The organism is Curtobacterium sp. ME-Dv--P-122a (assembly GCF_030209645.1).
Taxonomy (GTDB): domain Bacteria; phylum Actinomycetota; class Actinomycetes; order Actinomycetales; family Microbacteriaceae; genus Curtobacterium; species Curtobacterium flaccumfaciens.
Map to the genome: position 1 here is coordinate 1 of NZ_JARVRO010000003.1, position 115343 is coordinate 115343.

Consider the following 115343-nt stretch of genomic DNA (forward strand, 5'->3'; position numbering starts at 1 on the left):
CCTGGCGTGCGCGATGCCTGGTGCTTTCGGGCGTACCGCCACAGAACTTCCGACCAGGTGCGCCCGGTTCCGCCAGGTGCGCTCGTCCGGAACAGGTACGCCCGGTTCTTCCCCTGGCGCCCGCGATGCCTGGTCCTTTCGGGCGTACCGCCACAGAACTTCCGACCAGGTACGCCCTGTTCCGCCAGGTACGCCCGAAAGCGCCAGCCGCGCCGCGCACGCGACGCGACCAACGGACGGACGGGAGGCCCGGTGCCAGCTGGCACCGGGCCTCCCGCCCGTGGTGGGGTCGCGTCAGCCCTTGAGGCCCGAGCCGGTGACGCCCTCCACGATCTGCCGCTGGAAGATCAGGTAGAGGATGATCAGCGGCAGCGCCGCGAGGATCGCACCGGCCTGGATGTCGGCGTAGCGCTGCCCGAAGCTGCCCTGGACCGTGGCGAGCCCGACCGGGATCGTCATGAGGTCCGGGTTGGACAGCACGAACAGCGGCAGCAGCAGGTTGTTCCACACCCCGACGAAGGTCAGGATCGTCACGGCCGCGATCACGGGACGCGACAGCGGCAGGATGACCGACCAGTAGACCTTCCAGATGCCGGCGCCGTCGATGCGCGCCGCCTCTTCGAGCTCCTTCGGGATGCCGTCGAAGAACTGCTTGAAGATGAACACCGCGATCACGGCGGGCACCTGCGGGAAGATCACCGACCAGTAGGTGTTGAGCAGGCCGACCGCGTTGAGCTCCTGGAAGATCGGGATGATCAGCACCTGGGTCGGGATCATGATCCCGAGGATGATGAGCAGGAACGCGATGTTGCGGCCCCGGAACACCAGCCGCGACAGCGCGAACGCCGCCATCGACGCGAACAGCACGGTGAGTGCCGCCGTGACGACGCTCGTGATGGCGCTGGCGAGGTACCAGTTCCAGATGTCGCCGGCCTGGAACAGCGACGAGTACGAGTGCAGCGTCGGGTTCCAGTTCGACAGGATCGCGTTCGCGCCGAGTGCGGCGACGCCGTTGTCGGACAGCGACGTCTTCAGCGCGAACACGCTCGGGATGAGCCAGATGATCGCGAAGATCGTCAGGACGATCCCCGACGCGATCGTGAAGCCACGACCGCTGACGCCGATCTTCGCGGCGCTCGTGGGAGCGGCGGACGAGACGCCGGTGCGGAGCTTGCGGCCGGTGGTGATGCTCTCGGTGGCGGTCATGTCAGGCCCCGATCTCTCGCTTGGCGGCAGCGCGCTCGACGAGCTGCCGGATGACCGCGATCGCCACGATCACGATGAACAGGAGGACCGACGCGGCCGATGCGGCACCGAGCCGGTTGTCGGTGAAGCCGACGCCGGTGATGAGCTGCAGCGAGACCTGGGTCGAGATGCCCGGCCCGCCGTTCGTCATCAGGTAGACCTGGTCGAAGATCTTCAGGCTCGCGATGATCTGCAGCAGGACGACCAGCGTCGTCGTGCGGCCGAGCAGGGGGAGCGTGATCGACTTGATCTGCTGCCAGTTCGACGCACCGTCGACGGCGGCTGCTTCGTACAGTTCGCGCGGGATCTCCTGCAGGCCGGCCAGGTAGAGCACGAAGTTGAAGCCGAGGGTCCACCACACGGTGGCGATCGCGACACCGATCATGGCCGTGTTCGGGCTCGACAGCATGCCGGAGCCGGGCGTCATGCCGATCGCCGACTGCAGGCTCGCCCACAGACCGGTGCTCGGCGTGAAGATGAACACCCAGATCAGCGAGATCGTCGCCGACGGCAGGATGAACGGCAGGAAGAACGCCAGACGGAAGAACCACTGCCCGCGGTTCATCCGGTTCGTCAGCACGGCGAACACGAACGCCAGGATGACGAGCGGCGGGGTCGTGTACAGCGTGAACTGCAGCGTGTGCCAGAGCGACGACCAGAAGTCGCTGCGCCCGAGCATCTCGGCGTAGTTCGCGAACCCGGCGAAGCTGCCGAGTCCGGTGCGGACGGTCGAGGTGTTGAAGAAGCTCGTGACGATCATCCAGACCGTCGGGCCGAGCAGGAAGGCCACGTAGAACAGGCCGAACGGGGCGAGGAACAGCCAGCCGCTGCGGCCCTGGCCGCGGTTCACGCTGGAGCCGTAGGTGCGGTTCCGGCGGAGACGCGGCGCGGTGGCCGCGTCGGTCGGCCGGTCGAGGACAGGTGCTGTGGTCACGTCATCGTGCCTTTCGCGCGGTGTTCACGGCGATCGCGGGGGTCGTCTGCCCGGCGTGGTCCGGCCGGGCTGTTGCGTACCGGGTCACAGGGGGCTCGGGGTGTTGAGGTACGTCGCGAGCTGCGACTTGATGGCGCTGAGGGCTTGCGCGGGAGACGAGCTGCCCTGCTGGACGAGGGCGAGCTGGGCGCCCACCGTGCCCTCGAACGTCGAACCCGAACCGCCGTACCAGGCGGCGTCGTCGAACACGGCGGTCTCGGCTGCGGCCGCGTAGTTCGACTGCGGCGTGAGCTTCTTGTACGCGGTGCTGTCGAACGTCGGGATGTAGGCCGGCACGTGCCCGCCCTCGGCCCACGTCAGGCTCTGCTCGAGCATCTGCTTGATGAAGAGCATGTGCTGCTTGCGCTGCTCCGGCGTGCGGTCCTTCTTCGGCAGGACGAACGTGTGCGAGTCCGCCTGGGTCGCCGGCTTGTCGTAGAGCTGGGGGATCGGCGCCATGCCGAAGTTCAGGCCCTTGATGGACTGCGCGGTGCTGATCTCCCACTCGCCCTGCATGAAGAAGCCGGCCTTGCCGTCGAACATGAGCGACTGCGCGGTGGCGTAGTCGAGGGCCTTGTTCAGCCAGCCCTCCTTCACCCACTTCTGGGTGCGGCTCGTGACCTCGTTGTAGGCGTCCTCGTTGACGGTGAGCTTCGACCCGCCGTCGCTGATGAACGGGGTGGCGTCCTTCAGCTGGTTGTACATCGTCCAGAAGAAGCGCCACGGGGTGGCCGTCTCCGGCACCACGTTCGCGACGTTGAGCGCCGTGCCGCCGGTGACCTTGGCGACCGCGGCGAGGGCCTTCTCGAAGTTGTCCATGCCGTTGAGGTCGACGAGGTTGCCGTCGCCGTCGATCAGGCCGGCCTTCTTGCAGACGTCGACGTTGTAGAAGAGGACGAAGGGGTGTGTGTCGAGCGGGACCGCGATGTTGTTGCCGTCGGTCTTCTGCGCCGCCCAGGCCTTCTGGTTGAAGTCGGCGGCGCTCAGGCCGACGCTCGCCAGGTCGTCCGACGTGATCGGGTCGAGCAGGTCACCGTCCCAGAGCGGCTTCGCGCGGGTCAGGTGCGCGACCGCGACGTCCGGCGGCTTGTTCCCGACGGTCGCCAGTGTCAGCTTCGAGTAGTACGGGTTGCCCCACGCGAACGTGGTGCCCTGCAGCGCGCTCGAGCCGCCGTGCTGCTTCGCGTAGCCGTCCTCCATGGCCTGCATGCGGACGCCGTCGCCGCCGCCGAACAGGTTCCAGAAGACGAGGGTCTCGGGGTTGAGTGCGCTGCCGGCGAGGCCGGCGGCGAGGGGGCTCGAGCAGGCGGCGAGCGGCAGGACCGTCGCGGCCGCTGCACCGGCGGCGAGGAAGCCCCGGCGCGAGAGGCGCGACGCGGGTGTTGCGGGTGGGATCGGCATAGCATCACTCCATCGGGATGGGCCGGGCTCGGGAACAGGGTCGGTGCTCCCGCCGGAGCATCGCTGCTCCGGACCCGGAGCACTGCTGCTCCGGACACGGAACGACCTTCCGGTGCTCCGTGAGCGCTCACATTAGCGCTCGCTCCCGGCATCCGCCACCCCTTTCGCGACGGCGTGGAACCCGGTAGCGTTTCTGTCAGGTGAGCGCTCACTTTCGTGACGGCCCGCTTCGGTTCCCGTCCGTGGCCCCACCCGCTCCCCGCACGAACCGCACTGCCACGATCGAAGGAGATCCATGCCCCGCACACACCTCGTCCTCGACGCCGCGTTCACCGTGGGGCCGGTGCGACGTCGCCTGTTCGGCGGGTTCGTCGAGCACCTCGGCCGCCACGTCTACGACGGCATCCACGAGCCCACCCACGAGAGCGCCGACGAGCACGGCTTCCGCAAGGACGTCGTCGAACTCGTCAAGGAACTCGGCGTCTCCGCCATCCGCTACCCCGGTGGCAACTTCGTCTCCGGGTACAAGTGGGAGGACGGCGTCGGCCCCGTCGAGCAGCGCCCCCGCCGCCTCGACCTGGCCTGGCACTCGACCGAGACCAACGAGGTCGGCCTGCACGAGTTCCAGCACTGGCTCGACCAGGTCGGCTCGGAGCTCATGCTCGCCGTGAACCTCGGCACCCGCGGCACGCAGGAGGCGATCGAGCTCCTCGAGTACGCGAACATCGACGCCGGCACCGCACTGTCCGAATACCGTCGTTCGAACGGTCGCCAGGAACCCTTCGCCATCAAGATGTGGTGCCTCGGCAACGAGATGGACGGCCCGTGGCAGCTCGGCCACAAGAACGCCGACGACTACGGCAAGCTCGCCGCCATGACCGCCAAGGCCATGCGGCAGATCCAGCCCGACCTCGAGCTCGTCGCCTGCGGTTCCTCCGGGGCGTCGATGCCGACGTTCGGCGAGTGGGAGCGCACCGTCCTCGAGCACACCTACGACGACGTCGACTACATCTCCGCGCACGCCTACTACGAGGAGGACGACGACCTGCCGTCGTTCCTCGCCTCGGGCGCCAACATGGACCACTTCATCAAGACGGTCACCACGGCCGCCGACCACGTCCAGGCGCAGAAGAAGTCCGACAAGCGCATCGACATCTCGTTCGACGAGTGGAACGTCTGGTCGATCAAGAAGTGGGAAGCGAAGGCCAAGACCTTCACGCTCGACGAGTGGCCCGTCGCCCCGCGTCTGCTCGAGGACGTCTACACCGTCGCCGATGCCGTCGTCGTGGGTGGCCTGCTCATCTCGCTGCTCCGCCACGCCGACCGCGTCGCCTCGGCCTCGCTCGCCCAGCTCGTCAACGTGATCGGCCCGATCATGACCGAGCCCGGCGGCCCGGCCTGGCGCCAGACGACGTTCTTCCCGTTCTCGGTCACCTCGCGCCTGGCGCAGGGCACCTCGCTGCAGGTCAAGGCCTCTGGTGACACGGTCGACGGCGGCAAGCACGGCGAGGTCCCGGTCGTGGACTCCGCCGCCACCATGTCCGAGGACGGCAAGGCAGCGGTCTTCCTGATCAACCGCCACCCGTCCGAGCCGACCACGGTGACGATCGACCTGGCCGGCATCGGTGCGACGGGTGACGTCCACGCCGAGGGTGTCTGGGACGACGACCTGCACGCCGTGAACGACCTGGAGAACACCTCCCGCGTGGGGCTCCGCACGAACGAGTCGGTCCGCCGCGAGGGCGACACCGTCACGATCGAGCTCCCGCCGGTCTCCTGGACCGCCGTCTCGATCGGCTGACTAGGCGCCTCGGCGCACGCCACGGCGGGCGTCGAGTGAGCACAGAGGACGTCGGGCGCTCGCGCCCGACGTCCTCTGCTCGTTGCGGGGGCGCGGCGGCCGGGCGAGTCCACGGGCTGGGCGACAGTTCACGGGGTGACGGGCGCGTGGACTGTCGCTGGGCCCGTGACGCGGCCGGCGCGGCGGCCGGGAGGCGCGTGGCGGCCTGGCTCCGGGCCTCCCGTCCGGCGCGTGGTTGCCAAAGCGACAGGTGGTCGGCACTTAGCCGGGTCAGGTCCGCGAAACCGACAGTTCTCCACGGATGTTCGGCGCGGCTCTGTCGCTTTCGCGGAAGGGGCGCGGCGTCGCGGCCGGCGCGGCGGCCGGGAGGCGCGTGGCGGCCTGGCACCGGGCCTCCCGTCCGGCCCGGGCGCGAGTTCACGGGCTGGACGACAGTTCACGGGGCCGTGCGAGCGTGAGGTGTCGGTGAGCGCGAAACGCGCGCCGCGTCAGCGCGCCGGCGGCGCCGCCGTGCTCGCCCGCTCGACGAGCCGCACCGGCACGAGGTCGGCCGCGACGCTGACCCGCTCGCCGTCGATCTGGGCGAGCAGGTTCGCGACCGCTCGGCGGCCGACCTCGTCGAAGGACTGGTGCACGGTGGTCAGCGGCGGCCAGAACGAGTCGGACTCGGGGGAGTCGTCGAACCCCACCACGCTGAGCGACGACGGCACCGGGCGTCCGGACTCGTGTGCGGCGCGCAGGACACCGAGGGCGGTCTGGTCGTTCGCGGCGAACACCGCGGTGATCTCCGGGCGTGCAGCGATCTCGAGCCCGGCCTCGTAGCCGTGCTCGGTCGTCCAGCCGCCGCGGAACACCGGGGGGACCGGTCGACCGGCGCGCGTCAGGGTGTCCTGCCACGCGGCGAGGCGACGGGCTGCCGAGTACGAGGACTCCGGACCGGCGACGTGCCAGACGGTCTCGTGCCCCAGGTCGAGCAGGTGCTGCGTGGCCTGCCGGGCGCCGTCGGCCTGGTCGGTGTCGATCGCGGGGCGGTCGGTGCTGCCCGTGGAGTCGACGATGACCATCGGCACGCCGTCGGGCAGCACGACCTCGGCGGTGTCGATGATGTGCGACTCGATGATGATCACGACGCCGTCGACGGCCTGTTCGTGCAGGCGCGAGAACGCGGAGCGGACGCCTGCTTCGGTGCGCGATGCCATCGGCAGCAGGGTGATCGTGAAGTCGGCGACCCCGGCTGCGTCGGCGATCGCCTCGAGCGTGCGCATGTTGCCGAAGGACGCGAGCGTGAACATGATCACGCCGATGGTGCGGAAGCGGCCCGAGCGCAGGGCACGGGCGGCACGGTTGGGTCGGTAGCCCAGGGACTCCATCGCGCGCTGGACGCGGTCGCGGGTCTCCGGGCTGACGTTGTCGAAGCCCCGGGCGACGCGCGAGACCGTCTGCATCGACACCCCGGCGGCGTCGGCCACTGCGGCCATCGAGGGGGCGCGGCGGGTGCCGGCGGGGGACTCCATCGTCACGCTGGCGCTCCTTCCGGATCGAGGGGCCGAGCGGTCGGCCTCCCCGGACGCTAGCGCATGTTGACGTTGCCATGCTATCGTCGCGTCGTTCGATGTTGACGTCAACATCGGTGACCGCCCGGACACCCTGATCCGGCCCGGGCCGAGCCGCCGACATCGACCACCCGAACGCAGCAGACGAAGGAGTCACATGAGCACGCTCGCAGCGCGCCCCGGTGAGGCAGCACCGCGCCCCACCGCCGAGCGCCCGGCCGGTCGCCGCCCCAAGCCGCGGGGACGGTTCACCGGATGGCTGTTCGTCGGCCCGTTCGTCGTCGTCCTGGTCCTGATGCTCATCGTGCCGATCGGCTACGCGCTCTGGCTCAGCCTGTTCCGCGACCAGCTCATCGGCGGCAACCAGTTCGTCTGGTTCGCCAACTACGTGCAGCTCTTCCAGGACGCCAAGTTCTGGTCCGGGTTCGGTCGGGTCGCGATCTTCCTGGTCGTCCAGGTGCCGATCATGCTCGGCCTCGCGCTCGTCGCCGCCCTCGCCCTGGACAGCGCCCGACTGTGGGGGACGAGCTTCTTCCGCATCGCGGTGTTCCTGCCCTACGCCGTCCCCGGTGTCGTCGCAGCCCTGATCTGGGGCTTCATCTACGGCAACCAGTTCGGTCTCACGGGCGCCGCGAACGACGCGCTCGGCATCGACCTGCTGCAGCCGTTCAGCCCGAGCTGGGTCCTGACGTCGATCGGCAACGTGGTCACGTGGGAGTTCCTCGGCTACAACATGCTGATCTTCTACGCCGCACTCCGCACCGTCCCCGGTGAGCTGTACGAGGCGGCCGAGCTCGACGGTGCCGGCCCGATGCGCACGGTCTTCTCGATCAAGCTCCCGGCGCTCCGTGGCCCGATGGTCATCGCCACGATCTTCTCGATCATCGGCAGCTTCCAGCTCTTCAACGAGCCGAACCTGCTCAAGACGCTCGCCCCGAACGTCATCGGCAGCGCCTTCACCCCGAACATGTACGCCTACTCGCTGTCCTTCAGCGGTCAGCAGTTCAACTACTCCGCCACGGTCGCGATCGTGATGGGCGTGATCACTGCGGTGATCGCCTACGTCGTCCAGGTCCGCGGCACCCGCGAGGAGAACCGATGAGCACCATCCAGCACCCCGCCGGGCCCGCAGCGGCCACGGTGACCGAGGCGACCACGACGCAACGTGCGCCGCGCACCCGCTCGATTCGCGCCTCCAGGCAGCTCCGCACCACGGAAGGCGGACGCAAGCCGAAGCGTTCCGGCCTGCTGACCGCGGTCATGGTCGTCTTCGTCGTGTACTCGTTCGCGCCGCTGTTCTACCTGCTCGTGAACAGCACGAAGACGCAGGCGTCGCTGCTCTCCACGTTCGGTCTGTGGTTCGGCGGGGACTTCAACCTCTGGCAGAACATCGTCGACACGCTGACGTACAACGACGGCATCTTCCTGCAGTGGTTCGGCAACACGCTCCTCTACGTCGTCGTCGGTGCCGGCGGGGCCACCCTGCTCGCCACCGTCGCGGGCTACGGCATGGCGAAGTTCCAGTTCCCGGGTCGCCGCGCGGTCTTCGCCGTCGTCCTCGGGGCCATCGCGGTCCCCGGCACGGCCCTGGCGGTTCCGACCTTCCTGCTGTTCTCGCAGGTCGGCCTGACCAACACCCCGTGGGCGATCATCCTCCCCTCGCTGATCAGCCCGTTCGGCATGTACCTGATCTGGACCTACGCGGTCGACGCGATCCCGGCCGAACTGCTCGAGGCCGCCCGCATGGACGGCGCCGGCGAGTTCCGGATCTTCTTCACCATCGCGCTCCGCCTGCTCGCGCCCGGTGTCGTCACCGTCCTGCTGTTCGCGGTCGTCGCCACCTGGAACAACTACTTCCTGCCGCTCATCATGCTGAGCGACCCGAAGTGGTACCCGCTGACGGTCGGCCTGAACCAGTGGAACGCGCAGGCCACCGGGTCCGGCGCGCAGCCGATCTACAACCTCGTCGTCACGGGATCGCTCCTCACGATCATCCCGATCGTGGTCGCGTTCCTCTTCCTCCAGCGCTTCTGGCAGTCCGGCCTCGCGGCCGGGTCGGTCAAGGCCTGACCCCCTCGGACACCAGGCGCACGGCGACCCCGCCACGCGCCGCCCGGTCCGGCACACAGCAGCACCACCCCCTCCACGAAGAAGTGAAAGGCACTCCCATGAACAAGCGTCTCCGGCGCGGGCTCAGCGCCCTCGCCATCGGCGTCACCGCCGCGATCGCCCTCGCCGCGTGCGCCTCCGGTGGCTCCGGCTCCGGCGGATCGGCCGACGACATCGACAAGGCCCTGCAGGACGGTGGCACCCTGACCTACTGGTCGTGGACCCCGTCGGCGAAGGCCCAGGTCGCCGCGTTCGAGAAGCAGTACCCCAAGGTGAAGGTCAAGCTCGTCAACGCCGGCACCGGTGCCGACCAGTACACGAAGCTGCAGAACACGATCAAGGCCGGCTCGGGCGCCCCCGACGTCGCCCAGGTGGAGTACTACGCCCTGCCGCAGTTCGCGCTGTCCGAGTCGCTGCTCGACCTGTCGAGCTACGGCTTCGACTCGCTCGAGAAGGACTTCGCGAAGAGCACCTGGAGCTCGGTGTCCATCGACGGCAAGGTCTACGGCCTGCCGCAGGACTCCGGCCCCATGGCGCTGTTCTACAACAAGAAGGTCTTCGACAAGCACGACATCGCCGTGCCGAAGACGTGGGACGAGTACGTCACGGCGGCCAAGAAGCTGCACGAGGCGGACCCGAAGGCCTACATCGCGGCGGACTCCGGCGACGCCGGCTTCACCACGAGCATGATCGCCCAGGCCGGTGGCACCCCCTTCACCACCGACGGTGACAAGGTGACCATCAACCTGCAGGACGAGGGCACCAAGAAGTGGACGAGCACCTGGAACGAGCTCGTCGAGCAGGGCCTGCTGTCGAAGACGGTCGGCTGGACCGACGACTGGTACAAGCAGCTCGGCAACGGTGAGATCGCCACGATGATCACCGGCGCCTGGATGCCCGGCAACCTGGAGTCCGGCGTCGCCCAGGCCTCGGGCGACTGGCGCGTCGCCCCGATGCCGACCTACGACGGTGGCACCGCCCAGACCGCGAACAACGGCGGCAGCGCCCAGGTCGTCATGAAGCAGTCGAAGAACCCGGCCCTCGCCGCGGGCTTCCTCAAGTGGCTGAACTCCTCGAAGGAGTCCACGAAGGTCTTCATGGAGTCCGGCGGCTTCCCGTCGACCACCGCTGACCTCGACTCGTCGGCGTTCCTCGACGAGAAGCCGGAGTACTTCGGCGGCCAGCAGATCAACAAGGTGCTCGTCGACGCGTCGAAGTCCTCGGACAACGACTTCACCTACCTGCCGTACCAGGTGTACGCGAACAGCGTCTACGCCGACACCGTCGGTCAGGCGTACGAGAACGGCACCTCGCTCGACGCCGGCCTCGAGGCATGGCAGAAGGCCCTCGCCAAGTACGGCAAGGACCAGGGCTTCACGGTCTCGTCGAAGTAGTTCGACAGCATCCCCGCGGGGCCGTGCGGACACGTCCGCACGGCCCCGCTCCACGCCCGGCCCGGCTCCACGCCCGGCCCGGCCGGCAACGAGAGAATGACACCATGCGCTTCGCCATCGGCGACACCGACTTCCTGCTCGACGGCGAGCCGCACCGGGTCCTGTCCGGCGCGATCCACTACTTCCGCGTGCACCCCGACCTGTGGGCCGACCGGATCCGCAAGGCGAAGCTGATGGGCCTCAACACCATCGAGACCTACGTCGCCTGGAACGCGCACGCGCCGTCGCCCGGGGTGTTCGACCTGTCGGGTGGCCTGGACCTCGGCCGCTTCCTCGACCTCGTCGCCGCCGAGGGCATGCACGCCATCGTCCGCCCCGGCCCCTACATCTGTGCCGAGTGGACGAACGGCGGCCTGCCGTACTGGTTGTTCGCGGACGGCTCCGTGGGCGTCCGGCGCAACGAGCCCGGCTTCCTCGCGGCGGTCGAGACGTACCTGCAGCAGCTGGCCCCCGTGCTGGTCCCGCGGCAGATCGACCAGGGCGGGCCCATCGTCCTGGTGCAGGTCGAGAACGAGTACGGCGCCTACGGCTCCGACCCCGAGTACCTGCGCGCACTCGAGCAGATGCACCGCGACATCGGGCTGACCGTCCCCTTCACGAGCGTCGACCAGCCGATGGGCACGATGCTCGAGGACGGCTCCCTGCCCTCGCTGCACAAGACCGGTTCGTTCGGCTCACGGTCCGCCGCCCGCCTCGAGCGCCTGCGGCAGGCGCAGCCCACCGGGCCCCTGATGTGCTCGGAGTTCTGGGACGGCTGGTTCGACAGCTGGGGCGAGCACCACCACACCACGCCGGCGTCCGCCAGCGCCGAGGACCTGGACGTCCTGCTCGCCGCCGGCGGCTCGGTGAACATCTACATGTTCCACGGCGGCACGAACTTCGGCTTCACGAACGGCGCGAACGACAAGGGCGTCTACCGCCCGATCGCGACGTCGTACGACTACGACGCCCCGCTCGACGAGGCCGGTCGGCCGACGGAGAAGTTCCACGCCTTCCGCGCGGTGATCGCGCGCTACGCACCCGTCCCGCCGCTGCCCGCGACGATGGAGCCGGGTGGGTCGGGTCGCCTCGGTCCCGTGGTCGCGTCCGGCGACGGCCTGGAGGCCCGGATCACCCCCGCCACGGACCTCGCCGTCCGCCTGGACCGCGTCGCGTCGCTCCGTTCCCTGCTGCCCACGCTCACGACGTGGTCCGCGCACGACGAGCCGCCGACCTTCGACGCCCTCGGAGCCGCGAGCGGCTTCGTCGCCTACCGCGCCGAGGTCGACCTGCCCACCGGAGGGGTGCTGACCGTCGGCACCGAGGTGCGCGACCGTGCGATCGTGTCGGCCGACGGTGTCGTCGTCGGGGTCCTGGAGCGCGAGCACCACGACCGCGCCATCACCCTGCCGCCGGTGACCGGCACGCTCGAGCTCCTCGTCGAGGACCAGGGCCGCGTCGACTACGGCGTCCGCATCGGTGAGCCGAAGGGCCTGATCGGGGGTGTCTCGATCGACGGCGTCCCGGTGGCCCGGTGGACGGCGTCGCCGCTCGCCCTCGACCCCATCGCACCGGCCGCCGTGACCGCGCTGTCCGAGATCGCTCCCACCGGCGGCGAGGTGCTCGCCGGGCCGACGTTCGCAGCCGGCTCGTTCGACCTCGACACCGTGGACGACCGGTACCTGTCGCTCGACGGGTTCCGGAAGGGTGTCGCCTGGGTCAACGGGTTCTGCCTCGGTCGGTACTGGTCGCGAGGCCCGCAGCGGACCCTGGCGATCCCCGGCCCGGTCCTGCGCCAGGGTCGCAACGAGCTCGTCGTGCTCGAGCTGCACGCCGCCGCGTCCCGCACCGCTTGCCTGCTCGTCGAGCCCGACCTGGGGCACACCGAGGCCTAGTCGCGCGGCCTGGTCGAACCGGGCGTACCTGGTCGAATCGGGCGTACCTGTTCGGACGTTTCGACCAGGTACGCCCGATTCCGCTTTCCATCGCGGGCGTTGTGGGAAGGGTCAGTCGCGGTCGAGAGCGTCCAGGTCGGCGAGGGCGCGCTCGGCATCGGCGATCCGGTCGGCCTCGGGGCGCGTCCACCACTCGGGGCCGCGTTCGCCCAGGCCGCGCTTGGCCAGGCCGTTCCGGTGCCGGGCCGCCGTCAGGGCCTCGTCGTCGCCCGCGCGCTTCGCGGTCTTCACGGCGTTGCGCCCGCGTCCCAGGTGGGAGCGGAGCGCGGCGGCGAGTTCCTCGGGCAGGGCGGGGTCGGTGCGGCGCCAGCGTCGGCCGTCCACGACGAAGAAGTGGTCGTCGGGTTCGGCGGTCATGGTCCGAGTCTGCACCGTCGGTGGTGCCGGGTAGACAGGAGCCGATGAGCCACGAACGCGTCCGCCCGATGCTCGACGTCCGACGCATCTACGCCGAGCCGGCCGCCCTCGAACTCCAGCGCGGGCAGGAGATCGTCGGGCGCTGGCCGGACGCCGAGATCGTCCCGGTCGAGTCGCACTGGAACATCCCCGAGGTGCACGGCGACGAACGGAACGTCCAGCGCTGGGTGCGGATCAAGACCGAGGCGCTCGTGCTCGGCGTGAAGAAGTCGCTGGTGACCCGGCCGAACGGTCGCTCCGCCGACTTCATCGCACCGTCCACCGCGAACGGCTGCGCGATGGCGTGCGCCTACTGCTACGTGCCGCGGCGCAAGGGCTACAGCAACCCCGTGACGGTGTTCGCGAACATCGATCAGATCACCAAGCACGTGGCTCGGAACATCGCCAAGCAGGGGCCGAAGACCGAACCGAACCAGTGCGACCCGGAGTCCTGGGTCTACGACATCGGCGAGAACAGTGACTGCTCGGTCGACGCGATGATCAGCGACAACGTCCGCGACCTCTGCGACCTGTTCCGGATGACCCCGACGGCCAAGGCCTCGTTCGCCACGAAGTACGTCAACCGCGACCTGCTCGACTGGGACCCGATGGGCCGGACCCGGATCCGTTTCTCGCTGATGCCGCACGAGACCGCGAAGATCACCGACATCCGTACGAGCCCGATCGCCGAGCGGATCGCCGCGGTGAACGACTTCGTCGACGCCGGCTACGAGGTCCACCTGAACTTCTCGCCGGTCATCCTCACGCCGACGTGGGAGTCGGACTGGGCCGAGCTGCTCCGGCAGGTCGACGACGTGCTGTCCCCGGCCGCCAAGGCGCAGCTCGCGGCCGAGGTGATCTTCCTGACGCACAACCAGCCCCTGCACGAGGTCAACCTCGGGTGGCACCCCAAGGCCGAAGACCTGCTGTGGCGTCCGGACCTGCAGGAGCAGAAGGTGTCCCAGAACGGTGCCGTGAACGTGCGCTACCGGTCCGGCATGAAGGGGCAGCTCGTCGAGCGCTTCCGCGAACTCGTGGCCGAGCACCTGCCGTCCTGCCGGATCCGGTACGCCTTCTGACCGGCCCCGGACCGATCAGGGAATGAGCCGGTCGGCCCGGTACCGGGCGAACAGGTCCGCGAAGGCCTGCTCGGTCCGGCGGAACGCCGTGAACCCGGCGTCGCGGCTCTTCCCCATGTCGGTGACGACCTCCATCGCACGACCGAGGTCGGCGTCGGTGTGCCACCACGAGGCGAGCCGGGTGATGTCGGCCTCGGCGAGACCGTGGCGCTCGGCGATGCCGGCCCACTCGGACTCGTACGGCGCCATCTGCTCCTCGAGCGGTCGCGGAGCGTCCTCGTAGCCCACGACGAGCGTGGGGTCGACACCGAGGTGCGCGGCCAGGCGCGGCCACATCCAGCGCCACCGGAAGACGTCACCGTTGACGATGTTGAACGGCTCGTCCGCACCCTCGGGTGTCGTCGAGGCCCACACCATGTGCTCGGCGAGGATGCCGGCGTCGGTCATGTCGGTCAGGCCGTTCCACTGCGCCTCGCTGCCCGGGAACACGAAGTCCAGGTCGAGTTCCTTCGCCAGCGTGGCCTGCACGGCGAGTGTGAGGCCCATGTTCATGGCGTTGCCGACCGCGTGCCCGATCACGGTGTGCGAGCGGTGCACGGACCACGTGAACCCCTGGCGTTCGGCGGCTGCGAAGAGCTCGTCCTCCTGCGCGTAGTAGAAGTTCGGGGTGTCGAGGCGCGGTTCCTCCTCATGGAAGGGGGTGTCGGGCATCTCGCCGGCGGCGTACGCCTCGAACGGGCCGAGGTAGTGCTTCAGGCCGGTGACCAGGGCGACGTGCTCGAGCGGAGCGTGCGACAGTGCCGCGAGCAGGTCGCGGACCATGCCGCCGTTCACGCGGATGTTCTCCGCCTCGGTGTCCTGCCGCTGCCAGGCGGTGAAGAAGACGTGGGTCGGGTGCTCGTCGGCGAGTGCGGCCGCCAGGCTCTCGGGGTCGCGCAGGTCGGCCGCGACGGTCCGGACGCCCTGTTCGGCGAGCGGTCGGCGGGAGAGCGCCGTCACGTCCCAGCCCAGGTCGAGCAGGTGGCGCACCAGGGCGGAACCGGTGATGCCACTGGCTCCGACGACCAGGGCTTCGAGGCGGGCAGAGGTCTGTTCGGTCGATCCGGTTGCAGTCATCCTTCGATGCAACCGACGTTGGACGACACGTGTTCCCTCACCGCGGACGGCGGATGCGGATCGGGCCCTTGGCGGTCGACGGGTCGACGACGGACCCGCCCTGGGTGATCTCGACCTCGCCGCGCGCGACCATGCGGCGGGCGGCTCGACGTGCGGGCTCCATCAGGGGTCGCCAGTCGTCCGGGTCGAGTGAGCGTGCGACCTCGGACGGGCAGATGCTCGAGGTCCGCGCCCGTGCCGCGAGCAGTTCGTCGATGCGCTGCTCGAGGGCCCGGTCGGTGTCGTCCAGCCCGTGTCGGCGGCAGGCTGCGGAACACCACTTCGCCTCCGGCGCCGCCGAGGACGGCATCCGTCGCCCGCACGAGGCGCAGGTCCGTTCGGCGTGTGCCGACTCCGATGCCGACGCATCGGCTTCCGTCCTGATCGCCCGTCCCATGGCCCCATCCTCGTCCTGACAGGCAGGGCGGTACACAGCGACCACGCACATGGTCCAGGTGCGCCTGGCAGCATCGGAGCGGTGAACCCCGACACCGGCCCCGCCCGTCCGTCCGAGCCTGCCTGGGTCCAGCACGTGATGTGGTGGCACGTCTACCCGCTCGGCTTCGTCGGCGCCGAGGTCCGCCCCGCGTCACCGGTGGGGGAGCGTCCGCTCGAACACCGCCTCGACCGCCTGATCGGCTGGCTCGACCACGTCGTCGACCTCGGTCTGAACGGCCTGTTGCTCGGCCCGGTGTTCGCGAGCTCGACCCACGGGTACGACACGGTCGACCACTTCCGCATCGACCCGCGCCTGGGCGACGATGCCGACTTCGACGCCCTGGTCGCCGCGGCGCACGAGCGGGGCGTGCGGGTGCTGCTGGACGGGGTGTTCAACCACGTCGGCCGTGAGCACCCGGCGTTCCGTGCGTTGTCGGACCAGGGCCCGGAGGCGCCCACCGCCGACCTGTTCGCCATCGACTGGTCCGGGTGGCAGCCGGGGCAGTCCGTGCCCGTCGGACTGTTCGAGGGCCACGACATCCTCGTCGCGCTCGACCACGACAGCCGTGCCACCGAGGACCTCGTGGTGGAGGTGATGACGCACTGGCTGGCCCGCGGCGTCGACGGTTGGCGGCTCGACGCGGCGTACGCGGTGCCGCCGGCGTTCTGGGCGCGGGTGCTGCCGCGGGTGCGGGAGCGGTTCCCGGACGCCTGGTTCAGCGGCGAGGTGATCCACGGCGACGCGGCGGCGATCGCACGCGACTCGACGATGGACTCGCTGACCCAGTACGAGCTGTGGCAGGGGATCTGGCACGGCATCGCGGACCGCAACGGCCACGAGCTCGCACACGCGATCGAGCGGCACGACGCGCTGCTGGCGACCTTCGCCCCGACCACGTTCGTCGGCAACCACGACGTCACCCGGATCGCGAGCGCGGTGGGGGAGCGGTTCGCCGGGCACGCCGCCGCGGTGCTGTTCACGGTGGCGGGGACCCCGGTGGTCTACGCCGGTGACGAGTACGGCTGGGCCGGGGTGAAGGAGGAACGCGAGGGCGGCGACGACGCGGTCCGCCCGGAGTTCCCAGCCGAGGTGCCGGCGCCGACGGACCTGACCCACGCGTACGAGGCGCTCATCGCCCTGCGCCGTCGGAACCCGTGGCTGCACCGCGCGCACACCGACGTCGTGCACCTGACCAACACCGCCGTGGTGCTGCGGACCGCGACGGCGGATGCCGCCGTGGTGACCGCCCTGAACCTGTCGGACGACCCCGTCGAGGTGCCCGTGGCCGACGCGACGCAGGTCGAGGCGGGCGGGGCCGATCTCGGGGACGGGACCCTGCGCCTCCCGGCCGGGGGTTGGGCCGTCCTGTCGCGTTCGTGAGCAGAAACGGTCGGGTCCCCATCGAGGACCCGACCGTTTCTGCTCACCAAGCGAACACGCGAACACGCGAACGCGCGAACGCTACTTGCGCGCGGATGCCGCCCGGCGCTTGTTGAACACGTCGAACGCGACGGCGGCGAGCAGCACCAGGCCCTTGATCAGGGACTGGAACTCGGTGCCGACACCGAGGATCGACATGCCGTTGTTCAGCAGACCGATGATCAGGCCACCGACGATGGCGCCCGGCACGGTGCCGATGCCACCGGTGACGGCAGCGCCACCGATGAACACGGCGGCGATGGCGTCGAGCTCGAAGCCGTTGCCCGCGCCCGGTGCCGCCAGGTTGAGCTGGCCGGTGAAGACCACGCCCGCCAGGGCCGAGATGACACCCATGTTGACGAAGAGCAGGAACGTGACGCGCTTCGTCTTCACACCCGACAGCTGCGCGGCGAGGGCGTTGCCACCGATCGCGTAGATGTGGCGGCCGAACACCGCGCTCCGCATGACGACCGAGTAGATCACCACGAGGGCGCCGAGCACGACGAGCACGATCGGGGTGCCGTTGTAGCTGGCGAGCAGCAGCGCCACGTAGATCACGAGCACGGCGCCGAAGGCCGTCTTCACGATGAACCAGGCGAACGGCTCGCTCTCGAGCTGGTACTTGCGACGCGTGATGCGACCGCGGAACGCGGCGATCACCATGACGGCCGCGGCGGCGAAGCCGAGGATCATCGTGAGCGGCTCGTACCCGGTGGTGCCGAAGGACGGCAGGAAGCCGGAGCCGAGCGAGCGGAAGCCGGCGGGGAACGGCGAGATCTGCTGGTTCTGCAGGACGATCTGGGCCGCGCCGCGGAACGCGAGCATGCCCGCCAGCGTCACGATGAACGCCGGGATCCCGAAGTAGGCGATCCAGAAGCCCTGCCAGGCGCCGACGAGTGCACCGACCACCAGGCAGAGTACGACCGCGATCGGCCACGGGATGTTCCACTGCGTGATCATCACGCCGGCCATGGCACCGGTGAAGGCGACCACCGACCCGACCGACAGGTCGATGTGTCCGGCGATGATGACCATGACCATGCCGATGGCCAGGATGAGGATGTAGCTGTTCTGGACGATCAGGTTCGAGACGTTGATCGGGGCCAGCGTGATGCCGTTCGTGGTCACCTGGAAGAAGATGACGATGACGATCAGCGCGATGAACAGGCCGATCTGTCGGAGCTGCCCGGTGAGGTAGCCGACGGCGGACTTAAGCGCGTTCATTGACAGGGGTCTCCCGTTCCTGGGTCATGTACTGCATGAGGACCTCGGGCGTCGCCTCGGCGCGCGGGACGTCGGCCGTGATGGTGCCCTCGGAGAGGGTGTAGATGCGGTCGCAGATGCCGAGCAGTTCGGGGAGCTCGGAGGAGATCACGATGACCGCCTTCCCCTGGTCGGCGAGCTGGTTGATGATCGTGTAGATCTCGTACTTCGCGCCGACGTCGATGCCACGGGTCGGCTCGTCGAGGATGAGCACGTCGGGGTCGGCGTACATCCACTTCGACAGGACGACCTTCTGCTGGTTCCCGCCGGAGAGCTTCCCCGTCACGACGTCGACGTTCGGCGCTTTGATGTTGAGGCTCTTGAGGAACTGGGTCGCGACGGTGGTCTCCTCCGAGGAGTTCACGAACCCCCAGTTGGCGAGCTTGCCGAGGGCCGACCCGGAGATGTTCCGCTTGATGTCGTCGATCAGGTTCAGGCCGTACCGCTTGCGGTCCTCGGTGACGTAGGCGATGCCGTTGTCGATGGCCTGCGAGACGGTGTGCGTCTTGATCGGGGTGCCGCGCTTGTAGACGGTGCCGCTGATGCCGGTGCCGTAGGACTGGCCGAAGACGCTCATCGCGAGCTCCGTGCGGCCGGCGCCCATGAGCCCGGCGATGCCGACGACCTCGCCGGCACGGACGTTGAGGTTGGCCTGGTGGATGATCTCGCGCGACGAGTCGAGCTGGTGGTGGACGGTCCAGTCCTCGATCCGCAGCAGTTCCTCACCGATGACGGGGTTCTCGCGCTCGGGGTACCGGTTCGACAGGTCACGGCCGACCATCCCGCGGATGATCCGGTCCTCGGACACGTCGTCGGCCCGCATGTCGAGCGTCTCGATGGTCTTGCCGTCGCGGATGATCGTGACCTTGTCCGCGATCGCCTTGATCTCGTTGAGCTTGTGGCTGATGATGATCGCCGTCATGCCCTCGGCCTGCAGCGAGCGGATGAGCTCGAGCAGGTGCGCGGAGTCGTCGTCGTTCAGCGCGGCGGTGGGCTCGTCGAGGATGAGGAGCTTCACCTCCTTCGAGAGCGCCTTCGCGATCTCGACGAGCTGCTGCTTGCCGACACCGAGGTCGACGACCTTGGTGACGGGGTTGTCCTTCAGCCCGACGCGCTTGAGCAGCTCGGCGGCCGTCAGGTTCGTCTTGTTCCAGTCGATGAAGCCGCCCTTGGACTGCTCGTTGCCGAGGAAGATGTTCTCGGCGATCGACAGGAAGGGGCTGAGCGCCAGCTCCTGGTGGATGATGACGACGCCCGCAGCCTCGGAGTCGTTGATGTTCGCGAACCGCACGGGTTCGCCGTCGAGCAGGATCTCGCCGTCGAAGGAGCCGGCCGGGTAGACACCCGACAGCACCTTCATGAGCGTCGACTTGCCCGCGCCGTTCTCGCCGCAGATCGCGTGGACCTGGCCGCGCTCGACCTCGATCGAGACACCCTGCAGGGCCTTGACGCCGGGGAACGTCTTGGTGATGTCCCGCATCTCGAGGATGGTGTCCGCCATGTGGACGCCTTTCCGTCGTGCGCGCGTGCGCGCGCTGGTGGAGACGGACTGGAGGCGCGGTGCGGGCTGGCACCGCGCCTCCGGTCCGTGAGATGGGCCTGACTACTTCAGGTCGGCTTCGGTGTAGTACCCGGAGTCCACGAGGACTTCCTTGTAGTTGTCCTTCGTGACGACCGTCGGCTGGAACAGGAAGGTCGGGACGACCTTGACCTTGTTGTCGTAGCTCTTCGTGTCGTTGACCTCGGGCTTCTTGCCGGTGAGCAGGTCCTCGGCCATGGTGACGGACTGCTTGGCGAGCTTGCGCGTGTCCTTGTAGATCGTCGAGTACTGCTGGCCGGCGATGATCGACTTGACCGAGGCTGCCTCGGCGTCCTGGCCCGTGACCGTCGGGAGCGGACGGTCGCTCGTGCCGTACCCGGCGCCCTGGAGCGCCGAGATGATGCCGATCGAGATGCCGTCGTACGGCGAGAGCACGCCGTCGAGCGTGGTGCCGCCCGAGTAGGACTTCGCGATCAGGTTCTGCATGCGGGCCTTGGCCGTGGCCGGGTCCCACTGCTGCGTCGCGGCCTGGGACAGCTGGTCCTGGCCGGACTGGATCTTCAGCGTGCCGTCCTCGAGGTACGGCTTGAGCGTCTTCATGGCGCCGTTGAAGAAGAACCCGGCGTTGTTGTCGTCGAGCGAGCCGGCGAAGACCTCGATGTTGAAGGGGCCCTTCTCGCCGGTCTTCTTGCCGTCCGCGTCGAGCACACCCAGGCCGGTGAGCAGGCTGTTCGCCTGGTCGACGCCGACCTTCTCGTTGTCGAAGGACACGTAGTAGTCGACGTTCTTGTTGCCCGTGAGCAGGCGGTCGTACGAGATCACCTTGATGCCGGCCTTGGCGGCGGCGTCGAGCTGGTCGGAGAGCGCGCCACCGTCGATCGACGCGATGATCAGGACCTTCGCGCCCTTGGTGATCATGTTGCTGACCTGCTGGGCCTGCTGCTGGACCTTGTTGTCGCCGTACTCGAGGTCGACCTTGTAGCCGGCCTTCTCGAGGTCGCTCTTGACGGCGTTGCCGTCCTTGATCCACCGCTCGGAGACCTTGGTGGGCATGGCGACGCCGACGAGGGCGCCCTTGTTGTCGCCGCTGCCGCCACCATCGGTGGACGCACGGCCGCCGGCCGAGCAAGCGGCCAGCGAGATCGCGATGCCGACGGCTGCGACGCCCGCGATGATCCTGCGCTTCATCATCGAAGTACCTCTGTTCCTTCGCGTCGTCCTCGACGCGGTCGGGTGCCGGGGCTGCTGTGCCCCGTGGGATGCGCTCGTGTGAGCGCTCACATCTTGTGGGTTCCGTGACGGGGTGTCAACTCAACACCGCCGTTTCGTGATCTTGCCGCGGCGACCGGACCGAGCGGTACGGTTGGCGCGTGAGCACCACGACCGCCCCCGAGGGCAGGGGCGGCAAGCGCCGGAAGGCCCCGACGATCTTCGACGTCGCCGAACGCGCCGGCGTGTCCCACCAGACCGTCTCCCGCGTGATCAACGGCGATCCGACCGTCCGCGAGCAGTTCCGGACGCAGGTCACCGACGCCGTCACCGAGCTCGGGTACCGGCCCCGCGCCGCCGCCCGGGCGCTCGCCGGTGGGCGGAGCAAGGCGCTCGGCATCATCACCGCCGGCGACGCGCTGTACGGTCCGTCGAGCACATCGATCGGCTTCGAACGAGCCGCCCGCTCCGCCGGGTACCACGTGCTGCTGTCGACACTGCCCGAGGAACCGCGGCCGTCCGACCTGTCCGGGGCGCTCACCACGCTGCTCGCGCAGGACGTCGCCGCGATCGTGCTCGTCGCCGCCGACAACCGGGTGCTCGACGCCCTCGCATCGCTCACCGTGCCGGTCACGGTGCCCGTCGTGGTGTCGAACGCGGTGCAACGAGACGCCGTCCGGACCCCGGTCGCGCCGAGCGTCGCCGCCGTCGCCATCGACCAGGCGGCCGGCACCTCGCTCGTCATGCAGCACCTGTTCGACCGCGGACACCGCCGGATCGTGCACATCGCCGGGCCGCACGTGTCGCAGGAGTCCGAGGTGCGCCGCGCGACATACGTGCGGATCATGCAGGACGCCGGGCTGGAACCGGTCGTGCTCGAGGGCGACTGGACCCCGGCGAGCGGCTTCGCGGCCGCCCGGCACATCGACGTGGGGACGGTCGACGCCGTCTTCGCGGGCAACGACCAGATGGCGCTCGGGGTGCTGCACGCCTTCGCGGACGAGGGGCTGCGGGTTCCCGACGACATCGCGGTCGTGGGGTTCGACGACGTCCCCGAGGCCGCGCACTTCACGCCGCCGCTGACCACCGTGCGGCAGGACTTCCGGGCGATGGGGGAGCGGGTGCTCGACACCGTGCGGGCCCTGGTCGAGGGGGAGCCCCGCGACGAGACCCTGCTCGCGCCCGAGCTGGTGGTGCGGCGCAGCACGTAGCGCCCCCTCGCACGGTGCGAGCCCCGGTGCCGCGCGCTCCCTCGCACCGTGCGAGGTCTGGCACCGCGCGCTCGGCGTGGTGCGAGGTTCCGTACTCGGTGCGAGCCCCTGCGCCCCGCACGGAGTACGCAACCTCGCACCACGCAGACGGCGCCCCTCGCACGGTGCGAGGGGCGCCGCCGGCGAGCTGACCCGACCGTCAGCCCTTCAACGCCCCGGACGACAGCCCGGCGACGTAGAACCGTTGCAACCCGACGTACAGCGCGATGCATGGGATCATCGCCACCACCGACCCGGCGACGAGGTTGCCGTACGACACCTGCCCGTACGCCCCGGTCTGCAGGTTGAGCAGCGCGACCGGCAGCGTGTACAGCGAGTCCTTCGTCAGGAACGTCAGGGCTCCGAGGAACTCCGTCCACGACGCCAGGAACGCGTAGAGCGCCGCGGTCGCCGCCCCGGGCAGGAGCAGCGGGCGGAGCACCGACACGACGACCCGGAAGCGCGAGGCCCCGTCGACGAAGGCCGAGTCCTCGAGCTCGGTGGGGATCGACTCGAACGCGTTCCGCATCACGAACACCCCGAACGGTAGGTTCACGGTCGTGTAGAACAGCACGAGTCCGAGCAGCGAGTTCGTCAGCCCCATGGCGTTCATCTCGAGGTACAGCGGCGTGAGGATGGCCTGGAACGGCACCATCATCGTCAGCAGCACCAGACCGAACACGAGGCCGGCGCCCCGGAACCGGAAGCGGGCGAAGCCGTAGCCGGCCATCGTCGCGATCACCGCGGTCAGCACCGCCGTGGCGATCGACACGATGAGCGAGTTCACGACGCCGGTGAGCAGGTGCGACGACGAGGCGAACACGGCGGCGAAGTTCTGCCACCCGAGCTGGAAGAACGTCGCCGGGTCGGGGGCCTGCGTGATGACGGCCTCGGACTGGAACGCCCGCAGGATCGACCAGATGAGCGGGACGCCGAAGACGAGCGCCGAACCGATGCCGGCGATCGCGTACAGGGTGCGCTTGACGGTGGTGTCGCGCGGGTGCTGGACGCTGCCCTGCTGGTGGCGCCGACGTCGGCCGTCGCCCGTGGTGGTCAGGGTCCTGGTGGACAGGTCCGGCGCCGCGAGGGCCGCACGGGAGGTCGTGGTGCTCATGGCGTCAGTCCTTCTCTCGCAGTGCCCAGAACTGGAACACCGTCACGGCGGCGATCACCACGACGAGGGCGATCGACTGGGCGGTCGCCGCCCCGAGCTGCAGGTTCACGAACCCGCGGTTGTAGATCGCGTTGACGATCGTCGTGGTCTCGGTGCCCGGCCCGCCCTGGGTCAGGATGTAGAACTGGTTGAACGCCAGCAGCGACCCGATCACCGAGATGATGACGCTCAGCGCGACGGTCGAGCGGATCATCGGGAACGTGATCAGGCGTTCGGTCTGCCACCAGGACGCCCCCTCGAGCTGCGCCGACTCGTAGACCTCGTCGGGGACGCCCTGCATCGCCGACATGAGCAGCACCATGGTCAGCCCGGACACCGCCCAGACCACGAGCACGCAGATGAGCAGCGTCGCCAGCGGGCCGTTCACGAGCCACGCGGTGCTGCCGTCGGTGATCCCGAGCCAGCGGAGCACCATGTTGACGGCCCCGGAGTTCGGCTGCGCCTCGAGCACGAGCATGAACGAGAGCGTCGTCAGCCCGACCACGTACGGCAGGAAGAACACCGTCCGCAGGACCGTGCTGCCACGGCGTCGTGCGCGGACGAGCACGGCGAGGAAGTACCCGAGCGCCAGGATCGGCAGGGTCACGATCGCCGTGTACAGCAGCGTGTAGCCGATCGCGTGCACGAACGTCGGGTCCTGGAACAGCGTCAGGTAGTTCTGCAGCCCGATGAACCGGTACGGGCCGATCAGGGGCCAGTTCGTGAACGAGATGTAGAGCGCGAACACGAGCGGGACGAGCACGAAGACGGCGACGAACAGGATCGCCGGGGCCACGAGGACGGCGCCGGTGCGCGGCGGGTGGGTGAGCGAGTTGCGGGTCCGGACGGAGCCGCCGCGCCCCGGGCCGCGGCCCACGGTGGGACGGCCCGGGCCGGTCCGGCCGGCGGGGCGCCGGGTGGAGATGGTCGACATGCGTGCACCTCTCTGTGCATCAACAAGAGCGAGACGAGCGGGACGAGCGGAGAAGACAGGCAGGCCTGCTCAGGCCTGCACCTGGTCGAGGATCCGCTGGTAGTCGGACTGCGCCGTCCGCATGGCGGCAGCGCTCCCCGACCCGAACACGGCCTCGCGGAACATCGCGAAGTACGGCGACGACGGCTGGTTGTTGAGCAGGTTGTACGCCAGCGTCTGCGGTGCGTAGCCCTTCTCGATGGCGTCGAGCGGCCCGTACGCCAGCGGGAACCGCTTGCGGTACTCCGGGGTGGCGGCGTCGGACCGCGTCGGGAAGTACCCGCCGTCCGGCAGCGCCTGCTGCTGCTGGAGGCCGTTCGCGTACTGCATGAATGCCCACCCACCAGACGGGTTCGCCGCCCCGTTCGGGATGCACATGTTGTCGCCGCCGTCGAAGAACGACCGCTGGCCGTCCCACGACGGGATGAGCACGGTCTGCATCTTCGCCCGCATCGCCTTGGTGGCCGCGGGCACGGTCGCCCCGTACGAGGTCGGGAAGATCCCCACCTTGCCGGCCCGGAAGTCGGCACCCCACGTGGTGCCGGCGTCGGAGTACGTCGCCTTCGACAGCACGCCGTCCTTCCACAGCTGGCGGTAGAACTCGAGCATGCGTTCGAGGGCCTCGTTGCCGGTGATGTTCGCCCGCTGGGAGCCCACCTCGCCGGTCATCATGTCGACCCCGGTCGCCCAGACGTGCGGCTGCGTGACGAAGCCGATGATGCCGGCGGCGTTGCCGGAGATCGACCAGCCGTACACGTCGTCGTCGAGCTTCCGGATGGCCTTCGCCGCGTCGAGGAGCGTGGACAGGTCCTTCGTCGACTCCTCGACGTCGAGGCCCGCACGTTCGAACAGCTCGGTGTTCACGAACAGCTGCGAGTTGTCGGCCAGGTAGGGCAGGCCGTAGTACCGGTCGCGGTACTCGAGCAGGCGCAGGTGCCCCGGCGAGATCGCGTCGAAGTAGTCCAGGCTCTTGACCACGTCGGTCAGGTCGGCGAACGCCTCGCGGAAGATGAACAGCTGCGAGTTGATGTCGTCGATGTCGACGACGTCCGGCGGCTCACCCCCGCGGATCGCGGTCGCGAGCTTCGTCACGTATTGTGCGTCCGGCACGGGCGTCAGCTGGACCTGCAGCGCCGGGTTCGCCTTGTTGAACCCGGCGACGGCCGACGTCAGGCCGGCCTGGGTCGCCGACCGGCACCACACCTGCACGGTGCCGGTCGCGTTCTTCCCGAAGCTCGCGGGCTTCGCGACGACCTTCGGCAGGGTGCCGGAGCACCCGGCCAGGGCGAGGGCTGCCCCGCCGGCGACGCCGCCGACGAGGAACGCACGGCGGTCCACGCCGGTCACCGTGCCAGCGGGAGCCAGACGCGCATCGGCGCGGCTCCCCGGTTGGCCCACGCGTAGTACGGGACGGCGATCGCCGTGACGTCGCGACCGGCCTGGAGGCCCGTGGTGGCGCCCTGCGGACCGGCCACGTCGTCGACGCTGGTCGCGTTTCCTGCGTGATCCGATCCTCCAGACCGGGTCGCGTCCAGCCGCTGGTACGGCCAGGCCGGCTGCACGTGCTCGGCCGGCGCGTGCCCCGGGATCCGCAGCGTGACGACGCCGTCGAGCAGGTCGTCGCGGCGCTCCTCGGTGATCGGCGCGTCCGCGTCGACCGTCAGGTCGTCGACCGTGAAGCCCTGCTGGTCCGCCTGCTCGACCGCGTACACGAGCGGGCCGCGCTCGATCGCGACCTGCCCGCGGGCGGCGTCGATGCGGGCGTCGGCGACGTAGCGGTGCGGCGTCGTGTCGAAGACGAGCTCGACGGTGTCGCCCGCCGACCACTCGCGGTCGACGACGTGCAGCGTCCCGGCCGCAGGGTTCGCGGACCCGTCCGGACCCGTGACCGTCGTGGTGTCCGACCAGGCCGGGATCCGCAGGCCCAGGGCGAGCGGGCCGTCCTCGGTGACCGTCACACGGACCCGGCCGTCGTGCGGGTAGTCGGTCTCGACCCGCACCGGACCGAGGTCGGCGGTGGCGTACTGGTGGACCTGCAGCCCGCCGTCGGTCGCGGTCGCCAGGTAGCCGTCGAGGCTCGCGAAGGTGCGCATGATGTTCGGCGGGCAGCAGGCGCAGTCGAACCAGCCGCGGCGCCCGTGGGCGGGGGAGCGGTTCTCGTCCTGGTGGGCGTGGTCGCGCTGCTGCAGCGGGTTCACGTAGAAGTACTCGGTGCCGGCCAGGCTCACCCCGGCGAGGAACGCGTTGTACAGCAGACGCTCGATCGCGTCGGCGTACACGGGCTTGCCGGTGGCGAGCAGCAGCCGCCAGGCCCACTGCACCCCGCCGATGGCCGCGCAGGTCTCGGCGTAGCCGCGGTCGGTCGGCAGCTCGTACGGGTCGCCGAACGCCTCCCAGTCCCAGCGTGCCCCGAGGCCGCCGGTGATGAAGGCCTTCGTCGCCATCATGTCCGCGAACTGCGTCTCGCTCGCGGCGAGGAGCTCGGTGTCCCCGGTCTCGATCGCGACGTCCACGGCACCCGCAGCCAGGTACACGGCGCGCACGGCGTGGCCCTCGACCGTCGTGGCCTGCCGGCTCGGCACCCGGTCGGAGAAGTACGTCGGCTCGCCGCCGGCGCGCTCGATGATGCCGTGCCCGCGGGCGTCGACGAACCAGTGCGCCAGGTCGAGGTAGGCGCGGTTGCCGGTCTCGCGGTACAGCTCGACCAGGCCCATCTCGACGACGGGGTGGCCGTCGACGTCGCGCGTCTTCGGCGTACCGTCCGGTGCGGTGCCGTCGCCGAACGTGCGGACCAGGTGGTCGGCGTTCTTGATCGCGACCTCGAGGAGCCCGGTGTCGCCGGTCGCACGGTGCTGGGCCACGGCCGCCTGGTACAGGTGCCCGGCGCAGTACATCTCGTGGCTCCACTTGAGGTCCGTGTACCGCTCGCCCTTCCCGCGCACCTGCTGCACGGAGTCCAGGTACCCGTCGTCGGCCTGTGCCCGGGCGTACAGGGCGGTGACCTCGCGCTGCAGGTCGAGCAGGTCCTCGGCGGTCGCGCGGCCGTACTCCCACGCAACGGCCTCGAGCCACTTCGTCACGTCGGAGTCCATGAAGATCGGGCCGACGGCCTCGCCCTCCTCGAGTCCCGCGGCGATGCGGAGGTTGCGGAAGTTGCCGGCCGTCTCGAGCTGCTGGTAGCCGCTGCGGACGGCGTCGCGGCCGTTGCGCTCCTGGCGGAGCGCCCAGAAGCCGCCGGTGATCCGGGCGTCGCCGGTCGGCAGGGGCCGGAGCGTCAGGCGTGCGTCGGCGGTCGGGAGGACCGGGGTCGCGGTGTGCGCGCCGCGATCGGTCGCGAGCGTGGTGGTCATGTCGCCTCCTTGCGATGTGACTGGCACCGTGCGGATGGAACTGGCCATCCGGAAAACGGTTTCTGCGGTGGACGCTACGACACGGGGCGCACGCCGCGCAAGAGCATTCCGGCGGTTTTGTGTAAGGTCATCGGCACGCCCTGATCGTCGGAAAGGTGGTTGCCGTGACGCTCGAACGCACCGGACAGCCGATCCGGATCACCGACGTGGCGGCGCTCGCCGGGGTGTCGATCGGCACCGCGTCGAAGGCGCTGAACGGCACCGGGCAACTGCGGGACGCCACCCGGCTGCGGGTGAAGGAAGCCGCCGAGAAGCTCGGGTTCGTCGGCGATGCCCGGGCCCGTGCGCTGTCGTCGGGGCGGACCTACACCGTCGGCATGATCACCACCGACTCGTTCGGACGGTTCTCGATCCCGGTGCTGCTCGGTGCCGAGGACGCCCTGTCCGCCGGGCGGATGGCCGTGCTGCTGTGCGACACCCGCGACGACCACGTCCGCGAGGCCCACTACCTGCGCTCCCTGGCGGCCCGAGGCGTCGACGGCATCATCGTGACCGGCCGCTCCGCCGACGCCCGACCCCCGATCGACGTGTCGATCCCGGTCGTCTACGCCTTCACGCCCTCGACCGACGACGCCGACGTGTCGGTCACCCTCGACGACGCCGCCGGGTCGGCACTCGTTGCCTCGCACGTGCGCTCGCTCGGGCGACAGCGGGTCGCGATCGTGACCGGGCCGGCGCGACACCGGTCCGCGGCGCGACGGGTCGCCGGCGCCTCGTCGGTGCTCGGGCCGCACCTGGTCACCGACCCGCTGTACGGCGAGTGGTCGGAGCGCTGGGGACGGCAGGCCGTGGACGTGCTCGCGCGGGAGTCGCCCGACGTCGACGCGATCGTCTGCGGCAGCGACCAGATCGCCCGGGGCGTGTGTGACCGGCTGCGGGAGCTCGGGCGTTCGGTGCCCGGAGACGTCGCGGTCACGGGGTTCGACGACTGGGACGTGATGGCGCTCGCCTCCAGGCCGCCGCTGACCACCGTGGACCTGCGGCTCGAGGAGCTCGGACGCGTCGCGGGGCAGGCGCTCCTCGCCCTGATCGACGGCGGGACGGCGTCGTCGGCGGCTGTGACCCCGTCGCTCGTCATCCGCGAGAGCACCGTCGGCACGTAGGGCGCGTTCGGGGCTCGGGCTCGGGGCTCGGGGCTCGCGAGGTCGCGCGAACTGCCGCGTGTCCTGCCGTCCGGCGCCAGTTCGTGCGACTTCGGCGGACGGGTCGCGGCGTGTCGTGCGATCTCGGCGGCGCTGGTGCTGGTGCTGGTGCTCGTGGTCGAGCTGTCACAACACCCCGTCTGCCGTGGTCGAGCGGTCACGACTCGTCGCTCGACGCACCTCCAGCCGACAGTTCGTGACCGCGCGGTGGGGAGGTAGCGGGGTGTCGTGACCGTCCCGAGCGCCGCCGTTCGGGGTGTCGCGGGTTCGGAGGATCGGCGCTCGCGGGTGTGGGGTGGGTCCGGGCGGTCACGACACCCCGCCCGCCGTGGTCGAGTGGTCACGAACTGTCGCTCTGCGCGCCTCCGGTCGACAGTTCGTGACCGCGCGGAGGGGGGCAGCGGGGTGTCGTGACCGTTCCGAGCACCGCCGTTCGGGGTGTCGCGGGTTCGGAGGATCGGCGCTCGCGGGTGTGGGCCGTCCGGTGGTCGGGACTTGCGCGGGTGCGGGGCGGCGGGTGGTCGGGACGTGCGCGGGTGTGGGGCGGCGAGTGGTCGGGACTTGCGCGGGGGTGGGGCTGCGGTGGTCGCACGTCGTCGCCGGCCTCGTTCGTCGCGCGGTCACGACCCGTCGCGCGTGGGGCGTCGAGTGGTCAGGAGCCGTCGGCTACGGGCACGCCGGACGACGGTTCGTGACCGTTCGGGGGAACTGAGCGGGGTGTTTCGACCGCTGGCGGGACGGGCGGACCGGCGGCGCGCCGCGGCGTTGCACGAGTGAGCGCTCACGTGCCAGGATGTGAGCGCTCACTGAGGACGACGAGGTTCTGGAGGAACACATGGGTGACGACCGCCGACAGCGGATCGTGGACGGCCGCACCACACTCGGGATCGAACTCGGTTCCACCCGCATCAAGGCCTGCCTGGTGGACGAGGACCTCGTGCCCATCGCGGCCGGTTCCCACGAGTGGGAGAACGAGTACGTCGACGGTCGCTGGACCTACTCGCTCGAGGCCGTCGAGACTGGACTCCGCGCCGCGTACGCCGCCCTGGTGGCCGACGTCGAGGCGCAGTACGGCGTCACCCCGACCACCTACCGGGCGGTCGGCGTGAGCGCGATGATGCACGGCTACCTGGCGTTCGACGCCGCGGGCGAGCTGCTCGTGCCGTTCCGCACCTGGCGCAACACCTCGACCGGCCCCGCGGCCGAACGGCTCAGCGAGGCCCTCGGGTTCAACATCCCCCTGCGGTGGTCGATCGCGCACCTGTACCAGGCGGTCCTCGACGACGAGCCGCACGTGGCCGAGATCGCCGGCGTCACGACCCTGGCCGGCTACGTGCACCGTCGCCTGACCGGCCGGAATGTCCTGGGCGTCGGCGACGCGAGCGGCATGTTCCCGATCGAGGGCGGCCCCGTCGACAGCGGCCCCGGCGACCCGGGCGCGAAGGACTTCGACCACGCCATGCTCGCCACCGCGCAGGACCTGATCGGCGTGCCGGACCTGCGGTCCCTGCTGCCCGAAGTCCTCGTCGCCGGTGCCGAAGCCGGTGAGCTGACCCCCGAGGGTGCGGCCTGGCTCGACCCGACCAGCACGCTCGAACCCGGCGCACCGCTCTGCCCGCCCGAGGGCGACGCCGGCACCGGCATGGTCGCGACGAACGCCGTCGCACCGCGCACCGGCAACGTCAGCGTCGGCACGAGCATCTTCGCGATGGTCGTGCTCGAGCAGCCCCTGACCACCGCGCACGAGGAACTCGACGTCGTCACCACCCCGGCCGGCGACGCCGTGGCGATGGTGCACTGCAACAACGGCGCGAGCGAGATCGCGAGCTGGGCCCGGGTGTTCGGACGCTTCGCCGAGGCCTCGAGCGAGCGGACCGGCGCGACGCCGATCGGCATCGACGACGTCTACGCCACCCTGCTCGCCGAGGCCGTCGCCGACGACACCGACCCGGATGCCGGCGGGCTCCTCTCCTTCAACTACCTGGCCGGCGAACCCGTCACCCACGTCGAGGACGGCCGGCCCCTGCTGCTCCGCACCCCCGGCGCTCGCTTCACGCTCGGCAACCTGGTGCGCTCCGAGGTGCACGGCGCCTTCGCGACCCTGGCCATCGGCATGGACGTGCTGCACGGCGAACAGGTGCAGGTGGACCGGATGACCGCGCACGGCGGGCTCTTCCGCACGCCCGGCAGCCCGCAGCGTCTGCTCGCAGCGGCCCTGCGGGTGCCGATCGCGCTCGAGGAGACCGCGGGCGAAGGCGGCGCGTGGGGGATCGCGGTGTTGGCCGCCTACCTCGAGCACACCGACCAGCAGCTCGCCGACTACCTGTCCGACACCGTGTTCGGCGGGGACGCCGTGCACGTGGCCGAACCCGAGCCGGCCGACGTCGCCGGGTTCCAGACGTACCTGGAGCGCTACCGGGCCGCACTGCCCGTGCAGGACGTCGCCGCGGCGGCGACCCGCCCCAGCGCGACCACAGGACCGACCGAAGAGACCGACGGCGCCGACCCGCGCCTCCAGACAGAGGAAGTGACCCGATGACGGACGCGATCGACGAGACCACACGCCAGGCGGTGGCGACGACGCGGGAGCGCGTCGCGCGCCTGCACGGCGAACTCGTCCGCTACGGCCTCGTGATCTGGACCGGCGGCAACGTCTCCGAGCGCGTGCCCGGCACGGACCTGTTCGTCATCAAGCCGAGCGGGGTGTCGAGCGACGACCTGACGCCCGAGAACCAGGTCGTCTGCACCCTCGACGGCGTGCCGGCCGAGGGCTGGGGCAACGAGCACGGCCCCTCCAGCGACACCGCCGCGCACGCCTACGTGTACCGGAACATGCCCGAGGTCGGCGGTGTCGTGCACACCCACTCGACGTACGCGACCGCATGGGCCGCGCGCGCCGAGGCGATCCCGTGCGTGATCACGGCGATGGCGGACGAGTTCGGCGGCCCCATCCCGGTCGGCCCGTTCGCGATCATCGGCGACGACTCGATCGGCCACGGCATCGTCGACACGCTGAGCGGCCACCGCAGCCGCGCGGTCCTGATGCAGAACCACGGCGTCTTCACGATCGGCAAGGACGCGAAGGACGCCGTCAAGGCGGCCGTGATGTGCGAGGACGTCGCGCGGACCGTCCACATCGCGAAGCAGGGCGGCGAGGTCGTCCCGATCCCCGAAGCAGACATCGATCGACTCTTCGATCGCTACCAGAACGTCTACGGACAGAACCCCGAAGGAGCCATGCGATGACGCAGGACACCCCGACGCACGTCGACCCCCAGGCCACGCTCGACAGCTACGAGGTCTGGTTCCTCACCGGCTCCCAGGGGCTGTACGGCGAGGAGACCCTGCGCCAGGTCGAGGAGCAGAGCAAGGCGGTCCACGCGGAGCTCGCCGGGCACCTGCCGGTGAAGCTGGTCTGGAAGCCCGTGCTCAAGGACGCCGACGGCATCCGCCGGGCGCTCATCGAGGCGAGCGCCGACGACAAGGTCATCGGCGTCACCACGTGGATGCACACGTTCAGCCCGGCCAAGATGTGGATCGGCGGCCTGCAGGCGCTGACCAAGCCGCTGCTGCACCTGCACACGCAGGCGAACGTCACGCTGCCCTGGGCGGACATCGACTTCGACTTCATGAACCTCAACCAGGCCGCGCACGGCGACCGTGAGTTCGGCTACGCCCTCGCTCGCCTGGGCGTCCGGCACGCGACGGCCGTCGGCCACGTCTCGGACCCCCGCGTCCAGCAGCGCGTCGCGAACTGGACCCGTGCCGCCGCCGGCGCCGCGGCCGTCCGTGAGCTGAAGCTCACCCGCTTCGGCGACAACATGCGCTACGTCGCCGTCACCGAAGGCGACAAGACCGAGGCCGAGATCGAGCTCGGCGTGCAGGTCAACACGTGGGCCGTCAACGAGCTCGCGGCAGCGGTGGACGCCGCAGCAGCGGACACGGCAGCGGTCGACGCGCTCGTGGCGACCTACGAGCGCGACTACGACGTGGACCCGTCCCTGCGCAGCGCCGGCGGCGAACGGCACGCCGCGCTCCGCGACGGTGCCGCCATCGAGATCGGCCTCCGCACCCTGCTCGCGCAGAACGGCAGCGCCGCGTTCACCACCAACTTCGAGGACCTCGGCTCGCTCAAGCAGCTGCCGGGCCTGGCGGTGCAGCGCCTGATGGCCGACGGCTACGGCTTCGGTGCCGAGGGTGACTGGAAGACGGCGGTCCTGGTCCGCGCGATGAACGTCGCCGGCGCCGGCCTGCCCGGTGGTGCCTCCCTGATGGAGGACTACACCTACGACCTCACCCCGGGCGCCGAGAAGATCCTCGGGGCGCACATGCTCGAGGTCTCGCCGACGCTCACCACCACGAAGCCGACGCTCGAGATCCACCCGCTCGGCATCGGTGGCAAGGACGACCCGGTCCGCCTGGTCTTCACCGCCGACTCCGGGGAGGCCGTCGTCGTCGCGCTGTCCGACACCCGTGACGGCTTCCGCCTCACGGCGAACGTCGTCGACGTCGTGCCCCCGACCGAGGCCCTGCCGAAGCTGCCCGTGGGCCGCGCGGTCTGGGAGCCCCGGCCGTCGTTCCCCGTCGCCGCCGAGGCCTGGCTCACCGCCGGCGCCGCCCACCACACCGTCATGACGACGGCGGTCGGCCTGCAGGTCGTCGAGGACTTCGCGACCATGGTCGGCACCGAGTTCCTGGTCATCGACGAGCACACCACCGCACGCGGGTTCCGCGACGAGCTGCGTCTCCAGCAGACGTGGCACCGTCTCGACCGCGGCTTCTAGAGGAGTCAGGACCCACGATGGACGACGTGATCGCGGCCGAGCGCACCCGCACCAACTGGGCGGGCAACGTCACCTACCGCGCCTCGGCGCTGGCCCGGCCGACGTCGGTGGACGAGCTCCAGCAGCTCGTCGCCTCGACGCCGCGCCTGACGGCGCTCGGCTCGCGACACTCGTTCAACACCATCGCCGACACCGATGCCGTCCAGGTCTCGTTGTCGGACCTGCCGCCCGTGCTCGACATCGACACGTCGCGTCGCGTCGTGCGGGTCGCGGCCGGCATGACGCACAGCCAGGTCGCGGCCGGTCTGGAGGCCCGTGGCTGGGCACTCGGGAACCTCGCGTCCCTGCCGCACATCTCCACGGCCGGGGCCGTCGCCACGGGGACGCACGGCTCCGGTGTGCGGAACCCGTCGCTCGCGCAGGCGGTGGTCGGCCTCGACGTCGTCCGCGCCTCCGGTGAGATCGCCCACGTCGATGCCTCGTCGCCGGACGGGCTGCTCGACGCCCACCGGGTCGGGATCGGCGCGCTCGGTGTCGTCACCGCGGTGGAGCTCGCGATCGAGCCGACGTTCCAGATCGCCACGACGGTGCACCTCGACCTGCCGTGGGACGCCGTCGCAGCGCAGTTCGACCAGGTGATGTCCGACGCGTACTCGGTGTCGATGTTCACCTCGTTCGACGACCGCGGTGCCCGGCAGGTCTGGGCCAAGCACCGCGTCGACGAGGCCGCACCGACCGTCGACCTCGTGGCCCTCGGCGCCCGTGCGGCCTCGGGTCCGGTGCACCCGGGTGAGAACGACCCCGCCGGGGTCACCGAGCAGGGCGGCGTGCCGGGGCCGTGGTCCGAGCGGCTGCCGCACTTCCGGTCCTCGTTCACCCCGTCGACCGGGGCCGAGATCCAGGCGGAGTACCTGATCCCCGCTGCCTCGGCGGTGGCGGCGCTCGAGGCGCTCCGACCGCTGGCGTCGCTGTTCGCCCCGATCCTCATCGCCGCCGAGGTCCGCACCATCGCGGCCGACACCGCGTGGCTCGCGCCGTCGTCCGGACGACAGTCGGTCGGCCTGCACTTCACGTTCCGCCGGGACGCCGCCGCCGTGGCCGCGGCAGTGGCCCGGATCGAGGACGTCCTCGAGCCGTTCGACCCGCGGCCGCACTGGGGCAAGGTCTCAGCAGCCGGCGCCGAGCGGCTGCACGAGGCGTACCCGCGGCTGTCCGACTTCGCCGCACTCGCCCGTGACCTCGACCCCACGGGGCGGTTCCGGAACGCGTTCCTCGCGCGCATCCTGTCCTGACGCGATGGACAGGTGTCCCGCACCACCGGCTGTGGTGCGGGACACCCGGGTCCTCAGTCCTTGCGGGACAGGTCGATCAGGAGCCTGACCACGGTCACGAGCAAGCTCGCGATCCCCAGCCAGGGCACCCGACGCCCGGACCGATCATCGGTGTCGTGCGACATCGCTGACCTCCTGGTGTCGTCGCCGGCTGACACGAGGAGCTTCGGCCGAGGGATGCGTCGCCGAGCGGGCTCGGCTACCATCGGTTCCGAGCGTTGGACTCGGGATGGTTTACGCATCCCTTGGCTTTCCACTCGGAAGGCGAATCGAGGCCCGGAACTGTTGTCGCAGTCCCGGGTCTCACGCTTTCGCCTAGGTCGCGCTCCGGCGGTGTCGCGACCGGAGCCAGCCTCCGTGTATGTGTCCGCTGAAATGCAGCCGGAATCTCACAGGTGATCCCCATCGGATGCCCTGGCGAACCCCCGCCTCGGTGCCGGTCTTCCACATGTGAGGACGCAAAGGTGGGGACATGGCGAACCTCAACCGCATCATCGGCATGGCCTCCAAGGTCATCGACAAGCAGCTCCAGAAGCGTGGGCAGGGGGGAACCGCGCCCGGCGCCGGATCGCAGCAGGGCGGAACCGACTGGCGCGGCATCGTGCGCAGCGCCGCGGACAAGCTGACCGGCGACGACCGGAACCAGCAGCAGCCGCCGCAGCAGCACGGCCAGCCGCAGCAGTACGGCCAGCCGCAGCAGTACGGCCAGCCACAGCAGCACGCCGGCACGCCGCAGCACGCCGGCACGCCGCAGCACGGGGCCGACGCCGACAAGGTCGCCCTGGCGAAGTACGACTACCTGCTCCGCACCTCGTCGCCGGAGCAGCTCGAGCAGGTCCACCACGACGCCTTCGCGCGGCTCACCCCGGCGCAGCGCCAGCAGGTCCGCGACCGCCTGAACTCCGAGCTCCCGCCCCACGAGCACCTGCGCGACGACTCGGCGGGCGGCATGGCCCGTGCGATGACCCGCGGAGAGATGTCGCGTCCGGGTCTGGTCCGACGGGTCCTCGGCGGTTCCGGCCGCTCGGGCAACGGCAACGGCCGCGGACGCGGTGGGGCCTTCGCCGGTGGAGCAGCGGTCGGTGCCGGCGCGATGGCGTTCGGTGGCCTCGCCGCCGCGGTGGCCGGGGGAGCGGTGCTGAGCGCTGCCGCCGGTCCGGTCCTGGCAGGGGCGGCCGACCTCGGCGTCGACTTCGAGGGCATCGCCTCGGGCATGGGCGACCTCGGACTCGGTGACCTCGGCGGTGGCGTCGAAGGACTCCTCGGCGAGGGCGAGCAGCTCCTCGGCGGGTTCGGTGAGCAGGCCGCGGGGTTCGGTGAGCAGGCGTCCGGGCTCGGCGAGCAGGCGTCGAACCTCGGCAACGACTTCCTCGGTGGGCTCTTCGACCGCTGACGCACTGCGGTGCGAACGCATCGGGAATAGCGGGACGGCGTCCGGCGCTTGCAATGTTTCGTCGTGCGTCGTCCGACGCACGCGAGATTCGGACGGGCCACCGTCGCGGTGTCAGGATGGACGCCGCCCGGCGGGTGAACCGTTCCGCCGTCGCAGCGACCGCCACCGCGATCGCGACCCCCTTCCCCGAGGAGCAGCACCGTCATGAGACGCCCCAACCGCCTGACGATCACCGCGGCCGTCGCCGCAGCAGCAGCCCTGGTCCTGACCGGCTGCTCGGGTGGGGGTTCGTCCGACGACGGCGCCGAGGGCACGGCGAAGGGCGGCACGCTCAACATCCTGACGCCGCAGACCTCGTTCCACCTCGACCCCGCGACCAGCCAGAGCCTCGGCATCACGTCGATGGGCCTCGTCGCCCGACGGCTCACCACGTGGGACGTCGAGCCGGGCAAGACGGCGAAGGTCGTCCCCGACCTGGCGACCAACACCGGGGTCTCGAGCGACGACGGCAAGACCTGGACCTACACGCTGAAGGACGGCGTCGAGTTCCAGGACGGCACGCCGATCACCACGAAGGACATCAAGTGGGGCATCGAGCGCTCGTTCGAGCCGACCCTCAGCGGTGGCCTGAGCTACCACAAGTCGCTCCTGGTCGGTGGTGACTCCTACAAGGGCCCGTTCGACGGCAAGTCGCTCGACAGCATCGAGACCCCGAACGACAAGACCATCGTCTTCAAGCTGAACGACGCCTACGGCGACTGGCCGTGGCTCGCGTCGATGCCCGCGTTCACGCCGGTGCCCGAGGGCGACGGCAAGGACACCGGCGCCTACGACCTGAAGCCGGTCGCATCCGGTCCGTACCAGGTGCAGTCGAACACGCAGGGCTCGCAGGTCACGCTCGTCCGCAACAAGAACTGGAGCGCGAAGACCGACGAGGTCCGCACCGCCGGCCCGTCGAAGATCGTCTTCAAGGAGAGCCAGGACCAGTCCACGGCGACGCAGACGCTGATCGCGGACAACGGGGACGCCAAGAACTCGTTCGGTGCCATCTACCTGGGGGCCGCCGAGCTCAACCAGGTCCGTAGCAACCCGGCCGCCCAGGACCGCCTCGCCACCTCGAAGGCCGGCCCGATCAGCTACATGGCGATCAACACGCAGCGCGGCGAGCTCAAGGACCTCAAGGTCCGCCAGGCGCTGCAGTACGCGGTCGACCGCAAGTCCTTCCGGATCGCCGCCGGCGGCGCGATCGCCGGCTCGTACGCCTCGACGCTCATCACCCCGGGCATCGCCGGACGCCAGGACTACGACCTGTACAAGACGAAGGCCACCGGTGACGTCGACAAGGCGAAGCAGCTGCTCAAGGAGGCCGGCGTCAGCAACCTGAAGCTGACCCTGGTCACGCAGAACGACCCGACGTACCTCGCCCAGGCCCAGGCGCTGCAGTCCGGCCTGAAGCGTGCCGGCATCGCCGTGACGCTCAAGCCGCTCGACTACGACTCCTTCACGCAGGCGACCACCAACGGCACCGACTTCGACCTGTCGCTGTCGAGCTGGCAGCCGGACTTCCCGAGCGCGAACGCCAACCTGCAGCCCCTGTACGACTCGTCGCAGATCGGTGGCGGCGGCTACAACGTCTCGAAGTACAGCAACCCCGAGGTCGACGCCCTCATCGCGAAGGCCAGCTCCACGGTCGACCAGGACGACGCGCAGAAGCTCTGGGCCCAGGCGGACCAGAAGATCATGGCCGACGCCCCGGTCGTGCCGCTGATCTACGCGAAGCAGTCCTTCCTGGCCGGGTCGAACGTGCAGAACTTCCAGATCGCGGACTTCCCGGCGTACCCGAACTACCTCAAGGTCTCGCTCAAGCAGTGACCGAACCGATCCTGCAGGTCGAGGGGCTCCGAGTCGCGTTCGGCGACGCGGAGCCCGTCGTCCGTGACGTCTCCTTCGACCTGACGCCCGGCCGGGTCCTCGCCCTGGTGGGGGAGTCCGGCTCGGGCAAGTCCGTCAGCGCCATGAGCGTGCTCGGGCTCCTGCCGCCGCAGGCCTCGGTGTCGGGCAGCGCCCGGTTCCGTGGCGAGGAACTCATCGGTGCCCCCGTCGAGACGGTCCGCGCCGTCCGGGGTGCTGGCATCGGCGTGGTGTTCCAGGAGCCGATGAACTCGTTCACGCCGGTCCTGTCCATCGGCACCCAGATCGCCGAGGCCGTCCGGGCACACCCCACCGGGCTCGACCGTGCCGGCGTCCGGGCACGCGTCGACGAACTGCTCCGTGACGCCGGGCTCGCCGACCCGCAGCGCATCCGGAAGGCCTACCCGCACGAACTGTCCGGCGGCCAGCTCCAGCGCGCGATGATCGCGATGGCCCTGGCCGGTGACCCGGTCGCACTCTTCGCCGACGAGCCCACGACCGCGCTCGACGTCACCGTGCAGGCGGGCATCCTCGACCTGTTGCGGCGGCTCGGCCGCGAGCGTTCCCTGGCCGTGCTGCTCATCACCCACGACATGGGCGTGGTCGCGGACGTCGCGGACGACCTGCTGGTGCTGCGCCGCGGCGACCCGGTCGAGCACGGGACCGTCGCCGAGGTCTTCGCCCACCCGACCGCCGACTACACGCGCGAACTCCTCGCGGCCGTCCCCAGCCTGGAGGCCCGCCCCGCGTCCGCAACGCCGGCTGCGGACCCGGACGCCCGGGCCGACGATCCCGGCTCACGCGCCCAGCGACAGCTCACGGCTCCGGGCGCGCGTGAGGTGTCGCCCAGCGCGAAGACCGCTGCGGTGACCGACGAGGCGGACGCGAGTCGCGCCTCCCGGTCGCTGGTGGCGCGTCTGCGCGACGTTGCCGTGCGGTACTCGCGCCGAGGCGGACCGACCGTGTCCGGCATCGACCTCGACCTGCACGCTGGCGAGACCGTCGGCCTGGTGGGCGAATCCGGTTCCGGCAAGTCCACGATCGGGCGCGCGCTCGCGGGCCTGGTGCCCGTCGTCGCCGGCTCGGTCGAGGTGGACGGCAGCGACCTGCGCACCGCTCGCGGACGACGACTGCGCGACCTGCGCAGTCGGGTCGGCATCGTGTTCCAAGACCCGGCGTCGTCGCTCAACCCGCGGCAGACCATCGGCTGGAGCATCGCGGAACCGCTGCTCGTGCACGGCACCGACTCCGCAGCGGACCGCGCCGAGCGGGTCCGTGAACTGCTGACCGCCGTGCAGCTCGACCCGACGTGGGCCGAGCGGTTCCCGCACCAGCTGTCCGGCGGCCAGCGGCAGCGTGTAGCCGTCGCGCGTGCGCTCGCGCTGCGGCCGGCACTCGTCATCGCCGACGAACCGACCTCGGCACTCGACGTGACGGTGCAGGCCGCCGTGCTCGACCTGCTCGCCGGGCTGCAGCGGGAGTTCGGCTTCGGCATGCTGCTCATCAGCCACGACCTCGCCGTCGTCCGCCAGCTCGCCGACCAGGTGATCGTGCTGCGCGACGGCCGGATCGTCGAACGGGGGAGCACCGACGCCGTGCTCGACGACCCGCAACAGGACTACACGCGCATGCTCCTCGCCGCGGCGCCCGTCGCCGATCCCGTGCGACAGGCCGCTCGCCGCGAGGCGTGGCGAGCGTGGGAAGGAGTGGCCTCGTGACGGCCAACGTCGTCGACCGACCGGTCGCACCGTCCGGCCGGACCACCGGCTTCCGGGCCGTGGTGCGACGCGTCCGGCAGGACCGCTGGGCGGTGGCTTCAGCCGTCGTCATCGCGGTGTTCCTGGTGGTCGCCGTGGCGGCCCCGCTCATCGCGAAGGCGTCCGGGCAGGACCCGTACGCGTACGACATCGACGCGCTCAACTCGTTCGGTGCGCCCCGGGGTGCGGGCGGCGGCATCAGCGGCGAGCACTGGTTCGGTGTCGAGCCCCTGACCGGGCGCGACCTGTTCTCGATCGTCACGTACGGTGCGCGGACGTCGCTCGGCATCGGACTCGCCGCCACCCTGGTGTCGATCGTCATCGGCGTGCTCGTCGGCGTCACGACCGGGTTCTTCGGCGGCTGGTACGACCGGGTGCTCTCGCGGGTCGTCGACGTGATCTTCGGGTTCCCGTCGCTCGTGTTCATGATCGCCCTCACCGCGATCGTGCCGTCGTCGTTTCCGAAGCCCGTGCTCGTCGTGCTCGTCATCGGATTCTTCGGTTGGCCGGCCGTGGCCCGTGTGGTGCGGGGGCAGACGCTGTCGCTCGTCAGCCGCAACTACGTCGTCGCCTCCACCGCGATGGGTGCCGGCCGGTGGCACGTCATCCGCACACAGCTGCTGCCGAACCTCGCCGCGACCATCACCGTCTACGCCACCATCTCGATCCCGTCGATGATCGGTGCCGAGGCCGCGCTCTCGTTCCTGGCCGTCGGGGTCAACCCGCCGACGCCGTCGTGGGGTCGCAGCATCGGCGACGCCATCGGCTGGGTGCAGACCGATCCCATGTACCTCGTGTTCCCCGGAGCCGCACTGTTCCTCATCACCCTCGCCTTCAACGTGCTCGGTGACGCCCTGCGCGACGCCCTCGACCCGCGAGGGGGCACCGCGTGAACGCCGCCACCCTGCGGTTCCTCGCGATCCGCGTGCTCGGGGCCGCCGTCGTGCTGCTCGTCGTCGCGGCCATCACGTACGCGCTCTTCATGCTCCTGCCGACCAACCCGGCGCGGGCGATCTGCGACAAGCCCTGCACCCCCGACCGGCTGCGGGAGGTCCAGGCGTTCCTCGGCACCGACAAGCCCTGGCTCGCACAGTTCGGCGCCTACCTGGCCGGCATCTTCACCGGCCGGACCTTCGGCAGCGGCAACAGCGTCATCGAGTGCGCGGCACCGTGCTTCGGGTACTCGTTCCAGCTGCACGAGAGCGTCACCGAGCTGATCCTGGCGCGCCTGCCCGTCACGGCCTCGATCGCCGTGGGTGCCGCCGTGCTGTGGCTCGTCGCCGGGGTGTTCGGCGGCACCGTCTCGGCGTTGCGCCGCGGCACCTTCGTCGACCGGGCCGTGATGACGGTCGCGGTCGCGGGTGTCTCGTCCCCGGCGTACCTGGTCGGGCTGCTCGGCATCCTGCTGTTCGGGTTCGTGCTGGGGATCCTGCCGACGAGCGGGTACGTGGCCTTCGGTGACGACCCGGTCGGCTGGTTCACGCACCTGATCCTGCCGTGGTGCGTGCTGGCGTTCATCAGCGCTGCGATCTACGCCCGGTTGACCCGTGGCGAGATGCTCGAGTCGATGTCACAGGACTTCGTCCGGACCGCCCGGGCCAAGGGGCTGCGGGAGCGCCAGGTCGTCGTGCGGCACGGGCTTCGAACCGCGATCCTGCCCGTGGTGACGCTGTTCGGGCTCGACCTCGGGTCGCTGCTCGGTGGTGCGGTCATCACCGAGAAGGTGTTCTCGATGCAGGGTCTCGGCGCGCTGCTCATCGACGCGGTGCACACGCTCGACCTGCAGGTGGTCGTCGGCTTCACGCTGTTCTCGGCGCTGCTGATCGTCACGGCGAACGTGATCGTCGACATCGTCTACGCGTTCGTCGACCCGCGGGTGCGGCGCCGGGCGTAGGGCCGCGGCGCGCTCCGCTCGTGTGGTGCGAGGTTCCGTACTCCGTGCGAGCGCGTCCGCCTGCCACGGAATCGGGAACCTCGCACCAGAGCGCTCGCCCCTCGCACCGTGCGAGGTTGTGCACCCCGCGCGGGACGGGCCAGCAGCTTCAGGCCGGGCGGGCGGACGCCATCCGGTAGACCGAACCGTCGTCGGCGCGGGTCAGGACGCCGAGGTCCACGGCATCCCGGCGCACGACGGAGACATCGGTCGCGAGCATGCCGACGGCGGCGTTCAGGACGGCCTCCGGAACGGCTCGGTCCGGTCCGAGTCGCTCGAACACGAGCTCGACGATCCGGACGGACAGCGCACGTCGTTCGACGTCCTTCACCGGCATCCGCTCGATCCGGTCGAACTCGAGCACCGCGGCCGGCGACTGCAGTCGCTGGAGTTCGCGTGACGTCCAGCCGAGCACCGACGCGTCCGGGCCGTCGTCGGTGACCCAGTCGAACGAGCCGACGGCCGCCCGGGTGCGGTCGTCGGCCGGGGCTCCGCCGAACACCGCCGCTCGCAAGGTGGGGGACGCCAGGACGGAGACGACCTGACGCGCGCGCCCCACCACCCGGGCGACGTCCATCAGAAGTACGTGATGCCGTGCGGCGTCCGCGGCGGCAGCAGCATCGCGCGGAGCAGCTCCACCGACGCCCGGTCCGCAGCGCGGACGAGCCCCGCGGCCGCCAACGTGACGGGGGAGACCGAGCCGATCAGCAGCGCACCGAGCTCCGCGACGTCGAGCTGGACGTCAGACCCGGCCACGTCGACGTCGTCGGCGATGCGTGTGACGGTGCCACGGGCCTCCTGGACGTCGAGGCGGTACGTACCGGTGGTGAAGCCGAGCGCGTCGGTGACCCCGAGTGTCAGCGACCCGTCGACGGCGAACGGCCGCGAGGCCAGCACCGCCGGCACGTCGAGCACGCGCAGCCAGACGTGGTCCTCTTCGTGGTCGACGTCGTACGCACGGTTGTCGCCGAGCGCCGCGACGATCGGGTCGTCGAGGCGCGAGCGGTTGTACTTCACGACGTCGTTGAGGTCGACCGAGAGCAGGAACTCCCACAGGGCGGTGTAGGCCTGGTCGTCCGCGTAGACCAGGTCGACGATCTCGAGCGCGGTGTCGGAGCCGCGCTCTTCCTTGACGCGCCAGGTCACGTAGCCGTCGATCTCGTCGGAGCCGTCGGGACGGTGCACCGCCGCACGGACGTCCTTCGCCTTCTGCCCGTCGTGCCCGAGCAGGCCGAACACGATCGGCCAGGTGCCGGTGTTGCGGACCATCGAGCCCGGGGCGCGGACGTGGAACCGGTCGAAGACCGCCTTGCCCGGGCCGTCGGCCAGCCACTGCGGCGTGACGACCGACACCGTGCCGGAGGTCGGGGCGAGCAGGGGCAGCGCGCGCTCGCGGCGCACGTGCACGGCACGCTCGCGGATGGCGCAGCCGAAGCCGAAGCGGCGGTAGATGGTGCCCTCGGACGCGGTCAGCGACGCGACGGCGTAGCCCTCGGCGACACCTCGCTCGAGCGCGTGCGTCATCATCCGGCGCAGGATGCCGCGGCGACGCTCGGTCGGTCGGACGGTGACCGCGGAGATCGCCTGCGTGTCGACGGAGGACCCGTCACCCCAGCTCAGCGCCTTGCGGAACCACGTGAAGGTGCCGGCCGGCCACGTCTCGTCGACGGACCCCGGGAACGGCTCGCGCACGTAGACCCCGAGGAACGTCTCTTCGTCGGCGATGAAGTGGGACGCCATGCGGGCTGCGCCCTCGGCGTCGGGGTCGGCTTCATGGAAGCCCATCCCGACGGCCTGCATCCACGCTGCCGTCGCGGCGTTCGGTGCCCCCTTGTCGTCCGTCCCGGGCGCGAACTCGCGCAGCTCGTAGCGGTCGTCGAATGCCTCGTTGCTCACGTTCCGACACTATCGGGACCGGGTGGACGTCACGACAGGCGCGTGGTCGGTCCGGTCGGACTGGAGGCCCGGAACGCGTCCGGCGGACGGGCTGCGGGGTGCGGGTGGCCTGTGCGGGTGCCGGGTTCGGGTGCCGCGGACGCACGGTGCGGGATTCCGGGTGTCGGGCCGCACGGTGCTGGGTTCGTCAGTGGGGGCGGTGGAGGTGGCTCGGTGCGGGGTCGTGGCGGGGCACGGGATGGGCAAGGTCGCACGGGTCGGGCGATCCGGCACCGCACGACGAACCCTGCACCGTGCGACGGTCGGTGCCGCCTCAGTCGGTCGTGCCCCGCGGGGGATCGACGAGCAGCCCGACACGGTCGTCCAGGTAGTCGGCGAGGGGGACTGCGGTGCCGGCGGTCGGGGACCACCGGACCGACGGCACGTCGTCGGCGATGAAGAGCACGCCCTCGGCGCCGACCAGGGAGTCGTCGACGGGGATCGGGGCGGCGCCGTGGTTCACCGTGTCACCGGCGCCGAAGTGCCCCTTCGCGGCGGCGGCTCGGTAAGCGCGACGGACCTCGGCGGAGACCGACTGGTACTGCGACCGACCGGGTTCGGTGACGCGGGTGATCGACCCGGTGGCCCAGACACGGTCGGCGGTGTCGGGGGACGACCCGATCAGGAGTGCTCCGACCCGCCACACCCGGCCGAGCGGTCGCATCGTCGGGTCACGACGGATCCCGAGGACGGCCTTCGGCTGCACGTACTCGCCGAGTGCTTCGTCCGGGACGTCCGCGGCGCGGAGCCGTCGGGCCGCTGCGTCGAGGAGCTCCCGCGCCCGCTGCACTCCGTCCGTCACGTCCACCGAGCCTAGACCGGGTGGTGGTCGTGTTCTCGGTGGTGGTCCGCTCGACGTGGTGCGCTGCGCTGCGGCGTCCGTGGCTGGTGCCGGCGCGGTTCGTGCCGGCGCGGCGACGACGCGCGGCGCTCACGAAGCCCGCGGTCATCATCACCGCCCCGTACGTCAGGAGCACGCCGGCGACCGCAGGGATGAGCCAGCTCCGCGAACCGTTGACGACCTGGTTGACGATGCCGATCTCCGGCACGGAGTACCAGACCACGCCGCGGATCTGCACGGGGGTGACCGGTGCCGGGTCGGCCTCGGCGTTGTTGTCGCCCTTGAGCACGAAGGTCCGCTCGCCGTTCGACGACGACGACACCGAGACCACGCGGTGGCTGACGACCGCGGGCTGGCCGGACACGATCTGGTAGGTCACGACGTCGCCGACCCGGATGTCGTCGATCGGGGTCGGACGGACCACGAGCAGGGTCCCCGGGGGCAGGGTCGGCTCCATCGACTGCGTCAGGACGGTGAGTGGCATCGAGCCCGTGGCCTTCGGCACGACGATCAGCACGACCGCCAGGGCGGCGACGAGCAGCAGGAGCCCGGTGCTGAGACCGAGCACGACGGCGTGGACGACGGCACGCCAGCCGGAGCGCGGGGTGGGGGTGCTCACGCGCCGCATCGGATCGCCGCCCCGTTGTCCTGCGTGAAGAGCGTGACCTTGCCGGTGCCCGCGACGGTGCTCGTGGGGTTGCCGGCGCTGTCGAGCACCTTGACGGTGACGGTCAGCGTGCCAGCGGTGCCGGCGCTCGCGGGGACGTCCGGCGGCGCGATCGTGATGAACGCGGAGTAGTCCTGCGCCTTCTGCCCGACCGGGGTCGAGCCGACGAAGGCCCCGTACCACGTGTCCATCGGCCGGTTCGCGGCGTCCCACCGGATCTCGACGTACCAACCGCCGTGGTCGGTGCAGACCAGCGAGGGGGTGGTGTCGACGGTCGCTGCCGGCGTGGTCAGGGTGAAGCCGCCGGCGACGACGCCCGAGGTCCAGGTGCCGCTCGTGACGGTGAGGTTGACGTTCACCTTGGCGGTCGAGCCGGCCGGGGCCGACGACTGCAGGGTGCTGCGGGTGCACCAGACGGCGGAGGCGCCGGCGGCCAGCTTCGCGCTCATGCTCGGCAGCGACGCCCAGGTGCCGGTGACGGACCCGGTGCCGACGGCCGTGCTCGCGGTGCAGCCCGCGGTCGCGGCGACCGGCCAGGCGACGACGGCGACGGCCTTGGCGAGTGCGGTCGAGCTGCCGGACACGACGGAGACCGTGGTGGTGGCGGTGCCGGCGAGGGTGCCCGTGTCGGTCAGGGTGATCGGCTTCGTCGTCGAGGTGACGCTCGACGAGAACGCCGTGGTGAGTGCGCTCGTGCCGCTGATCGACGCCGCGACCGTGCCGACCGTGGTGCTCGCCGCGGTGGTGCCCGACGCGCTCCACAGTGCCCACGCGGCGCTCGAGGTGCCACCGACGAACACGGCGGTGAGGAGCACGGCGACGAGGAGCCGGAGGCGGCGGTTCATGCGGAGACCTGCGTTCCGGTGACGGTGAGGGTGAAGTCGGTGGTGGCGCCGGCGACGGCCTGCGGGGCGTCGGCGTCGAGGACCATCTCGAGGCACGCGGTGCCGCTGACCCCGGCCGGCAGGGTGAATGCCCCGGTACCGGTGTCGAAGGTGGCGACCCGACCGCTCGTACCGGTGAGCCCGGGCACGCACTTCGCGGCCGAGGACACCATCGCGAGGTGGAGCGTCAGTTCACCGGTCGCCGCCGCGACGGAGGACTTCGAGGCCGTCGTCGTGACGCGCATCGACAGGGGGATCGACCCGGTGTTCCGCACCGTGAAGGTGCCCGTGGTGCTCGTGCCCGGCCCGAGGACCGCGGTGTTCATCGCCGTGGTGCTGCCGACGGTGACGGTCGCCGTGGCGGAGCGCACCGTGGTGCTGGCCGTGCTGGCGGTCCCGTTCCAGAGTGCGTACGTGCCGCCGGCGCCGAGGAGTGCTGTTCCGACCGCGACGACCAGGGCGATCGCGACCGGCCACACCCAGCGGTACCGTCGGGCTGCGCGGTGGCGTCCCGTCGTCCGCGGTGTGGCGGTCATGTGCGTGCTCCTGGTCGTCGTGGTCGGTGGGGTGCGATCGGGGGATCAGGAACCGATCGCGGTCTGGGTCAGCGTGAAGGCCAGCGCGCTGAGGTTGATCGAGCCGCCCTGACCGGTGGTCGCCGACGAGGGGAGCGTCACCGTGAAGACGACCTTGACGGTCGACGTGGACGAGGACGGCGAGACCACGAAGGTGTTCGTGTTCGACGAGGACTGCACGACCGAGGCGCTCGTCGACGTGACGGCCAGCGTCTTCGTCGTGGCGGCGAGCAGCGCGGCGTCACCGGTGATGCTCTGGTTGGCGTAGGTCAGGTTCGCTTTGAGGTCCTGGCCGGTCGCGCCGATGTTCAGCGTCTGGGTGAACTGGAACGTGTTCCCCGGGACCATCAGGGCCTTCGTCGGGTCGATCGCGGTGGAACGACCGTTCGTGATGTCCGTCCACGCGCCGTCGTTGTTGGCGCTCAGCGTCAGGGTGCCGGCGCTCACGGCGGACGCGGCGCTCGAGGCGCTGGCGTTCCAGAGGGCGAACGTGCCCGCACCGCCGAGGAGGAGTGCGACGCCTGCTGCGCCGGCGATGGCACCGGTGACGATCTTGTGCATGGGGTGGTTCCGTTCCTGCGTGCTCGGGGCACGCTGAAGCCCACCGGGGACATTCGGGCGTCGTGTCCGGTGGGGAGGTTGTCATCGACCCAGTGGTTGGAGGGGGTCGCGGCTGACCGGTGCCGAGAACGGTCGCCGGGCCTCGGAGCGCATGTGCTGCTGCTCGGGCGGGCTGGACTCGATCTGGCGTCGACGTTACCTGTCCCCCAAAGTGCCGACAAGCGAGAACGAGCGTTCACCCGGACCCCAGAACAGGGGTCATTTTTGTCCCCGCTAGGGAGGACATGGTTTGTACCCCGATTTCTGGGTGTGCGCTTCGTGTCCGCAGAGCGATCACAGAAGGAATGCCGGTACGCACGGCGTCGTTGCACCGTCCGGAAACGAGGAGGGCCCATGGACATCGTGCGCTGGTTGTTCGACGCGCAGATCGTCATCGGCGACCAGACGGTGCTCTGGCGCGAGGTGATCGGCAACGTCTTCGGGCTGCTCAGCGCCCTCGGTGGCATGCGCCGGAAGGTCTGGGCCTGGCCGGTCGGACTGGTCGGCAACGCCTTGCTCTTCACCGTCTTCATGGGTGCGCTCTTCGACACCCCGAACCCCGTCAACCTGCTCGGGCAGGCCGGCCGTCAGGTCATGTTCATCATCGTGAGCATCTACGGCTGGTACCGGTGGACGCATCGCCCCGAGGACGCGACGACCGTTATCGACCCGCGCTGGGCCTCCTGGCGGACCCGTCTGCTGCTCGTCGTCGGCATGGTCGGCGGCACCGCCCTGCTGACCCCCGTCTTCCGCGCGCTCGGGTCGTACGAGCCGGTGTGGAGCGACGCGTGGATCTTCGTCGGATCGCTGCTCGCCACCTACGGCATGGCGAAGGGGTGGGTCGAGTTCTGGCTCATCTGGGTGGCGGTCGACCTGGTCGGCGTGCCGCTGCTGTTCTCCGCCGGGTACTACGCCTCCGGGTTGATGTACGTCTTCTACGGCGTCTTCACCCTGACCGGGTTCTTCGTGTGGATGCGCCAGCGGGTCCGGCCTCCGGCGGCGCCCGTCACCGTCGGCTGACCGCCGTGATCACGACGCGCTGACGCGGCCGGGAGCACGGCCCCCGCTCTGGGACGAGACAAACGGCCCGGAATGCGCTGCAATGGTCGGATGGAACCCCTGCACGGCGAACGCGTCGAGGACGACGAGTCCCTCGCAGAGCGCACGGTGCGCGCGGCCATCCGTGCCTACCGGCTGCACCCGTTCGACACCGTCGACGCGGCGGTCGTCGCCGAGGTGGCCGGTATCCCGCTCGAGACCGTCGAGCGGCTGTTCCCGACCTGGCACGCCCTGCTCCTGGTCACCTACGACCGGTGGGCGCAGCTGCGGGGGACCCGGCGGAAGAACCCGCCCACGTGCACGATCGAGCACGTCCGCCTGACCCTGGCCGAGGACGTCGCCGACCCCGGGCTCGTCCGGGTGCTCGCGGGGCTGATCACCGTGGCCAGCTCGGAGTCCGGGTTCGCCGAACTGTTCCGCAAGCGGTTCGAGGAGTACGCCGAGCAGCTGACCGTCGGGCTGCAGCGCGACTTCGACAAGGGCTCGGAAGAGGCCGGCATCCCCGCGTACCAGGCTGCGACCCAGCTGCTCGCCGTGTACGAGGGGCTGCAGATCCAGATGCTGGTCCGCCCGTACATCGACGTCCTGGTGGAGTTCGACCGCGCGGCGAACACCCTGCGCCAGGGCTGGAAGCGGCATGCCGTCCCGTCGTGGGACCTCGACGAGGCACCCGTCCGCGTCTGAGCGCAGCGGCAAGCTCTCCGGTTTGGAAAGTGCTTGCCAAACTGGAAAGTACTTGCAACACTGGTGTCAACGAGAGGGGACACCATGGACAACACCACCGCACGACCCGGACCCGCCGAGGCGGCCCGACTGCTCGACCAGGCGGACCGGATCGGCCGACGCGCGCACGACGCCGTCCGCTGGCCGTACGTCACGTTCATCACCGCGCTCGGCGTCGCGACGTCGCTCGGCACACTCGGCATGGGGCTCACGACCGGGGACGCGTTCGCCGCCGTCTACGTCGGCACCCTCGTGGCCCTGTTCGCCCTGGTGGTGTTCTTCATGGTGAGCATCCGCGGCCGCTCGGCCTTCGCCCGGAGCCGCCGCTGGACCGTCTACATCGCCAGCTGGGCGGTCACCTACCTGGCGGCGATCGCCGTGGTCGGGTGGGTGCACGGCTCGGTGCTCTGGTCGGGCATCACCTCGGGGCTGGTGCTGCTGGTCGCCCTGGTGTGCGCGGCGCGCGAGGCCCGCTCGTGAGCACCACCGACCGGGTGCACCCGCGGCACGAGCTCGACGACCTGCTGCAGCACCCCGTGCGCTTCTCGGTGATCGCCGCCCTGACCCGCGCGGGCACCCTCGGGTTCCGCGAGGTGCGGGACGCGGTCGAGGTCAGCGACTCGGTGCTGAGCAAGCAGGTCTCCGCGCTCGAGGCGGCCGGCTACGTGTCGGTGGGGAAGGGCTTCGTCGGCAAGACGCCCCGGACGTCGATCACCCTGACCGCGTCGGGTCGGGCCGTCTGGGCCGCCCACCTGGACGCGCTCCGCCGCATCGCCGCCGGCTGATCAGCGGGGGATCAGCCCCGCCGCCCCCGCCGCCACGACAGCATCTGCCGGACCGTCACCTTCGACCCGTACTGCGCGACCGAGTGCCGGAACAGGTACTCCGCGAACCACAGCAGCAGCCCGGCGACGACGAACACCTCGACGATGCAGACCACCGACTCCGTCACGGTCAGGGCCCCGACGGCGTTCCGCACCATCGCGGTGATCGGCGTGAAGGTCGGGAAGTACGTGAAGAACTGCGCCACCGGCGACGTCGGCGTCGTCATCACGAAGAACGCCGCGTACAGGGGGATGATCAGCGCGAAGATCGCTGCCGACTGCAGGGCCGAGGCGTCCTTGATCGACGGGACGGCGGCCCCGACGGCGACGAACAGCCCGGACGCCAGCAGCACCCCGCCGACGAGCAGCAGCGCGCCGGTCACCATCCGCCACGGGTCGACCGTCAGCCCACCGAGCTGCGACGACACCAGCGGCAACGCGACGAGCAGCCCGACCAGGCCGGGCACGACGAACACGCTGACCTGCACGAAGCCGACGAGCAGCATGGCGATGACCTTGCCGCGGATCAGGTCGCCCGCGGTCACCGTGGTCAGGATCATCTCGGAGATCCGGTTCTCCTTCTCCTCGACCACGACGGTGACCATCCGGGCGGCGAGCAGGATGACGAGCCCGAAGAACGCGGCGACGAACAGGAACGGCGGCACGACGGACAACCAGCCCGGGGCAACCCGGCCGTCGGTGTAGGTGGTGACGTCGGTGGCGGGCGGACTGCGGAGCAGCTGCACGGTCTCGGGGTCGTCGACCGACGCGGCGACGCTCTGCTCGAGCACCCGCTCGGCCAGCGACGAGTACACCCCGTTCGCGAAGAGTCCGCGGTCGGCGGCGTCGACCCGGATGGCCGTCGTGGACGGCGACGACGGGAACGCGATGAAGGCGTCGAGGTCACCGGACCGGACGGCGGCGCGGTCGGCGGCGGCATCGGTGGACGGCGTCCCACCCCACTTCGCCGCCACGGACTCCGACACCAGGCCGGAATCGTCGACGTAGTGGAACGGGGTCTTCGTGGCCGACGACCCGGACACCACGGAGTTGGTGCCGGCGGCCTGCCCGATGCCGACGAGCAACGAGACGACCACGATGACGACCGGCAGCGCGAGGGTGCCGATCCAGAACGCGGGTTTCTTGACCGCGCGGACGAACTCGAACCGGACGACCGTGCCGAGGTTGCTCATGCCGCTGCCCCGTCGGTCGACGCCGCAGCCAGGGCGTCGTGCCCGTAGACCTGCACGAAGATTTCGTCGAGCGGGATCCGGCGCATCTCGAACGCGGTGACGTGCACCCCGGCCGCGACCAGTTCTGCCAGGACGTCCGCACCGTCCGGAGCGGCGGCCTGGGTCGGGACGAGGTAGGCGACGTGCCCCTCGTGGCGGGCGAGCCGGTACAGCGGTGACTTCGGCACGGGGCCGTCGAGCCCCACGCGGGCGACGGCACCACCGAAGGCGTCCTGCACGTCGGGCACGGACCCGTACGCGGCGGCCCGGCCGTCCTTGAGCAGCAGGATGCGATCGCAGAGCCGCTCGACCTCGTCCATGTGGTGCGTCACGAGGACCACGGTCGCGCCGTCGGCCTTCCGTTCGTCGACCAGGTCGAGCAGGAGTCGCCGGTTCACGGGGTCGAGGCCCTTGGTCGGTTCGTCGAGGATGAGCAGCCGCGGCTGGTCCATGATCGTGATGCCGAGCTGCACCTTCTGCTGCTGCCCGCCGGACAGCTTGTCGACGCGCAGCTTCGCGCGGTCGGCGAGCCCCACCCGGGCCAGGTAGTCCATGCTCCACGCGGTCGCCTCGGCACCGCGGAGCCCGCGCAGGCGCCCGAAGTAGGTCATCACGTCGATGACGGACTCCTTGCGGTACAGCCCGCGCTCTTCCGGCAGGTAACCGATGCCGCCGGTGGCCGGTCGGTAGGGGCGGCCGTCGATCGTCAGCGTGCCCGCCGTCGGGGTGGTGATGCCGAGCAGGGCCCGGATCGTCGTGGTCTTGCCGGAGCCGTTGCTGCCGAGCAGCCCGAACGTCTCGCCGGGGGCGACGTCGAACGACAGCCCGTCGACCACGTTGCGGTCCCCGAACCGCATCACGAAGTCCTGCACGCTGATGCTCGCCCCGCTCATGCGGCGACCCTACCGGGACTTCCTTCCCAGAACGGCCGCGATGGGATGCGAGAACGGGCGTACCTGGTCGGAACTCTCGACCCGGTACGCCCGCTTCCGGCAGGTACGCCCGCTTCCGCCGGGTACGCCCGTCTCGCCCAGGTACGCCCCGACAGACGGACGGGAGGCGCGGTGCCAGCTGGCACCGCGCCTCCCGTCCGTCATCCGGTCGCGCGCAGGGCGCGAGCGTCGCGTCAGGAACGCAACCAGGCCGTCCCCACGCCCGACAGGGCGCCGTCGACCACGGTGGCCGAGGCGAGCAGCAGCTCGCCGGCCGGCAGCGCGAAGGGCTCGTCGCCGAAGACCGTCACGCTCGTCCAGCCGTTCGGCCGACGGAACGCGAGCACGTCGTCGCGGCCGGTCTCGATCCACTCGAGCTGTTCCTCGGACTGCAGCTGGCCACGCAGGCCGAGCGCCTTCCGGTACAGGTTCAGGGTGGAGTCGGGGTCGGCGTCCTCGGCCTCGACGCTGGAGTCGGCGAACCACGCCGGCTGCGGCAGGTGTGAGCCGTCCGGACCGAAGCCGAACGACGAGCCGGTGCGCGTCCACGGGATCGGCACGCGGCAGCCGTCACGACCGACGTCGACGCCCGGGTTGCGGAAGAACGCCGGGTCCTGGCGGTCGGCGTCCGGGATGTCGCCGACCTCGTGCAGCCCGAGCTCCTCGCCCTGGTACAGGTAGGCCGAGCCGGGCAGGGCGAGCTCGAGCAGCGTGGCGGCCTGTGCGCGGCGCAGGCCGAGCGACCGGTCGAGTGCATCCTGCGAACCACCGGCGAGCAGCCAGGCGCTGCCCTGCTTGTCGGTGCCGCCGGCGCGGGGCGGCAGGGCGTAGCGGGTGGCGTGCCGGACGACGTCGTGGTTCGAGAACACCCACGTGGTCGACGAGCCGGACTGCTCGGCGAGGCCGAGGTTGAACTCGATGATCGTGCGGAACTGGCCGGCGTCGAAGTCGGCCTCGAGCAGGTCGAAGTTGAACGCCTGACCGAGTCCCTCGGCGCTGGCGTAGCGGGCGCGGCGGTGTGCGGGGACCCAGGCCTCGGCGACCGCGGTGCGGGCCGGCGTGTACTCGTTGAAGACCGTCCGCCACTCGGCGTAGATCTCGTGCACGTCGTCACGGTCCCAGAGCGGGTGCGTACCGTCCTTCGGCATCTCGGCGAGCTCGGCCCAGGTGGGCAGGGTCTCGCCCAGGTCCTTCGCCAGGCCGTGGGCCACGTCGATGCGGAACCCGTCGACGCCGCGGTCGGACCAGAAGCGCAGGGTGTGCAGGAAGTCGTCGCGGACCTCGCGGTTCGCCCAGTTCAGGTCGGGCTGCTCCTTCGCGAAGCTGTGCAGGTACCACTGACCGTCGCCGACGGCGGTCCAGGCCGGGCCGCCGAAGATCGAGATCCAGTCGGCGGGGGCTTCCTCGCCGGACGGTCCGCTGCCGTCGCGGAACACGTAGCGGTCGCGGGCGGAGGAGCCCTTGGGCGCTGCGAGTGCCTCGCGGAACCACTCGTGCCGGTCGCTCGTGTGGTTCGGGACGACGTCGACGATCACCCGGATGCCGGCGGCGTGCAGTGCCTCGACCATCCGGTCGAAGTCGTCGAGGGTGCCGAGGCGCGGGTCGACGTCGCGGTAGTCGTCGACGTCGTAGCCGCCGTCGGCCAGGGCGGACGGGTAGAAGGGGCTGAGCCAGACGGCCTCGACGCCGAGTGAGGCCAGGTACGGCACCCGCTCGGTGATGCCGGGCAGGTCGCCGATGCCGTCGCCGTTCGCGTCGGCGAACGAGCGGGGGTAGATCTGGTAGACGCTGGCCTGGCGCCACCAGGTCTCGTCGTGCGAGGTGGTGGCGGGCTGGGCGAGGGTGTCGGTCACGTCGGGCCTTTCGTGGGTCGAGGGGGTCGAGGGGTGTGTGTCGGTCGGGTCTGCACCGGCGACCGCGGTCGGGTCCGGACCGGCGTTGTCGGTCACTTGATGGCGCCCTGCGTCACGCCGGCCATCACCCACCGCTGGGTGACGAGGTAGACGATGATCGCCGGGGCCATCGCCATCAGGTACGAGGCGAACGACACGTTGTAGTTGTTGCTGAACTGCGTCTGGAACATCTGCTGCAGCACCGGCAGGGTCTGCAGCGCCGGGTCGGAGGTGATCAGCGACGGCATCACGAAGTCGTTCCAGGACGCGAGGAACGCGAAGATGCCGACGGTGGCGCTCATCGGTGCCAGCAGCGGGAACACGAGTCGCCAGAACACCTGCCCCGTGCTCGCACCGTCGATGCGTGCACTCTCCTCCAGCTCCGCCGGGATCGACCGCAGGAAGGCCGTGAAGAGCAGCACGCTGAAGGACAGCTGGAACATGACGTGCAGGATCGCGACGCCGAGCGGGTTGTCCAGGTGCGCGAGTCCGGTGAGCTTCACCTGCGACAGTGCAAGCACCGGGAACGGCAGGAACATCGCCGCGAGCAGGTAGAAGAACGACCAGCGGAACAGCCGGCGGTCCCAGTTCCGGGCGATCGCGTAGGCCGTGAACGAGGCGAGCAGGATCGTGCCGACGACGGTGATCGCGGCGACGAACACCGAGACCCCGAACGCCCGAGGGAAGTCGGTCAGCTGCCACGCCTGCACGAAGCCGTCGACGCTGAACGGCGCCGGCAGCGAGAACGCGTTGCCGTCGACGGCCTGGCCGGTGGTCTTGAACGCCATCGTCAGGGTGACGTACAGCGGCACGAGCACCGACAGCGCGCACAGCACGAGGACGACGGTGACGGGCCAGTTCGAACGACCGCGGCCGGCCTTGCCCGAGCCGGAGGACCGGTCGGCGTCGACGGAACGGATGCTGCCAGTCGCGGTGGTCCCCGGTCGCAGGGGTGCTTGCAGGGACATCAGAGCGCTGCCTTCCCGCGGGTCGCCCGCAGCTGGATCACGGCGATGACGACCGCGATGACGAAGAAGATCGTGGCGTTCGCCATCTGGTAGGCGTAGTCGCCGCCGTTGAAGCCCTTGAAGATCGACATCGCGACACTGGTGGTCGAGGTGCCGGGGCCGCCGTCGGTCAGGCCGACGATGATGTCGTACGAGTTCAGGAAGTTCTTGAACCCGATGACCAGGTTGATCAGGATGTAGCCCGCCGTCAGCGGTGCGGTGATCGAGACGAGCTGCCGCCACGCGCTGGCACCGTCGAGGGCCGCCGCCTCGTACACCTCGCCGGGGATCGAGAGGACGCCGGCGATGTAGATGAGGAGCGTCGACGGGATCGCCTGCCAGGCGGTGACGACCACGATCGCCAGCCAGGCCAGGTCGGGGTTCGCCAGGATGCTCTGCTCGAGCGGCCCGAAGCCGATCGCGGTGGCGAAGGCCGGCAGGCTGTTCGCGAACAGGAACGAGAACACGTAGGCGATGACGATGCCCGAGATCACCATCGGCAGCACGAACACCGCACGCAGCGCGATCTTGCCGCGGATCTTCGACGTCAGCGCGATGGCGAGCAGGAACGCGATCGCGTTCACGACGATCACGGTGACGAGCGAGAACCCGAGCGTGAACAGGTACGCCTGCAGGATCGCGGGGTCGGAGAACACCGCGATGTAGTTGGTGAGCCCGGTGAACCGGAACTCGCCGAAGCCGACGGAGTTCGTGAAGCTCAGCACGATGCCCATCACGGCCGGCAGCGTGATGGCGAGCGTGAAGAGCACCAGGGTGGGCAGCAGGAACGCCAGGAAGAGCGGGTCGACGCGGGGCTTGCGTCGTCCGTCCCGTCGTCCGGCCTGGAGGCCCGGTGCGGCCCCGCCACGGCGGCGGCGGTCCGCCGTCGTGATGGATTCGGTGGTCGTGGTTGCCATTCGGACGTCTCCTTACGCGGCCGTGCGGAGCGCGAGACGCGCCCAGTCGGCGTCGAGGGTGCGGAGCTGGCGCTGCGGGTCGCCGCCGAAGGCGATCGACTGCGCGTAGTTCGCGACCGGGATCTCGGCGGGGATGAGCTGCGAGGCGCCGAGGTAGAAGGCTGCGTCGTCGTAGTACGACTGCATGCCGCGGAGGGCGGGGTTCGACGCCGGGGGAGCGTCCTTGCGCACGCCGAAGCCGTTGTTGTCCGCGTTGTACTTGTCGTTGACCTGCTTGGTCATCAGGAACGACAGGAACTCGCGGGCAGCCTCCTGCTTGCGCGACGCCTCCGGGATCCAGAGCGCCAGGTCGACGTTCACGCGGACCTTGCGGTCGGCCGGGTCGTCGGTGACGGGGAGCGGGAAGGTGCCGAGGTCCATGTCCTTCGTGGTCTTGGCGATCTCGCCGAGGGCCCAGGGCCCCTGCAGGTACATGCCCGCCTTGCCCTGGGCGAAGGCGAGGTTGCCGTCGCCGTACCCGCGGCTCGCGGCGCCGTCCTGGTGCCAGGCGCGGAGCTGCACCATGCGCTCCATCGGCTTCCGCAGGTCGCGCTCGAACGAGACCGCGGACCCTTCTCCGACGTTCGTGCCCTCGCGCCGGAGTGCCTCGAAGGTCGCCGGGGTGTCGATCATGCCGCCGATCGAGTAGTCGAACATGCCCTGGGCGATCGTCCAGTTGTCCTTGAACGTGCCGTAGATCGGCGCGATGCCGGCCTTGGTCAGGCGCTCGCACACGTCGGCGAACTCGCTCCACGTCGTCGGGACCTCGAGCCCCTGCTGCGCGAAGAGCGCCTTGTTGTAGATCACCGACGCCGCGGTCACCGAGTACGGCAGGGCGCTCTTCCGGCCGGGGTAGTCGGCGGTCTGCTCCATGAGCGGCCACAGGTCGGGGTTGATGGTGTCGGCCTGCGGCAGGTCGGACAGGTCGGTCAGCGCGCCGTGCTCGACGAACGGCACGACCGAGAAGTTGTAGTTCCAGCAGCCGAGGTCCGGCGGACGGTTCCGCACGAAGTTCGCGGACATGCTCGAGGTCGAGTCGCGCACGACCCGGACCTTGGACTGGGTCTGGTGGAACTGCGCGATGACGTCGTCGAAGTAGCCGATGACCTCGGGCTTCGACACGTAGAACGTGATGGTCTCCGGCTTGGCGCTCGAGGACCCGATCGGGGCGCATCCGGCGAGCGCGAGGCCCGCCCCGATGCCGCCCGCTCCGAGCAGGAACCCGCGTCGGCTGACCGATGCTGCGCTCCTGGCGGTGGCGTGTGCTTGCACGTCGTCTCCGTCCGTCCGGACCCGGCGTCCCTGCCGTTCCGTCCCGCGAGCGGCTCCGATGCTGCCCGCGGAACTAAATGTAGCGAGAAAATCTAATTCCGCAAGGAACTCGTCGCGCGATAGGGTCACGACATGCCGCCACCTCGTGGAACGAGCGCAGAGACGCTGCTCGCGTACGCCTTCGACTCGTCGGCGTTCACCGCGACCGAGGCGATCGACGCCACCGGGCTGACCCGGTCGACCGTGCTGGGGGCGGCCGAGGAACTCGTGCGGCTCGGCTGGCTCCGCGAGCTCGACGACGCCCGGGCCGCGGGGGAGTACCGGATGGGACGCCCCGCCCGTCGCTACGCGCTCGACACGGTCGCCGGGGTCGTCGTCGGTGTGGACGCCGGCCAGCACCGGGTCACCGCCTTCGTCGCCGACCTGCGCGGCACGGTGCTCGGTCGCGCCGAGGGGTCGCTCGGAGAATCAGGCCTCGACGTGCCCGTTCGACTCGGGGTCCTCGCCGACACCGTGGCCGCCGCCCTCGCCTCGGCCGACGTCGACCGCGGACGGGTCCTGGTCACGGTCGTGGGCATCCCGGCGCCGGTCGACGCCGCCGGTGCATCGCCCGACGACGGCGGCTTCTGGGTCCGGATGAACCCGGGGTTCGCCGACGCCGTGCCGGACGGGCGGGTGCTGGTCGAGAACGACGCGAACCTCGCCGCGCTCGCCGAACGGCCGTCCTCGGGTGACGCCTCGTTCGCGGCGCTGCTGTCCGGCGAACGCTTCGGCGCAGGCCTCGTCGTCGACGGGGTCCTGCTGCGCGGTGCCCACGGCGGTGCCGGGGAGATGCGGGTGCTCGAACTCGTCGAGGGTGTCGGGTCGTCCGACGGCATCGGCGCCGTCGCCCGCACCTTCGTGGCCGACGCCGTCGCCGCGGGGCACATCCCCACGGACGCCGCGCTCGCCGCCGACGCCGCCCTGGTGTTCGCGGCCGCACGGAGCGGTGATCCGGTCGCGCGCACGATCGTCGACCGTCTGGGGGACCGCCTGGCCCGGGTCTGCATCCTGCTCGCGAGCCTGCTCGACATCGACCGCGTGGTGGTCGCCGGCGCGATCGCCCAGCCGGCGGTCGCCGTGATCGACCGCGCGCGCGACCTGCTCGCGAAGGGGCACTTCGACCCGGTGCCGGAACTCGTCGCGTCGTCGCTCGGGGCCGACGTCGTCGTCATCGGGGCCGTGGCCCACGCGGTCGACGCGGTGCGGGCCGACCCGCTGTCGTTCCCGCTGCTCAGTCGGGCAGCGGCACCTCGAAGCTCCGGTCCCACGGTTCCGTCCAGCCGAGTCGGTCGAACAGTGCATCCAGCAGCATCGCGGTGAAGCCCCACACCAGGTGCTCGTCCCCGTCGGCCTCGATGGTGAACGCCGGTCCGCGCCACTCCTGACCGCTGCGGCGGATCACGGTCACGCCGCGGTTCGCCGGGTCGAGCAGGTCGGCCACGGGGACCCGGAACACCGCCGCCGACTCGTGCTCGTCGACGACGCGGATCGGTGAGGGGTCGCGCCACCAGCCGATGACGGGTCGGACCAGGTGGTTCGAGAACGCCAGGGGCACGGCCGGCAGGGTGCCGAGCACCTCGACGCCGGCGGGGTCGAGCCCGGTCTCCTCCTGTGCTTCGCGGAGTGCGGCGGCGACGGCGTCCGCGTCACCGGGGTCGATGCGTCCACCGGGGAACGCGACCTCGCCGGCGTGCGCGCGCAGGGTCGTGGCCCGGGCGAGGAGCAGGACGTCGAGGTCCCGCGGGACACCGGGCGCTGCCGCCGGTCGGTCGCTCGGCGTGTGGTCGAGCGCGCCGAAGAGCATCAGGACCGCGGCCCGACGTGGTGCGGCCGTGCCGCCGGGTTCGACGAGCGGCCCACCGTCACCCCAGCCGTCCGCTGCGACCGCCGCGAGAGCAGCCCGTACCGATCCGTCGTGCGTCACGCGTTCACCCTAGGTGCGCACCACCGAGCGGTCTGGCGGCGGCATCGCACCGGACGCTTCGCTGGGTGTCGATCGAGTGCCGTCTGGGAGCCGCACAGGTGGGAGCTGTGCGAACCGGAAGCGCCTCGGTGCCCCGTTCGCAGCGGGCCGCCGCCACGATTGCACCGTCCGCCGGGAGGCCCCATGTTCCACGATCTGCTCCGACCCCTGTTCCACGTCGCCGTCGTCGCACCGTCCGTGCTCGTCCCGGTCGACGTCGCCGCCGGGCTCCTCACCGTCGCCGCGCTCCTGCCGGCGTTCGGTCGTCACTCCCGGCATCCGGTCCGGGGCCTGCTCTGGCGGCTCGGCGCCGTGGCCGTCGGCGCCGGGATCGGCCTGGTCGCGGTGTGGTGGTTCGGCGACGTGCAGGACCTGTACGGGGTGTCGTTCACCCCGATCACCCGGATGTGGGTGGCCCTCGCCTTCGGCGGTGTCGGGCTCCTCGTCGTGACGGTCGTCCAGGGCGGCTGGCTCCGCCGCGTGCTCGGCGTGCTCGCGGCGGTGGCGGTGGCCCTGGCCGCCGTCCTCGGCGTCAACGTCGACTTCGGGGCGTACCGCACGATCGAGCAGGCCGTCACGACCGATCCGTACCCGTCGGGTCCGCTGGGACACGAGACGGGGGTGGGGCGAGCCTCCAGTCCGGTGGCCGACCCGGCCACCTGGCGGGCGCCCGCCGACATGCCGCGACGCGGGAAGGTGCTCTCGGTCACCATCCCGTCGACCGTCTCCCACTTCCACGCGCGGCCGGCGGTCGTGTACCTGCCGCCGGCCGCCCTGACCGAGCGACCACCGACCCTGCCGGTCGTGATCAGCCTGGCCGGGCAACCCGGGCAGCCGAGCGACATGTTCCAGGCCGGTCGGCTCGGCGCGGTGATGGACGCGTTCGCCGAGGCCCACCACGGACTCGCCCCGATCGTCGTCGCGCCGGACCAACTCGGGGCGCCGGACCGGAACCCGATGTGCGTCGACTCGTCCCTCGGCCGTTCCGCGACGTACATCATGACCGACACCACGAACTGGATCCGGCAGCACCTGCGCGTCGGGGCAGCGCCCTCGGCCTGGGGCATCGTCGGGTTCTCGCAGGGAGCCACGTGTGCCATGCAGTTCTCCACCGCACACCCGGACGTGTTCGGCACGACCTTCGCGATCTCGAGCGAGCTGGCACCCCTGAACGGCTCCGTCCAGCACAGCATCCGGTACGGGTTCGGCGGCTCGGCCTCGCGGTACGCCGCGGCGGCACCGCGGGCGATCATGCGTGCGCACGGGCCGTACCCCGGGCACCTGACGGTGTTCGCCTACGGCAGCGACGACGCCCCCTACGTCGCCTCGACCACGGCGCTCCGCACGGCTGCGGAGGCCGCCGGCATGCAGACCCGGCTGTTCGTGTCCGAGGGCTCCGCCCATGACTGGAACACCGTCCGCTACGCCCTGCGCGTCGGGATGCCCGGCGTCATCGCGCACCTGGGCCTCCGGTGAGCGCAGTGGTCGCGGCCCTCGCGTGGGCGCATCCGAGACGGCTCGTGCCGGCAGCCCGTCGGTACCCGCTGACGAGCGTGGTCTCGGCCCTGACGATCGTCGCCGGCATCGCCGCCGTGGTGCTCCGATGCCTCGGCACGAAGGACGGTCGCACGCCCGACACCCTGGGCGGCACGATGGGTCCGCTCGGCGTGGTCGCGGTGACGAGCAGCGTCGTCGGGTTCCTCGTCACCTTCGTCGCCGTCGTGGTCTGCACCGCGGCGTCCGAACGGCTGCTCGGCTGGCGGCGCACCCTGCTCGCGATGGTTGTCACGACCGTGGTGGGGACGGGGCTCGGTGCCCTGCTGCAGCTGTTCGACGGCGCCCCCGCGAACCGCGGCTTCCTCGTGCACCTGGGACACGTCGGCCCCTGGACCTGGATCGTCGGGACCATCGTCACCGCGAGCGCGTTCGCCGGCGCGCTGTGGCGACGCCGGATCCGGGTGGTGTCGATCGCCGTCGTCGCGGCACTGCTGCTCTACGCCGGACACGCGTCCGACCTGCACGCGGCGCTCGCCCTGGTCGTCGGCCTGGTGCTCGGCCGGGTGCTGCGACGGTCCCCGGTGCGGAGCGGCTGGACGCGGAGCTCCTCGCGCGAGACCCGGGTGCTGCTCGTGGCCGCGGTGACCGTGTCGGCGGTCGGACCCGTGCTCGCGCTCGTCACCGGTGCCCAGTTCGGGCTGCTCGCCCCGCTCGCCGTGGTGCTCGACACCGGGCCGACCGGGCGGATGCCGCACTGCTCGGTGACCGGGGTGACCGCGAGCTGCGTCCGGGCGCTCGCCGAGGTGCACCCGCACGGCCTGTTCCACTCGCTGCTGGCCGTGATGCCGCTCGTGGTCCTGGCGGTCGGCGCGGTGGGACTCCGGCGTGGGAGCAGGTTCGCACTGTGGCTCGTCGCGACCGTCGACCTGGTCTCCGGCGTCGCGACCGCCGTCTCCTACGGGGTGCTGCCCGAGCGGCACCACGCCGTCGTGCAGCGCCTGGCGTCGGACCACCTCGCGGTCTCGCTGTCGATCGTCGCATCGGTCCTGGTGCCGATCGCCACCGCCGTGGTGCTCGTCCTGCGCCGGGCGGACTTCCCGGTCCGGACCGACCGGCGGCGTCTGCGGACCTTCGTCCTGACGGTCGCCGGCTCGGCCGTGGTGCTCGCGGTCGTCGTCGTCGGTGTCGCCGTGGCTTCGGGCGACAGCGTGCGCGAGCCCCTCCACCTGGCGCTCGCCGTGCTCGGTCCGATCGCGCCCGTGACGCTGCCGACACACCTGGCGCAGGCCGAGCCGGCGCTGCGGTTCGTCGTGGGCGTCTCCGGTCCGCTCCTGTGGCTCGCCGTGGCGATCGCCGCGGTCCGGCCGACCGGCGCCGGACGCTCGGACAGCGACCTCGACGGGCAGGACGCCGCCCGGGTGGCCGCTCGGGCGCTCCTGGTCGCGGGCGGTGGCGACACCTTCGGGTGGATGACCACCTGGCCCGGCAACGAGTACTGGTTCACCGAGGACGGCCGCGCCGGTGTCGCCTACCACCGCACCGGCAGCGTCGCCGTGACGACCGGCGGACCCTTCGGGCACGAGGACGCGCGGCTGGCGGCACTCGAGGGCTTCGCACGGGCCGCGGACGACCACGGCTGGACGCCCGTCTTCTACGGCATCGATGCCACCCTCGGCGCTGCGCTCGCCCGGCTCGGTTGGACGACCCTCCCCGTGGCCGAGGACGCCGACCTCGACCCGCGCACCTGGACGACGACGGGCAAGCGCAAGCAGGACGTCCGCACGGCCGTCAACAAGGCGGCCCGCTCCGGCACCACCGCGCTCTGGGCGGACTGGGCCTCGCTGCCCGGCTCGGTCACGCGCCAGATCGAGGCGATCTCGGAGGAGTGGGTCGCCGAGCGCGAACTGCCCGAGATGGGGTTCACCCTGGGCGGGATCGACGAGATGCGCGACCCCGCCGTCCGCACGCTCGTCGCCCTGGGCGAGGACGGCACCGTGCTCGCCGTCACCAGCTGGCTGCCCGCCTACCGCGCCGGGCAGGTGGTCGGGTGGACGCTCGACGTGATGCGCCGCGCGCCGGACGCCCCGAACGGTGTGATGGAGTTCCTGGTCGCGAGTGCGGTCGACCGGATGCGCACCGACGGTGCCGAGCGGCTCAGCCTGTCCGCCGCACCGCTCGCGTCGTCGGCCGAACCGCAGGGTGCAGGCCGGGGCGGCGTCGAATCGGTCCTCGACGTCGTCGGCGGTGCGCTCGAGCCCGTCTACGGGTTCCGTTCCCTGCTGCGCTTCAAGGCGAAGTTCGGGCCCGACCTGCACCCCCTGGTGATGGCGTACCCGGACCCGGTGGCGCTGCCCACGATCGGCGTCGCGATCGTCCGTACCTACCTGCCCGGGTTGTCGCTGCGCCAGGCGGTGGCGATCGTGCGGGAGCGGCGTCCGGCACACGGGGTCCGGGCCGAGCAGCCGGGGGAACGAGTGGGCTGACCCGGACGGGTCCCCAGCGCCGTCGGTACGTTCGGATCATGGGAACCGAACGGGCCGACGGACCGGCCGTGGACGAGCACGATCCGTACGAACGTCGCCCCGGTTACGTCACGAGTGCCGACGGCCGGACCGACCGGATGACCACGGACATGTTCGCGGGCGTCGTGGTCGGGTTCGTCCTGGTGCTCGTCTTCGGGTTCTTCCAGCTCGTCGAGTGGATCGCGATCGGAGCGGCCGTGGTCATCGGCGCGGCGGTGTGGTTGGTCCTGCGCAGTCGGCGACGGCGTGCAGATCGCCGCGCTGGTCGGTCGCCGGACGCCGTCCCGCGTGCTCGGGACCGGGCGATCGCCGAAGCGAACGGCGGTCGCCGGTTCTTCGTCGCCCAGAACCCGGTCGTCGTCATCGTGATGGGCGCGATCTTCATCGGTGTCGCGGTCGCCCCGCTGCTGTTCGGCGGGGTCTCCGTCGGCCGGATCGTGACCGGGGTCATCGTCGTCGCGAGCGGCGTCGTCTGCATCGTGCAGGGGATCGGCACGCTGCGGGTGCGTCGTCGGGAGCGCAGCGGGGGCTGAACCCTGGTCGTCAAGCATCTGGGGGCCGGTGGAGGTCTGCGGCTCGACGAACGGTGGCCCCGAGACCTGCCAGACCTACTGGCCCTGGGACGCCTGACGCGTCGTCGACGCGACCACAGGGCGGACGGGAGGCCCGGTGCCAGCTGGCACCGTCCCTCCAGGCACGGCCGCCTCGTGTGGTCTTCCGGGCGTCAGGGAGAGGGCTCGCGGGACCAGTAGTCCGCCTGGATCACGAGGAGGTCTCCCTGGACTTCTGACGTCAGGTTGATGACGCGTGGGTCCCACAGACTCCCGGGCAGCCTCGCGAACGGTTCAGTGCCCAACGTCGTCGACAGTTCGGTCGGGCTCATCCCCCGACGGCGGCTGCACGGACACGAGCGACCAGCACCCGCCGGACGCGCACTGCTCGTCCTCGTCGACGACCCTGCTCCCGGCCGGCAGGGGGATCGACGACGACGTCGGCACGTCGCCCTCCGTCGCCCCCGCGAACAGCAGTGCGGCGCGCAGACCGATGAACAGGACGGCCGCGGCAGCCACGACCAGAACGGTCACGACGATCGCTCGTCGGGTGTTCGTCCGGTGCCTGGTCACCTCCGCAGCCTAGGCGGCGGTTCGGGCGGACCACCGGACGTCAACCCGCTGACACCGCGACCGAGCGGCGTTCCATGAGCCGCCACGATCCTCCGAGCAGCGGCGTGAGCGTCACGACCGTGTACGCGACCGCGACGACGGCGAAGGTGGCCTCGACCCCCACGCCGTCGGCAGCGAGCCCGGCGAGCAGGCCGCCGACGGGGATGCCCGCCCACGCGCCGGCACCGAGCAGGCCGAACACCCGCGCGCGCATGTGCTCCGGGATCCGCTCGAGCTCGACGGCTCCGAGGATCGGGTTGATCGAACCGGCCGCGAGCCCGGAGAGCGCGGCGGACGCGAGCATCCACGGCAGGCCGAGCCCGAGGGCCGGAACGACCAGTGACGGCCCGCCGGCGAGCACGAAGCACAGGGCGAAGACCAACCGCCGTGGCACGCGGTGCGCCACGTACCCGAAGGCGACGGAGCCGAGGAACGCCGCACCCCCGAAGACACCGGTGACGAGCCCGAGCGCCTGCGCGCCGCCGAGCTGCTGGTCGGCGTAGAGCGGCAGGAGCGTGGTCGAGCGTGCGGCGTCGAGCAGGTTCGTCACGAGCACCAGCGCGACCACGAGCCGGAACAGGGGATCGCGGACGCAGAACCGGCACCCGTCGGCGATGTCGCGCCAGTACCCCTGCGACTCCACGGGCTCGCCGGACGCGACCGGCGCCACCGCACCGCGGACCGTCAGCGCCATGAGCATCGCGGCTGCCCCGAAGGCGATCGCCACGCAGGCGAGACCCGGCATCGGACCGAGGACGGCGACCAGGGTCCCGCCGAGGGGCGCACCGATCAGCACCGACAGCCGTGACGACGCCTCGAAGTGGCCGACGGCACGTTCGAGCGGCACGCCTGCCGCGGTCGCGAGCCCCGGCAGGAGCACCCGTCGGGCGGACTCACCCGGGGTGTCGAAAAGCCCGCTGACGAACACGAGCGCGAGGAGCGCCCAGAACGGCAGACCGACGGTCCAGGCGAGCACCGGCATCGCGAGCAGGGTGAGCCCGCTGACGACGTCGGACGCGACACTCGAGCGGACGAAGCCGACCCGCTCCACGATGGCACCGCCGAACGGGCCGCCGAGCACGATCGGCACCGTCGCCATGAACGCGGCGATGCCGACGTCGGTGGCGGAGCCGCCACGCGCGAGGACGGCGAACGGCACGGTGATGGTGGTGATGACGTTCCCGATGCGCGACACCACCTGCACCGCGAGCAGTGCGCGCAGTTGCGCCCGGGGGCTCAGCCGCGAGGCCATCGGTATGCCTGGTTCAGCACGAAGACCTGCTCGGAGCCGTCGCCGGCGTGGTGCTCGGCAGCGACACCAGCCCAGCGGTCCACGACGCCGCGGAGTTCCTCGCCCATGTCCTGGAGCTCGGCTGCCGTCAGGCGGAGCACGCGGTCCGAGCTCGAGGACGCCGACACCCACTCGCGTCCGAACGTCGGCGCGAGGTCGACGAACGCCTCGTAGTTCGCGGCGTACACGCGGGCGACCGCGTGGTCGAGGGTGTTGGTGGCGAGCAACCGCTCCGGGTCGTCGAGCGCATCGGCGAGCTCCCACACGGAGGCGTCGTGCGCGGCTCGCCACCAGCGCTCACGTCGGTCCGTGCCCGCGTCGGGAGCGGGTTCGATGAAGCCCGCGGCGGCGAGTCGGGTGCAGTGGTAGCTGATCGTGCCGGGCGCTTCGTCGATCACCTCGCCGATCGTCGCGGCGGTTTGCGGGCCGTTCGCACGCAACAGGCCGAGGATGCGCAGGCGTGTCGGGTGAGCGAGGGCGCGCATCTGGGCGGGGTCGTCGATCCGTCCTTGGGTCATGGTGCGACCCTATACGCACAAGAAGTCTTGTGGAATTGTTCCGAACAGGCGCCACCGCGGGGCGTCCGTACTCAGCGGTCGAGCAGCATCCTGTTGCGCGCATCGATCTGGTCCGCGGTCGCGGGGAAGTAGCTGCTGACACCGATGTGCTCGGCGTCGTGCTGTACCGCGTCGACGACCGGCCGGAGCGCGCGCTCGTAGTCAGCGAATGCCTGCTCGACGTCGCCGTCCGCGTCCCGGAGAGCGTCGTGGAGTGCAGTGGCGCCGATGATGGCGAGCGAGCCGCCCATCCCGGCGGCCGGGGAAGGGCAGTAACCGGCGTCGCCGACGAGTGCGACCCGGCCGGACGTCCACGCCGGCATCTTGATCTGGCTGAGCTTGTCGAAGTAGAAGGTCTCGGCGCCGATGGCTTCGTCGACGTGGTCCGAGAACGGCGAACCGGCCCGGAGCATGTGCTCGCGGAGGATGCGCTTCTGTGCCGCTTCGTCGTGGTGGTCGAAGGGGATCTCCTGCTCGGAGCGGAAGCCGAGGACGAGGTCGGTGGTGGTGTCGTACGAGTTGACCAGCATCGTGACGCCCGGTGCGTTGGTGATCTGGGTCGTCTGCGGTTCGATGACGAGGTCGTCGAGGATGGCGACGGAGAAGTACGTCCGCAGGAAGTGGCTGTACCGCGCTTCCTGCCCGAAGTGCAGTCGACGCACTGTGGAGTGGTTGCCGTCGCAGCCGATCACCATGGAGAAGTCCCGTTCGGTTCCGTCGCGGAAGGTGACGTGCACGCCCTCCTCGTCGGTCTGGTGCAGGGACGTGACCGAGTTGTTCCACAGCATCTCCACTTCGCCCTCGGTCGCGGCGGCGAGGATGTCGAGCAGGTCGTCGCGGTGGACCTCGTAGCCGTCGCCCGTCGATCCGGCCGAGGGCGGCACGGGATCCATCCGCGCGATGCGGTCTCCCTCCGGCGTCGTGAACTCCGTCACCCGCGGCGCCAGCGCCTTCGCCGAGATCTGCTCGAGCAGGCCCATCCGATCCACGATCGCGATGGTGTCGTCGCGGATGTCGACCGGGGTGCCGCCTCGCTTCAACCCGGAAGCGACCTCGACGATCGAGACGTCGTACCCGAGCCGACGCATCCACAGCGCGGTCGTGAGCCCAGCGAAACTCGCTCCTGCGATGAGTACCTGTTCCTGCTTCTGCGTGGTCATCGATCGTCCTCGTTCCTCGGTATCCACCGAACTTGTAGTGACTCTAAGTTCGGCCAACGTACCAGAACTTTGGGTCACTCAACGTTTCGTGTCAGACTCGGGGGATGGTGGAGTCGAGCGAGGGTGTTCCGTCGGGGCTGCGAGAGCGCAAGAAACGGGAGACCCGCGAGCGCCTGGGTGACGTTGCTGCACGCCTGTTCGCTGAGCACGGGTACGACGAGGTGTCGATGTCAGACGTGGCCCGAGCTGCAGGTGTTTCGGATCAGACCGTCTACAACTACTTCCCGACCAAACCCGATCTGGTGTTCGACCGAGCCGACGAGGTGCTCGAGAAGATCCGAGCTGCGGTTGCTGACCGAGGTGCGCACCAGTCGCCGGCGGAAGCGATGCGCACCATCGTCATCGAGGACGTCGATCGGTACGTCGCAGAGGATCCGGCTCTGGCGCGAGGGGAGTTCCCGGCGCAGTGCCGGCTCAGCGCGGTGCTCCGTCGACGGGCGCTGGAGTTCTACGACGAGGTCACGTCCGCGGTGGCAGCAGAACTGGCGGACACGGGTTTCGACTCGATGACCCGGCGTGCTCAGGCTGCCGCCCTCGTGGCCGTCGTGCAGCAGACCACCGAGGCCATCGGCGACGCGGTCCTCGCGGATGCCGACCGGGAATCGACCCGCAAGCGCTTGGTGGACACGGCCGGAGCGGCGCTTGACCACCTGTCCACCTGGTGCGCGCTGGCCTGATCCACGTCGAGGGATAGGACAGGACGGGTGCGCGGAGCGCATCCCATGCACCTTGTGGCCCTCTCATGGCGCGGGGCGTCCGACCGACCTACCGTCTACTTGTCAGACGATCGTCTGTCGAATAGGCCCTCTGGAAGGAACCTGCTCCATGCGTCACGCTCCTCGCCTCCGCCGGACCAACGCGCTGCTGATCACCAGCGGCGTCCTCACGGCGGCAGCGCTCGCTGTCGGGGCGGCCGGGCCCGTCTCCGCGGCCAACGCCGACGGCGCGGCACCCACCCAGTCCGTGGCCGCCGCCAGCGGTGACAGCTACGTGGCCTTGGGCGACTCGTACGCGGGCGGCTTCGGCGTCGGCCCGTACAGCTCGGGTCCGGCGGCCGGCTGCTTCCAGTCCACCACCGACTACCCGCACCAGGTCGCGTCATCCCTGGGACTCCAGCTCGACGACCGTGCCTGCGCCGGTGCCACCACCGGCAACATCTCCCGGGTCGCGCAGAAGACCGGAGCCGGAAGTGCCACCGCGCCCGTCCAGGCCGACGCGCTGTCGAAGGACACGGACGTCGTCACGGTGTCGATCGGTGGCAACGACCTGGGGTTCACCGGAGTCATCAAGAACTGCGTCGCGCTGGACAAGGCCGGCCCGGTGTTCTCGGAGATCCACGGGAAGACCTACGACCACTGCAAGGACTACTACGCACCGGTCGTGCACGGCGTCACGCGGGATCGTCTCGCATCGCGCATCCGCACCGTCGTGGCACCTCGGCTCGCGTCGACGTTCCGCGTCATCGCGCAGCGTGCTCCGCAGGCGAAGGTGTTCGTCGTCGGCTACCCGATGATCGCGCCGGGTGCGGCGCAGACCCCGAAGGGATGTTTCTCGAGCCTCCTCGGTGACTCCGGTCTCGAGCCGCCGTTCCCGCAGAACGCGTTCCCCTTCACCGCCACCGACACCGCCTACTTCCACCGCACCCAGAACGCGCTCGACGCAGCGGTCAAGGCTGCGGCGAAGGCTCGCGGCTTCACCTACGTCTCGACGCTGCAGGGCTCTGCCACGCACACCCCCTGTGCTGCGTCGGGCTCCGCGTGGATGGCGGGACTCACCCTGACTGATCGCGGCACCGCTGCGGACAGCACCCCGCTGGCCGGGACGAAGTACTCCATCCTGTTCGGCGCACTCCACCCGAACGCTGCCGGCATCGCGTACCTGCGTGACCAGACCAAGGCCGCGATCGTCGGATCGCGCTGACGCACCAGCGCCTGCGGGTCGCGTCGTCGACGCGACCACGAGACGGACGGGAGGCCCGTTGCCAGCTGGCACCGGGCCTCCCGTCCGTCTCGTGTGGACCACCGGGCGTCTGTCGTTGCACCGCGGGTCTCACCCGAGATGCAGTGAGCGGCCGGCGTGTGCTGCGTCGGCCGCTTTGGGACATTCCGGCGGGTTCCCGTCGGGGTTGTCGGATCAGAGCCCGCTGATCACTGATTCGAGTCGGAGTTCGCCGTCGCGGGTCTGCATGCCCGCGGCGAGCAGGACGTGCGCGCGGTCGGCCGCGGCCGGAGTGAACAACGGGCCGAGGAGCGCGTTCTCTGCAACCAAGCCTGCACGGGTGATCGGGCTCGGGGCAGCGTTCACCGCCTTCTTGACGGCGGACACGGCTGCGGGCTGCAACCCGCCGATCCGGCGGGCCAACGCGTCGACGAAGGAGTGGATCTCGTCGGCCGGGAGTGCTCGGTTCACGAGACCGTACCGCTCTGCGAGTTCGGCATCGACGAGCTGCGCACCGAGGAGGATCTCGAGTGCACGCGCCCGGCCCACGAGTGCGGTCAGGTACTGGGTGCCTCCACCGCCGGCCATGATGTCCATCAGCACCTCCGGCTGCGCCTGGCCGGCAGCGCCGATAGCCAGTTGCGACGCATCGCGGTGCAGACACTCGTGATGGCCGCCTTGGGTTGCGTCATCGTCGCGTACGACGGATGGGTCGAGAGCGGCGGAGCTGAGCGCCTCGGTGAGCTGGTCGAGGACGCTTTCGCGGCCCTTGCCCAGGGAACGGTTCGCTGACGAGCCACGAGCGTCCAAGGCAACGTGCGGGGAACAGCGTTCTCCCGTCCCGGGTGCGAATGGTCTTCGGAGACTGCTTCTCCGGAGACGTGTTCTTCTTCACGTACTCTCGCGCGCTTGTGACTGTTCAGCGGTCAGATGAGCAGCCCGATGGTGAGCACGACGATCCCGCCCGCCGTGAGCAGGGCCGGTCCCGCGACCCGGCCGGGAACGGGCCGTTCCGTCGTACGTGCGAAGAAGGCGGCGACGAGCATCGACGTCGCGCCTCCGTAGATGAGCACGAAGGCTTCGGGGAAGAAGCCGATGATGTGGACCACGAGCCCGGCGAATACCGTCAATGCCGACGTGAACAGGTGGGCTCTGGAAGCTGCTGGGAGCTCAGGCATTGCTCGTGTTCTGAGGAGAAGGCCGATCAGACACCAGATCGAAGCGGTCGCGAAGAGCGCACCGCTGATCGAGACGATCGCGGCTCCGATCACGTCGAGGTTCACGCGTTACACCGCTCCGGTAGAGCCGTGTTCGGGTGTTCCGAACCAGGCTGCGAGTGCCTCTGTGAGGGAGGCGGGGTCGGTGTGGGACCAGGCGACGAATCCGTCGGGCCGAATCAACATCGAGGTCTGTTCATGCGTTGTGGCCAGCGGCACGTAGTCGACGCGGTCGTTCCATCGAGCGATGGTGTCGCGGTACGTGCCGGTCGCGTCGACCAGGATGGGGTGGGCGGTGCGGAGCAGTTCCGGGATTCTGCGGATGGTCCCGTCGGCGAGTTCGACCTGTGATGACGGTGCAAACCATCCGGTGGGGCCGTCGGGGTTCGCGGAGTTCGCGGGGCTCGTGTCGTAGCGGACGTCCGAGCCGGCGAGGAGATCTGCGATGCGCTGCACGGTGGTCGTGTCGGCGAGCATCTCGGCGAAGAGGTCGCGGAGGGCGGTGACATCCGAGCCGGGCGCCATGAGGGCGGTCTGCGCTTGGGTCTGCATGAAGACGCGTTGTCCGAGCGGGCGCCGCTCTGTCTCGTAGGTGTCGAGCAAGCCCGCGGGGGCCCAGCCGTGGAGGCTGGCGGCGAGTTTCCAGGCGAGGTTCGCCGCGTCCTGAAGCGCGAGGTTCAGGCCGGGTCCGCCTGCGGCAGAGTGCACGTGTGCGGCGTCGCCGAGGAGGAAGATCCGCCGGTCGCGGTAGCGGTCAGCGACGCGTGTGTTCCGACCGGTCAGACGGCGCAGCAACGTCGGCTCACCGTCGGCTGGCGCGTTGAGGTCGAGGCGGACGCCGAGGACGCGCTCAAGGCTGTCCTCCATCTCGGTCAATGTCATGGCTGCTCCCTCACCAGGGAAGCTGCGGTCAGGCTGGTCCTCCCATTCCGCGGTGTAGACCAGCGGGTGCTCCGGGTCACGGAGGGCGATGGTGACGACGCCGGTTTCAGTGCGGTGGAAGCTCTCCGCGATCTCTCCCAGACCCGCAACGTGCACTTTCCCGGGGCCGGCGGGCGTCAGCTGCTCAGTTGGTGCGATCAGGGCTGTGCGGTCCACGATGTGGTGGTCGGTGTTGCCGGGGAAGCCGATACCGGAGAGCTTCCGAACAGTGCTTCGCGCACCGTCACTCCCCACGAGGTACTGCGCCGACGCGGTGCTCTCAGCTCCGGTCGCGACGTCGACGAGGTCGACGGTGACGGAGTCGTCGTGTTGGGTGAAGGAGCGCATCTCGACGCCACGACGGATCGCAACGCCGAGTTCCGCTGCGCGGTCGTTGAGTACGCGCTCGAGGTCGCGCTGGTTGATGTGGAGCAGGTACATCGGGTTGCGGTCGCCGAGCGAGTGGAGCGGCAACGGCAGCGCTCCGAAGAAGAAGCCCGGAGCCGGCTCCGGGACGGCCCGCCCAGCACACCGCTCGAACAAGCCGCGGTGGTCCAGTAGTCGGACGACCTGCCCGGTCAAGCCGTGCGCCTTGTCCCATTGGTTGATCTCGGGGAGGCGTTCGAGGACGAGGGGGTTCGCACCCGCGAGCTTCAGCTCGCAGGCGACGAAGATGCCCACGGGTCCGCCCCCGACGATGACGACGTCGTACATGATGGTCTTCCTTCTGGCGAAGAGTGTGGGATCAGTGGTCAGCGGAGGTGGTCGAAACCGTCGCCGAGGAGTTGGAACGCAGCTCGGAGGATCGGCTGGAGGGGTTGTGGCTCCGCGCGCGCCGCCCAGGACTCCAGCGTTGTCAACAAGGTCGACAGCGCAGCGGCGGACACCAGACCAGGAATGGGATCCTCCGGTGCTGCGTCTGAGCGCGCCGCGACGGCGGCCGCGAACACTGCGTTCGCTGCGCGGGCACCTCGATCGACGGCTGACTGCATGCCTGGCGTCGACAGCACTGCGAGCAGCCCGCTCTGCTCCTCCCGGGACGGGGTCGTCGTCTCTTCTGCCTCGTACGGCGCGAGCAGCGCCTCCGTGATGGCAGTCCACAACGGCTCCTCGCGCGGCCGCTGGAGCAGATCGTCGGCCGCCGTGCGCACGCGTTGCACGTGGCGGTCCGCGATCGCGTCTTCCTTGCTCGAGAAGTAGTTCCCGAACGTCCGCCTCGACACTCCGACCCGACCGACGATGTCCTCGACACGGATGTTGTCGAGCCCCCGCTCCCGGGCGAGCAACACTGTCGTCACACTCAACGCGTCACGGATCGCTGCCTTCTTCTGCTCACGGAACGAGATCTCGTCTGTCATGACACCAAACTAGAACAAGTTTGCCCATTGGGCAAGTTTACTCAATGGGCAACTACTGACCTCGGGATCAACGGATCACAGACGGTCGTTCACGAGGCACTCATCGACCCGGGGGAGAGCGGCGTGCCCGAGTGGAACGACCGTTGCGCTCGCTCGATAGCCTCCTGCGCGTGGGCATCTCCGACTTCGACGTTGCACCCAGCGCCGGGTCGCAGTTCGGGGTGGTCGTGCTCGGACTCGCGAGCGCGGTCGCCGGAGTTCTTGCCGTCATCGGATGGCCACTGCCCGTCATCTCGTCGACACACGGCCGAGGTCAGCACGCGTGGGCGCGCACCGTCCGTGAAGTCCACGACTGGTTCGCGCACGACGGCTGGCGGATGTCCGGCGCATCGTGGATCTACGGTGCTCTCGCGGTCGTCGCCCTGGCCGCCGTTGTCATCCTGCGCCATCCTGCCTGGAGCGGCCGCCGTGCGCTGCTCATCGTCGTCATTCCGGCCGCAGTGCTCCTCGTGTTGGGCCCCGCGCTCCAGTGGGTTCTCGGGCTGCCATGGTCGAACTACGGAAGCGGATCGGCCGGCGGGACGGCCATCGGCATCGTCGTCACGGTCGTGTGCGGCGCCGTGCTCACTGGGTTCCGTCAGTCCCTGCGGCGAAGAGCCCGCCGCGACGAATCGGCGCCCGCCCGCTGAGGAGGCCGAGGTCGGAGCAAACGGGGGCTGTGCTGGGGCGAACTCCGAATCGGCGTTGCTGGTTACCGCAATATCGCTGAGGAACCATCGTGTGCGCCGGTTGTCCGGCAGTACGGTCCGGGAACAGCCTGACCCGAGGCTGCGAGAAGCCGACCCGAAGGCGACCCGATGGACAACTCCGACGAGCGACGGCCTGGCGCCCTCGCGTTCAAGAAGCACCTCGGCGAGCAGTTCGGCGGTGATCTCCGGCGGACAAGAGCAGCTCCGGTCGCGCCACGACTCCACGGCGCGGTGCAGGCGACTGCCGTGCGAGCGCACACCGCCGGCGGCTCGAACGGCGGACTCCGTCAGGTCGTTGCTGAGCCAGTCCCGTTGCGGTTCGAGATGGCGAGCACGGGGCTGTCCCTCGCCGGCCCGGGTGTCGCGATCGGATGCGGAGTCGCGCGCACGATCGGCCCGCGAGCCCTGCCAGCCGCCGGGAACGCGGATCTCGAGGTGCGCGACGCAGAGCTCGACGAACGCGACGGGTTCGAGGCACAGCTCGCCGCGGTGCTCACGGAGTCCCGGCCTGTCGTCGTCGAACTCGCTGCAGAGGAGCTGGCGGCGGACACCATCGTCATGCCCGTCGTCGGTGATCGTGTCCACTACAGCCGGGGTTCCGGGCACCTCATCGGGCTGCAGGGAGTCGTCGTCGCGTCCGATGACGGACACGCCCTGCCGCGCGGGCTGCGGTCCGTGCAGCTCGACGGTGAGGCGTGGCCGATCGTCGTCGCGGTGGTGTCCCTGGACCGGATCTAGCTGATGCTGCGACCAGGTGCCGGTCCCGGCACGAGCGCCGCGACGCGCTCGTGCCGGGACTGCCGTCATGCGGCCGGACTGAGGAGGCGCCCGGTGAACTCGCGCAGAGCCCGCACGGCCCGCTTCGACAGCGTCGCGTCGGGCATCATGCTCGTCGATCCGTGGAACGCTCCCGGCCACACGTGCAGTTCCGCCTGGACGCCCGCGGCCCACAGCGAGTTGGCGTAGGCGACGGTCTCGTCGCGGAACACCTCGGTGCTGCCGCAGTCGATGTACGCGGGCGGGAGCCCGGTCAGGTCGGTCGCGCGGCCGGGTGCAGCGTAGACGGAGACGTCCTCGCCACCCCGCCGGTCACCGAGGTAGGCGTCCCAGCCGAACCGTGTCATCTCCCGGTCGGCGACCCCGACACCGTCGAACTGCCGAGCCGACAGCGTCGCGTCGCGGTCGTCGAGCATGGGACTCACGAGCACCTGGCCGATGACGGAGGGACCCTGTCGGTCGCGGGCGAGGAGGGCGGTGCCGGCGGCGAGACCGGCGCCGGCGCTCTGGCCGACGAGGACGATGCGCTCCGGGTCGATGCCGAGTTCGTCGGCGTGCTCAGATGCCCAGACGAGACCGGCGTAGCAGTCCTCGACCGGGTACGGGTCCGGGTGTTCCGGAGCCAGGCGGTAGTCCGGGCTGACCAGGACGACGTCGTGCACCAGCAGCCACTCGTCGTAGGAGTCGAGGTTGCCGAGGTGGTGGCCGAACATCATCCCGCCGCCGTGGATCGCGTAGGCCAGGGCAGCCGTGCCGGTGCGGCCGGTGCGTTGGATCACGGCGAGGTCGATCGGGTCACCGCGGTGCCCCGGGATGGTGATGCTGCTGCGCTCGAGGCCGCGAGTACGCAGTCCTTCGTCGAGCTGCGCCTCGGTCATGTCCAGCTGTCGCATCTGCGGCAGCATCTGGGTCGTGAGGTGGAAGCGGCCGCGCGCGTCCATGGCGGTGAGGAAGGGCACGAACTCGGGGTCGAACGGCGGGCGGGGGAGGGCGATGGTGTCAGACACGGGAGGTCTCCTCGGTGATGGTGGTCGGGTCGGTGTGTGCAGGGGTGGTGTCGGCAGGTTCGGACGGGGCCTCGTCCGCTGCTTCGACGGTGGGCCGGGCTCGGAGCATGCCGACCACGACGAGCAGTGCTGCGACCGCGGCGAGGCCGAGCCCGGCGACGGTGAGGGCGTCCTGGAAGTCCTCGATCCGGGCGGCGGTCCAGGTGGTCGTGGTGATGCTCCCGGCGACGAAGGCGGCGACGATGGTCCCCGCCGCAGCCACGGCGGCACCGCCCGCGAGCTCGCTCGACGTGTCGACGAGCGCCGCCCCGACGGAGGTGCGGTCGGCGGGCAGGCCCGTGAGGACCGAGGCGCCGGCGACGACGCCGACGACCCGCATGCCGGCGGCGACGAGCACGAGCGCGACGAGCACCCACAGGTACCCGTACCGGCTCAGGGCGCCGAAGACCGCGAGACCGGAGACGACCGAGACGGCGCTCATCCAGGCGGCGCGGCCCAGGCCGACCCGCTGCACGAACGGCCCGACGAAGCGGCCGCCGACGAGCAGCACGACCACCTGCGGCAACGTCCCGACGGCGGCCAGCGCCGGCGGCCAGCCCCAGGCGAACTGCAGCTGCAGGGTCACGAGGTACGACAGTCCGGCGACGGCCAGACCCGACGCGGCCTTGAACGCCAGTCCGCTCGAGACGAGTGGTCGGGCGAGCAGGTACAGGTCGATCAGCGGGTGCCGCGCGGTCCGCTCGCGGGCGACGAACCCCACCGCGCAGATGGCGGCGAGGGCGAGGACGGCCCACCCCCACCAGCCAGCGGCTCCGGACTCGACCAGGATCGTCGGCGCCACGAGCGCTCCGGCCGCGGTCACGGTACCGAGCAGCGCTCCGACCACGTCGACCGGATTACGATGGAGCCCTGAATCCTCGTCGCGGGCGACACCGAGCCGGATGCCGACGAGTGCGAGGACCGCGATGGGCACGTCGGCCAGCAGCAGCACCTGCCACGGGGCGACGGCGAGCACGAACCCGCCGACGGTCGGCCCGATGGCCAGCCCCACGAGCCCGGCCGTCGAGATGACGGTGAGCGCCCGGACCCGGAGACCTTCGTCGTCGAAGAGGCGGAACGCCAGCGCCATCGACCCGGGCGTCGTCATCGCCGCGGCGACGCCCATCGCGACCCGCACGGCGATCAGCTGCTCGGTCGACGTGACCACCGCCGTGGCGAGGCTCGCCAGGGCCAGCAGGACGAGCCCGGCGAGCATGACCCGGCGGCGTCCGACGCGGTCGGCGACGGCGCCGAACAGCAGCATCAGCCCTCCGAAGGCGACCGAGTAGGCACCCGAGACCCACTGCAGGCCCGTCGTCGACGAACCCAGGTCGCGGCCGATCGTCGGCAGGGCGACGTTGAGCACGGAGTTGTCGAGCATCTCGAACAGGAACACCGCGGACAGCCCGGCCAGGGCGATCCAGGCGTCGCGCAGACGAGGAGAAGAACCACCGCCGGGCACGTGCCCGGTGGTGAGAGCGGGACTGGGGGACACGATGGCGCACTCCTTCGAGGGAAGAAGTGGCGACTCGTTCGATGCCGCGTGCTGGTGCGCCGCAGATCGCGGCGCCTTTTACCTCAGTGATCGAGACCATACACGGACTGTCCGCTCGAGGAAAGTCCGCGGTGGACGTCCTGGTTGCTGCCGTCGCAGTTCGAGGTGGGAAGTTGCAGGACCTACCCTGGACGGATGCTCTCCCGCCGCGAAGCCGCCGTCCGGCTCGACATCCCCCTCGAGATGGCGACCCGCCACGGCATCCCGTCGCGCCTGAGCGAAGCGGAGCTCGACGCGATCGAGCAGGACCCGCCCGCCTGGCTCGTGCAGTCCCGCGCCAACCGCACCGGCACGAAGAAGGTCTGGACGCGCCTGGAGTGCGTGGTCTGCGGCTTCGACGAAGAGGCGCGCCCGAAGAAGTGGTGGCCCGAGTGGGACTACCTGATGTGCGACTACCACGCCCCGTACCAGGCGCCCGAGCCCACCGCCGGCCTGACGCGGCGTGAGGTCGAGGGCATCGGCAGCCGCTTCATCGCCCTCGTCGACGAGAAGCTCTGAGCAGCAGCACGATGCGCCTGCTGAGCGAGGCATCGCGGGGCGACTGGCTCGTTGCGCGTGCCGGACGCTGGGCGAGTGTCGGTGGCGTCGCGGGCACCGGATTCGAGGCGTACGCACGCCTGTTGCACCCGGTCGGCGCGCACCGGGCAGACCTCGACACCGCGGACGAGTGGGGCGACCACCCGGACGTCGAACACCCGCTGGCGGTGGGCGGAGGTCGCGCGCCGCAACGACCGCGTGATGCACCCCCTGGTGCAGTGGCGACGCCTGACCGACGACGAGCAGACGAGGTCCTGGGCCGACGGCTGGCGCGTGGACCAGTCGGACGACGGATGGTTCGACCCGCGGGACCTCGCCGTCCTCAGCACGCACCTGCGGAGCGCGACGTCGACCCCCGGAGACCTGGTCGTCGGAGCGTGGGAGGGAACGGGCGGGCCGCCGTCAGCCGAACGCCGGCACCGGATCCGACGTGTGCGGGGACTGATGGCCTGGCCCGCGCGGGACACCTGGCTCTTCAGTGCGACCCTGGACGAGCTCGCCGATGCGTCGTGGGTGCAGCGGGCGGTCCCGGGGTGGGAGAGCTTCGGGCGGCACGACCAGGTGGCGCCGCACACGACGTTCATCTGGCCGGAGGACCACGCGTGGGTCGTCGCCGCCGAGGAGGACTGGGACTCGACGATCGTCGCCGGATCGCGCGCGCTCGTCGACGGCGTGCTCGACGACGACCGGTTCGAGGCGTTCGAGGTCCGCGAGCACGACGACCTGTCGTGGGACGGAGACCTGCTGAACCCACGCAGGTCTCCTCTCCCCGAGGGCTGAGCGGGGCCGCCACCGCGTCGTCCGGAACCCGCCAGCTCGTCCGCGCTCGGACCGATGGGATCGAGGGGTGAACACGACTTCGACCAGAGCCGCGACCTTCCACGGACTCCACGACCACCCATCCCGGCCACTCGTCCTCGTCAACGTCTGGGACGCCGCGAGCGCCCGACTCGTCGAGGACGCCGGCGCGACCGCGATCGCCACGACCAGTGCGGGCGTCGCTTGGTCCCTCGGACGGCCGGACGGCAACACCCTGACCCGGGCGGAAGCGATGGACGCGGTCGCGCGGATCGTCGCCTCGGTGTCGGTGCCGGTCACCGTCGACATCGAGTCCGGCTACGCCGACGACGCGGACGGCGTGGCGCGCACGGTGGACGCGGTGCTCGAAGCGGGCGCCGTCGGGATCAACATCGAGGACGGCAGGTTGCGTCCGGAGGCGCTCGCCGACCGGATCGGGGCAGCCCGGCGCGCAGCGGAACGAGCCGGGGTGCCCCTGTTCGTCAACGCTCGGACCGACGTCCACCTCGCCGGTCTCGTCGATCCCGGTCGACTGCTGACCGAGACGCTCGAGCGAGCTCGTCGCTACCGCGGAGCCGGCGCGGACGGCGTGTTCGTCCCCGGAGTCCGAGACGTCGAGACCATTCGCGCGCTGGTGGAGTCGATCGACGGCCCGGTGAACGTGATGGCCGGTCCGGGGTCGCCGACCGTGGCGGAACTCGCCCGGATCGGGGTGGCCCGGATCAGTCTCGGTTCCGCCGTCGCGCAGGCCGCGTACGGCGTCGTTCGGCAGGCCACGGCCGAGCTGCGGACCACCGGCACCTACGACTCGCTGGCGGGCGGGGTGGACTACGCGGACCTGAACGCGCTCTTCTGAGCGGCGCGCGACGTCGACGCACTGAACGCGACCGGGCGGACGGACGGGAGGCCCGGTGCCAGCTGGCACCGGGCCTCCCGTCCGTCCGTGGTGCGGACCTGCGGACGCTACTCGGTCGTCGAGACCCAGTCGATGAGCAGGTTGCCCTGCTCACCCCAGTTGCCGACCTGGAACATGAAGCGGTGCGGCGTCGTCGGCACGTCGTGCGTCACGGTGCCGAGGACCTTGCCGTCGACGCTGTAGGTCACGGACTCACCGGGGACCCAGTCGACCTTGTAGGTGTGCCAGTCGCGCCACGAGACGCCGGTGCCGAGCTGGACGCGCTCGGCTTCCTTGCCCGGGGTCATCGAGTGGTGGAACACCGAGGGGCTGTCCTCGAAGTTGCCCTCGGGGAAGTCGATCTCGCCGTCGGCCCACACGTTCGACGTCGGCCACAGCATGAAGGCCGCACCGTTGCCGTCGCCGCCGGTCGCCTTCGCGCGGACCGAGAAGGAGCCACCGACGTGGTCCCAGGCGCCGGCGGAGGAGCCGAAGGTGCCGGCTGCTCCGGCACCGGTGCCGAGGGCGACGTCCATCACGCCGTCGTGCACCGACACGGTCTTGCTCGGCGCGTAGATGCCCGAGGTGCCGTCGGGGTAGGGCTGCCACGACTGCGGGTACAGCGACTGGACGAGGCCGGTGACGGCGTTCGTGGTGAAGTCCTCGACGAACGGGGCGTCCGGTGCGATCGCGGACAGGTCCGCGGGGGAGGCCTCCGCCTCGGGTGCGGTCTCGGACTCGGGCTCGGCCTCTGCGTCGGGCGCGGGCTCGGCGACGGGGGCCGAGTCCTCGATGGGCGCGGAGTCCTGCTCGGGCTCGGCATCCGGGGTCCACTCGTCGGTGGGGGCCGGGGCCTCCGTCTCGTCCGGGGCCGGCGTCGGGGTGGGGTTCACCGGGGCGTTGTGCCAGCGGCGCTCGCCGTCCCAGCCCCACCAGGTGCGGGCGGAGGCGGCGGTGGGGACGCCGAGGACCAGGGCGCCGGCGGTCGCGACCGCCAGGATCGCGCGGTGCCGGATCATCGGGTGCCCCCTCGGGTGACCGGGGGCGTGGGCGTGGTGCGTGAGGTCGTGCCGCGCGAGGGCGTGCACGTGCTTCGGGTCGAGATGTCGGGCTCCTCGTGGATGCTCGGGCGCAGGATGCGGGGAGGGACGGACGCACCAGCCGGCCGGATGCCGAGGGTTTCGTTGACACGTCCACGGACATCTTGCATCATTTGTGACCCGTTCGGGGGGTGTCACGGAAATCGACCGACGAACGCCCGGTGTCCGCCGTCCGAACGTGCACGATGCAACGCGCGGCGAGCGGACTGCTCAGGCCCGGGGGATCGGCTGCAACCGCTGCAGCTGCGTCACGTGCCCCGGCTCGAGCTCGTCGAGCGAGGCCACCCCGAGCAGCCGCATGGTCCGCTCGATCTGCTCGGACAGGATCTGGATCATCCGGTCCACCCCGGCCTCGCCTCCGGCCATCAGCCCGTACAGGTAGGCGCGGCCGACCATCGTGAACCTCGCGCCGAGTGCGACTGCGGCCACGATGTCGGCGCCGGACATGATGCCCGTGTCGAGGTGCACCTCGGTGTCCTTCCCGACCTCCTTCACCACGGAGGGCAGCAGGTGGAAGGGCACGGGGGCGCGGTCGAGCTGCCGGCCGCCGTGGTTCGACAGCGTGATGCCGTCGACGCCGAGGTCGGCCAGGCGCTTGGCGTCGGCCAGGGACTGCACGCCCTTCACGACGATCTTGCCCTGCCACTGGTCGCGGATCCAGGCGAGGTCCTCGTAGGTGACGGTCGGGTCGAACATGTGGTCGAGCAGCTCGCCGACGGTGCCGGACCAGCGGTCGAGCGACGCGAACGCCAGCGGTTCGGTGGTCAGGAAGTCGAACCACCACCACGGCCGCGGGATCGCGTTCACCACGGTCCGGGCACTCAGCTGCGGCGGGATCGAGAACCCGTTCCGCTTGTCCCGCAGCCGCGCACCCGCGACGGGCACGTCCACCGTGACGAGCAGGGTGTCGAAGCCGGCCTGCTGGGCGCGGGAGACCAGCGCCATCGACTTCTCGCGGTCCTTCCACATGTACAGCTGGAACCAGTTGCGCCCGTGCGGGTTGGCGTCGCGGACGTCCTCGATCGCGGTGGTGCCCATCGTGGAGAGCGAGAACGGGATGCCGGCACGTCCGGCGGCCCGGGCGCCGGCCCGCTCGCCCTCGGTCTGCATCATCCGCGTGAAGCCCGTCGGCGCGATGCCGAACGGGTACGACACCGGCGCCCCGAGCACCTGGCGCGAGGTGTCCACCCGCGAGACGTCGCGCAGGATCGCCGGGGTGAACTCGATGTCCTCGAACGCCTGCCGTGCGCGGGCGAGGGAGATCTCCGCCTCGGCCGCGCCCTCGGCGTAGTCGAACGCGGCCTTCGGGGTGCGGCGGGCGGCGATGTCGCGGAGGTCCCAGATCGTCAAGGCCTGTTCGAGGCGCTGACGTCGACCCGGCAGCGAGGGCTTCTTGAACTGCATGAGCGGCGCGAGGTCCCGCACCGTCGGCAGCTGCCGCTTGACCCGCGTGCGAGCGGCGGACGCGGAGCCGGTCGCGGGTGCCGGTGCCCCGGTCGCGGGGTCGATCCGGTGCTGGTCGTCGGTCGTGGTCATGCGTGGCTCCTGACGGGGGATCGATCGGGATCGGCGCGCGACGACGCCGACGGGGTGTACCGCACGGGCTCGACGCTCCGTGCGACGATGCTGCGGAGTGCCTCCAGTGAAGCCCCTCCGAGGCCCGCGAGTCCAGCGGCGCGTGCCTGCACCAGCACGTTGCCGAGTGCGGTGGCCTCGACCGGTCCGGCCACGACCGGCAGGCCGGTGCGGTCCGCGGTCAGCTGGCAGAGCAGCCGGTTCTGCGAGCCGCCGCCCACGACGTGCACGACCCGGATGGTCTTGCCGGTCACGTCGGCGATCGTGCGCAGGGTCTCGGCGTACGCCGTCGCGAGGGACTCGAGGATGCTCCGGACGAACTCCGCACGCGACGCGGGGGCGCTCAGCCCGTGTGCCGCGCACCACGCGGCGATCCGCGCCGGCATGTCGCCGGGTGCCGTGAACGACTCGTCCGCGGGGTCGAAGACGGGGACCGGGGCGGTGACGGCCGCGGCGGAGGCGAGCAGGGCCTCCAGGTCGACGCGGTCGCCACCACGCTCCCAGGTGCGGACGCTCTCCGACAGCAACCACAGTCCGGACACGTTCTTCAGGAACCGGACACGGCCGTCGACACCGCCCTCGTTCGTGCAGTTCGCGCGTCGTGCCGCGTCCGACAGGACGGGCGCGTCGAGCTCGACGCCGACGAGCGACCACGTGCCCGACGAGATGTAGGCGAAGTCCGGTTCCGTCGCGGGGACCGCGACGACGGCGCTCGCCGTGTCGTGCGAGCCGACCAGCGTCACGTCGGCCTGGCCGCCGACGAGCGCGGCGACGGACGGCACCAGGGGGCCGAGTCGGTCGCCCGGGTCACGCAGCGTGGGCAGCAGCCCGGCCGGGAGGCCCGCAGCAGCCCGCACCGCCGGGTCCCACCCGCGGGTGGTCGCGTTCAGGGCCCCGGTCGTCGAGGCGTTCGTGCGCTCGGCCGCCTCGACCCCCGTCAGCCAGTACCCGAGCAGGTCGGGCACGAGCAGCGCACGCTGCGCGAGCTGCAGCGACGGGTCGGCAGCCCACTGGAACACGGTGTTGAACGGCAGGTGCTGCAGGCCGTTCCGGGCGTACAGCTCGGTGCCGTCCATCCGGTCGTGCACGGGGACGACACCGCCCTGGTGTCGGTCGTCGCGGTAGTGCGACGGCAGCCCGAGCAGTCGGCCGTCGCGGAACAGGCCGTAGTCGACCGCCCACGAGTCGATGCCGATGCTGGCGATCGCGGCGTGCTCGGCGAACGCGCGCCGCAGCCCCTCGGTCACCTGCCGGTACAGCTCGACGACGTCCCAGTGCAGGGCGTCGCGGCCGGTGTCGGCGTCGCCCTCGTGCAGGGTGACGGGGCCGTTCGGGAACCGTGCGACGTGGTCCATCCGGACTCCGTCGGGGTCGACGTGGCCGACGATCACCCGGCCGCTGGTGGCCCCGAGGTCGACCGCGGCGACGCTGCCGCTGGTGTGCATGCCGTGCTCCTGCTCGGTTCGTTGGTCGTCGCTACCGCAGGAAGGCCGCGGCAACGCCGGCGTCGACGGGCACGTGCAGGCCGGTGGTGTGCGAGAAGTCGTCGGTGCAGATGGCGTAGACGGCGTTCGCGACGTTCTCGGGCACGACCTCGCGCTTCAGGATCGTGCGCTGCGCGTAGAACTTGCCGAGGTCCTGCTCCTCGATGCCGTACGTCTTGGCGCGGTTGGCGCCCCAGCCGCTCGCGAAGATGCCGGAGCCGCGCACGACCCCGTCGGGGTTGATGCCGTTGACGCGGACGCCGTGCTCCCCGAGCTCGGCCGCGAGCAGCCGCACCTGGTGGGCCTGGTCGGCCTTCGTGGCGGAGTACGCGATGTTGTTCGGCCCGGCGAACACCGAGTTCTTCGACGAGATGTAGACGATGTCGCCGCCCAGGCCCTGCTCGATGAGCACCTTCGCCGCGGCCTTCGACACCAGGAACGACCCCTTCGCCATCACGTCGTGCTGCAGGTCCCAGTCCTGCTCGGTGGTCTCGAGCAGGCTCTTGGACAGCGACAGCCCCGCGTTGTTGACGACGAGGTCGAGGCCGCCGAAGTGCAGCAGGGTCTGCTGGATCGCCTGGTCGATCGCGGCGGCGTCCGTCACGTTCGCGGCGACGCCGATGGCCTGGTCGAGGCCGCCGATCTCGGCGGCGGTCTCCTGTGCCTTCGCCAGGTCGAGGTCGGCGATGACGACGGCGGCACCCTCGGCCGCCAGGCGCTTCGCGATCGCCTTGCCGATGCCCGATGCGGCTCCGGTGACCAGGGCGATGCGCGTCGCGAGCTTCCTGGGCGCGGGCATCCGCTGCAGCTTCGCCTCTTCGAGGGCCCAGTACTCGATCCGGAACTTCTCGGCTTCGTCGATGGGGGCGTAGGTGCTGACGGACTCGGCGCCGCGCATCACGTTGATGGCGTTGACGTAGAACTCACCGGCGACGCGGGCGGTCTGGGCGTCCTTGCCGTACGAGAACATCCCGACGCCGGGCACCAGCACGATGAGCGGGTCGGCGCCGCGGATCGCGGGGGAGTCCGGCGTCGCGTGCCGGTCGTAGTAGGCCTGGTAGTCCGCGCGGTACTGCTCGTGCAGTTCGTGCAGGCGTGCGGTCTGCTCCTCGACGGAGGCCGTTGCGGGCAGGTCGAGGATGAGCGGCGTGACCTTGGTGCGCAGGAAGTGGTCCGGGCAGCTGGTGCCGAGGGCCGCGAGTGCTTCGGCACGTTCGCTCGCCAGGAACTCGAGCACGACGTCCGAGTCGGTGACGTGCCCGACGACCGGCTTGTCGTGCCCGGCGATGCCGCGGATCGTCGGGGCGAGGGCGGCGGCGCGTGCGCGACGTTCGTCGGTCGGGAGTGCTTCGAACCCCGCTCGGAGGCCGCCGAACGGGTCCGCCGTGCCGTGCTCCGCGAGGTACTGCTCGGCGGTGTCGATGATCCAGCGGGAGTTCGCCTCGGCCTCGTCGCTCGTGTCCCCCCACGCGGTGATCCCGTGGCCGCCCAGGATCGTGCCGACGGCGTCCGGGTGGTCGCGCTGGACGGCGGCGATGTCGAGCCCGAGCTGGAACCCGGGCCGGCGCCACGGCACCCAGACGACCCGGTCGCCGAAGATCCGCTCGGTCAGGGCCGGACCGTCCGCCGCCGTGGCGATCGCGATGCCGGCGTCGGGGTGCAGGTGGTCGACGTGGGCGGCGTTGACGAGGGCGTGCATGGCGGTGTCGATCGACGGCGCGGCACCACCCTTGCCGTGCAGCGTGTAGTCGAACGCGGCGACCATCTCGTCCTCGCGCTCCACCCCGGGGTAGACGTCCTGGAGGGCACGGACGCGATCGACGCGCAGGACCGCGAGGCCCGCCGGGGTGAGGGTGCCGAGGTCGCCCCCGGATCCCTTCACCCAGAGCAGCTCGACCGGTCCGCCCGTGACCGGGTCGGTGTCGGTGCCCTTGGCGGAGGTGTTCCCGCCCGCGTAGTTCGTGATCCGCGAATCCGAGCCGAGCGCGTTCGAGCGCGCGATGAGTGCACTGATCGTCTCGTCTGCATCCGTGAGCTGCGTTGCGGGGTCCACCCGTGCCTCCACTGTGTTCGTCATGTTCCTACGCGCCCCAGCCGGCCTGGACGCCGCCGACGCGGTCCTCGGCGATCGACTGCTGGTACCCGGAGTCCAGGTACGCGCGCATCGGGTTCGCCGGCAGTCCGCGGGACTCGCGCCACTCGGCAAGGTCCTTCCGGACGTCGGTCTGGTACGCGTCCATGAAGACCTCGTTCGCGCCGAGGACGTCGTGGGCCTCTTGCGCGGCGGTCAGTGCGACGCGGTCGAGGAGCAGCGCGCGGGCCGTCATCTCCTGCACGTTGAGCACCGAGCGGATCTGGCCGGGGATCTTGTCCTCGATGTTGTGGCACTGGTCGAGCATGAACGCGACGTCGGGGTTGTCGTAGCCGCCGCCGCGGATGACCTCGACCAGGATCCGGAACAGCTGGAACGGGTCCGCGGCGCCTACGATCAGGTCGTCGTCGGCGTAGAAGCGCGAGTTGAAGTCGAAGGAACCGAGCTTGCCGAGGCGCAGGAGCTGCATCACGATGAACTCGATGTTCGTGCCGGGGGCGTGGTGGCCGGTGTCGAGGCAGACCATCGCCTTCGGCCCGAGTGCCGCCGTCTGCACGTAGCTCGTGCCCCAGTCGGGGACGTCCGTGTGGTAGAACGACGGCTCGAAGAACTTGTACTCGAGCACGAGCCGCTGGTCGGCACCGAGGCGGTCGTAGATCGTCGAGAGCGACTCGTGCAGGCGGTCCTGGCGGGAGCGCATGTCCTCCTGCCCCGGGTAGTTCGAGCCCTCGGCGAGCCAGATCTTCAGGTCGCGGCTGCCGGTGGCGTCCATCACGTCGATGCAGCGCAGGTGGTGGTCGATCGCCTTCTGCCGGATCGTCTCGTCGACGTGGGTCAGGGCGCCGAACTTGTAGTCGTCGTCCTGGAACGTGTTCGAGTTGACGGTGCCGAGCGACACCCCGTGCTCCTCGGCGTGGCGCTTGAGGTCGGCGAAGTCGTCCACCAGGTCCCACGGGATGTGCAGTGCGACGGTGGGCGCCAGGCCGGTGTGCTGCTGCACCTGGGCGGCGTCGGCGATCTTCTCGTAGGGGTCGCGCGGGGTGCCCGGCGTGCTGAACACCTTGAAGCGGGTGCCGGAGTTGCCGAAGGCCCAGCTGGGCAGCTCGATCTGCTGTCGTGCCAGCTGGTCGGCGATGCCGGCGAAGCTCGGGGTCGATGTCATCGTGTCACTTCCTCGTGTGCGATTGAATCGTTTCATACGGTACGGCTTGCGCGGGGTTCGCGCAACCGCGGTGGTGCTGTGGGCGGGGCGGGGCGGGGCGGGGAACCAGGTTCCGGACACAGCACCACGCACTTCCGCGGTGTTGTGTCCGGAACCTGGTTCCGGCAGCCCCCTACCCGGCGGGGACCGCGGCGGGCGCGCGCAGGTCGTGCGTGCCGCCGCCGAGCCGCTGCTCCGCAGCACCCGGCAGGCGCACCACCGCGGTCACGCCCTCGGGCACGGTCGCCCGGACGCGCAACTCCCCGTCGACGAGCTCCCACCGCACGGCGACGTGCCCGTGCACGGTGTCGAGCGAGGTCTCCGCCCACGTCAGCCCACCGCCCGGCTGCGGCGCGATCAGGACGGCCGAGTACCCCGGCGCCAGCGGTGACAGACCACCCACCACCCGGTGCATCCAGTCCGCCACGGCACCGAGTGCGTAGTGGTTGAACGAGGTCATCTCACCCGGGTTGATCGTGCCGTCCGGCAGCATCGAGTCCCACCGCTCCCACACCGTCGTCGCGCCCATCGTCACCGGGTACAGCCACGACGGGCACTCCGTCTGCAGCAGCAGCCGGTAGGCGTCCTCCAGGTGCCCCGTCTGCGTCAGCGCGTCGGTGATGAAGGGCGTTCCCGCGAAGCCCGTCGAGATCCGGTACCCGGACGCCTCGACCAGCTCGGCGAGACGCTCGCCGGCCACGGCCTGCTCCTGCTCGGACAGGATCCCGAACACGATCGCCAGTGTGTACACCGTGGTCGCGTCCGACAGGATCCGCCCGTCGTCCTGCAGGTAGTGGGTGCGGAACCCGGCCTGGAGGCGCGTGGCCAGTTCCCGGAACTCCGCTGCTTCCGCCTCGTGACCACCCAACAGCTCCGCCGCGTCCGCCACGATCGTCGCGGACCGGTAGGCGCAGATGGTCGCGACGACGCCCTTGTCGGCCTTCGCGTCGGCCGGGGCCTCGGGCGGGGCGTCCGGGTCGAGCCAGTCGCCGAACTGGAAGACGGTGTCCCACAGGTCCTCCGGGGACAGGTGGTCACGGACCCGGCGGAGGTGTGCGGCCATCGAGTCGAACTGCTCCTCGAGCACCGCGGTGTCGCCGTACGCCTGGTACAGCGTCCACGGTACCCAGACGCCGGCGTCCGACCAGACGGCGGTCGCGTCGGGCGTGCCGAAGTCCTCGGCGGGGGAGTACTTCAGCACGTCCGGCACCACGAACGGGATGACCCCGTCGGCGTGCTGCTGCTCGAGCCAGACGTCGCGCAGCCAGTCGGCCAGGAACGTCCGGGTGTCGAACAGATACGAGGCCGTCGGGGCGAACGCGGCGATGTCACCCGTCCAGCCGAGTCGCTCGTCGCGCTGCGGGCAGTCCGTCGGCACGCTCAGGAAGTTGCCCTGCATGCCCCGGACGACGTTGTCGTGGAAGGTGTTCAGCAGCTCGTGGCTCGACGCGAACGTGCCGGTGCGGGTGAGGTCCGACCCGACCTGCACGGCGGTGACCGCGGCGCGGAGTTCGTCCTGCGTGCCCGGCCAGCCGTCGACCTGCGCGTACCGGAACCCGTGGAACGTGAACCGGGGCTCGAACGTCTCGGGCTCGTCGTCACCGCGCAGGGTGAAGTGGTCCGTCGCCTTCGCGGTGCGCAAGGGGCGGGTGCCGAGCTCGTCGTGCTCGAGCACCTCGGCGTGCTGCAGGGTCAGCACGGTGCCTGCCGGGCCGGTCGCGGTGACCCGGAGCCACCCGACCAGGTTCACGCCGAAGTCGAGCAGGGTCGCTCCGGACGGGCTCGTCCAGATCGCCACCGGGGCGATCTCGGCCAGCGGGCGCACCGGCGGCACCGTGTCGGCGACGAGTTCGCGCTCGCCGATGTCGACCGTGTGCACCGTGCTCGTCCGCCCCCGGTGCCCGTCGACGCTCGGCACGGTGACCTCGCCGGGCGTCAGGAACGAGCCGTCGCGGAGTCGGGCGTCGATGTCGTGCCCGTCGTAGAGCTGGTCGGCGGTGATCGCGCTCGACAGAGCCTGCCAGTCGGTGTCGGTCGTGACGTGCTGCTCGTGCCCGTCGGCGAAGGTGATCCGGAGTTCGGCGAACCCGGCGCGCTCGTCGGTGTACCAGCCACCGCCCCCGCCCCAGGCCAGGCGTCCGGCGGCCCAGCCGTTGCCGACGACGAGCGCGAGCACGGCCGGCTGCCCGGGGACCGTGTCCGTCAGGTGCTCGGTGACGTCGTGCGAGACGACGCGGATGCGCCACTCGTAGCTCGTCCACCCCGGTTCGAGCAGGTGGTCGGAGACCCGCTGCCCGCCGAGCCAGGCCTCGACGACGCCGAGGGCGCTGACGTCGAGGGTGGCGGCGGTGACGGCGCCGTGGCCGTCGTCGAGGGGGAACTCCCGACGCAGGATCGGGGCGCTGCCGAGGTCGGTGTCGGCCGCGATGAACGGTGCGGTCCAGGTGGTCATGTGGTGGTCCTTTCACGCGACCGGTCGTCGTCGACCGGTGCGGGGGTCGTGGGCCCGGCCGTCCGCCCGGGTGGGCGGTGTGGCGGAGGCGGGTCGCGCCTCCAGGCCGGGGTGGGCGGTCAGCCCTTGACGGCGCCGCTGGTCATGCCGGCGACGATCTGACGGTTGAAGAAGACGTAGAGGATCAGCGGCGGGATCGTGATGAGCAGCACGTCGGTGAACAGCAGGTTCAGCTGGCTGACCGACTGGCTCTGGAACGCGTAGAGCGTCTGCTGCACCGTCGCGTTCTCGGACCCCGGCAGGAAGTACAGCGGGTTGGTGAAGTCGTTGAAGACCGTCACCGACTGCACGAGCACGACCGTGATGATCACCGGCTTGAGCAGCGGCAGCACCACCCCGAAGAACAGGCGGATCGGGCCGGCGCCGTCGAGCACGGCGGCCTCGTCGAGCTCCTTCGGGATCGTCGCGACGAACGCCCGGAACAGCAGGATGCAGAACGACAGGCCGAAGGTTGCCTCGATGAGGATCATCCCGCCCATGGTCTTGAACAGGTTGAGCCCCTGCAGCACCCAGATGGTCGGCACGATCGCCGGCGGCACGATGAGCCCCGCCAGCACGAAGAAGTTGATCAGGGCGTTCCACTTGCTCGGTCGCCGCTGCAGGACGTACCCGACCATCGCGGAGAACACGACCATGACGGTGACGCTGCCGACGGTGAGCAGGGCGCTGTTCCAGAACGCGCGGAGGATCCCACCGTCGCCGCTCTGGAACACCGCCTGCAGGTTCTGCCACAGCTGCCAGTCGGTCGGCAGGCTGAAGCCGAGCTGGTTCGCCTCGGCGGGGTTCTTCGCCGCCTGGAGCAGGACGAAGACGAACGGCACCAGGAAGACGACGAAGCTGACGACGATGGCGATCGAGCCGATGATCCACCGGCGGGCGCGGCCGGGGTGGCGGGACCGCGTCGGGGTGCTGACGCGGGGGCTGGTGAGCGCCGTCACAGCTCTGCCTCCTTGCGGTTGAGGAGCCACGAGATCGGCACCATGATCGCCGTGACGACGACGAACAGGACCACGTTGCCGGCGGTGGACAGGCCGTAGAACCCGGCCTGGTACTGCTTGTAGATCACGCTCGCGATCACGTCGCTCGTGAACCCCGGCCCGCCGCCGGTCATCGCCCAGATCAGGTCGAACGACCGCAGGCCGCCGATGAGCGACAGGATGATGACGGTGCCCATCGCGGGGCGGGACAGCGGCAACGTGATGTTCCGGAAGATCGACCACGCGCTCGCGCCGTCGACCCGTGCCGCCTCGAAGTACTCCTGCGGGATCGCCACGATGCCGGCGATGAAGATGAGCGTCGCGATGCCGACGCCCTTCCAGACGTCCACCGCGGCGACGCTCCACAGGGCGAGCGCCGGGTCGGTCAGCCACCCGGGGGTGGGCAGGCCGACCGAACCCAGCACGCCGTTGATGATCCCGTGGAACGGGTCCATCAACGCCTTGAAGGTGATGCCGATGCCGATGGTCGACACGAGCACCGGGAAGAACACGACCGCCCGCAGGTAGCCGCGCCCCAGTACGGGCGACGTGAGGAGCAGGGCGAGGGCGAGTCCGAGGACCACCTTCGCCGCGCTCGTCACGAAGCCGTACTGGAAGGTGTGCACGAACCCGGAGACGAGCTGCGGGTCCTGGAAGAACCGGACGAAGTTGTCGAAGCCGATGAAGGTCTGGTCGAACAGCGTCCAGCGGGTGAGCGAGAAGTAGAACCCGGCGAAGGTCGGGACCGCGAAGAACACGACGTACAGCGCGATCGCGGGGATGAAGAACCACGCGGGGTAGAACGAGCGCATCCGCTTGCGCGCTGGTCCGGGGCGGCCGGCCTTGCGTGTCTGCGGCGGGGCCACCGCCGTCGTGAGGGTCGCGGTCACGCCGATCACCAGCCCTTGATGCCGAGCTGCTGTGCCTGCTGGACGACGTCGTCGTCGTACTGGTCGGCGCCCTTGCTCGCGGTGGTGATGCCCGAGCCGACCTGCACGCAGATCTTCTCGAGGTTCGGGCCCTTGATCGGGGACAGGAACTCGAGCGCGGGGCTCGCCTTGCCGTCGTCCAGGTACTGCTGCAGGTCGTCGATCATCGGGGGCACGTCGTCCGGCAGTGAGCAGGTCGAGATGACGTACGGGCCGGCGGGGGTGCCGGTGTCGTTCTGCACCTTGCAGCCCTCGGTGGAGTTCGCGAAGGCCACGAACTTCTTCGCCGCCGCCAGCTTGTCGCCCGTGGTCGTCTTCGGGATGTACAGGCCGTTCGGCTCCCAGATCGTCAGGTTCGTGTCCGCGGCGTCCTCGGCCGGCAGGGCGAACGCGCCGATGTCGTCGACGGCGTCGGGGGAGTCCTGCTGGATCGCGGAGATCGCGTTCGTGAGCATCGGGTACTGCGCGCCGGTGCCGTCGGCCAGCATCTTCAGGCCGTTCGCCTGCGTGGCCGAGGCGTAGTCCTCGTTGTAGAGGTCCTTGTCCTTGCCCTCGGCGAGGTGCTCGAACCCGGCGAGTGCGGGTTCGTCGGCGTAGGACTCCTTGTTGGCGGTGTAGTCGTCCGCCCACTTCTCGTCCTGCGCGGTGATGTTCGCGAAGTCACCGAGGACGAACAGCTGGCTCGTCCAGGTGTCGCCGTAGGTCTGGATGATCGGGGCGACGTCGCCCGCGTCCTTGATCTTCTCGCTGTTGCTGATGAACTCGTCCCAGGTGGTCGGGACCTTGAGGCCGAGGTCGTCGTAGACCTTCGTGTTGTAGAGCACCGCACCGCCGAAGCTCGTGCCGAACGGGGCGCCGTACATGCCCTTGTCGGTGCTGACGACCTTGGTGAACTGCGGGTCGACGTCGCCCGCCCACTTCTCGTCGGACAGGTCCACCAGGGTGTTGTCCGGGTTGAGGGCCTGCATGAGCGAGCCGGAGTTGTAGTTGAAGACGTCGGCGGCCTCGCCGGTCGACAGGCGGGTCTTGATCAGGTTGTCGCCGTCGGTGCCCTGGGGTCGGGTGTCGAACTTGACGGTGATGTCGGGGTTGGCCTTCTCGAAGGCCTCGATGAGCGGCTTCGCGGTGGCCGCGGTGGCCGGGGCGTTGTCGGCCTGGTAGGTGATCTCGACCTTGCCGCCGCCTTCGTCGGCGGAGCCGCCGGACGAGCACGCTGCGAGCCCGCCGATCAGGACCGTCGCGCCGCCGATGGCGATCGCGCGCTTGGTCATGGAACGAACTGACATTCCTTACCTCCTCGTAAGGCCCGGGGCTGGGGTACCCCGGGTGAAACGGACCCGGATCCCGCGCCGTCGCGAGGTCCGGTTACTGCGTTTTAGAACGTTTCAATCAGGATGGAACCACGAGGATTGAAGCGTGTCAATCGCTGTGCCGATTTCGTTACGCGCGGCTCGTTCGCTCGCTCGTTCGTTCGTCGTTCGGTGCGAGGTTCCACACTCGGTGACGGGCGCGCGGGCTCGCACGGAGTGCGCAACCTCGCACCGAGCCGACGCGGGGCGCTGCACCGTGCGGTGGTGGCGCCGCCCGCCGGCCGGGAGGCCCGTGTCGGCCCCGCCCCGCGCCTCCCGTCCGGTGTCCGGTCGCGTCCGCGGGCCCGCGTCGCCTCGTGCGCGCCGGCGCGGCCCGGCAGCCCGCTGCCCACTGCCCGCTGCCCGCGGCCCACTGCCCGCGAAAGCGACAGTGTGCCGCCGAACGTTCGCGCCGATCTGTCGCTCTGGCGGACCGGACGCAGCGACGACCCGCGGATGTGTCGCTTTCGCGGGTTGGTCCGCAGCCGGTCAGGCCTCGGTGCGCCGTGGGTCGCTCGGCGTCGTGCCCGCGACGGCTGCCGCGGCGGCTGCTGCAGCCGCACCCTCGCGACCGAGCGTGCTCTCGCGGGGCACCAGCTCACTGCCGAGCACGACGGTCCGGTGCACGTGCATCGGGTCGGTGAGCTCCTCGAGCAGCAGTTCCACCGCGGCCGCACCCATCTCGGAGCCGTGCATCGTCACCGAGGTCAGCGGCACCGCACCGCCCCACGCCACGGAGTTGTGGTCGCAGCCGGACACGGGGATGTCCTCGGGGACGCGGATCCCGGCGGCCCGGAGCTCGGAGACGACGGCCATCGCGAGCAGGTCGGTCACACCCAGCACCCCGTCGGGGCGTTCGTCCTCGGGCATCCGGGCGATGCGGAGCCCGGCGTCGGTGCCTCCGGGAGGGTCGATGTCCCCGGCGTCGACGTCGACGAGCTCGACCCCCGGGTGCGCCGCGACGGCCCGCAGCACCCCCGACCGTCGGCGGTCGACGGGCTGCAGGTCCGGACGGGCGCTCACGAACCCGATGCGTCGGCAGCCGCGGTCGATCAGGTGCTCGGTCGCCAGGAACCCGGCCTGCTCGTTGTCCACGACCACCGCGCACGCGTCGAGCTCGGTCGGCTCGTAGTTGACGTACACGACGGGTCGGCCGTGGCGCCGCGCGACCTCGACCTGGTCGCGGGACTCCGTCATCGAGGCGAGCAGGATTCCCGACACTCGGGCGCTCTCGAGGTAGGCGAGGTGTTCGCCCTGCGCCTGCAGGTCGTCCTCGCTGCTGGCGATCAGCAGGGTGAAGCCACGTTCCCGCGCGGCCAGCTGCGCGCCGTTGACCATGTCGCTGAACAGGGAGTTCCGCAGCGACATCACGACCAGGCCGATCGCGCGCGTGCTGCCGGACACCAGCGCCCGGGCGTTGCGGTTCGGGGTGTACCCGAGCGCGTCGATCGCGTCCCGCACCCGTGCGGCGGTGGCGTCGGCGACCCGCTCGGGGTGGTTCAGGACGTTCGAGACCGTGGCGAGCGAGACGCCGGCCCGGGCTGCGACGTGGTGCACGCTCGGCGGACCGTCGCGCCGGGGGACATGCACCATGCTCCGATCGTAGGCGGCGGGGGAGGCGTGTCCGGACCGAGCCCTAGGCGTCGGCGACGGAGGACTGCCGCACCACGAGCTCCGGTGTGAACTCGACGTGCTCGAGGTCGATGTCCTGCCCCTGCTCGACCTGCTTCGTCAGGAGTTCGATCGCGCGGCGGCCGAGGTCCTGCGCCGGCTGCCGCACCGAGGTCAGCGGGACCACGGCGGACTCGGCGAACGCGATGTCGTCGTAGCCGACGATGGCGATCTGCTCGGGCACCGCGATGGTGCCGCGCATGATGAAGGCCTGTTCGAGCCCGACGGCGAGCAGGTCGTTGGCGGCGAAGACGGCGTCCGGGCGTTCGGCGGCCGGGCGTGCCTGGATCGCTTCGCCGATGCGGCGCCCTTCGAGCACGGACAGCGAGGTGGTCGGCAGGGCTTCGAGCCGGATGCCCGCGGCCTGTGCGGCGGCGAGTGCCCCGGCGTGCCGGTCGGCGACCTGGCGGATGCCGAACGGCCCACCGACGAAGGCGATGTGCGTGCGGCCGATCGCCGCGAGGTGCTCGACCGCGATGCGCCCACCGGCGATGTCGTCGACCGAGACCGAGGCGAAGTGTTCGTCGTCGGCGCGGCGGTCCACCAGCACCACGGCGGTGCCCTGGTCGCGCAGCCGTGCGAGCCGGGACAGGTCGTCGCCGGCGGGGGAGATCAGGAGCCCGGCGACACGGCGTTCCTCGAACAGGTCGACGTAGGTGCGTTCGCGGTCGGTCGACTCGTCGGAGTTGCCGATCAACACCGCGAGGCCGTTGTCCATCGCGGCGTCCTCGGCGCCCCGGGCGACGTCGGTGAAGAACGGGTTGCCGCCGTCGAGCACGATGAGGCCGACGGTGGAGCTGCGTCCGGCCCGGAGCTGCCGTGCGGAGTCGTTGCGGACGAACCCGAGCGTCGCGATCGCGGACTGCACGCGTTCCACCGTGCCGGGAGCGACCTTGTCGGGGCGGTTCAGCACGTTCGACACCGTGCCGAGGGACACGCCCGCGAGCGCTGCCACCTCTCGCACACTGACCGCCATGTGGCCATCCTGGCATCGGCGCGGTCCGCGCGGTCGGCCCGCGCCGTGATCTGTGGAAAACGCGGACGGGAGGCGCGGGGCGGGCCGGTGCCGGGCCTCCCGTCCGCGGGGTGTCGCGTCGACTGCCCGCGCACGGTGCGAGGCGTGAGGCTGGTGCGAGGCGCGCGGCTGGTGCGAGGTTCCGCACTCGGTGCGGGGTGGAAAGGCTTGCACGGAGTGCGCAACCTCGCACGGGGCGAACGCCCCCTCGCACGGTGCGGGCGCAACCTCGCGTGGGGCGAGTGCCCGCTCGCACGGTGCGAGGAGTAGTCGGGCGAACCCGCTCTTGCCAGCGCGCGCACCGGAGCGCTATGGTCCTCGTCGTCCCGTTGAAACGATTCACCGACGAACACGCGAACGGAGGACCAATGGCGGTCCGCATCGGAGCCCGGAACACCACGGGCTGGAAGGCCACCGTCTCGGTGGCCATGTCGAACTACATCGAGTCGGGGTCGATCATCGCGATCGCCACGAGCCTGAGCCTCTGGCAGGCCGAGTTCCGGATCGGCGACCTCGAGGTCGGCCTGCTCGCGAGCCTGTCCGCGAACGCCTTCGGTGCCGCCCTCGGCGCGATCGTCGGCGGACCGCTGTGCGACCGGTACGGCCGGAAGTTCATCTACACGTACGACCTGCTCCTCTACATGCTCGGGATCCTGCTCGCGGTGTTCGCCGGCAGCTACGGCATGCTCCTGGTCGGTTTCATCCTGACCGGCATCGCCGTCGGGGCGGGCGTGCCGGCGAGCTGGACCTACATCGCCGAGCAGGCCCCCGCGGACAAGCGCGCGGCCCACGTCGGCACGGCACAGCTCGCGTGGTCGATCGGACCGATGGTCGGGTTCGCCCTGGCGATCGCCGCCGCCCCGCTCGGCCTGCTCGGCAGCCGGCTCATCTTCGCCCACCAGTTCGTCGTCGCCGCGATCGTGTGGTGGCTCCGCCGCGGGCTGCCCGAGTCCGCGATCTGGAAGGACGAGCGCGCGGCCACCGGCACGGCGAACTTCTTCCACGGCATCACGCAGCTGTTCAGCCGCCGGAAGAACCTGACCGCGATGCTGTTCCTGTTCGGCGTCTACGCGCTCTGGAACACCGTCGCCGGGCAGGCAGGCATCTTCCAGCCCCGGGTGTACGCGGCGACCGGGGTCACGAGCGTCACGGAGCAGTACGGACTGCAGATCCTGGTCTGGGGCTGCACCGTGGCCGCGACGTACTTCGGCTTCATGCGGTACGCCGACCGGGTCAGCCGCCGCGCGCTCTACGCCGCCGGGGCCGTGCTGGCGATCATCGCGTGGGCCGTCCTCATCTACGCGCCCGCCAACCTCGGCACCCTGCTGTTCTTCGCCGTGGCGTGGGGCATCTCGTCGGGCATCGGCGCACAGGCGTTCTACGGCCTGTGGACGAGCGAGCTCTTCGCCACCCGGTACCGCGCCAGCGCCCAGGGCGTGCTGTTCCTGGCCGCCCGCGTGATGGTCGGACTGCTGAGCATCTGGTTCCCGCTGCTGCTGTCGGACATCGGGCTGCGGGCCCTCGGCGGCCTGATCCTCGGGCTCCTCGCGCTGTCGTTCCTGGTCGGCACGATCTGGGCGCCGCGCACCCAGGGCAAGACCCTCGAGGCGATCGAGGCCGAGCGCTACGGCACCGTCACCACGGTCACCGGGACGGTCCGCACCGCCGACGAGCGCGCCGTCCACGACGCCGAGCAGCGTCGCCGCGAACAGGCCGGACGGTGACCCGCGTCTGCTTCCGGCTGCAGGTGCAGGTCGAGCTGCTTGACGCCTACCGCGAGCGGCACGCCACCGTGTGGCCGGCGATGCTCCGGGCGATCGCGGCGGCGGGGCGGCGGAACTACTCGCTGTTCCTCGACGACGACGGGCTGCTCATCGGGTACTACGAGACCGATTCGGTGGCCGATGCGGACGCGGCACTCGCCGCGTCCGAGGTGGCCGCGGCGTGGGAGGCGCACATGCAGGACCTCTTCGCCGGGGCCACCGGGCGCGCCGACCAGACGGCGCGGGTGCTGCCCGAGGTGTTCAACCTCGAGGACCAGCTGGCGGCCGCTCCGGGCTGACGGTCGCACGACAACTCGGACCCAGACTTCGTGAGCAGGAATGGTCGGGTCCGGCGGCGCGACCCGACCATTCCTGCTCACCGAGCGCCCGCAGCACCGGACTGACGGGGGCCGTGGCTACCGTGGACGCATGCAGCCGCCAGCAGTCGGGACCCTCCGCATCCTCCACCTCTCCGACACCCACCTGACCGGCGACGGCGCCCTGCACCAGGGCGCGGTCGACACCACGGCCGCGCTCGAACGGCTGCTCGCCCACGTCGACGAGGTGCCCGGCATCGGGCTGGTGGTGGTCTCGGGCGACGTCTCCGAGGACGGCAGCCCCGAGTCCTACGCGACCGTGCGGGACCGCGTCGGCGGCTGGGCGGAACGCCACGGTGCGGCCGTCGTCGCGGTGCCCGGCAACCACGACCTGCGCGAGGGCTTCCGGCAGGTCCTGGCGAACGGGCACGTCCTGGGCGACGGCGGCACGGCGCTGCTGCACACGCTGGAGTACCTGCCGCCGACGGTCCCCGTCTCCGGGCAGTCGGTCGTCGCGGGTCGACGGATCGTGACCGTCGACACCAGCGTCCCGGGTGCCGGGTACGGCGAGCTCAGCGACACGGCGCTCGAGCACCTGCGCACGGCCCTCGCCGAAGGCGCCCACAGTGGCCCGGACGACGCCCCGCACGGCAGCGTCGTCGTCCTGCACCACCCGCCGCTGCCCGCCCCGACCGAGCTGCACGAGGCCCTCCGCCTGCAGAACCCCGAGGCGCTCGCCGACGTCATCCGTGGTTCCGACGTGCGGGTCGTCCTCGCCGGTCACTACCACCACCACTTCGCCGGTTCGCTCGCCGGCGTCCCGGTCCTCGTCGCCCCCGGTGTCGCGAACGACACCGACGTCGTCGGCCCGTACGACGAGGAATCGGCCGTCGTCGACAGCGGCGCACTCGTCGTCGACGTCGCCGCGGACGGCTCGGTCTGGTCGACACCGGTCCGCGTGCTACGGGGCGACGCCGACCCGCGGGCGTTCCGCCTCGACCCCGACACGGTCCGCGCCGTCATCGCGGCCGCCGGCAAGCACTGAGCCCAGTCCCCACGCGCGGTGGACGCGCGTGACGGCGGACTGGAGGCCCGTGGCGGCGCCGCCACGGGCCTCCAGTCCGTCGTCTGGTCACGTCCACAGCCGCGGTACCCCACGTCTTCGGGTTGCGTGCGGGAACACCGAGTAGCACGGACGCACACCTGGAGCGAAGGAGCACCCATGCGAGTCGGCAGTGCAGTGCAGTACGACCGGTACGGCGACTTCGACGTCGTCGAGCTCGTCCCCCAGCAGAAGCCCGAGGCCGGACCGGGCGAGATCGTCGTCGAGATCGTGGCCGCAGGCCTGAACCACATCGAGCGGTTCCTGCGCGAAGGGAAGCTCCGCGACCACGTCGACCTCGAGTTCCCCGCACACCAGGGCGTCGACTTCGCCGGCATCGTGCGCGCGCGGGGCGACGGCGTGAAGGACCTCCGCATCGGCGACGAGGTGATGGGACACGCGCCGACCGGCGGCGCCCACGCCACCTGGATCGCGGTGCCGCGCGGCGCCGTCATCAAGAAGCCGGAGCACGTCGGGTGGGAGGTCGCCGGCGGCCTGTACCTGGCGGGCTGCACCGCGGTGTCGGTCGTCCGGTCGCTCCGGCTCGGACCGCAGGACACCGTCGTGATCTCGGCCGCAGCCGGTGGCGTCGGACACATCGAGTGCCAGCTGGCGCACGACGCCGGCGCGACCGTGATCGCCCTCGGCAGCCCCCGCAACCACGACTACCTGCGGCAGATCGGCACGCTGCCCGTCGCGTACGGTGACGGCGAGGAAGACCGCATCCGCGACATCGCCGACGGCCGGCCGATCACCGCGTTCATCGACAACCACGGCGAGAGCAACGCCGAGCTGCTGGCCGAACGCCTCGGCGTCGGCCAGGAGCGGTTCGTGTCGTCCGAGGAGCGCCGGGACATCGAGGTCCGGTTCCTCCGCGCACCCGCCGAGGACGAGGAGACCCGCGAGCTGCTCACCCTGCTGGCGAAGGCCGTGCAGGACCGCCGCGTGCAGGTGCTGATCTCGGGCTTCTACCCGTTCGAGTACATCGTCGAGGCCTACGAGGACCTCGCCGAGATGAAGTCCCGCGGCAAGGTCGTGATCGGCATGCAGACGGTGGAGACCGGGGCGCGGCTCGACTGGTACCGCTCCGAGAAGGCCCGTGACCTGCGCGACCGGTACGCCGATGCGCGGGGGACCGACACGGAGACGATGGCCGGCGGATCGGCGTCGCCCGCGAGCTGAGCGAGCGGAACGAGCTGCGCGAGCGGCGCGTAGCAGGGGCCCGACACCTTCGTGTCGGGCCCCTGCCGGGTCAGCTCAGGATGTCCTTGGAGGCGAACCGGCTGTACGCCAGCGCCCCGAACACCACGACGTACCCGAGCTGCAGCACCGCGTTCGACCCGAACGAGTCGAACGAGATCGGGTCGCGCAGCAGGTCGCCGAACCCGAGCCACTGGTGCGAGAACAGGAACGGGTGCAGCCAGTCGAGCTGGGGGAGCTGGTCGAGCACCTGCGACGCCCCGGCGAGCACGACCGTCGCGGCCATCGCCCCGACCGGCACGTTCGTCAGCGTCGACGTGAACATGCCGATCGCCACGAGCCCGAGCATCGACATCGCGACGTACAGCGCGAGCAGCAGGGCACGGCCGGCGTACGACCAGCCGCCGACCTGGGTGCCGGAGAGCAGCGTGACGGGGCCGATCGGGAACAGCACGGCGCCGATCGCCGCACCGACCAGCACCACCAGCAGCGTGGCGGCCAGGCAGAACGCGACGGCACCGGCGAACTTCACCAGGATGAACCGCACGCGGCCCGTCGGCGCGACGAGCAGGTAGCGGATCGTGCCGTGGCTGGCCTCGCCCGCGACGGTGTCACCGGCGACCACGCCGACGGTCAGCGGCAGGAAGAGCGGGATCGAAACCGTCAGTGCGGTGAACGCCACGAACAGGCCGTTGTTGGTGATGTCGCCGAGGAATGCCGGCCCGCCGTCGTCGCCGTCGGTGGTGAGCTTCACGGCGACCGCGATCAGGATCGGCACGAGCGCGAGCGCCCCGAGCATCGCCCAGGTGCGGCGACGCCGGAACACCAGCGCGAGTTCGGAACCGAGCAGTGCGAACGGGCGCTGCCGGCGGCGGACGGCCAGGTCGCGCACGGCCGCGTCAGGCTGCGACATCGAATCCCTCTCCGGTGAGTGCGACGAACAGGTCCTCGAGGGTGCCGCCGCCCACCGCCAGGCCGCGCACCCGGACGTCGGCGCGCACGAGTTCCGCGGTGATCGTCTCCGGAAGCAGCGCGTTCGGCAGGTCGGCCACCAGCACGTCGGCGCCGCCGTCGTGCCGCGGGGTGAGCCCGAGCCGGGTGAGGACGGTTCCGGCCTGCCCGATGTCGGGCGTCCGCACGGTCACGGTCCGGGCCCCGGCTGCGCGCAGCTCGTCGAGGGGGCCCTGCGCGACGATCTTGCCCGTCCGCATGACGGCTGCGTGCGTGCAGACCTGTTCGATCTCGGCCAGCAGGTGGCTCGACACGAACACCGTGGTGCCGTCGTCGGCCAGGGAGCGGATGAGGTTGCGGACCTCGCGCGTGCCCTGCGGGTCGAGGCCGTTCGTCGGCTCGTCGAGCACCAGCAGGTCACGCGGGGACAGCAGGGCGTTCGCGAGACCGAGCCGCTGCTTCATGCCGAGGGAGTACGCGTGCGCCTTCTTGTCGGCCGCGTGGGTCAGCCCGACACGGTCGAGGGCACGGGCCACGCGGGCCTTGCGGGTGCGCGGGTCCGAGGTGGGGTCGGCGGCGTCGAAGCGCTGCAGGTTCGCCCGGCCGGACAGGTACGGGTAGAAGGCCGGCCCCTCGACGAGCGCACCGACGCGGGGCAGGACGTCGTGCAGCGCCTTCGGCATCGGTTCGCCGAGCAGCTCGATGGTGCCGCCGCTCGCGCTCGAGAGCCCGAGCAGCATCCGGATCGTGGTGGTCTTGCCGGAACCGTTCGGCCCGAGGAACCCGAACACCGCGCCGCGCGGCACCGCCAGGTCGATCCCGTCGACCGCACGCTGTTTGCGGAACACCTTCTGGAGGCCCGTGGTGCGGATCGCCAGGTCGGGCGCCGGTCCCGCCGTGCGCACCTCGTGGTCGTCCGCGCTCACTTCGCGGCGTCGACCAGGGAGGCGACCGGCACCGCACCCGCGAGCACGCGGCCGTCGTCGGTCAGGTAGACCGAGACGAGCGACGTCTGCACGGCGCGGCCGCCGTCGACGGGCTTCGTCAGCTGGTCGAGCAGGCCGGAGGCCTCGCCCTTGAGCCCGGACCGGTCGACCGTGCCGGCGGGGAGCTCGGCGATCGTGCTCCAGCCCGTGCCCGTGAAGGTCGGCTCGTCACCGCTCGGGGTGCCACGGTGGTCGCCGTGCTCGCCCTTCGCGTGGGATCCGGCCTCGGACAGGTCCTTCTCGGTGACCTTGGCGTTCGACGGCGGGGTGAAGTCGAAGAGCCGGGCTGCCGGGGCGCCGTAGTCGAGGCTCGTGAACCCGACCTGCACCGCGGGGTCGTCCGCGCCTGCTGCCTCGACGCGCGCACGGAGCGGGAGTCCGGTCTGCTGGTCGACGGCCAGCCGGACGGCTCCGACGAGGGTGTCGGACGACTTCGGCGTCAGGGTGATCTGCCAGGCGTCGTGTCCGGCGACGCTGACCTCGGTCGGCTTCGACACGGTGGTGGTCGGGGTGATCGCGTCGATGGCCTGCTCCGCGATGTCCGCCGGGGTCGTCGTGCCGCCCTGCGGGTCCTTCGCGGTGTCGCTCGGCAGGGTCACGTGCGTGGCCGTGCGCTCCTTCGAGTCCCAGGTCCAGACGTCCGAGCCGTTGCGGACGATGTCCTGCTCGGCGAGCTGCTGCGTCAGCTGGACGCGCTGCTTGTCGGGGCCGTCGACGTAGACACGGGCGGTGTGCGACGCGGTGAGCAGCCCGAGCACGTCGGAGGCGTCGCCCTCGAGCGAGGAGCCGCCGGACCCGGTGGGCAGTTCAGGGAGCCCGAGTGCGCTCGTCTGCGAGAGCTTCCCCGAGTACTGGGCGTCCGCCGACTTCGCGATGCTGGCGATGACGTCCGACGCGCTGGGGTTCGTCCCCGCGATCGGGTCGTTCGCGGCGTTCGCGATCATCGGGGCGGCAACCGCACCGGCGACGACGACCGGTGCGATGACGGCTGGCAGCCAGGCTGACTTCTTCATCGGGTTCCCCTCGTGGAGCATTGGAGTCGTCGGTACCGTACGTCCGGCCCCCGACAGGCAGCTGGGCGTCGCTCGTAGACTCGTGGCGCGACCGGCGGCGGTCGCGTGGCGGCGAAGGAGGCGGCATGCGAGCGGTGCTCGGTCTGGACATCGGGACGTCGAGCACGAAGGCGTTGCTGGCCCGGTTCGACGGCACCGTGCTCGCCGAGGTGAGCCGTCGCCACGAGGTCGACCGCCCCGAGCAGGGCCTGGTCGAGATGGACTCCGACGTCTGGTGGGAGGAGTTCACCACCCTCACCCGCTCCCTGCTCGACCGCGTGCCCGACGTCGAGGTGCAGGCGGTCGGCGTGAGCGGCATCGGACCGTGCGCGCTGCTGACCGACGTCGACGGTGCGCCGCTCGGTCCGGCGATCCTGTACGGCATCGACACCCGCACGGCGGAGCTGCTCGACGACGTCACGGCCGAGCTCGGCGGCGAGGGCGCGATCCGGGCCCGCTGCGGGTCCGCCCTGAGCACCCAGGCCGCCGGCGTGAAGCTCGCCTGGCTCGCCCGGCACGAACCCGACGTCTGGGCGCGGGCCGCCCGGTTCACGATGCCGTCGTCCCGCGTGGTCGAGCGGTTGACGGGCGAGTACGTCCTCGACCACCACTCGGCCAGTCAGACGACACCCCTCTACGACGTGCACGCGAACCGGTGGATCCCGGAGTGGTGCGACCGGCTGGCACCCGGTCTCGAGATGCCGCGCCTGCTGTGGTCGGGCGACCAGGCGGGCGTCGTGACGCCCGAGGCGGCCGCTGCCACGGGCCTCCCGGCCGGCATCCCCGTGACGGCCGGGACCATCGACGCCTGGGCGGAGGGCGTGAGCGTCGGTGAGTCCGTGCCGGGCCGGATGTTCCTGCAGTACGGCACCACGATGTTCATGATCGTGCCGACGGCCGAACCCACGGCGGTGCCGGGGATGTGGACGACCGTCGGCACGCACCCGGGCCAGCCGAGCGTGTCCGGGGGGATGGCGACCTCCGGGGCGATCACGGACTGGCTGCGACGGCTGGTCGACGGCGAGTGGTCGACCATGCTCGAGGAAGCGCGGTGCTCCGGCATCGGGGCGAACGGGCTGCTGATGCTGCCGTACTTCGCGGGGGAGCGGACGCCGATCGCCGACCCCGACGCCCGCGGAGTGCTCGCGGGACTGACGGTCCGGCACACGCGCGGGGACATCTACCGGGCGACGCTCGAGGCGACGGCGTACGCGGTGCGGCACCACCTCGAGGCCCTGCGCGACGCCGGGGTCGAGGTCCGCGAACTCGTCGGGGCCGGCGGCGGGCTGCTCGGACGGCTGTGGCCCACGATCGTGTCGGACGTCACCGGGCTGCGGCAGACGGTGCCGAGCGTGACGATCGGTGCGTGCTTCGGCTCGGCGTACCTGGCTGCCGAGCTGGTCGCGGGGCCGGGCGACACCGTGGACATCGGTGCGTGGAACCCGCCGGCGACGGTGATCGAACCGGACCCTGCGGCGACCGCGGCGTACGAGGCCGGCTACCGGGACTACCGCGAGCTGTACGAGGCGACGAAGGCCGTCGTGCACCGCTTGGCCGCGCGCGGCTGAGCGGCGGCGCGGGATGGCTCGCAAGACACCGGTGTTCGCGTGCCGAACACCCGAACGGGCGTGTTCAGCGCGCGAACACCGGTGTCGCGCGGAACTCTGCCTACGCCTGGGCGTCGACCCCGGCCGGTGCGCTGCCGTCGTACTCGCAGATCGCCTGCACCTTCTCGGCGCTGGCACTGGAACGGTCGAACTCGTAGCCGAGCCACTCCTTCGCCAGACGGCGGGCGAGCTCGACGCCGACGACGCGCTGCCCCATGCAGAGCACTTGGGCGTCGTTCGACAGGATCGACCGTTCCACGCTGTAGGAGTCGTGCGCGGTGACGGCACGGATGCCCGGCACCTTGTTGGCGCTGATCGCCACACCGAGGCCGGTGCCGCAGATCAGGATCGCCCGGTCGGCTTCGCCGTTCGCCACCAGGCGCGCAGCGTCCACGGCGACGTGGGGGTAGGCGGTGTGGCCGTCCGCGTCGACGCCGACGTCGGTGACGTCCGACACCCGGTCGTCGGCGAGCAGGTCGGCCTTGATGATCTCCTTGTAGTCGAACCCGGCGTCGTCGGACCCGATCACGAGACGGTACGTCATGCGTGTGTTCCTTCCTTGTCAGCACGGGCGGCGAGGACCTCGCCGATCCGCGTGAGGATCATCCCCATCGAGGTGGCACCCGCGTCGGGTGTCCCCAGGCTCTTCTCGGCCAGCGGCCTGGCCCGTCCGACCTTCGGCGTGAGGTCGGCGGTGGCCTCGGCATGCTCGACCGCGACCCGCGCCGCGGTTCCCCACGCTGCCACGAGCGGTGCGCCGGTGTCGACGGCCCCGCGCAGTTCGTCCACGAACGGCAGCAGCGCGTCGAGCAGCGTCTTGTCCCCGCGGGACGCCCCGCCCAGGTGGACGATCGAGTCGGCGAAGGCCTGCGCCGCGTCGACGACGTCGGCGGCCTGGTACGACTCGCGGTCGTCGCCGAGGGAGCGGCCGAACGCCTCGAGTGCGGCGCCCCACAGGACACCGGAGGTGCCGCCCGCGAACGCGGCCCATGCGTCACCGGCGCGGCCGAGGACGAAGGCGACCCCGGCCTCCGGGCCGAGCCCGTCGACCGCCCTGCGCGCCGCACCGATCCCCTTGACCATGCCGCGGCCGTGGTCGCCGTCCCCGGCGACGGCGTCGATGCGGCCGAGCGTCTCCTCGTGCTCGCGCAGGAGCGCGTCCATCGCCTCGACGGCGGCTCGCGCCGTCTGCGCGGCCTGCCGGGAGGCATCGGTCGCCTCCGGCACGACCGTCGCCTCGTCCTCGGCGGCGTCCACCGCGTCGGCCGGCACGAGCGCTGCGACCGGCGCCGCCACCTTGCGGTAGGCGGGCGTGTAGGCATCGGCGCGCCAGAGGCGTTCGAGCTCGTCGTCGAGCCACTGCAGCGTCAGCGAGCAGCCGCCCATGTCGAGGCTCGTGACGAGTTCGCCGACCTCCGGTTCGACGACCTGGAGCCCGGCGTCCTGCAGCAGGGGCAGCACCCGGCCCCAGAGCAGGAAGAGCTCCTCGTACTTGGTGTCACCGAGCCCGTTGAGGATCGGGGCGACCCGGGTGCCGGCCGTCGCGGGGCGATCGGTGAGCAGCCGTTCGGCGAGCAGGGACGCCAGGTCCGTCGCACGGAGCAGCGGGACGTCCTGGATGCCCGGCTCGCCGTGGATGCCGAGCCCCAGGCCGAGGTGGCCGTCGGGGACGGTGAACAGTGGCTCGGTCGCGCCGGGCATGGTGCAGCCCGAGAACGCGACGCCGATGGTGCGGGTCGCGGCGTTCGACGCCCGGCCGATCCGTTCGACCTCGTCGAGGTCGGCTCCCTCGGCAGCGGCGGCGCCCATCGCCTTGAAGACGGAGAAGTCGCCGGCGATGCCGCGCCGCTTCGTCTCGTCGTCGGCACTCGCGACGTCGTCGGTGACCACGACGATGCGGGTGTCGATGCCCTCGGCACGCAGCCGCTCGGCCGCGAGCCCGAAGTTCATGGTGTCGCCGGCGTAGTTGCCGAACGACAGCACGACACCGCGGCCCTGGTCGGCGGCCTTGGCGACCGAGTAGACCTGCGCGGTCGACGGCGAGGTGAAGACGTTGCCGACGACGGCGCCGGTGGCGAAGCCCGGGCCGACGACGCCGCAGAACGCGGGGTAGTGGCCGGAGCCGCCCCCGACGACGACGGCGACCTGCGGGGCGGCCCCCTCGGTGGGCAGGGTGACGACGCCGCCGTGGACGCCGCGGACCCGGTCGGCGTAGAGCGCGAGCCAGCCGCTCAGCTGGTCTTCGGCGAACTCGTCCGGGTCGTCGTGGATCGTGGTCATGGTGCGGGTCCTCCGGGGATGGTGGTGGGTGGTGCACCGGGCGACGACGGGACGACCGTCGTCGCCCGGAACTCAGTGTCCTCGGTCGCCCTGCGGGACCTTGAGGAAGTGGATCATCACGAACGCGCAGGCGTACAAGCCGACGAACGTCCACGTGGCGGCCTGGCCGCCGCCGCCGAGGGCGAAGACCGCGGCGACGACGCCGGTGCCGAGGAACGCGGCACCGCCGGCGGCCGTGGTGTACATCGCCATCGCGGCGCCCTTGTGCTCGGGGGCGAGCGCCGGCATGATCGCGCCCATCGGCACGAACCCGGCGAGCAGACAGCCGAACACGCACCCGGCGACGACGGAGAGCACGTAGCCCCAGTCCGAACCGGCGGGGACGAGCTGCGGCACGTACCACCAGGCGATGAGCCCGAGGGCGGAGCCGACGATGCCGAACCACTTGACGGTGCGCTGCCAGCCGATCTTGTCGCCGACCCAGCCGAACAGGGCGTTGACCAGGATGTTCGTGGCGTAGACGCAGACCGTCATGAGCAGCCAGCGGCTCTGGCCCCAGCCGCGCTCGTTCGCGATGACCGCGGGGAGCACGACGAACATGCCGAACTCCGGCGCGGTGTTGATCAGGCGGACGAGGAAGCCCATCAGGATCTTCGGTCGCGTGACCGTCAGGCGGATGCCGCTCGTCAGCACCTGCCAGGCGCTCTCGCCGGCGGGGGCGATGCGCGTGAACCCGTTCGGCAGCCGGACGCCGAACAGCATGATGAGGAACCCGATCACGACCAGGCCGATCGAGGCGACCATCGCACCGGTCTCACCGACCGTGCCGCCGCCGAACACCGGGATGGCACCGATCGCGAACAGCGAGCCGAGGGTCGGCAGGCCACCCGTGAAGGCGACGTAGAACCAGCCGACCGCGGAGCCGTTCCGTTCGACGGGGGTGGTGATGTTCACCCAGACCAGGAACGCGAAGGCGAACAGCGGGTAGCCGAACCCACGCAACGCGTAGGTCACGGCGGCGAACGGGACACTGCCGGCGCCGAGTGCCAGCAGGAACAGGACCTCGAACACGACCCAGACGGCGAAGCCGAGGATCATCACCCGGCGCGGACCGACCAGGTCCGACAGGGCACCCGAGATGTAGCTGCCGATCAGTGCGGCCAAGCTGTAGAACGTGACGATCGTCGCCACGGTGGCCTCGGGGCTGCCGAGGACCGCCACCATGTGCGGCGTGATGAAGTTCGACTCGACGCCGTTCCCGGTCATGAAGACCAGGACGGCGACGAACCCGAGGGCGAGCGGACGGGGGATGCCCATCCGGTCCAGGCGGCCCTCGGTGCGGGGCGCGGTCGTGCGGGCGCCGGTGGCGCGGGCTGTCGTCGTCGACATGCTCGTTCTCTCCCTGCTGGCGGAGTCGGTCAGGCCTGCGTGGCCTGCGTGGCCTGTGCGGCCGTGGTGGGGGCGGTCAGGGACGGGATGATTGACACCTTGACGCTGGCGCCGGCGGAGTCGCCGACCAGGTCGAGGGCCTCCTGGAACTGCTCGAGCGGGAACTGGTGCGTGCAGATCTCCGACATCGGCAGGGTCTCGGCCTCGAGCAGCTTGATCGCCGCCGGCCAGGTGTGCGGGCCGAGGTGGGCGCCGCGGACGTCGAGCTCCTTGTCGTCCGAGATGATCGACCAGTCCACGGACACGTCGTCCTTGAACACCGAGTACTCGACGAAGGTCCCGAGCTTGCGGAGCAGGTTCAGTCCCTGCGGCACCGCGGACGGGTGCCCGGTCGCCTCGATGTAGACGTCGGCGCCGTAGCCGTCGGTGAGCTCCTTGACCCGGGCGACCGCGTCCTCCTGGGCGATGTTGATCGTGAGGTCGGCGCCGACCTTGCGGGCCAGCTCGAGCTTCGCCTCGACCACGTCGAGCGCGATGATCCGCAGCGGGTTCTTCTGCCGCGCACCGGCGATGGCGGAGAGGCCGATCGGGCCAGCTCCGGCGATCACCACGGTGTCGCCGAACTTGATGTCCCCGCGCTCGACGGCGTGGAACGCGCAGGAAAGCGGCTCGGAGAACGCGGCGACCTGGCCGGGCAGCGCCTTCGACACCGGATGGGTCAGCGCCTTCGCCGGCACGAGCACGTACTCGGCCATCGCGCCGTCGTAGCCCTTGAAGCCGAACATGTCGTGCACGTTGCACATCCAGTACGCGCCCTCGAGGCAGTAGCGGCACTCCCAGCACGGCACGATCTGCTCGCAGGCGATCCGGTCACCGAGGGCGACACCGCGCTTGGTCAGGGCGTCGTCGTCACCGGCGACGATCGTGCCGACGAACTCGTGCCCGGGGATGCGGTCCCGCTCGGCCCAGGCCGCACGGTTCTCGTCGCCCCAGAACTTCGCGGCGCCGTGGTAGCACTTCAGGTCGCTCGCGCAGATGCCGACGGCGTCGGTGCGGAGCAGGAGTTCCCCGGGGCCGGGCGTCGGCACCGGACGCTCCTCGAGCCGGTAGTCACCGGGGCCGTGGACGACGACGGCGCGCATCGTCGTGGGGATCGTGGTGGGGGCGGTCGTGGCCGCGTTCTCGGTCGTCGTCGACATGAGCTGTTCCTCCGTTGGGTGGCTTCGGCGATGACTGTACACCTTCCAGAACGTTTGTCCAGAACACAATTTCTGGTAGGTTCGGCACCGAACGCAAGGGAGCGAACATGACGACGGACTTCGCCGCGGCCCTCCGACCGGGCCCCGACACGATCGACCTGACCAACGACTTCAGCGGCCGCACGGCGGTGGTGACCGGCGGGGCGTCGGGCATCGGCAACGCCATCGCCCGGGCCCTGGCTGCACGGGGTGCCCGTGTCGCCGTCGTCGACGTCCGCGCCGACGGCGCCATGACGGCGGCGGCGGACCTCCCCACGTCCGTGGCACCCGTGACGACCGGACCGGACGCCGCCACCGACGGGGCGGGCGCGGCCACGAGCCTCCATGCCGGATTCGCCTGCGACGTGACCGATGCCGACTCCGTGACCCGCACCGTCGCGGACGTCGTCCGGCACTTCGGCGGCGTCGACGTGCTGGTGAACTGCGCTGGCATCGCCGCGCTCGCCCCGGCAGAGGACCTGGCAGCCGACACCTGGGCGGCGACCATCGACGTCAACCTGACCGGCACGTTCCGCGTGGCGCAGGCCGTCGGCCGGCACATGCTCGACGCCGGGTACGGGCGGATCGTGAACATCGCATCGCAGGCGGCCCACGTCGGCATCGACGGCCACGCCGCCTACTGCGCCTCGAAGGCCGGCGTCATCGGCCTGACGAACGTGCTCGCGCTCGAGTGGGGCGGACGCGGCGTCACCGTGAACACCGTGTCGCCGACCGTCGTCCTCACCGACCTCGGCCGTGCTGCCTGGGCGAACGAGAACGGCATCCGGCACCAGGACGAGATCCCCACCGGCCGCTTCGCGACACCCGACGAGATCGCCGCGGCCGTGCTGTTCCTGGCAGGGGAGTCGAGCGCCATGGTGAACGGTGCGGACCTCCGTGTGGACGGCGGGTTCACGATCCGCTGAGACCTGCTCGGACTACGATCGCGGTGTCCGATCGAGTCGAAGGGTCCTGCTCCATGTCGTCCGAGAGCACCGCTGGCCCCGGCCCCGATGCGTCGCGCACCCGGTTCCCGCTGGACACCGTCTACCAGGCGGCGCGGATGTACTACCTCGAGGACGCCACCCAGGTCGAGATCGCCTCGCGCCTCGGGGTCTCGCGGCCGACCGTCTCGCGGCTCGTCGCCGAGGCCCGCAAGGCCGGACTCGTCCGCATCGAGGTCGTGGACCCGTTCCAGGACGAGACCGTGGCGCTCGCCGAACGGCTGCAGGTCGTGCTCGGGCTCCGCGCGGTCCACCTCGCCGCGGTCACGCACGCCGCCACGCTCGGCGCCGACCTGGCCGCGCCGCTGGCCGCCGCGGTCGAGGGCATGGGACTCGTCCCCGGTGACGCCGTCCTGATGTCGTCCGGCCGCACCGTGTACGACGTCGCACGGTCCGGCATGCCGACGATGCCCGGCGTGCAGCTCGTGCCGACCGTGGGCGGGCAGGCCGACCCGATGCCGTGGTTCCAGACGAACGAGATCACCCGGACGGCCGCGGAGCACTCCGGCGCGATCCCGGCGTTCCTGTTCGCACAGGCGCTGCCGTCCCCGGCGATGCGGTCCACCCTCGACGAGGACCCGGCGTTCCAGCACGTCGTCGGGCTCTGGAGCCGCGCGAAGGGCGCGATCCTCGGCATCGGGGCGCCGACCCACACGCGGGACGCCCTGGCCCGGGGCATCCCGGTCGAGGACGTCGCGTTCGACCGGGCGGCCGGCGACGTCTGCCTGAACTTCTACGCCGCGGACGGCTCGCCGATCGAGTTCCCCGGCAGCGACCGGATGGTGCGGACCTCGCGCGAGATCCTGTCGACCGTGCCGCACGCGGTCGGAGTCGCCGTGGGCAGTGCGAAGGTCACGAGCATCGTGGCCGCGGTGCGGGGCGGGCTGGTCAACGAGCTGGTGACGGACGCCGCGACGGCGCGCGCCGTGCTCGACGCACTCGCCTGAGCGCCCGATCCTTCCCATCACACGTGCGATGGAGGGTGGATTCGGGCGTGCCTGGTCGATTCTTCGTGGCAGGGACGCCCGATTCCGGTAGGTACGCCCGGTTCCGGTAGGTACGACCGGTTTCGGGGGTGACCGCAGGCGGCCTGGAGGCGCGGGGCGGGGCCGCACCGCGCCTCCAGGCCGGTGGTCCCCACGTCTAGCGCGTGCGCCGCACGTCCCACAGGTGGTGCACCGGGTCGTGCGCGTAGTAGGTGGCGAGCGTCGCGACGGTGAAGGCGCTGCCGTCGGACCGGAGCCCGGTGCGCTCGAGCACCTCGTCGGGCACCGCCGCGAAGGCCCGGGCCGCGCGGCCCGCCGACTCCCGCAGCTCCCGGGCGACGACCGCGGGGTCCTGCTCGCCGTAACGGTCCTCGACGGCGGTGGCGTCCTGGTCCCAGTTCGGGAACGTCGGGGCGTCCTCGGTGAGCATCAGCTCGAGGCGCTCCGCCATCTTCCGGTGCACGTCCCGCACGTGGGCGCCGTACTCGAGCGGGGACCAGGTCTGGTCGTCCGGGCGGTCGCGGACGTCGTCGCGGTCGAGCACCGCTGGCCACCCGGCGGTGTTCTCGTCGATGATGCCCGGCACGTCACGAACGGTCACCGCGCTGCCGTCGTAGCCGCACTCGGGACACGCGGACTCGATGACCCACGTCCAGTTCTTCGTCTCGGGTTCGATCGCCATGGGCCGATGTTATGGCCTCGTTACTCAGCTTCCGGGTTCGCCGGACTGGTGCGGATCAGCGGCGACCCCCGTTCGGGTGACACGCCCTTCCCTGAGAATCACCGGCCAATGACATTTCGGTTGCTCGGTAACGTCGCTCGCTGTTCTGGGCCGGTTCCCGACGGCCCACCGATCTTCTCGAGGAGCAAGGCATGGGTTCCGACCCCAGCAGTACCAACACCCGACCACACCGACGGCTGCGCGAGAGCGACGTCACCGTGGTCGACAAGAGCATGATGCGACGAGCCGTCAGCGGCATGGTCGTCGGCAACACCATGGAGTGGTACGACGTCGGTGTGTACGGCTACCTGGCCGTGACGATGGGAAAGGTCTTCCTGCCGACGGCCGAACCCTCGGTGCAGATCCTGTTCAGCCTCGGGGTGTTCGCGGCGACCTACATCGCGCGGCCGCTCGGTGGCATCGTGTTCGGACGCCTCGGCGACAAGATCGGCCGGCAGAAGGTGCTCGCGACGACGCTGATCATGATGGCGGCGTCGACGTTCCTGATCGGGGCGCTCCCCGCGTACGCGACGATCGGCGTGTTCGGCCCGATCCTGCTCGTCGTGCTCAAGCTCGCGCAGGGCTTCTCGACCGGTGGTGAGTACGCCGGGGCGACGACGTTCGTCACCGAGTACGCCCCGGACCGCCGTCGCGGTTTCTTCGCGAGCATCCTGGACTTCGGCAGCTACCTGGGCTTCGCGCTCGGTGCAACCGTGGTGTCGGTGCTGCAGATCACCCTGGGCGACGAGGCGATGACCGCCTACGGCTGGCGCTTCCCGTTCCTGGCGGCCGGTGTGATCGGTGTCGTGGCCATCTACTTCCGGCTGCGCATCGAGGAGTCGCCGGTGTTCCAGGCGACCCAGGCCGCGCAGGAGGCCGCGAGCGAGTCCCGTGCGTCCTTCGACGGTGAGCGTCCGGCCAACGTCGTCGCGATGGTCCGCCAGCACTGGCGCCCGATCGTCATCGCGATCATGCTCGTCGCCGCGTCGAACACCGTCGGCTACGCCCTGACCTCGTACATGCCGACGTACCTGACCGACTCGCTCGGGTACTCCGCCATCGACGGCACGCTGCTGACGATCCCGGTGCTCCTGCTCCTCGCGGTGATGCTGCCGCTGACCGGCAAGCTCTCCGATCGCCTCGGGCGCCGCGTCGTGATGTGGATCGGTGCCGCCACCACGGTCGTGCTCGTCGTGCCGGCCTTCATGCTGATCGGGCACGGGGCGCAGTGGTCGACGCTCGCCGGCCTCGGACTGCTCGCGTTGATGACGGCGCTGTGGGTGTCGAACCAGGCTGCGTCGCTGCCGGCGCTGTTCCCGACCTCGACGCGGTACGGCGGCATGGGCTTCGCCTACAACATCGCGATCGCGGTGTTCGGCGGGACCACGCCCCTGATCGTGCAAGCGCTGCTCACCGCGACGGGTGACGAGCTCGCGCCGGCGTACTTCCTGATGGCGATGAGCGTCGTCGGAGCGATCGGTGTCTTCTGCATGAAGGAGTCCTCGCTGCGCCCGCTGCCCGGGTCGATGCCGGCGGTGGAGACCGAGGACGAGGCGAAGGAACTCGTGCTCACGCAGGACACGAACCCGCACCTGGACCTCGGTGACCTGCCGTTCGCGGCGCAGGACGCGGCGGCTGCCGCTGCGCGGGAGGCTGCTGCGCGGGAGGCTGGTGCGCGGGAGGCGTCGCCGGTGCGGTGACGCTGCGGTTCTCGACGTGACCACGGACGGGAGGCGCGGTGCGGGTCCGACCCGCACCGCGCCTCCCGTCCGTGCGTGCGCACACTGCGACGATCCACGCGACGATCGACGCGCGTTCTGTCGCAACATGCGCACGGAGCGGATGTGTGCACATGAGGCGACGATGCACGCGTCGATCGACTCGTGCTCTGTCGCAAGACGAGTGCGCAGCCGCCCGCGCACCCGCCCCCCCCTCACTCGTGCCGGTGCTCCGACGCCGGGTCCACCGCGGGCCACACCGGGAACGGGTCCGGCCAGCCGCGCCACACGTCCGGCCCGGCGAGCAGTTCCGACGGCGTGAGCAGCGCCCCGTCGAGCGCCCGCTCGATTGCCCGGACGTCGAGCTGCTCGCCGACGAACCACAGCGCCTGCCCGATCGGGGCATCGGCGTCCCACGACGGGTTCGCGGTGGGGTCGAGCGCGAGCATCGACCCGAAGCTCGACCACGAGCCGACGTGGTCCGGCCGGGACGCCAGGCGGAAGAACCCCCGCGACCGCAGCACGCGGCCGTTCACGCCGGCGGACAGGTCCTCGGCGATGACGGTCGAGAGTCGCCCGGGGTGGAACGGCAGCGGCTCCCGGTAGCGCATCGAGACCAGGGCGTCACGGGCGTCGCGCCCGGTGTCCGCGCCGCTCGACAGGGCCCGCATCCAGCCGGCGCCGGTGGCGAGCACCCGCGCTGCTCCACCGTTCGAGGCCGGCAGGTCGGCGGCGCTCCGGATCGCGGGCAGGGCGACGATCACGGCCTGGGGTGCCATCCGGTGCAGCAGTGACACGAGCGCCCGTCGTCGACGGCCCGACAGCGGTTCGATGCGGTCGAGGGCGATCACCGTCGCGTACTCGACGAGTGCGGCCATCCGGTCCGCGGCCACGAACGCGTCGTCGACGTCCGACCACAGCAGGTGCGCGACGTCGTCGGCCCGCAGCACCCCGACGACGTGCCGGAGCACCCGGTCGTCGCCGGTCTCGGACCGTGCCGCGTTGGCGAGCAGCATGCCGACGGCTCGGGCATCGGCCCCGGGGTGCAGGGTGACGACGAGCCCGTGGCCCGCGTCGGGCCCGCAGACCCGGTCCAGCTGGTCGGCGCGGTCGGCCACGGCGCGGGCGGTGGCGAAGGCACTCCCGGCGACGTGCATCCGGTGTCCGTCCGAGATCCGGGCGGCGACGCGGTCAGCGTCGACCTGGTGCAGGGCGGTGACGAGGGTGATGGCAGCAGCACGCATGTCCGCTACTGTAACTGAAAACCGTTATCAACAAGGAGGCTCGTCGTGAAGGTCCGCAACTCCCTCAAGGCCCTGAAGAAGATCCCCGGCTCGCAGGTCGTCCGACGCCGGGGTCGCGTCTACGTGATCAACAAGAAGAACCCCCGGTGGAACACCCGGCAGGGCTGACGTCAGCGGCGGTCCGTAGGGTGGCGGCATGCGACTGCTGCTCATCCGCCACGGCCAGACCCCCGCGAACGTGCACGGCATCCTCGATGCCGTGGTGCCCGGACCGGGGCTGACCGAGCTCGGGCAGCAGCAGGCCGACGCCCTGCCCGCAGCGCTCGCCGACCGGGGGATCGAGCGACTGTTCGTGTCGTCGATGGTCCGCACACAGATCACCGCGGCGCCCCTCGCGACCTCGCTCGGCCTCGAGCCCGTGGTGCTGC

General features: G+C 70.9%; 101 protein-coding genes (1 of these 101 running past the window's edge). 43 read left to right on the top strand and 58 right to left on the bottom strand.

The window, feature by feature from the left end; genetic code table 11:
- Positions 1-294: 294 nt before the first annotated feature.
- From QRN49_RS02410 to QRN49_RS02420, 3 genes are all read right to left on the bottom strand, one after another.
- Positions 295-1206, bottom strand: a complete 912-nt coding sequence (locus tag QRN49_RS02410; RefSeq protein ID WP_027466145.1) for a carbohydrate ABC transporter permease — start codon at positions 1204-1206, stop codon at positions 295-297.
- A 1-nt stretch (position 1207) separates the two neighbouring features.
- Entirely contained in the window at positions 1208-2179 is a 972-nt protein-coding gene (locus QRN49_RS02415; protein ID WP_111023538.1) for a carbohydrate ABC transporter permease, read from the bottom strand.
- An 84-nt stretch (positions 2180-2263) separates the two neighbouring features.
- On the bottom strand, positions 2264-3619 hold the full coding sequence (locus QRN49_RS02420) for an extracellular solute-binding protein (RefSeq protein ID WP_284753835.1): 1356 nt from the start codon (positions 3617-3619) through the stop codon (positions 2264-2266).
- Positions 3620-3914: 295 nt separating this feature from the next.
- On the opposite strand from QRN49_RS02420, the gene arfA reads away from it, so the two are divergent.
- On the top strand, positions 3915-5420 hold the full coding sequence (gene arfA / locus QRN49_RS02425) for an arabinosylfuranosidase ArfA (RefSeq protein WP_284753836.1): 1506 nt from the start codon (positions 3915-3917) through the stop codon (positions 5418-5420).
- 488 nt (positions 5421-5908) lie between these two features.
- On the opposite strand, the gene QRN49_RS02430 is transcribed toward arfA, so the two are convergent.
- Entirely contained in the window at positions 5909-6934 is a 1026-nt protein-coding gene (locus tag QRN49_RS02430) for a LacI family DNA-binding transcriptional regulator (RefSeq protein ID WP_284753947.1), read from the bottom strand.
- A gap of 196 nt (positions 6935-7130) precedes the next feature.
- Between QRN49_RS02430 and QRN49_RS02435 the strand changes: the two genes are divergently transcribed.
- The 4 genes from QRN49_RS02435 (at position 7131) to QRN49_RS02450 (ending at position 12410) form a co-directional block, all read left to right on the top strand.
- Positions 7131-8075 (top strand): carbohydrate ABC transporter permease, encoded by a 945-nt coding sequence (locus QRN49_RS02435; RefSeq protein ID WP_027466150.1) that lies wholly within the window; start codon positions 7131-7133, stop codon positions 8073-8075.
- Positions 8072-9043, top strand: coding sequence for a carbohydrate ABC transporter permease (locus tag QRN49_RS02440; protein WP_111032862.1), 972 nt, complete (start codon positions 8072-8074; stop codon positions 9041-9043). The genes QRN49_RS02435 and QRN49_RS02440 overlap by 4 nt, the downstream gene beginning before the upstream one ends.
- A 98-nt stretch (positions 9044-9141) precedes the next feature.
- Entirely contained in the window at positions 9142-10476 is a 1335-nt protein-coding gene (locus tag QRN49_RS02445) for an ABC transporter substrate-binding protein (RefSeq protein ID WP_181242986.1), read from the top strand.
- A gap of 104 nt (positions 10477-10580) precedes the next feature.
- The gene (locus tag QRN49_RS02450) at positions 10581-12410 is read left to right on the top strand and encodes a glycoside hydrolase family 35 protein (protein WP_284753837.1); all 1830 of its coding nucleotides are present in this window, start codon (positions 10581-10583) and stop codon (positions 12408-12410) included.
- A 111-nt stretch (positions 12411-12521) separates the two neighbouring features.
- Here QRN49_RS02450 and QRN49_RS02455 read toward each other — a convergent pair whose 3' ends face one another.
- Complete coding sequence (locus QRN49_RS02455) at positions 12522-12827, bottom strand: biopolymer transporter Tol (protein ID WP_284753838.1); 306 nt, start codon at positions 12825-12827, stop codon at positions 12522-12524.
- 44 nt (positions 12828-12871) lie between these two features.
- Here QRN49_RS02455 and QRN49_RS02460 point away from each other — a divergent pair, with 44 nt between their 5' ends.
- Positions 12872-13945, top strand: a complete 1074-nt coding sequence (locus QRN49_RS02460) for a spore photoproduct lyase family protein (RefSeq protein ID WP_209049398.1) — start codon at positions 12872-12874, stop codon at positions 13943-13945.
- Between the two features lie 15 nt (positions 13946-13960).
- On the opposite strand, the gene QRN49_RS02465 is transcribed toward QRN49_RS02460, so the two are convergent.
- Positions 13961-15061, bottom strand: a complete 1101-nt coding sequence (locus QRN49_RS02465; RefSeq protein WP_284753839.1) for an SDR family oxidoreductase — start codon at positions 15059-15061, stop codon at positions 13961-13963.
- Between the two features lie 37 nt (positions 15062-15098).
- On the bottom strand, positions 15099-15497 hold the full coding sequence (locus QRN49_RS02470) for a DUF3253 domain-containing protein (protein WP_111023514.1): 399 nt from the start codon (positions 15495-15497) through the stop codon (positions 15099-15101).
- Positions 15498-15578: 81 nt separating this feature from the next.
- Between QRN49_RS02470 and QRN49_RS02475 the strand changes: the two genes are divergently transcribed.
- The gene (locus QRN49_RS02475) at positions 15579-16919 is read left to right on the top strand and encodes an alpha-amylase family glycosyl hydrolase (RefSeq protein WP_284753840.1); all 1341 of its coding nucleotides are present in this window, start codon (positions 15579-15581) and stop codon (positions 16917-16919) included.
- 81 nt (positions 16920-17000) lie between these two features.
- Here QRN49_RS02475 and mmsB read toward each other — a convergent pair whose 3' ends face one another.
- The 3 genes from mmsB to chvE form a co-directional block, all read right to left on the bottom strand.
- On the bottom strand, positions 17001-18182 hold the full coding sequence (mmsB, locus tag QRN49_RS02480; protein WP_027466160.1) for a multiple monosaccharide ABC transporter permease: 1182 nt from the start codon (positions 18180-18182) through the stop codon (positions 17001-17003).
- The gene (gene mmsA / locus QRN49_RS02485; protein ID WP_027466161.1) at positions 18169-19722 is read right to left on the bottom strand and encodes a multiple monosaccharide ABC transporter ATP-binding protein; all 1554 of its coding nucleotides are present in this window, start codon (positions 19720-19722) and stop codon (positions 18169-18171) included. The genes mmsB and mmsA overlap by 14 nt, the downstream gene beginning before the upstream one ends.
- A 102-nt stretch (positions 19723-19824) precedes the next feature.
- Positions 19825-20952 carry a multiple monosaccharide ABC transporter substrate-binding protein gene (gene chvE / locus QRN49_RS02490; RefSeq protein ID WP_027466162.1) on the bottom strand — a complete coding sequence of 376 codons (1128 nt, stop codon included), beginning with the start codon at positions 20950-20952 and terminating at the stop codon, positions 19825-19827.
- Positions 20953-21131: 179 nt separating this feature from the next.
- Between chvE and QRN49_RS02495 the strand changes: the two genes are divergently transcribed.
- Positions 21132-22181 (top strand): LacI family DNA-binding transcriptional regulator, encoded by a 1050-nt coding sequence (locus tag QRN49_RS02495; protein ID WP_071404246.1) that lies wholly within the window; start codon positions 21132-21134, stop codon positions 22179-22181.
- Between the two features lie 199 nt (positions 22182-22380).
- Here QRN49_RS02495 and QRN49_RS02500 read toward each other — a convergent pair whose 3' ends face one another.
- The 4 genes from QRN49_RS02500 to QRN49_RS02515 form a co-directional block, all read right to left on the bottom strand.
- Positions 22381-23334 carry a carbohydrate ABC transporter permease gene (locus QRN49_RS02500; protein ID WP_027466164.1) on the bottom strand — a complete coding sequence of 318 codons (954 nt, stop codon included), beginning with the start codon at positions 23332-23334 and terminating at the stop codon, positions 22381-22383.
- Between the two features lie 4 nt (positions 23335-23338).
- Complete coding sequence (locus QRN49_RS02505; RefSeq protein ID WP_284753841.1) at positions 23339-24307, bottom strand: carbohydrate ABC transporter permease; 969 nt, start codon at positions 24305-24307, stop codon at positions 23339-23341.
- A gap of 69 nt (positions 24308-24376) precedes the next feature.
- Positions 24377-25684: an ABC transporter substrate-binding protein gene (locus tag QRN49_RS02510; RefSeq protein ID WP_231495696.1), complete on the bottom strand. Its 1308-nt coding sequence runs from the start codon at positions 25682-25684 to the stop codon at positions 24377-24379.
- A 5-nt stretch (positions 25685-25689) separates the two neighbouring features.
- Positions 25690-27696 carry a glycoside hydrolase family 127 protein gene (locus QRN49_RS02515; RefSeq protein WP_284753842.1) on the bottom strand — a complete coding sequence of 669 codons (2007 nt, stop codon included), beginning with the start codon at positions 27694-27696 and terminating at the stop codon, positions 25690-25692.
- Between the two features lie 164 nt (positions 27697-27860).
- Here QRN49_RS02515 and QRN49_RS02520 point away from each other — a divergent pair, with 164 nt between their 5' ends.
- The 10 genes from QRN49_RS02520 (at position 27861) to QRN49_RS02565 (ending at position 41968) form a co-directional block, all read left to right on the top strand.
- A complete protein-coding gene (locus QRN49_RS02520; protein ID WP_284753843.1) occupies positions 27861-28859 on the top strand; it encodes a LacI family DNA-binding transcriptional regulator in 999 nt (332 codons plus the stop codon).
- 874 nt (positions 28860-29733) lie between these two features.
- Positions 29734-31437 carry a xylulokinase gene (locus tag QRN49_RS02525; RefSeq protein WP_284753844.1) on the top strand — a complete coding sequence of 568 codons (1704 nt, stop codon included), beginning with the start codon at positions 29734-29736 and terminating at the stop codon, positions 31435-31437.
- Positions 31434-32144, top strand: coding sequence for an L-ribulose-5-phosphate 4-epimerase (locus QRN49_RS02530; protein WP_071247850.1), 711 nt, complete (start codon positions 31434-31436; stop codon positions 32142-32144). The genes QRN49_RS02525 and QRN49_RS02530 overlap by 4 nt, the downstream gene beginning before the upstream one ends.
- On the top strand, positions 32141-33682 hold the full coding sequence (gene araA, locus QRN49_RS02535; protein WP_209081846.1) for an L-arabinose isomerase: 1542 nt from the start codon (positions 32141-32143) through the stop codon (positions 33680-33682). Before QRN49_RS02530 ends, araA begins: the two co-directional genes overlap by 4 nt.
- A gap of 17 nt (positions 33683-33699) precedes the next feature.
- Positions 33700-34974 carry an FAD-binding protein gene (locus QRN49_RS02540; protein WP_284753845.1) on the top strand — a complete coding sequence of 425 codons (1275 nt, stop codon included), beginning with the start codon at positions 33700-33702 and terminating at the stop codon, positions 34972-34974.
- A 511-nt stretch (positions 34975-35485) separates the two neighbouring features.
- On the top strand, positions 35486-36406 hold the full coding sequence (locus QRN49_RS02545; RefSeq protein WP_284753846.1) for a cation-transporting ATPase: 921 nt from the start codon (positions 35486-35488) through the stop codon (positions 36404-36406).
- 204 nt (positions 36407-36610) lie between these two features.
- Complete coding sequence (locus QRN49_RS02550) at positions 36611-38278, top strand: ABC transporter substrate-binding protein (RefSeq protein WP_284753847.1); 1668 nt, start codon at positions 36611-36613, stop codon at positions 38276-38278.
- The gene (locus QRN49_RS02555; RefSeq protein ID WP_284753848.1) at positions 38275-40035 is read left to right on the top strand and encodes a dipeptide ABC transporter ATP-binding protein; all 1761 of its coding nucleotides are present in this window, start codon (positions 38275-38277) and stop codon (positions 40033-40035) included. The genes QRN49_RS02550 and QRN49_RS02555 overlap by 4 nt, the downstream gene beginning before the upstream one ends.
- Entirely contained in the window at positions 40032-40967 is a 936-nt protein-coding gene (locus QRN49_RS02560; protein WP_209136522.1) for an ABC transporter permease, read from the top strand. Before QRN49_RS02555 ends, QRN49_RS02560 begins: the two co-directional genes overlap by 4 nt.
- On the top strand, positions 40964-41968 hold the full coding sequence (locus QRN49_RS02565) for an ABC transporter permease (protein ID WP_110865220.1): 1005 nt from the start codon (positions 40964-40966) through the stop codon (positions 41966-41968). Before QRN49_RS02560 ends, QRN49_RS02565 begins: the two co-directional genes overlap by 4 nt.
- Positions 41969-42116: 148 nt before the next feature.
- On the opposite strand, the gene QRN49_RS02570 is transcribed toward QRN49_RS02565, so the two are convergent.
- The 7 genes from QRN49_RS02570 to QRN49_RS02600 form a co-directional block, all read right to left on the bottom strand.
- Positions 42117-42584 (bottom strand): DUF2087 domain-containing protein, encoded by a 468-nt coding sequence (locus QRN49_RS02570; RefSeq protein WP_284753849.1) that lies wholly within the window; start codon positions 42582-42584, stop codon positions 42117-42119.
- Positions 42584-43903 (bottom strand): GNAT family N-acetyltransferase, encoded by a 1320-nt coding sequence (locus tag QRN49_RS02575; RefSeq protein WP_284753850.1) that lies wholly within the window; start codon positions 43901-43903, stop codon positions 42584-42586. The genes QRN49_RS02570 and QRN49_RS02575 overlap by 1 nt, the downstream gene beginning before the upstream one ends.
- A gap of 313 nt (positions 43904-44216) precedes the next feature.
- A complete protein-coding gene (locus QRN49_RS02580) occupies positions 44217-44648 on the bottom strand; it encodes a hypothetical protein (RefSeq protein WP_284753952.1) in 432 nt (143 codons plus the stop codon).
- Positions 44614-45411 carry a signal peptidase I gene (locus tag QRN49_RS02585; protein WP_209081862.1) on the bottom strand — a complete coding sequence of 266 codons (798 nt, stop codon included), beginning with the start codon at positions 45409-45411 and terminating at the stop codon, positions 44614-44616. The genes QRN49_RS02580 and QRN49_RS02585 overlap by 35 nt, the downstream gene beginning before the upstream one ends.
- A complete protein-coding gene (locus QRN49_RS02590; RefSeq protein ID WP_284753851.1) occupies positions 45399-46295 on the bottom strand; it encodes a hypothetical protein in 897 nt (298 codons plus the stop codon). Before QRN49_RS02590 ends, QRN49_RS02585 begins: the two co-directional genes overlap by 13 nt.
- Positions 46292-46870 carry a TasA family protein gene (locus QRN49_RS02595; RefSeq protein WP_111022072.1) on the bottom strand — a complete coding sequence of 193 codons (579 nt, stop codon included), beginning with the start codon at positions 46868-46870 and terminating at the stop codon, positions 46292-46294. The genes QRN49_RS02590 and QRN49_RS02595 overlap by 4 nt, the downstream gene beginning before the upstream one ends.
- Positions 46871-46915: 45 nt before the next feature.
- Positions 46916-47470 (bottom strand): alternate-type signal peptide domain-containing protein, encoded by a 555-nt coding sequence (locus QRN49_RS02600; protein ID WP_111022073.1) that lies wholly within the window; start codon positions 47468-47470, stop codon positions 46916-46918.
- A gap of 393 nt (positions 47471-47863) precedes the next feature.
- Here QRN49_RS02600 and pnuC point away from each other — a divergent pair, with 393 nt between their 5' ends.
- From pnuC to QRN49_RS02620, 4 genes are all read left to right on the top strand, one after another.
- Complete coding sequence (pnuC, locus tag QRN49_RS02605; RefSeq protein ID WP_071404263.1) at positions 47864-48529, top strand: nicotinamide riboside transporter PnuC; 666 nt, start codon at positions 47864-47866, stop codon at positions 48527-48529.
- 90 nt (positions 48530-48619) lie between these two features.
- Positions 48620-49252: a hypothetical protein gene (locus tag QRN49_RS02610; RefSeq protein WP_111022075.1), complete on the top strand. Its 633-nt coding sequence runs from the start codon at positions 48620-48622 to the stop codon at positions 49250-49252.
- Between the two features lie 84 nt (positions 49253-49336).
- A complete protein-coding gene (locus QRN49_RS02615; RefSeq protein WP_111022076.1) occupies positions 49337-49771 on the top strand; it encodes a chemotaxis protein CheY in 435 nt (144 codons plus the stop codon).
- Positions 49768-50076 (top strand): winged helix-turn-helix domain-containing protein, encoded by a 309-nt coding sequence (locus QRN49_RS02620; protein WP_111022077.1) that lies wholly within the window; start codon positions 49768-49770, stop codon positions 50074-50076. Before QRN49_RS02615 ends, QRN49_RS02620 begins: the two co-directional genes overlap by 4 nt.
- 11 nt (positions 50077-50087) lie before the next feature.
- Here QRN49_RS02620 and QRN49_RS02625 read toward each other — a convergent pair whose 3' ends face one another.
- From QRN49_RS02625 to QRN49_RS02650, 6 genes are all read right to left on the bottom strand, one after another.
- On the bottom strand, positions 50088-51308 hold the full coding sequence (locus QRN49_RS02625) for an ABC transporter permease (protein WP_284753852.1): 1221 nt from the start codon (positions 51306-51308) through the stop codon (positions 50088-50090).
- Entirely contained in the window at positions 51305-52240 is a 936-nt protein-coding gene (locus QRN49_RS02630) for an ABC transporter ATP-binding protein (protein WP_071404266.1), read from the bottom strand. Before QRN49_RS02630 ends, QRN49_RS02625 begins: the two co-directional genes overlap by 4 nt.
- 233 nt (positions 52241-52473) lie before the next feature.
- Positions 52474-54132 (bottom strand): glycoside hydrolase family 13 protein, encoded by a 1659-nt coding sequence (locus tag QRN49_RS02635; protein WP_284753853.1) that lies wholly within the window; start codon positions 54130-54132, stop codon positions 52474-52476.
- 92 nt (positions 54133-54224) lie between these two features.
- The gene (locus QRN49_RS02640) at positions 54225-55139 is read right to left on the bottom strand and encodes a carbohydrate ABC transporter permease (protein WP_071405176.1); all 915 of its coding nucleotides are present in this window, start codon (positions 55137-55139) and stop codon (positions 54225-54227) included.
- Positions 55139-56095, bottom strand: a complete 957-nt coding sequence (locus QRN49_RS02645) for a carbohydrate ABC transporter permease (RefSeq protein ID WP_110865283.1) — start codon at positions 56093-56095, stop codon at positions 55139-55141. The genes QRN49_RS02640 and QRN49_RS02645 overlap by 1 nt, the downstream gene beginning before the upstream one ends.
- A 12-nt stretch (positions 56096-56107) precedes the next feature.
- Positions 56108-57406 (bottom strand): ABC transporter substrate-binding protein, encoded by a 1299-nt coding sequence (locus QRN49_RS02650; RefSeq protein WP_194653533.1) that lies wholly within the window; start codon positions 57404-57406, stop codon positions 56108-56110.
- A gap of 132 nt (positions 57407-57538) precedes the next feature.
- On the opposite strand from QRN49_RS02650, the gene QRN49_RS02655 reads away from it, so the two are divergent.
- Entirely contained in the window at positions 57539-58768 is a 1230-nt protein-coding gene (locus QRN49_RS02655) for an ROK family protein (RefSeq protein WP_284753854.1), read from the top strand.
- On the opposite strand, the gene QRN49_RS02660 is transcribed toward QRN49_RS02655, so the two are convergent.
- Positions 58680-59372 (bottom strand): NUDIX hydrolase, encoded by a 693-nt coding sequence (locus QRN49_RS02660; RefSeq protein WP_284753855.1) that lies wholly within the window; start codon positions 59370-59372, stop codon positions 58680-58682. The two genes, QRN49_RS02655 and QRN49_RS02660, sit on opposite strands and share 89 nt — an antisense overlap.
- A 183-nt stretch (positions 59373-59555) precedes the next feature.
- Between QRN49_RS02660 and QRN49_RS02665 the strand changes: the two genes are divergently transcribed.
- The 3 genes from QRN49_RS02665 to QRN49_RS02675 are packed head-to-tail and all read left to right on the top strand — an operon-like array spanning position 59556 to position 63963.
- The gene (locus tag QRN49_RS02665) at positions 59556-60887 is read left to right on the top strand and encodes an alpha/beta hydrolase (RefSeq protein WP_284753856.1); all 1332 of its coding nucleotides are present in this window, start codon (positions 59556-59558) and stop codon (positions 60885-60887) included.
- Complete coding sequence (locus QRN49_RS02670) at positions 60884-63391, top strand: bifunctional lysylphosphatidylglycerol flippase/synthetase MprF (protein WP_284753857.1); 2508 nt, start codon at positions 60884-60886, stop codon at positions 63389-63391. Before QRN49_RS02665 ends, QRN49_RS02670 begins: the two co-directional genes overlap by 4 nt.
- Positions 63392-63429: 38 nt before the next feature.
- Positions 63430-63963, top strand: coding sequence for a hypothetical protein (locus tag QRN49_RS02675; protein ID WP_284753858.1), 534 nt, complete (start codon positions 63430-63432; stop codon positions 63961-63963).
- 312 nt (positions 63964-64275) lie between these two features.
- Here the strand turns inward: QRN49_RS02675 and QRN49_RS02680 are convergent, their stop codons facing one another.
- The 4 genes from QRN49_RS02680 to QRN49_RS02695 form a co-directional block, all read right to left on the bottom strand.
- Positions 64276-64554, bottom strand: coding sequence for a hypothetical protein (locus QRN49_RS02680; protein WP_284753859.1), 279 nt, complete (start codon positions 64552-64554; stop codon positions 64276-64278).
- A 40-nt stretch (positions 64555-64594) separates the two neighbouring features.
- On the bottom strand, positions 64595-65845 hold the full coding sequence (locus QRN49_RS02685) for an MFS transporter (RefSeq protein WP_284753860.1): 1251 nt from the start codon (positions 65843-65845) through the stop codon (positions 64595-64597).
- On the bottom strand, positions 65830-66402 hold the full coding sequence (locus QRN49_RS02690; protein ID WP_111029949.1) for an ArsR/SmtB family transcription factor: 573 nt from the start codon (positions 66400-66402) through the stop codon (positions 65830-65832). The genes QRN49_RS02685 and QRN49_RS02690 overlap by 16 nt, the downstream gene beginning before the upstream one ends.
- A gap of 71 nt (positions 66403-66473) precedes the next feature.
- Positions 66474-67601: an FAD-dependent monooxygenase gene (locus QRN49_RS02695; protein WP_284753861.1), complete on the bottom strand. Its 1128-nt coding sequence runs from the start codon at positions 67599-67601 to the stop codon at positions 66474-66476.
- Positions 67602-67705: 104 nt separating this feature from the next.
- On the opposite strand from QRN49_RS02695, the gene QRN49_RS02700 reads away from it, so the two are divergent.
- Together QRN49_RS02700 and QRN49_RS02705 are read left to right on the top strand one after the other, a co-directional pair.
- Complete coding sequence (locus QRN49_RS02700; protein ID WP_284753862.1) at positions 67706-68338, top strand: TetR/AcrR family transcriptional regulator; 633 nt, start codon at positions 67706-67708, stop codon at positions 68336-68338.
- A 148-nt stretch (positions 68339-68486) separates the two neighbouring features.
- Positions 68487-69581 carry an SGNH/GDSL hydrolase family protein gene (locus tag QRN49_RS02705; RefSeq protein WP_284753863.1) on the top strand — a complete coding sequence of 365 codons (1095 nt, stop codon included), beginning with the start codon at positions 68487-68489 and terminating at the stop codon, positions 69579-69581.
- A gap of 213 nt (positions 69582-69794) precedes the next feature.
- Here the strand turns inward: QRN49_RS02705 and QRN49_RS02710 are convergent, their stop codons facing one another.
- From QRN49_RS02710 to QRN49_RS02725, 4 genes are all read right to left on the bottom strand, one after another.
- Positions 69795-70409 (bottom strand): enoyl-CoA hydratase/isomerase family protein, encoded by a 615-nt coding sequence (locus QRN49_RS02710; RefSeq protein ID WP_284753864.1) that lies wholly within the window; start codon positions 70407-70409, stop codon positions 69795-69797.
- A gap of 116 nt (positions 70410-70525) precedes the next feature.
- A complete protein-coding gene (locus QRN49_RS02715; protein WP_284753865.1) occupies positions 70526-70882 on the bottom strand; it encodes a hypothetical protein in 357 nt (118 codons plus the stop codon).
- Between the two features lie 3 nt (positions 70883-70885).
- On the bottom strand, positions 70886-72451 hold the full coding sequence (locus QRN49_RS02720) for an FAD-dependent monooxygenase (protein WP_284753866.1): 1566 nt from the start codon (positions 72449-72451) through the stop codon (positions 70886-70888).
- A gap of 38 nt (positions 72452-72489) precedes the next feature.
- A complete protein-coding gene (locus QRN49_RS02725; RefSeq protein ID WP_110865268.1) occupies positions 72490-73095 on the bottom strand; it encodes a TetR/AcrR family transcriptional regulator in 606 nt (201 codons plus the stop codon).
- 170 nt (positions 73096-73265) lie between these two features.
- Here QRN49_RS02725 and QRN49_RS02730 point away from each other — a divergent pair, with 170 nt between their 5' ends.
- Together QRN49_RS02730 and QRN49_RS02735 are read left to right on the top strand one after the other, a co-directional pair.
- Positions 73266-73784 (top strand): hypothetical protein, encoded by a 519-nt coding sequence (locus tag QRN49_RS02730; RefSeq protein ID WP_284753867.1) that lies wholly within the window; start codon positions 73266-73268, stop codon positions 73782-73784.
- A 168-nt stretch (positions 73785-73952) separates the two neighbouring features.
- A complete protein-coding gene (locus QRN49_RS02735; RefSeq protein WP_284753868.1) occupies positions 73953-74582 on the top strand; it encodes a hypothetical protein in 630 nt (209 codons plus the stop codon).
- A gap of 65 nt (positions 74583-74647) precedes the next feature.
- Here QRN49_RS02735 and QRN49_RS02740 read toward each other — a convergent pair whose 3' ends face one another.
- Together QRN49_RS02740 and QRN49_RS02745 are read right to left on the bottom strand one after the other, a co-directional pair.
- Positions 74648-75628, bottom strand: coding sequence for an alpha/beta hydrolase (locus tag QRN49_RS02740; protein WP_284753869.1), 981 nt, complete (start codon positions 75626-75628; stop codon positions 74648-74650).
- Positions 75621-77162, bottom strand: a complete 1542-nt coding sequence (locus QRN49_RS02745; protein WP_350309127.1) for an MFS transporter — start codon at positions 77160-77162, stop codon at positions 75621-75623. Before QRN49_RS02745 ends, QRN49_RS02740 begins: the two co-directional genes overlap by 8 nt.
- Before the next feature lie 195 nt (positions 77163-77357).
- On the opposite strand from QRN49_RS02745, the gene QRN49_RS02750 reads away from it, so the two are divergent.
- The 3 genes from QRN49_RS02750 to QRN49_RS02760 all read left to right on the top strand — a co-directional run bounded on the left by QRN49_RS02750 (position 77358) and on the right by QRN49_RS02760 (position 79413).
- Positions 77358-77720: a hypothetical protein gene (locus tag QRN49_RS02750; protein WP_111022117.1), complete on the top strand. Its 363-nt coding sequence runs from the start codon at positions 77358-77360 to the stop codon at positions 77718-77720.
- Between the two features lie 240 nt (positions 77721-77960).
- Positions 77961-78539: a hypothetical protein gene (locus tag QRN49_RS02755; RefSeq protein WP_284753870.1), complete on the top strand. Its 579-nt coding sequence runs from the start codon at positions 77961-77963 to the stop codon at positions 78537-78539.
- Positions 78540-78606: 67 nt separating this feature from the next.
- Positions 78607-79413: an isocitrate lyase/PEP mutase family protein gene (locus tag QRN49_RS02760; protein ID WP_284753871.1), complete on the top strand. Its 807-nt coding sequence runs from the start codon at positions 78607-78609 to the stop codon at positions 79411-79413.
- 107 nt (positions 79414-79520) lie between these two features.
- On the opposite strand, the gene QRN49_RS02765 is transcribed toward QRN49_RS02760, so the two are convergent.
- The 11 genes from QRN49_RS02765 to QRN49_RS02815 form a co-directional block, all read right to left on the bottom strand.
- The gene (locus QRN49_RS02765; protein WP_284753872.1) at positions 79521-80471 is read right to left on the bottom strand and encodes a family 16 glycosylhydrolase; all 951 of its coding nucleotides are present in this window, start codon (positions 80469-80471) and stop codon (positions 79521-79523) included.
- 291 nt (positions 80472-80762) lie between these two features.
- On the bottom strand, positions 80763-82088 hold the full coding sequence (locus tag QRN49_RS02770; protein ID WP_502868961.1) for an alpha-hydroxy acid oxidase: 1326 nt from the start codon (positions 82086-82088) through the stop codon (positions 80763-80765).
- Positions 82085-83572, bottom strand: coding sequence for a rhamnulokinase (locus QRN49_RS02775; protein WP_284753873.1), 1488 nt, complete (start codon positions 83570-83572; stop codon positions 82085-82087). Before QRN49_RS02775 ends, QRN49_RS02770 begins: the two co-directional genes overlap by 4 nt.
- Before the next feature lie 31 nt (positions 83573-83603).
- Positions 83604-85688, bottom strand: a complete 2085-nt coding sequence (locus tag QRN49_RS02780) for a bifunctional aldolase/short-chain dehydrogenase (RefSeq protein ID WP_284753874.1) — start codon at positions 85686-85688, stop codon at positions 83604-83606.
- A gap of 4 nt (positions 85689-85692) precedes the next feature.
- A complete protein-coding gene (gene rhaI / locus QRN49_RS02785) occupies positions 85693-86865 on the bottom strand; it encodes an L-rhamnose isomerase (protein ID WP_194653514.1) in 1173 nt (390 codons plus the stop codon).
- A gap of 172 nt (positions 86866-87037) precedes the next feature.
- Positions 87038-89356: a family 78 glycoside hydrolase catalytic domain gene (locus QRN49_RS02790; protein WP_284753875.1), complete on the bottom strand. Its 2319-nt coding sequence runs from the start codon at positions 89354-89356 to the stop codon at positions 87038-87040.
- A 119-nt stretch (positions 89357-89475) separates the two neighbouring features.
- Positions 89476-90354 carry a carbohydrate ABC transporter permease gene (locus QRN49_RS02795; RefSeq protein WP_502868962.1) on the bottom strand — a complete coding sequence of 293 codons (879 nt, stop codon included), beginning with the start codon at positions 90352-90354 and terminating at the stop codon, positions 89476-89478.
- Positions 90351-91283, bottom strand: coding sequence for a carbohydrate ABC transporter permease (locus QRN49_RS02800; RefSeq protein WP_241660435.1), 933 nt, complete (start codon positions 91281-91283; stop codon positions 90351-90353). The genes QRN49_RS02795 and QRN49_RS02800 overlap by 4 nt, the downstream gene beginning before the upstream one ends.
- 5 nt (positions 91284-91288) lie before the next feature.
- The gene (locus QRN49_RS02805; RefSeq protein ID WP_284753876.1) at positions 91289-92608 is read right to left on the bottom strand and encodes an ABC transporter substrate-binding protein; all 1320 of its coding nucleotides are present in this window, start codon (positions 92606-92608) and stop codon (positions 91289-91291) included.
- Between the two features lie 552 nt (positions 92609-93160).
- The gene (locus QRN49_RS02810) at positions 93161-94264 is read right to left on the bottom strand and encodes a LacI family DNA-binding transcriptional regulator (RefSeq protein WP_284753877.1); all 1104 of its coding nucleotides are present in this window, start codon (positions 94262-94264) and stop codon (positions 93161-93163) included.
- Positions 94265-94307: 43 nt separating this feature from the next.
- On the bottom strand, positions 94308-95318 hold the full coding sequence (locus QRN49_RS02815; protein WP_071247721.1) for a LacI family DNA-binding transcriptional regulator: 1011 nt from the start codon (positions 95316-95318) through the stop codon (positions 94308-94310).
- Positions 95319-95725: 407 nt separating this feature from the next.
- Between QRN49_RS02815 and QRN49_RS02820 the strand changes: the two genes are divergently transcribed.
- The 4 genes from QRN49_RS02820 (at position 95726) to QRN49_RS02835 (ending at position 99721) form a co-directional block, all read left to right on the top strand.
- Complete coding sequence (locus QRN49_RS02820) at positions 95726-97081, top strand: MFS transporter (RefSeq protein WP_284753878.1); 1356 nt, start codon at positions 95726-95728, stop codon at positions 97079-97081.
- Positions 97078-97419 (top strand): L-rhamnose mutarotase, encoded by a 342-nt coding sequence (locus QRN49_RS02825; protein ID WP_284753879.1) that lies wholly within the window; start codon positions 97078-97080, stop codon positions 97417-97419. The genes QRN49_RS02820 and QRN49_RS02825 overlap by 4 nt, the downstream gene beginning before the upstream one ends.
- Before the next feature lie 130 nt (positions 97420-97549).
- The gene (locus QRN49_RS02830) at positions 97550-98482 is read left to right on the top strand and encodes a metallophosphoesterase (RefSeq protein WP_284753880.1); all 933 of its coding nucleotides are present in this window, start codon (positions 97550-97552) and stop codon (positions 98480-98482) included.
- A gap of 177 nt (positions 98483-98659) precedes the next feature.
- Entirely contained in the window at positions 98660-99721 is a 1062-nt protein-coding gene (locus QRN49_RS02835; protein ID WP_128780897.1) for an NADP-dependent oxidoreductase, read from the top strand.
- 70 nt (positions 99722-99791) lie between these two features.
- Here QRN49_RS02835 and QRN49_RS02840 read toward each other — a convergent pair whose 3' ends face one another.
- Genes QRN49_RS02840 through QRN49_RS02850 form a run of 3 tightly spaced genes read right to left on the bottom strand, consistent with a single transcriptional unit; the run spans position 99792 to position 102689 of the window.
- The gene (locus QRN49_RS02840) at positions 99792-100652 is read right to left on the bottom strand and encodes an ABC transporter permease (RefSeq protein ID WP_111022129.1); all 861 of its coding nucleotides are present in this window, start codon (positions 100650-100652) and stop codon (positions 99792-99794) included.
- A complete protein-coding gene (locus tag QRN49_RS02845; RefSeq protein WP_284753881.1) occupies positions 100639-101616 on the bottom strand; it encodes an ABC transporter ATP-binding protein in 978 nt (325 codons plus the stop codon). Before QRN49_RS02845 ends, QRN49_RS02840 begins: the two co-directional genes overlap by 14 nt.
- Positions 101613-102689: a LolA family protein gene (locus tag QRN49_RS02850; protein WP_284753882.1), complete on the bottom strand. Its 1077-nt coding sequence runs from the start codon at positions 102687-102689 to the stop codon at positions 101613-101615. The genes QRN49_RS02845 and QRN49_RS02850 overlap by 4 nt, the downstream gene beginning before the upstream one ends.
- Before the next feature lie 125 nt (positions 102690-102814).
- Between QRN49_RS02850 and QRN49_RS02855 the strand changes: the two genes are divergently transcribed.
- A complete protein-coding gene (locus QRN49_RS02855; RefSeq protein ID WP_284753883.1) occupies positions 102815-104296 on the top strand; it encodes an FGGY-family carbohydrate kinase in 1482 nt (493 codons plus the stop codon).
- Positions 104297-104396: 100 nt separating this feature from the next.
- Here QRN49_RS02855 and QRN49_RS02860 read toward each other — a convergent pair whose 3' ends face one another.
- From QRN49_RS02860 to QRN49_RS02875, 4 genes are all read right to left on the bottom strand, one after another.
- Positions 104397-104879, bottom strand: coding sequence for a ribose-5-phosphate isomerase (locus tag QRN49_RS02860; RefSeq protein WP_194623760.1), 483 nt, complete (start codon positions 104877-104879; stop codon positions 104397-104399).
- Entirely contained in the window at positions 104876-106615 is a 1740-nt protein-coding gene (locus QRN49_RS02865; protein ID WP_284753884.1) for a dihydroxyacetone kinase family protein, read from the bottom strand. The genes QRN49_RS02860 and QRN49_RS02865 overlap by 4 nt, the downstream gene beginning before the upstream one ends.
- A gap of 72 nt (positions 106616-106687) precedes the next feature.
- Positions 106688-108004, bottom strand: a complete 1317-nt coding sequence (locus tag QRN49_RS02870; protein WP_209049827.1) for an MFS transporter — start codon at positions 108002-108004, stop codon at positions 106688-106690.
- A gap of 29 nt (positions 108005-108033) precedes the next feature.
- A complete protein-coding gene (locus QRN49_RS02875; protein WP_284753885.1) occupies positions 108034-109203 on the bottom strand; it encodes a zinc-binding dehydrogenase in 1170 nt (389 codons plus the stop codon).
- Between the two features lie 107 nt (positions 109204-109310).
- On the opposite strand from QRN49_RS02875, the gene QRN49_RS02880 reads away from it, so the two are divergent.
- Both QRN49_RS02880 and QRN49_RS02885 read left to right on the top strand, forming a co-directional pair.
- Entirely contained in the window at positions 109311-110168 is an 858-nt protein-coding gene (locus QRN49_RS02880) for a GolD/DthD family dehydrogenase (RefSeq protein WP_284753886.1), read from the top strand.
- Positions 110169-110221: 53 nt separating this feature from the next.
- Entirely contained in the window at positions 110222-111193 is a 972-nt protein-coding gene (locus tag QRN49_RS02885; RefSeq protein ID WP_259587683.1) for a sugar-binding transcriptional regulator, read from the top strand.
- 196 nt (positions 111194-111389) lie between these two features.
- Here the strand turns inward: QRN49_RS02885 and QRN49_RS02890 are convergent, their stop codons facing one another.
- Entirely contained in the window at positions 111390-111914 is a 525-nt protein-coding gene (locus tag QRN49_RS02890) for a DinB family protein (protein ID WP_284753887.1), read from the bottom strand.
- 191 nt (positions 111915-112105) lie between these two features.
- Between QRN49_RS02890 and QRN49_RS02895 the strand changes: the two genes are divergently transcribed.
- Positions 112106-113653, top strand: a complete 1548-nt coding sequence (locus QRN49_RS02895) for an MFS transporter (RefSeq protein ID WP_284753888.1) — start codon at positions 112106-112108, stop codon at positions 113651-113653.
- Between the two features lie 233 nt (positions 113654-113886).
- On the opposite strand, the gene QRN49_RS02900 is transcribed toward QRN49_RS02895, so the two are convergent.
- Positions 113887-114915, bottom strand: coding sequence for a GTP-binding protein (locus QRN49_RS02900; protein ID WP_163342711.1), 1029 nt, complete (start codon positions 114913-114915; stop codon positions 113887-113889).
- 45 nt (positions 114916-114960) lie between these two features.
- On the opposite strand from QRN49_RS02900, the gene ykgO reads away from it, so the two are divergent.
- Positions 114961-115083 (top strand): type B 50S ribosomal protein L36, encoded by a 123-nt coding sequence (ykgO, locus tag QRN49_RS02905; protein WP_017888460.1) that lies wholly within the window; start codon positions 114961-114963, stop codon positions 115081-115083.
- Between the two features lie 28 nt (positions 115084-115111).
- Positions 115112-115343 carry the beginning of a histidine phosphatase family protein gene (locus QRN49_RS02910; protein ID WP_042538188.1) on the top strand. 425 nt of this gene lie beyond the right edge of the window, so the window shows 232 of its 657 coding nt (coding positions 1-232); it begins with the start codon at positions 115112-115114; its stop codon lies beyond the right edge, outside the window.

Bases quoted from the DNA above. Each gene is read 5' to 3' on its own strand.
- QRN49_RS02410 (WP_027466145.1), bottom strand. From the start codon at position 1,206: ATGACCGCCACCGAGAGCATCACCACCGGCCGCAAGCTCCGCACCGGC.
- QRN49_RS02420 (WP_284753835.1), bottom strand. From the start codon at position 3,619: ATGCCGATCCCACCCGCAACACCCGCGTCGCGCCTCTCGCGCCGGGGC.
- arfA (WP_284753836.1), top strand. From the start codon at position 3,915: ATGCCCCGCACACACCTCGTCCTCGACGCCGCGTTCACCGTGGGGCCG.
- QRN49_RS02430 (WP_284753947.1), bottom strand. From the start codon at position 6,934: ATGGAGTCCCCCGCCGGCACCCGCCGCGCCCCCTCGATGGCCGCAGTG.
- QRN49_RS02435 (WP_027466150.1), top strand. From the start codon at position 7,131: ATGAGCACGCTCGCAGCGCGCCCCGGTGAGGCAGCACCGCGCCCCACC.
- QRN49_RS02440 (WP_111032862.1), top strand. From the start codon at position 8,072: ATGAGCACCATCCAGCACCCCGCCGGGCCCGCAGCGGCCACGGTGACC.
- QRN49_RS02445 (WP_181242986.1), top strand. From the start codon at position 9,142: ATGAACAAGCGTCTCCGGCGCGGGCTCAGCGCCCTCGCCATCGGCGTC.
- QRN49_RS02450 (WP_284753837.1), top strand. From the start codon at position 10,581: ATGCGCTTCGCCATCGGCGACACCGACTTCCTGCTCGACGGCGAGCCG.
- QRN49_RS02455 (WP_284753838.1), bottom strand. From the start codon at position 12,827: ATGACCGCCGAACCCGACGACCACTTCTTCGTCGTGGACGGCCGACGC.
- QRN49_RS02460 (WP_209049398.1), top strand. From the start codon at position 12,872: ATGAGCCACGAACGCGTCCGCCCGATGCTCGACGTCCGACGCATCTAC.
- QRN49_RS02465 (WP_284753839.1), bottom strand. From the start codon at position 15,061: ATGACTGCAACCGGATCGACCGAACAGACCTCTGCCCGCCTCGAAGCC.
- QRN49_RS02470 (WP_111023514.1), bottom strand. From the start codon at position 15,497: ATGGGACGGGCGATCAGGACGGAAGCCGATGCGTCGGCATCGGAGTCG.
- mmsB (WP_027466160.1), bottom strand. From the start codon at position 18,182: ATGAACGCGCTTAAGTCCGCCGTCGGCTACCTCACCGGGCAGCTCCGA.
- mmsA (WP_027466161.1), bottom strand. From the start codon at position 19,722: ATGGCGGACACCATCCTCGAGATGCGGGACATCACCAAGACGTTCCCC.
- chvE (WP_027466162.1), bottom strand. From the start codon at position 20,952: ATGATGAAGCGCAGGATCATCGCGGGCGTCGCAGCCGTCGGCATCGCG.
- QRN49_RS02500 (WP_027466164.1), bottom strand. From the start codon at position 23,334: ATGAGCACCACGACCTCCCGTGCGGCCCTCGCGGCGCCGGACCTGTCC.
- QRN49_RS02505 (WP_284753841.1), bottom strand. From the start codon at position 24,307: ATGTCGACCATCTCCACCCGGCGCCCCGCCGGCCGGACCGGCCCGGGC.
- QRN49_RS02515 (WP_284753842.1), bottom strand. From the start codon at position 27,696: ATGACCACCACGCTCGCGACCGATCGCGGCGCGCACACCGCGACCCCG.
- QRN49_RS02525 (WP_284753844.1), top strand. From the start codon at position 29,734: ATGGGTGACGACCGCCGACAGCGGATCGTGGACGGCCGCACCACACTC.
- QRN49_RS02530 (WP_071247850.1), top strand. From the start codon at position 31,434: ATGACGGACGCGATCGACGAGACCACACGCCAGGCGGTGGCGACGACG.
- araA (WP_209081846.1), top strand. From the start codon at position 32,141: ATGACGCAGGACACCCCGACGCACGTCGACCCCCAGGCCACGCTCGAC.
- QRN49_RS02540 (WP_284753845.1), top strand. From the start codon at position 33,700: ATGGACGACGTGATCGCGGCCGAGCGCACCCGCACCAACTGGGCGGGC.
- QRN49_RS02545 (WP_284753846.1), top strand. From the start codon at position 35,486: ATGGCGAACCTCAACCGCATCATCGGCATGGCCTCCAAGGTCATCGAC.
- QRN49_RS02550 (WP_284753847.1), top strand. From the start codon at position 36,611: ATGAGACGCCCCAACCGCCTGACGATCACCGCGGCCGTCGCCGCAGCA.
- QRN49_RS02570 (WP_284753849.1), bottom strand. From the start codon at position 42,584: ATGGACGTCGCCCGGGTGGTGGGGCGCGCGCGTCAGGTCGTCTCCGTC.
- QRN49_RS02585 (WP_209081862.1), bottom strand. From the start codon at position 45,411: ATGCGGCGCGTGAGCACCCCCACCCCGCGCTCCGGCTGGCGTGCCGTC.
- QRN49_RS02590 (WP_284753851.1), bottom strand. From the start codon at position 46,295: ATGAACCGCCGCCTCCGGCTCCTCGTCGCCGTGCTCCTCACCGCCGTG.
- QRN49_RS02595 (WP_111022072.1), bottom strand. From the start codon at position 46,870: ATGACCGCCACACCGCGGACGACGGGACGCCACCGCGCAGCCCGACGG.
- QRN49_RS02600 (WP_111022073.1), bottom strand. From the start codon at position 47,470: ATGCACAAGATCGTCACCGGTGCCATCGCCGGCGCAGCAGGCGTCGCA.
- pnuC (WP_071404263.1), top strand. From the start codon at position 47,864: ATGGACATCGTGCGCTGGTTGTTCGACGCGCAGATCGTCATCGGCGAC.
- QRN49_RS02610 (WP_111022075.1), top strand. From the start codon at position 48,620: ATGGAACCCCTGCACGGCGAACGCGTCGAGGACGACGAGTCCCTCGCA.
- QRN49_RS02615 (WP_111022076.1), top strand. From the start codon at position 49,337: ATGGACAACACCACCGCACGACCCGGACCCGCCGAGGCGGCCCGACTG.
- QRN49_RS02625 (WP_284753852.1), bottom strand. From the start codon at position 51,308: ATGAGCAACCTCGGCACGGTCGTCCGGTTCGAGTTCGTCCGCGCGGTC.
- QRN49_RS02630 (WP_071404266.1), bottom strand. From the start codon at position 52,240: ATGAGCGGGGCGAGCATCAGCGTGCAGGACTTCGTGATGCGGTTCGGG.
- QRN49_RS02640 (WP_071405176.1), bottom strand. From the start codon at position 55,139: ATGTCCCTGCAAGCACCCCTGCGACCGGGGACCACCGCGACTGGCAGC.
- QRN49_RS02645 (WP_110865283.1), bottom strand. From the start codon at position 56,095: ATGGCAACCACGACCACCGAATCCATCACGACGGCGGACCGCCGCCGC.
- QRN49_RS02655 (WP_284753854.1), top strand. From the start codon at position 57,539: ATGCCGCCACCTCGTGGAACGAGCGCAGAGACGCTGCTCGCGTACGCC.
- QRN49_RS02665 (WP_284753856.1), top strand. From the start codon at position 59,556: ATGTTCCACGATCTGCTCCGACCCCTGTTCCACGTCGCCGTCGTCGCA.
- QRN49_RS02675 (WP_284753858.1), top strand. From the start codon at position 63,430: ATGGGAACCGAACGGGCCGACGGACCGGCCGTGGACGAGCACGATCCG.
- QRN49_RS02685 (WP_284753860.1), bottom strand. From the start codon at position 65,845: ATGGCCTCGCGGCTGAGCCCCCGGGCGCAACTGCGCGCACTGCTCGCG.
- QRN49_RS02690 (WP_111029949.1), bottom strand. From the start codon at position 66,402: ATGACCCAAGGACGGATCGACGACCCCGCCCAGATGCGCGCCCTCGCT.
- QRN49_RS02695 (WP_284753861.1), bottom strand. From the start codon at position 67,601: ATGACCACGCAGAAGCAGGAACAGGTACTCATCGCAGGAGCGAGTTTC.
- QRN49_RS02700 (WP_284753862.1), top strand. From the start codon at position 67,706: ATGGTGGAGTCGAGCGAGGGTGTTCCGTCGGGGCTGCGAGAGCGCAAG.
- QRN49_RS02705 (WP_284753863.1), top strand. From the start codon at position 68,487: ATGCGTCACGCTCCTCGCCTCCGCCGGACCAACGCGCTGCTGATCACC.
- QRN49_RS02720 (WP_284753866.1), bottom strand. From the start codon at position 72,451: ATGTACGACGTCGTCATCGTCGGGGGCGGACCCGTGGGCATCTTCGTC.
- QRN49_RS02725 (WP_110865268.1), bottom strand. From the start codon at position 73,095: ATGACAGACGAGATCTCGTTCCGTGAGCAGAAGAAGGCAGCGATCCGT.
- QRN49_RS02735 (WP_284753868.1), top strand. From the start codon at position 73,953: ATGGACAACTCCGACGAGCGACGGCCTGGCGCCCTCGCGTTCAAGAAG.
- QRN49_RS02750 (WP_111022117.1), top strand. From the start codon at position 77,358: ATGCTCTCCCGCCGCGAAGCCGCCGTCCGGCTCGACATCCCCCTCGAG.
- QRN49_RS02755 (WP_284753870.1), top strand. From the start codon at position 77,961: ATGCACCCCCTGGTGCAGTGGCGACGCCTGACCGACGACGAGCAGACG.
- QRN49_RS02765 (WP_284753872.1), bottom strand. From the start codon at position 80,471: ATGATCCGGCACCGCGCGATCCTGGCGGTCGCGACCGCCGGCGCCCTG.
- QRN49_RS02770 (WP_502868961.1), bottom strand. From the start codon at position 82,088: ATGACCACGACCGACGACCAGCACCGGATCGACCCCGCGACCGGGGCA.
- QRN49_RS02775 (WP_284753873.1), bottom strand. From the start codon at position 83,572: ATGCACACCAGCGGCAGCGTCGCCGCGGTCGACCTCGGGGCCACCAGC.
- QRN49_RS02780 (WP_284753874.1), bottom strand. From the start codon at position 85,688: ATGACGAACACAGTGGAGGCACGGGTGGACCCCGCAACGCAGCTCACG.
- rhaI (WP_194653514.1), bottom strand. From the start codon at position 86,865: ATGACATCGACCCCGAGCTTCGCCGGCATCGCCGACCAGCTGGCACGA.
- QRN49_RS02790 (WP_284753875.1), bottom strand. From the start codon at position 89,356: ATGACCACCTGGACCGCACCGTTCATCGCGGCCGACACCGACCTCGGC.
- QRN49_RS02805 (WP_284753876.1), bottom strand. From the start codon at position 92,608: ATGTCAGTTCGTTCCATGACCAAGCGCGCGATCGCCATCGGCGGCGCG.
- QRN49_RS02810 (WP_284753877.1), bottom strand. From the start codon at position 94,264: ATGGTGCATGTCCCCCGGCGCGACGGTCCGCCGAGCGTGCACCACGTC.
- QRN49_RS02815 (WP_071247721.1), bottom strand. From the start codon at position 95,318: ATGGCGGTCAGTGTGCGAGAGGTGGCAGCGCTCGCGGGCGTGTCCCTC.
- QRN49_RS02820 (WP_284753878.1), top strand. From the start codon at position 95,726: ATGGCGGTCCGCATCGGAGCCCGGAACACCACGGGCTGGAAGGCCACC.
- QRN49_RS02830 (WP_284753880.1), top strand. From the start codon at position 97,550: ATGCAGCCGCCAGCAGTCGGGACCCTCCGCATCCTCCACCTCTCCGAC.
- QRN49_RS02835 (WP_128780897.1), top strand. From the start codon at position 98,660: ATGCGAGTCGGCAGTGCAGTGCAGTACGACCGGTACGGCGACTTCGAC.
- QRN49_RS02840 (WP_111022129.1), bottom strand. From the start codon at position 100,652: ATGTCGCAGCCTGACGCGGCCGTGCGCGACCTGGCCGTCCGCCGCCGG.
- QRN49_RS02850 (WP_284753882.1), bottom strand. From the start codon at position 102,689: ATGAAGAAGTCAGCCTGGCTGCCAGCCGTCATCGCACCGGTCGTCGTC.
- QRN49_RS02855 (WP_284753883.1), top strand. From the start codon at position 102,815: ATGCGAGCGGTGCTCGGTCTGGACATCGGGACGTCGAGCACGAAGGCG.
- QRN49_RS02860 (WP_194623760.1), bottom strand. From the start codon at position 104,879: ATGACGTACCGTCTCGTGATCGGGTCCGACGACGCCGGGTTCGACTAC.
- QRN49_RS02865 (WP_284753884.1), bottom strand. From the start codon at position 106,615: ATGACCACGATCCACGACGACCCGGACGAGTTCGCCGAAGACCAGCTG.
- QRN49_RS02870 (WP_209049827.1), bottom strand. From the start codon at position 108,004: ATGTCGACGACGACAGCCCGCGCCACCGGCGCCCGCACGACCGCGCCC.
- QRN49_RS02875 (WP_284753885.1), bottom strand. From the start codon at position 109,203: ATGTCGACGACGACCGAGAACGCGGCCACGACCGCCCCCACCACGATC.
- QRN49_RS02880 (WP_284753886.1), top strand. From the start codon at position 109,311: ATGACGACGGACTTCGCCGCGGCCCTCCGACCGGGCCCCGACACGATC.
- QRN49_RS02885 (WP_259587683.1), top strand. From the start codon at position 110,222: ATGTCGTCCGAGAGCACCGCTGGCCCCGGCCCCGATGCGTCGCGCACC.
- QRN49_RS02890 (WP_284753887.1), bottom strand. From the start codon at position 111,914: ATGGCGATCGAACCCGAGACGAAGAACTGGACGTGGGTCATCGAGTCC.
- QRN49_RS02895 (WP_284753888.1), top strand. From the start codon at position 112,106: ATGGGTTCCGACCCCAGCAGTACCAACACCCGACCACACCGACGGCTG.
- QRN49_RS02900 (WP_163342711.1), bottom strand. From the start codon at position 114,915: ATGCGTGCTGCTGCCATCACCCTCGTCACCGCCCTGCACCAGGTCGAC.